The sequence below is a fragment of the Enterobacter sp. RIT418 genome, from assembly GCF_003057745.1.
Taxonomy (GTDB): Bacteria; Pseudomonadota; Gammaproteobacteria; order Enterobacterales; family Enterobacteriaceae; genus Enterobacter.
Window position 1 is genome coordinate 1 of the sequence record NZ_QBJD02000014.1, and the last position, 115,091, is coordinate 115,091.

Annotated in this window: 105 protein-coding genes and 1 pseudogene (1 of these 106 running past the window's edge); 67 read left to right on the plus strand and 39 right to left on the minus strand. The window is 57.5% G+C overall.

Annotation, left to right across the window (positions count from 1 at the left end):
• Positions 1–144 precede the first annotated feature (144 nt).
• Together murB and birA are read left to right on the plus strand one after the other, a co-directional pair.
• On the plus strand, positions 145–1,173 hold the full coding sequence (gene murB / locus DBY73_RS16075; protein ID WP_112012071.1) for a UDP-N-acetylmuramate dehydrogenase: 1,029 nt from the start codon (positions 145–147) through the stop codon (positions 1,171–1,173).
• Positions 1,170–2,132, plus strand: coding sequence for a bifunctional biotin--[acetyl-CoA-carboxylase] ligase/biotin operon repressor BirA (birA, locus tag DBY73_RS16080; RefSeq protein WP_112012072.1), 963 nt, complete (start codon positions 1,170–1,172; stop codon positions 2,130–2,132). The genes murB and birA overlap by 4 nt, the downstream gene beginning before the upstream one ends.
• 38 nt (positions 2,133–2,170) lie before the next feature.
• Here birA and bcsG read toward each other — a convergent pair whose 3' ends face one another.
• The 3 genes from bcsG to bcsE are packed head-to-tail and all read right to left on the minus strand — an operon-like array spanning position 2,171 to position 5,596.
• The gene (bcsG, locus tag DBY73_RS16085; protein WP_112012073.1) at positions 2,171–3,850 is read right to left on the minus strand and encodes a cellulose biosynthesis protein BcsG; all 1,680 of its coding nucleotides are present in this window, start codon (positions 3,848–3,850) and stop codon (positions 2,171–2,173) included.
• Positions 3,843–4,037: a cellulose biosynthesis protein BcsF gene (gene bcsF / locus DBY73_RS16090; RefSeq protein ID WP_112012074.1), complete on the minus strand. Its 195-nt coding sequence runs from the start codon at positions 4,035–4,037 to the stop codon at positions 3,843–3,845. Before bcsF ends, bcsG begins: the two co-directional genes overlap by 8 nt.
• The gene (bcsE, locus tag DBY73_RS16095) at positions 4,034–5,596 is read right to left on the minus strand and encodes a cellulose biosynthesis c-di-GMP-binding protein BcsE (protein ID WP_112012075.1); all 1,563 of its coding nucleotides are present in this window, start codon (positions 5,594–5,596) and stop codon (positions 4,034–4,036) included. Before bcsE ends, bcsF begins: the two co-directional genes overlap by 4 nt.
• Positions 5,597–5,769: 173 nt before the next feature.
• Here bcsE and bcsR point away from each other — a divergent pair, with 173 nt between their 5' ends.
• The 9 genes from bcsR (at position 5,770) to DBY73_RS16140 (ending at position 21,646) form a co-directional block, all read left to right on the plus strand.
• Entirely contained in the window at positions 5,770–5,958 is a 189-nt protein-coding gene (bcsR, locus tag DBY73_RS16100; protein WP_112012076.1) for a cellulose biosynthesis protein BcsR, read from the plus strand.
• Between the two features lie 11 nt (positions 5,959–5,969).
• The gene (gene bcsQ / locus DBY73_RS16105) at positions 5,970–6,722 is read left to right on the plus strand and encodes a cellulose biosynthesis protein BcsQ (RefSeq protein WP_112012077.1); all 753 of its coding nucleotides are present in this window, start codon (positions 5,970–5,972) and stop codon (positions 6,720–6,722) included.
• On the plus strand, positions 6,719–9,334 hold the full coding sequence (bcsA, locus tag DBY73_RS16110; protein ID WP_112012078.1) for a UDP-forming cellulose synthase catalytic subunit: 2,616 nt from the start codon (positions 6,719–6,721) through the stop codon (positions 9,332–9,334). Before bcsQ ends, bcsA begins: the two co-directional genes overlap by 4 nt.
• Positions 9,335–9,344: 10 nt before the next feature.
• Complete coding sequence (gene bcsB / locus DBY73_RS16115; protein WP_112012079.1) at positions 9,345–11,777, plus strand: cellulose biosynthesis cyclic di-GMP-binding regulatory protein BcsB; 2,433 nt, start codon at positions 9,345–9,347, stop codon at positions 11,775–11,777.
• A gap of 6 nt (positions 11,778–11,783) precedes the next feature.
• On the plus strand, positions 11,784–12,890 hold the full coding sequence (gene bcsZ / locus DBY73_RS16120; RefSeq protein ID WP_112012080.1) for a cellulose synthase complex periplasmic endoglucanase BcsZ: 1,107 nt from the start codon (positions 11,784–11,786) through the stop codon (positions 12,888–12,890).
• Positions 12,872–16,354: a cellulose synthase complex outer membrane protein BcsC gene (bcsC, locus tag DBY73_RS16125; protein ID WP_112012081.1), complete on the plus strand. Its 3,483-nt coding sequence runs from the start codon at positions 12,872–12,874 to the stop codon at positions 16,352–16,354. Before bcsZ ends, bcsC begins: the two co-directional genes overlap by 19 nt.
• A gap of 119 nt (positions 16,355–16,473) precedes the next feature.
• Positions 16,474–18,480 (plus strand): biofilm formation regulator HmsP, encoded by a 2,007-nt coding sequence (gene hmsP / locus DBY73_RS16130; protein WP_220092930.1) that lies wholly within the window; start codon positions 16,474–16,476, stop codon positions 18,478–18,480.
• 159 nt (positions 18,481–18,639) lie between these two features.
• Positions 18,640–19,926, plus strand: coding sequence for a dicarboxylate/amino acid:cation symporter (locus DBY73_RS16135; protein ID WP_112012083.1), 1,287 nt, complete (start codon positions 18,640–18,642; stop codon positions 19,924–19,926).
• 226 nt (positions 19,927–20,152) lie between these two features.
• Positions 20,153–21,646, plus strand: a complete 1,494-nt coding sequence (locus tag DBY73_RS16140) for a pitrilysin family protein (RefSeq protein ID WP_112012084.1) — start codon at positions 20,153–20,155, stop codon at positions 21,644–21,646.
• 112 nt (positions 21,647–21,758) lie between these two features.
• Here the strand turns inward: DBY73_RS16140 and DBY73_RS16145 are convergent, their stop codons facing one another.
• Positions 21,759–22,688 (minus strand): sugar kinase, encoded by a 930-nt coding sequence (locus DBY73_RS16145; RefSeq protein ID WP_112012085.1) that lies wholly within the window; start codon positions 22,686–22,688, stop codon positions 21,759–21,761.
• Positions 22,689–22,921: 233 nt separating this feature from the next.
• On the opposite strand from DBY73_RS16145, the gene pdeH reads away from it, so the two are divergent.
• Both pdeH and DBY73_RS16155 read left to right on the plus strand, forming a co-directional pair.
• Positions 22,922–23,695, plus strand: coding sequence for a cyclic-guanylate-specific phosphodiesterase (pdeH, locus tag DBY73_RS16150; RefSeq protein ID WP_112012086.1), 774 nt, complete (start codon positions 22,922–22,924; stop codon positions 23,693–23,695).
• Between the two features lie 120 nt (positions 23,696–23,815).
• Complete coding sequence (locus DBY73_RS16155) at positions 23,816–25,858, plus strand: AsmA family protein (protein ID WP_112012087.1); 2,043 nt, start codon at positions 23,816–23,818, stop codon at positions 25,856–25,858.
• 12 nt (positions 25,859–25,870) lie between these two features.
• Here the strand turns inward: DBY73_RS16155 and DBY73_RS16160 are convergent, their stop codons facing one another.
• Positions 25,871–26,230, minus strand: a complete 360-nt coding sequence (locus DBY73_RS16160; protein WP_112012088.1) for a DUF2500 domain-containing protein — start codon at positions 26,228–26,230, stop codon at positions 25,871–25,873.
• A gap of 129 nt (positions 26,231–26,359) precedes the next feature.
• Here DBY73_RS16160 and DBY73_RS16165 point away from each other — a divergent pair, with 129 nt between their 5' ends.
• The 4 genes from DBY73_RS16165 (at position 26,360) to tssD (ending at position 31,027) form a co-directional block, all read left to right on the plus strand.
• The gene (locus DBY73_RS16165) at positions 26,360–26,986 is read left to right on the plus strand and encodes a lysoplasmalogenase (protein ID WP_112012089.1); all 627 of its coding nucleotides are present in this window, start codon (positions 26,360–26,362) and stop codon (positions 26,984–26,986) included.
• A gap of 77 nt (positions 26,987–27,063) precedes the next feature.
• Positions 27,064–29,250 (plus strand): Zn(II)/Cd(II)/Pb(II) translocating P-type ATPase ZntA, encoded by a 2,187-nt coding sequence (zntA, locus tag DBY73_RS16170; RefSeq protein WP_112012090.1) that lies wholly within the window; start codon positions 27,064–27,066, stop codon positions 29,248–29,250.
• 325 nt (positions 29,251–29,575) lie between these two features.
• Positions 29,576–30,283, plus strand: a complete 708-nt coding sequence (locus DBY73_RS16175; protein ID WP_112012091.1) for a hypothetical protein — start codon at positions 29,576–29,578, stop codon at positions 30,281–30,283.
• A gap of 264 nt (positions 30,284–30,547) precedes the next feature.
• Positions 30,548–31,027 carry a type VI secretion system tube protein TssD gene (gene tssD, locus DBY73_RS16185; RefSeq protein ID WP_112012093.1) on the plus strand — a complete coding sequence of 160 codons (480 nt, stop codon included), beginning with the start codon at positions 30,548–30,550 and terminating at the stop codon, positions 31,025–31,027.
• A 63-nt stretch (positions 31,028–31,090) separates the two neighbouring features.
• Here tssD and iclR read toward each other — a convergent pair whose 3' ends face one another.
• The gene (iclR, locus tag DBY73_RS16190; protein WP_112012195.1) at positions 31,091–31,918 is read right to left on the minus strand and encodes a glyoxylate bypass operon transcriptional repressor IclR; all 828 of its coding nucleotides are present in this window, start codon (positions 31,916–31,918) and stop codon (positions 31,091–31,093) included.
• A gap of 192 nt (positions 31,919–32,110) precedes the next feature.
• On the opposite strand from iclR, the gene metH reads away from it, so the two are divergent.
• The 5 genes from metH (at position 32,111) to rluF (ending at position 39,176) form a co-directional block, all read left to right on the plus strand.
• The gene (gene metH, locus DBY73_RS16195; RefSeq protein WP_112012094.1) at positions 32,111–35,794 is read left to right on the plus strand and encodes a methionine synthase; all 3,684 of its coding nucleotides are present in this window, start codon (positions 32,111–32,113) and stop codon (positions 35,792–35,794) included.
• 114 nt (positions 35,795–35,908) lie between these two features.
• Entirely contained in the window at positions 35,909–37,540 is a 1,632-nt protein-coding gene (locus tag DBY73_RS16200) for a Na/Pi cotransporter family protein (protein WP_112012095.1), read from the plus strand.
• A 95-nt stretch (positions 37,541–37,635) separates the two neighbouring features.
• On the plus strand, positions 37,636–37,929 hold the full coding sequence (locus DBY73_RS16205) for a type II toxin-antitoxin system CcdA family antitoxin (protein WP_112012096.1): 294 nt from the start codon (positions 37,636–37,638) through the stop codon (positions 37,927–37,929).
• Positions 37,929–38,246, plus strand: a complete 318-nt coding sequence (locus DBY73_RS16210; RefSeq protein WP_112012097.1) for a CcdB family protein — start codon at positions 37,929–37,931, stop codon at positions 38,244–38,246. Before DBY73_RS16205 ends, DBY73_RS16210 begins: the two co-directional genes overlap by 1 nt.
• 54 nt (positions 38,247–38,300) lie before the next feature.
• Positions 38,301–39,176: a 23S rRNA pseudouridine(2604) synthase RluF gene (rluF, locus tag DBY73_RS16215; protein ID WP_112012098.1), complete on the plus strand. Its 876-nt coding sequence runs from the start codon at positions 38,301–38,303 to the stop codon at positions 39,174–39,176.
• Here the strand turns inward: rluF and DBY73_RS16220 are convergent, their stop codons facing one another.
• The 3 genes from DBY73_RS16220 to lysC all read right to left on the minus strand — a co-directional run bounded on the left by DBY73_RS16220 (position 39,177) and on the right by lysC (position 41,887).
• Complete coding sequence (locus DBY73_RS16220; RefSeq protein ID WP_112012099.1) at positions 39,177–39,449, minus strand: DUF3811 domain-containing protein; 273 nt, start codon at positions 39,447–39,449, stop codon at positions 39,177–39,179.
• Between the two features lie 50 nt (positions 39,450–39,499).
• Positions 39,500–40,444: a ketopantoate/pantoate/pantothenate transporter PanS gene (gene panS / locus DBY73_RS16225; RefSeq protein WP_112012100.1), complete on the minus strand. Its 945-nt coding sequence runs from the start codon at positions 40,442–40,444 to the stop codon at positions 39,500–39,502.
• A gap of 93 nt (positions 40,445–40,537) precedes the next feature.
• Entirely contained in the window at positions 40,538–41,887 is a 1,350-nt protein-coding gene (lysC, locus tag DBY73_RS16230) for a lysine-sensitive aspartokinase 3 (RefSeq protein WP_112012101.1), read from the minus strand.
• A gap of 374 nt (positions 41,888–42,261) precedes the next feature.
• On the opposite strand from lysC, the gene pgi reads away from it, so the two are divergent.
• The 6 genes from pgi (at position 42,262) to psiE (ending at position 48,656) form a co-directional block, all read left to right on the plus strand.
• Positions 42,262–43,911 (plus strand): glucose-6-phosphate isomerase, encoded by a 1,650-nt coding sequence (gene pgi, locus DBY73_RS16235; RefSeq protein ID WP_112012102.1) that lies wholly within the window; start codon positions 42,262–42,264, stop codon positions 43,909–43,911.
• A 366-nt stretch (positions 43,912–44,277) separates the two neighbouring features.
• A complete protein-coding gene (yjbE, locus tag DBY73_RS16240; RefSeq protein WP_112012103.1) occupies positions 44,278–44,520 on the plus strand; it encodes an exopolysaccharide production protein YjbE in 243 nt (80 codons plus the stop codon).
• A 63-nt stretch (positions 44,521–44,583) separates the two neighbouring features.
• Positions 44,584–45,222 carry a YjbF family lipoprotein gene (locus DBY73_RS16245; protein WP_112012104.1) on the plus strand — a complete coding sequence of 213 codons (639 nt, stop codon included), beginning with the start codon at positions 44,584–44,586 and terminating at the stop codon, positions 45,220–45,222.
• Positions 45,219–45,956, plus strand: coding sequence for a capsule biosynthesis GfcC family protein (locus tag DBY73_RS16250; protein ID WP_112012105.1), 738 nt, complete (start codon positions 45,219–45,221; stop codon positions 45,954–45,956). Before DBY73_RS16245 ends, DBY73_RS16250 begins: the two co-directional genes overlap by 4 nt.
• Positions 45,956–48,052, plus strand: coding sequence for a YjbH domain-containing protein (locus tag DBY73_RS16255; protein WP_112012106.1), 2,097 nt, complete (start codon positions 45,956–45,958; stop codon positions 48,050–48,052). Before DBY73_RS16250 ends, DBY73_RS16255 begins: the two co-directional genes overlap by 1 nt.
• A gap of 193 nt (positions 48,053–48,245) precedes the next feature.
• Positions 48,246–48,656, plus strand: coding sequence for a phosphate-starvation-inducible protein PsiE (gene psiE, locus DBY73_RS16260; protein WP_112012107.1), 411 nt, complete (start codon positions 48,246–48,248; stop codon positions 48,654–48,656).
• A gap of 93 nt (positions 48,657–48,749) precedes the next feature.
• On the opposite strand, the gene malG is transcribed toward psiE, so the two are convergent.
• The 3 genes from malG to malE all read right to left on the minus strand — a co-directional run bounded on the left by malG (position 48,750) and on the right by malE (position 52,454).
• Entirely contained in the window at positions 48,750–49,640 is an 891-nt protein-coding gene (malG, locus tag DBY73_RS16265) for a maltose ABC transporter permease MalG (protein WP_112012108.1), read from the minus strand.
• Positions 49,641–49,654: 14 nt separating this feature from the next.
• Positions 49,655–51,199, minus strand: coding sequence for a maltose ABC transporter permease MalF (malF, locus tag DBY73_RS16270; protein WP_112012109.1), 1,545 nt, complete (start codon positions 51,197–51,199; stop codon positions 49,655–49,657).
• 64 nt (positions 51,200–51,263) lie between these two features.
• Complete coding sequence (gene malE / locus DBY73_RS16275; protein ID WP_112012110.1) at positions 51,264–52,454, minus strand: maltose/maltodextrin ABC transporter substrate-binding protein MalE; 1,191 nt, start codon at positions 52,452–52,454, stop codon at positions 51,264–51,266.
• Positions 52,455–52,824: 370 nt separating this feature from the next.
• Here malE and malK point away from each other — a divergent pair, with 370 nt between their 5' ends.
• The 5 genes from malK to ubiA all read left to right on the plus strand — a co-directional run bounded on the left by malK (position 52,825) and on the right by ubiA (position 57,966).
• On the plus strand, positions 52,825–53,934 hold the full coding sequence (malK, locus tag DBY73_RS16280) for a maltose/maltodextrin ABC transporter ATP-binding protein MalK (protein ID WP_112012111.1): 1,110 nt from the start codon (positions 52,825–52,827) through the stop codon (positions 53,932–53,934).
• A 71-nt stretch (positions 53,935–54,005) separates the two neighbouring features.
• Positions 54,006–55,349 carry a maltoporin gene (locus tag DBY73_RS16285; RefSeq protein ID WP_112012112.1) on the plus strand — a complete coding sequence of 448 codons (1,344 nt, stop codon included), beginning with the start codon at positions 54,006–54,008 and terminating at the stop codon, positions 55,347–55,349.
• Positions 55,350–55,462: 113 nt separating this feature from the next.
• Positions 55,463–56,407: a maltose operon protein MalM gene (malM, locus tag DBY73_RS16290; protein ID WP_112012113.1), complete on the plus strand. Its 945-nt coding sequence runs from the start codon at positions 55,463–55,465 to the stop codon at positions 56,405–56,407.
• A gap of 179 nt (positions 56,408–56,586) precedes the next feature.
• A complete protein-coding gene (gene ubiC / locus DBY73_RS16295; protein ID WP_112012114.1) occupies positions 56,587–57,084 on the plus strand; it encodes a chorismate lyase in 498 nt (165 codons plus the stop codon).
• A 12-nt stretch (positions 57,085–57,096) separates the two neighbouring features.
• Positions 57,097–57,966: a 4-hydroxybenzoate octaprenyltransferase gene (gene ubiA, locus DBY73_RS16300; protein ID WP_112012115.1), complete on the plus strand. Its 870-nt coding sequence runs from the start codon at positions 57,097–57,099 to the stop codon at positions 57,964–57,966.
• An 88-nt stretch (positions 57,967–58,054) separates the two neighbouring features.
• Here the strand turns inward: ubiA and plsB are convergent, their stop codons facing one another.
• A complete protein-coding gene (gene plsB / locus DBY73_RS16305; protein ID WP_112012116.1) occupies positions 58,055–60,475 on the minus strand; it encodes a glycerol-3-phosphate 1-O-acyltransferase PlsB in 2,421 nt (806 codons plus the stop codon).
• A gap of 153 nt (positions 60,476–60,628) precedes the next feature.
• On the opposite strand from plsB, the gene DBY73_RS16310 reads away from it, so the two are divergent.
• The 5 genes and pseudogenes from DBY73_RS16310 (at position 60,629) to DBY73_RS16325 (ending at position 63,443) form a co-directional block, all read left to right on the plus strand.
• Entirely contained in the window at positions 60,629–60,997 is a 369-nt protein-coding gene (locus DBY73_RS16310) for a diacylglycerol kinase (RefSeq protein ID WP_112012117.1), read from the plus strand.
• Positions 60,998–61,105: 108 nt separating this feature from the next.
• Positions 61,106–61,714, plus strand: a complete 609-nt coding sequence (gene lexA / locus DBY73_RS16315) for a transcriptional repressor LexA (RefSeq protein ID WP_112012118.1) — start codon at positions 61,106–61,108, stop codon at positions 61,712–61,714.
• Between the two features lie 65 nt (positions 61,715–61,779).
• Positions 61,780–63,105 (plus strand): MATE family efflux transporter DinF, encoded by a 1,326-nt coding sequence (dinF, locus tag DBY73_RS16320; RefSeq protein ID WP_112012119.1) that lies wholly within the window; start codon positions 61,780–61,782, stop codon positions 63,103–63,105.
• Positions 63,106–63,113: 8 nt separating this feature from the next.
• Positions 63,114–63,185 (plus strand): annotated as a pseudogene (locus tag DBY73_RS22405) (hypothetical protein); the annotation flags it as partial.
• 48 nt (positions 63,186–63,233) lie between these two features.
• Positions 63,234–63,443 (plus strand): CsbD family protein, encoded by a 210-nt coding sequence (locus DBY73_RS16325; protein ID WP_112012120.1) that lies wholly within the window; start codon positions 63,234–63,236, stop codon positions 63,441–63,443.
• Positions 63,444–63,510: 67 nt separating this feature from the next.
• Here the strand turns inward: DBY73_RS16325 and zur are convergent, their stop codons facing one another.
• Entirely contained in the window at positions 63,511–64,026 is a 516-nt protein-coding gene (gene zur, locus DBY73_RS16330; RefSeq protein WP_112012121.1) for a zinc uptake transcriptional repressor Zur, read from the minus strand.
• A 114-nt stretch (positions 64,027–64,140) separates the two neighbouring features.
• On the opposite strand from zur, the gene DBY73_RS16335 reads away from it, so the two are divergent.
• From DBY73_RS16335 to pspG, 4 genes are all read left to right on the plus strand, one after another.
• On the plus strand, positions 64,141–64,629 hold the full coding sequence (locus DBY73_RS16335) for a cupin domain-containing protein (protein WP_112012122.1): 489 nt from the start codon (positions 64,141–64,143) through the stop codon (positions 64,627–64,629).
• 171 nt (positions 64,630–64,800) lie between these two features.
• Entirely contained in the window at positions 64,801–66,111 is a 1,311-nt protein-coding gene (locus tag DBY73_RS16340; protein WP_112012123.1) for a conjugal transfer protein TraF, read from the plus strand.
• 82 nt (positions 66,112–66,193) lie between these two features.
• Positions 66,194–67,189: a tRNA dihydrouridine(20/20a) synthase DusA gene (gene dusA, locus DBY73_RS16345; RefSeq protein WP_112012124.1), complete on the plus strand. Its 996-nt coding sequence runs from the start codon at positions 66,194–66,196 to the stop codon at positions 67,187–67,189.
• A 137-nt stretch (positions 67,190–67,326) separates the two neighbouring features.
• A complete protein-coding gene (gene pspG / locus DBY73_RS16350) occupies positions 67,327–67,569 on the plus strand; it encodes an envelope stress response protein PspG (protein ID WP_112012125.1) in 243 nt (80 codons plus the stop codon).
• Positions 67,570–67,753: 184 nt separating this feature from the next.
• On the opposite strand, the gene DBY73_RS16355 is transcribed toward pspG, so the two are convergent.
• Positions 67,754–68,737, minus strand: coding sequence for a quinone oxidoreductase (locus DBY73_RS16355; RefSeq protein ID WP_112012126.1), 984 nt, complete (start codon positions 68,735–68,737; stop codon positions 67,754–67,756).
• Positions 68,738–68,803: 66 nt separating this feature from the next.
• Between DBY73_RS16355 and dnaB the strand changes: the two genes are divergently transcribed.
• Entirely contained in the window at positions 68,804–70,216 is a 1,413-nt protein-coding gene (gene dnaB, locus DBY73_RS16360; protein ID WP_112012127.1) for a replicative DNA helicase, read from the plus strand.
• A gap of 8 nt (positions 70,217–70,224) precedes the next feature.
• A complete protein-coding gene (gene alr / locus DBY73_RS16365; RefSeq protein ID WP_112012128.1) occupies positions 70,225–71,304 on the plus strand; it encodes an alanine racemase in 1,080 nt (359 codons plus the stop codon).
• 46 nt (positions 71,305–71,350) lie between these two features.
• On the opposite strand, the gene DBY73_RS16370 is transcribed toward alr, so the two are convergent.
• Positions 71,351–71,845 (minus strand): hypothetical protein, encoded by a 495-nt coding sequence (locus tag DBY73_RS16370; RefSeq protein WP_146745781.1) that lies wholly within the window; start codon positions 71,843–71,845, stop codon positions 71,351–71,353.
• Between the two features lie 312 nt (positions 71,846–72,157).
• On the opposite strand from DBY73_RS16370, the gene DBY73_RS16375 reads away from it, so the two are divergent.
• Positions 72,158–72,778, plus strand: a complete 621-nt coding sequence (locus tag DBY73_RS16375) for a response regulator transcription factor (RefSeq protein WP_112012130.1) — start codon at positions 72,158–72,160, stop codon at positions 72,776–72,778.
• Positions 72,779–72,857: 79 nt separating this feature from the next.
• Here the strand turns inward: DBY73_RS16375 and DBY73_RS16380 are convergent, their stop codons facing one another.
• The 6 genes from DBY73_RS16380 to DBY73_RS16405 all read right to left on the minus strand — a co-directional run bounded on the left by DBY73_RS16380 (position 72,858) and on the right by DBY73_RS16405 (position 75,802).
• Positions 72,858–73,148, minus strand: a complete 291-nt coding sequence (locus DBY73_RS16380) for a hypothetical protein (RefSeq protein WP_112012131.1) — start codon at positions 73,146–73,148, stop codon at positions 72,858–72,860.
• A gap of 1 nt (position 73,149) precedes the next feature.
• Positions 73,150–73,557 carry a hypothetical protein gene (locus DBY73_RS16385; RefSeq protein WP_112012132.1) on the minus strand — a complete coding sequence of 136 codons (408 nt, stop codon included), beginning with the start codon at positions 73,555–73,557 and terminating at the stop codon, positions 73,150–73,152.
• Between the two features lie 52 nt (positions 73,558–73,609).
• Positions 73,610–74,092, minus strand: a complete 483-nt coding sequence (locus DBY73_RS16390; protein WP_112012133.1) for a ribonuclease domain-containing protein — start codon at positions 74,090–74,092, stop codon at positions 73,610–73,612.
• 25 nt (positions 74,093–74,117) lie between these two features.
• Complete coding sequence (locus DBY73_RS16395; RefSeq protein ID WP_112012134.1) at positions 74,118–74,567, minus strand: lysozyme; 450 nt, start codon at positions 74,565–74,567, stop codon at positions 74,118–74,120.
• Entirely contained in the window at positions 74,567–75,169 is a 603-nt protein-coding gene (locus tag DBY73_RS16400) for a DUF2589 domain-containing protein (protein WP_112012135.1), read from the minus strand. The genes DBY73_RS16395 and DBY73_RS16400 overlap by 1 nt, the downstream gene beginning before the upstream one ends.
• A gap of 75 nt (positions 75,170–75,244) precedes the next feature.
• Positions 75,245–75,802 (minus strand): DUF2589 domain-containing protein, encoded by a 558-nt coding sequence (locus tag DBY73_RS16405; RefSeq protein ID WP_045335167.1) that lies wholly within the window; start codon positions 75,800–75,802, stop codon positions 75,245–75,247.
• A gap of 205 nt (positions 75,803–76,007) precedes the next feature.
• Between DBY73_RS16405 and tyrB the strand changes: the two genes are divergently transcribed.
• The 4 genes from tyrB to DBY73_RS16425 all read left to right on the plus strand — a co-directional run bounded on the left by tyrB (position 76,008) and on the right by DBY73_RS16425 (position 79,850).
• Complete coding sequence (tyrB, locus tag DBY73_RS16410) at positions 76,008–77,201, plus strand: aromatic amino acid transaminase (protein WP_112012136.1); 1,194 nt, start codon at positions 76,008–76,010, stop codon at positions 77,199–77,201.
• Between the two features lie 1,049 nt (positions 77,202–78,250).
• Positions 78,251–78,964 carry an acid phosphatase AphA gene (gene aphA, locus DBY73_RS16415; RefSeq protein ID WP_112012137.1) on the plus strand — a complete coding sequence of 238 codons (714 nt, stop codon included), beginning with the start codon at positions 78,251–78,253 and terminating at the stop codon, positions 78,962–78,964.
• A gap of 113 nt (positions 78,965–79,077) precedes the next feature.
• Complete coding sequence (locus DBY73_RS16420; RefSeq protein ID WP_112012138.1) at positions 79,078–79,494, plus strand: secondary thiamine-phosphate synthase enzyme YjbQ; 417 nt, start codon at positions 79,078–79,080, stop codon at positions 79,492–79,494.
• A 2-nt stretch (positions 79,495–79,496) separates the two neighbouring features.
• Positions 79,497–79,850 carry an MmcQ/YjbR family DNA-binding protein gene (locus DBY73_RS16425; protein WP_112012139.1) on the plus strand — a complete coding sequence of 118 codons (354 nt, stop codon included), beginning with the start codon at positions 79,497–79,499 and terminating at the stop codon, positions 79,848–79,850.
• Here DBY73_RS16425 and uvrA read toward each other — a convergent pair whose 3' ends face one another.
• The gene (uvrA, locus tag DBY73_RS16430; RefSeq protein ID WP_112012140.1) at positions 79,851–82,676 is read right to left on the minus strand and encodes an excinuclease ABC subunit UvrA; all 2,826 of its coding nucleotides are present in this window, start codon (positions 82,674–82,676) and stop codon (positions 79,851–79,853) included.
• 246 nt (positions 82,677–82,922) lie between these two features.
• Here uvrA and ssb1 point away from each other — a divergent pair, with 246 nt between their 5' ends.
• On the plus strand, positions 82,923–83,453 hold the full coding sequence (gene ssb1 / locus DBY73_RS16440; RefSeq protein WP_006810470.1) for a single-stranded DNA-binding protein SSB1: 531 nt from the start codon (positions 82,923–82,925) through the stop codon (positions 83,451–83,453).
• Between the two features lie 45 nt (positions 83,454–83,498).
• Here the strand turns inward: ssb1 and DBY73_RS16445 are convergent, their stop codons facing one another.
• From DBY73_RS16445 to DBY73_RS16455, 3 genes are all read right to left on the minus strand, one after another.
• On the minus strand, positions 83,499–85,025 hold the full coding sequence (locus DBY73_RS16445) for an EAL domain-containing protein (protein ID WP_112012142.1): 1,527 nt from the start codon (positions 85,023–85,025) through the stop codon (positions 83,499–83,501).
• 9 nt (positions 85,026–85,034) lie between these two features.
• A complete protein-coding gene (locus DBY73_RS16450) occupies positions 85,035–85,799 on the minus strand; it encodes an EAL domain-containing protein (protein WP_112012143.1) in 765 nt (254 codons plus the stop codon).
• A gap of 73 nt (positions 85,800–85,872) precedes the next feature.
• Positions 85,873–87,378, minus strand: a complete 1,506-nt coding sequence (locus DBY73_RS16455; protein ID WP_146745782.1) for a sensor domain-containing diguanylate cyclase — start codon at positions 87,376–87,378, stop codon at positions 85,873–85,875.
• Between the two features lie 772 nt (positions 87,379–88,150).
• Between DBY73_RS16455 and DBY73_RS16460 the strand changes: the two genes are divergently transcribed.
• On the plus strand, positions 88,151–89,143 hold the full coding sequence (locus DBY73_RS16460; protein ID WP_112012145.1) for a hypothetical protein: 993 nt from the start codon (positions 88,151–88,153) through the stop codon (positions 89,141–89,143).
• 38 nt (positions 89,144–89,181) lie between these two features.
• Here DBY73_RS16460 and DBY73_RS16465 read toward each other — a convergent pair whose 3' ends face one another.
• From DBY73_RS16465 to DBY73_RS16495, 7 genes are read right to left on the minus strand one after another with little or no spacing between them, the layout of a single operon-like run.
• The gene (locus tag DBY73_RS16465; RefSeq protein ID WP_112012146.1) at positions 89,182–91,278 is read right to left on the minus strand and encodes a flagellar biosynthesis protein FlhA; all 2,097 of its coding nucleotides are present in this window, start codon (positions 91,276–91,278) and stop codon (positions 89,182–89,184) included.
• The gene (gene flhB, locus DBY73_RS16470; protein ID WP_181573254.1) at positions 91,265–92,401 is read right to left on the minus strand and encodes a flagellar biosynthesis protein FlhB; all 1,137 of its coding nucleotides are present in this window, start codon (positions 92,399–92,401) and stop codon (positions 91,265–91,267) included. Before flhB ends, DBY73_RS16465 begins: the two co-directional genes overlap by 14 nt.
• Entirely contained in the window at positions 92,398–93,171 is a 774-nt protein-coding gene (fliR, locus tag DBY73_RS16475) for a flagellar biosynthetic protein FliR (RefSeq protein WP_112012148.1), read from the minus strand. The genes flhB and fliR overlap by 4 nt, the downstream gene beginning before the upstream one ends.
• Positions 93,172–93,177: 6 nt before the next feature.
• The gene (gene fliQ / locus DBY73_RS16480) at positions 93,178–93,450 is read right to left on the minus strand and encodes a flagellar biosynthesis protein FliQ (RefSeq protein ID WP_045328838.1); all 273 of its coding nucleotides are present in this window, start codon (positions 93,448–93,450) and stop codon (positions 93,178–93,180) included.
• A gap of 2 nt (positions 93,451–93,452) precedes the next feature.
• Positions 93,453–94,205: a flagellar type III secretion system pore protein FliP gene (fliP, locus tag DBY73_RS16485; RefSeq protein ID WP_112012149.1), complete on the minus strand. Its 753-nt coding sequence runs from the start codon at positions 94,203–94,205 to the stop codon at positions 93,453–93,455.
• Positions 94,202–94,603: a FliM/FliN family flagellar motor switch protein gene (locus DBY73_RS16490; protein ID WP_112012150.1), complete on the minus strand. Its 402-nt coding sequence runs from the start codon at positions 94,601–94,603 to the stop codon at positions 94,202–94,204. Before DBY73_RS16490 ends, fliP begins: the two co-directional genes overlap by 4 nt.
• The gene (locus DBY73_RS16495; RefSeq protein WP_258458744.1) at positions 94,596–95,423 is read right to left on the minus strand and encodes a FliM/FliN family flagellar motor switch protein; all 828 of its coding nucleotides are present in this window, start codon (positions 95,421–95,423) and stop codon (positions 94,596–94,598) included. The genes DBY73_RS16490 and DBY73_RS16495 overlap by 8 nt, the downstream gene beginning before the upstream one ends.
• A gap of 517 nt (positions 95,424–95,940) precedes the next feature.
• Between DBY73_RS16495 and DBY73_RS16500 the strand changes: the two genes are divergently transcribed.
• From DBY73_RS16500 to DBY73_RS16540, 9 genes are read left to right on the plus strand one after another with little or no spacing between them, the layout of a single operon-like run.
• Positions 95,941–96,972 (plus strand): sigma-54 dependent transcriptional regulator, encoded by a 1,032-nt coding sequence (locus tag DBY73_RS16500; RefSeq protein ID WP_112012152.1) that lies wholly within the window; start codon positions 95,941–95,943, stop codon positions 96,970–96,972.
• Between the two features lie 21 nt (positions 96,973–96,993).
• Positions 96,994–97,368, plus strand: a complete 375-nt coding sequence (gene fliE, locus DBY73_RS16505; RefSeq protein ID WP_112012153.1) for a flagellar hook-basal body complex protein FliE — start codon at positions 96,994–96,996, stop codon at positions 97,366–97,368.
• Positions 97,369–97,377: 9 nt separating this feature from the next.
• Positions 97,378–99,060 carry a flagellar basal-body MS-ring/collar protein FliF gene (fliF, locus tag DBY73_RS16510; protein ID WP_112012154.1) on the plus strand — a complete coding sequence of 561 codons (1,683 nt, stop codon included), beginning with the start codon at positions 97,378–97,380 and terminating at the stop codon, positions 99,058–99,060.
• A complete protein-coding gene (locus DBY73_RS16515) occupies positions 99,029–100,063 on the plus strand; it encodes a flagellar motor switch protein FliG (RefSeq protein WP_112012155.1) in 1,035 nt (344 codons plus the stop codon). The genes fliF and DBY73_RS16515 overlap by 32 nt, the downstream gene beginning before the upstream one ends.
• Before the next feature lie 3 nt (positions 100,064–100,066).
• Positions 100,067–100,813, plus strand: a complete 747-nt coding sequence (fliH, locus tag DBY73_RS16520; protein ID WP_112012156.1) for a flagellar assembly protein FliH — start codon at positions 100,067–100,069, stop codon at positions 100,811–100,813.
• On the plus strand, positions 100,806–102,125 hold the full coding sequence (gene fliI, locus DBY73_RS16525) for a flagellar protein export ATPase FliI (RefSeq protein ID WP_112012157.1): 1,320 nt from the start codon (positions 100,806–100,808) through the stop codon (positions 102,123–102,125). The genes fliH and fliI overlap by 8 nt, the downstream gene beginning before the upstream one ends.
• 6 nt (positions 102,126–102,131) lie before the next feature.
• The gene (gene fliJ / locus DBY73_RS16530; protein WP_045328822.1) at positions 102,132–102,575 is read left to right on the plus strand and encodes a flagellar export protein FliJ; all 444 of its coding nucleotides are present in this window, start codon (positions 102,132–102,134) and stop codon (positions 102,573–102,575) included.
• A 1-nt stretch (position 102,576) separates the two neighbouring features.
• Complete coding sequence (locus DBY73_RS16535) at positions 102,577–103,962, plus strand: glycosyltransferase family 2 protein (RefSeq protein ID WP_112012158.1); 1,386 nt, start codon at positions 102,577–102,579, stop codon at positions 103,960–103,962.
• Between the two features lie 35 nt (positions 103,963–103,997).
• Positions 103,998–104,933 carry a hypothetical protein gene (locus DBY73_RS16540; protein WP_181573251.1) on the plus strand — a complete coding sequence of 312 codons (936 nt, stop codon included), beginning with the start codon at positions 103,998–104,000 and terminating at the stop codon, positions 104,931–104,933.
• Between the two features lie 44 nt (positions 104,934–104,977).
• On the opposite strand, the gene DBY73_RS16545 is transcribed toward DBY73_RS16540, so the two are convergent.
• The 6 genes from DBY73_RS16545 to flgA all read right to left on the minus strand — a co-directional run bounded on the left by DBY73_RS16545 (position 104,978) and on the right by flgA (position 110,275).
• Positions 104,978–107,059, minus strand: coding sequence for a glycosyltransferase family 9 protein (locus tag DBY73_RS16545; RefSeq protein ID WP_112012160.1), 2,082 nt, complete (start codon positions 107,057–107,059; stop codon positions 104,978–104,980).
• Positions 107,060–107,118: 59 nt separating this feature from the next.
• On the minus strand, positions 107,119–107,511 hold the full coding sequence (locus DBY73_RS16550) for an adenylyltransferase/cytidyltransferase family protein (protein ID WP_112012161.1): 393 nt from the start codon (positions 107,509–107,511) through the stop codon (positions 107,119–107,121).
• A gap of 12 nt (positions 107,512–107,523) precedes the next feature.
• Entirely contained in the window at positions 107,524–108,606 is a 1,083-nt protein-coding gene (locus DBY73_RS16555) for a CDP-glycerol glycerophosphotransferase family protein (protein WP_112012162.1), read from the minus strand.
• A 123-nt stretch (positions 108,607–108,729) separates the two neighbouring features.
• Positions 108,730–109,167: a flagellar protein FlgN gene (locus DBY73_RS16560; RefSeq protein ID WP_112012163.1), complete on the minus strand. Its 438-nt coding sequence runs from the start codon at positions 109,165–109,167 to the stop codon at positions 108,730–108,732.
• Between the two features lie 2 nt (positions 109,168–109,169).
• The gene (gene flgM, locus DBY73_RS16565) at positions 109,170–109,442 is read right to left on the minus strand and encodes a flagellar biosynthesis anti-sigma factor FlgM (protein WP_112012164.1); all 273 of its coding nucleotides are present in this window, start codon (positions 109,440–109,442) and stop codon (positions 109,170–109,172) included.
• Between the two features lie 122 nt (positions 109,443–109,564).
• Entirely contained in the window at positions 109,565–110,275 is a 711-nt protein-coding gene (gene flgA / locus DBY73_RS16570) for a flagellar basal body P-ring formation chaperone FlgA (protein ID WP_258458745.1), read from the minus strand.
• A gap of 161 nt (positions 110,276–110,436) precedes the next feature.
• Between flgA and flgB the strand changes: the two genes are divergently transcribed.
• The 7 genes in view from flgB to flgH are tightly spaced (at most 24 nt apart) and all read left to right on the plus strand, a layout consistent with a single transcriptional unit that may run on beyond the window.
• Positions 110,437–110,787 (plus strand): hypothetical protein, encoded by a 351-nt coding sequence (gene flgB / locus DBY73_RS16575; RefSeq protein WP_006177433.1) that lies wholly within the window; start codon positions 110,437–110,439, stop codon positions 110,785–110,787.
• Positions 110,788–110,806: 19 nt separating this feature from the next.
• Entirely contained in the window at positions 110,807–111,232 is a 426-nt protein-coding gene (flgC, locus tag DBY73_RS16580) for a flagellar basal body rod protein FlgC (protein ID WP_112012166.1), read from the plus strand.
• 3 nt (positions 111,233–111,235) lie between these two features.
• A complete protein-coding gene (gene flgD / locus DBY73_RS16585) occupies positions 111,236–111,940 on the plus strand; it encodes a flagellar hook assembly protein FlgD (RefSeq protein ID WP_112012167.1) in 705 nt (234 codons plus the stop codon).
• Positions 111,941–111,952: 12 nt separating this feature from the next.
• Positions 111,953–113,143 (plus strand): flagellar hook protein FlgE, encoded by a 1,191-nt coding sequence (gene flgE, locus DBY73_RS16590; RefSeq protein ID WP_112012168.1) that lies wholly within the window; start codon positions 111,953–111,955, stop codon positions 113,141–113,143.
• Positions 113,143–113,874, plus strand: a complete 732-nt coding sequence (locus DBY73_RS16595; RefSeq protein WP_112012169.1) for a flagellar basal body rod protein FlgF — start codon at positions 113,143–113,145, stop codon at positions 113,872–113,874. Before flgE ends, DBY73_RS16595 begins: the two co-directional genes overlap by 1 nt.
• A gap of 17 nt (positions 113,875–113,891) precedes the next feature.
• Positions 113,892–114,677, plus strand: coding sequence for a flagellar basal-body rod protein FlgG (flgG, locus tag DBY73_RS16600; RefSeq protein WP_045328804.1), 786 nt, complete (start codon positions 113,892–113,894; stop codon positions 114,675–114,677).
• A gap of 24 nt (positions 114,678–114,701) precedes the next feature.
• A protein-coding gene (flgH, locus tag DBY73_RS16605) for a flagellar basal body L-ring protein FlgH (protein WP_112012170.1) crosses the window boundary here: on the plus strand, positions 114,702–115,091 show its 5' portion. It continues 276 nt past the right edge of the window; 390 of the gene's 666 nt are visible here — the first part of the coding sequence; it begins with the start codon at positions 114,702–114,704; the stop codon falls past the right edge of the window.

Consider the following 115,091-nt stretch of genomic DNA (forward strand, 5'->3'; position numbering starts at 1 on the left):
ACTGCCAGGCATCAAACAAGTGAAGAGGCCATCCGGAAGGATGGCCTTTTTGCGTTTTTGCCCCTTCCTGCTTTCCAGAAACTGATCACCTATTCATCCGTATATACGGTAAACTATCCCGGTTTTTGCATCAGGATAGCGTCTATGAATCATTCCCTTAAGCCCTGGAATACCTTTGGCATTCAACAGAATGCTAATCAGATTGTACGTGCCGATAGCGCTCAGCAATTGCTGGATGCCTGGCAAAGCGCAGCAGAAAAAGATGAACCTGTCCTGATCCTCGGCGAGGGAAGTAATGTCTTGTTTCTCGATGATTTTGCGGGCACGGTAATCGTCAATCGCATCATGGGAATTGCTGTTGAAGAGCGGGCAGACAGCTGGCACTTGCACGTTGGGGCCGGGGAGAACTGGCACCGTCTAGTGCAGTTCACCCTGGAAAAAGGCATGCCAGGGCTGGAAAACCTCGCCCTCATTCCTGGCTGCGCGGGATCGTCTCCGATTCAAAATATCGGTGCCTATGGCATCGAACTGAAGCACGTCTGCGAATACGTTGACTGCATTGAGTTAGCAACGGGAAGCGCCCAGCGCTTAACCGCTGAGCAGTGCCGTTTTGGCTATCGTGACAGTATTTTCAAACACGAATATCAGGATCGCTACGTCATTGTGGCCGTTGGCCTGCGCCTGGCGAAACAATGGAACCCGGTCCTGACCTACGGCGATTTAGCCCGTCTCGATCCGGCAACGGTCACCCCTAGTGAAGTGTTTGACTCGGTTTGCCATATGCGAATGACGAAGCTCCCCGATCCGAAAGTGAACGGAAATGCCGGGAGTTTCTTCAAAAACCCGGTTATCAGCGGCGAAGATGCAAAAGCATTTCTTGCTGGCTGGCCGTCGGCTCCGCATTATCCTCAGGCAGATGGCAGCGTGAAGCTGGCTGCGGGATGGCTTATCGATCGGTGCGACTTAAAAGGCACTGCGGTCGGAGGGGCTGCCGTTCACCGTCAGCAGGCGTTGGTACTGATAAATCAACACGATGCGACCAGCCAGGATGTCGTCCAGCTGGCCCATTATGTCCGTCAGCGCGTTGGCGAAAAATTTAACGTCTGGCTAGAGCCAGAAGTACGCTTCATTGGCTGTAAGGGTGAAGTAAACGCCGTGGAGACCATTACGTGAAGGACAATACAATACCCCTGACGCTGATCGGCATTCTTGCAGACGGCGAGTTTCATTCAGGTGAGCAGCTGGGCGAGCGGTTAGGTATGAGCCGCGCTGCGATCAATAAGCATATTCAAACGCTTAGAGACTGGGGCGTCGATGTTTTTACGGTCCCTGGAAAAGGATACAGCCTGCCGGAGCCCATTCAACTGCTGAATGAAGCGCTGATCCGCAGTCAGGTTGTTCAGGGAAAGGTTGCGGTATTGCCCGTCATCGATTCAACCAACCAGTATCTTCTCGATCGTCTCGCCGAGCTAGAATCAGGTGACGCTTGCGTTGCTGAATATCAGCAGGCCGGACGCGGCCGCCGCGGGCGCAGGTGGTTCTCACCGTTCGGTGCTAACCTCTATCTTTCCATGTTCTGGCGTCTTGAGCAGGGCCCGGCCGCGGCTGTTGGGCTGAGCCTGGTGATTGGTATCATCATGGCGGAAGTGCTGCAGGATCTGGGAGCCAAAGACGTACGGGTTAAATGGCCCAACGATCTCTATCTGAAGGATCGCAAGCTGGCGGGCATCCTGGTAGAACTGACGGGAAAAACCGGTGATGCTGCGCAGATCGTAATTGGTGCCGGCCTGAATATGGTGATGCGCAACGTGCAGAGCGAGGTGGTCAATCAGGCCTGGACGAACCTGCAGGAGGCCGGGGTGAAAATAGATCGTAACACCCTCGCGGTGCGGCTGATCAAAGATCTCCGTACGGCGCTCACCCTCTTTGAGCAAGAGGGGCTGGCACCTTTCCTTTCACGCTGGGAAAAGCTGGATAACTTTATTAACCGGCCGGTGAAGCTGCTGATTGGCGAAAAAGAGGTCTACGGCACGTCTCGCGGCATTGATGCGCAGGGGGCCCTGCTGCTTGAGCAGGATGGGGTGATAAAGCCCTGGGTTGGCGGTGAGATTTCACTACGAAGCGCGGAATAAAAAAGGGAGCCACTGGCTCCCTTTTTACTGATTTAAATTCACTGCGGATACGGCACCCAGTCCCCGCCGTTCAGGCGAACGTAAGGTTTATTCTGGTACTGAATCACCACCGCATTAGCGTTTTCGGACACCTCTGCAGTCTGCGGCAGGTTACTGGTGAGCTGATCCCAGTTCACGCTGTCTTCTACGAAAAGCTTCCCATCTACCGCACGTGCTACCAGCTCTGAAATCGCCAGATAGCTGCTTGGCTGCGTAATCTCAATCGGCGCGCCCTGATGCGGGGCTTTCATACCGAAGAACTTAATGCCGGCAGGAACGTTGGTGATCGAAGGGCTTGGGATATCGCGCAGGCCAGACACCTGCATTCTGTCGCCTTTCAGCGCAGCACCATGTTCCGGCACAACCACCACCATGACCTTACGGCCTGATTTTTCCAGCTCGGTAAAGAATGCATCAAGCTCATCGAAGAACTTCTGGGCGCGGACCTTGTAATCGGCGGTTTTGCTCACGCCAGGGAAGTGGTTACCGTCATGCAGCGGCAGTGTGTTATAGAACGTTGCGCTACGCGGGTTATCGTCCTTTCCGGTGGTATCTAACCAGCGCTGCAGCACGGCGGTATCATCGTAAACCGGCGAACCGTCGAAGCCCAGCAGAGGCACAGGTAAACCGGTCTGGTCCATCAGCGCAGCCTGCATACCGCCTTCTTCGCGCACTTCCTTCAGGAAGTTACCGAACTGACCGTTGTGGCCCAGCATCAGGTGCTGCGTGAAGCCCAGTTTCGCCAGGTTATCGAACAGGTAGCACTGATTACCCGCCGGCTGATAGAGGTTTTTATGCGATTGCTGTCCACAGCTCGCTCGCAGCAGGCGGATGGCCGCCGGGCCGCTGTAGGAGGTCGCAGAGTTAAAATCTTTAAACTGAATATCAAAATGCGACCAGAGTGGATGCGACATCAGCCCGGCAGCCTCCACGTCCGCCCAGGACAGGGAGCAAATGTTAATCACCAGCAGTTCAAACGGCTGTGCGTCCGCAGGAAGTGCATCCGGGAATTTGGTCTGACGCTTGTCTTCAGCGGCATAGAAGCTTGAGAGCCAGTTGTTCAGGTTTGCCGACGTCGGCGGTGCCGTTTGTGCCGGGATATCGCCCACCACAGGCGTATCGCCTGCAGTAGCAACCGTCGCCGCAGCAGAGCCGCCCGTCGTCGTAACGGTCGTTGTTGGCTGACCGGCTGGCCACAGAGAGAAGCTTGGGCCTGCCAGCGTAAGCACGTTCAGCCAGACCAGAATAGCCACCACAAACACGGTGACGCGCACCCACTGGGCGAGGAAAAGCCAGGCAACCAGCAGCACGAAGACCGCGCCGATCATCTGCCAGTTAATGAAGCGCTGGGTTAAATCAAGGATGTAGTCAGCGCTAAAGCCGGCAACCTGCGATCCCTGGCTCATGATGCTATCCGGGCCGGGCAGCCAGGTATCATGCCAGAACAGCGCAAACCCGATTGGAATGGCAACCCAGTGGCGGATGCGGTGGAGCCTGAGGCTGGGAATGGGCATCAGCAGGAATGCCATAAACACCAGGTTAGCCAGCGGATGGAAGTTAAGATAGCCCGCCCACAGCAGCCCAAACTTCACCAGGAAGTAAAAATTCCAGCCGGAAAGGCCGCGCCAGTATTGCCACAGCGGTGAGGGAGCCGACGTGGTATAGGAAGAGTTAGTCATGTTTTCGGGTTGCCTTGACTTGCGGAGCTCGTGTCAGTGTTCCGGCTGGTTTAACGTAGCGAGGTTTTACAAATAACATTCTGGCTGTATCGCGAAGACGGCGAAGCGAATGGCGCGCATAGTAGCCAAGCGGGAAAAAAATTAGTGCACAAAGGATGACCAGCTGAATGATATCGCTGATGTTCATGATGAGGCACCCTCTTGATTTTCAGATAATAAACGAAGCGGTTCCGGAACCCGACGCCAGATGTGTCCATCATGCCTGGCGTTGAGAACAGGCTTGGCATCGCTCGTTATTGGAAGGGGTTTCGCCCACTGCTCGGGGGTAAGAGAACGCATTTGCGTGACTTCCGCACCGATCAGGTTATCTTCAAACCAAATCATGCGGTTAGAAAAAATATCTCCGGTCGGCAGCGGGAAAATATGGTTGAGTGCCGTATCGAGATCGTTAACCCGGCAGAAGGACAGGAACAGCACCAGACGGTTGTCGCCAATCGTCATAATATCGCCGGTACGGTTTGGGCGGCACAGCGTTAGCGCCTGCTCAACGCGAATCCCGGGAACGGGACGCAGGGCGACCATCACGCCTTTACCGTCGGCCGGCAGCAGCGTGTTGTTCATCATATTGCTGACCGCATCGCAGAAGGTGTCCCATTTCTGGTATCCACGGAGCTTCATCGGCTGGGTCATGGAGAGCAGCGTGGAAATATCTTCCGGTACGTGGCGGCTAAACTGCTGGCCCTGAATGCTTTCGATAAGCGTCAGGCAGCGCGATAGCGGGGCGTTCCAGGGCACAACCATATTGGCGCCGCATCCCAGCAGCAGCCGTTCGTCAGTAGCCCGCAGGCTGGTGCTGCTTTCTCGCACCACGATTTTTAATGCGCTGCCACGCTGGCGGCGCAGCGTATGAATTTGTCTCGCCAGCGTTTCGATTTGGTTGTTCTGGGCTAAGGCGAAAACGATGGTCGCGGCTTGCGTCGTACGGGCTTCATTAAATAAGGCTTCGTTGTTGTCGAACAATGACCAATTCTCAGAAAGCGCGGGCGCACCTTCCAACACGGCAATGTGGCTAAGAATACGTTTTTCATCGCTGCGCGGCTGAACAACGGTTTCCTCCTGCTGAGCAAGATGCCATTCGCCGGACTCAGAGGTCAGCGTCAGCTGTTGCCGCGCGCTCACGCCCTTTTCGTTGCACCAAAACGCAATATCGTAAAGATAGCTGTCGCTCTGATAGTGAAGGCTTGCCAGGCCATAAAGAGAACGGTATTCAGCCATCAGAAGCGAGAATAACTTGTCATTATTGCTGCCCGGATTGACGACCAAAACCGTGCACTTTCGATTCCTGGCCCACTTATGGAAACTTTCAAGGTAATTGAGTAGTTTCTCAGAAGATATATTCTGCAATGCGTTATTAGCGCATTTAAGAATCAATAAATAGTGATCCGGATCAATGGAGCAATCTATATCGCGCGGCAAAAAGGAAAGATTATCTGCATCCGACGGCATGGTAAATAACCGTACAGTTTGTGGACCTTGTTCACTTTCAAGCGAAACTATCTTATTGGGATCATCACCCATTGTAATGACGGCAACGCGGGAGAGTTTATCCTGCGCGGCGATGGTCTGGTTTACCAGGCGGACAGCTTCCTCGTCCCGGTCTGTATTAATCCACCAGACTCCTCCAACCGGCATGTGGCGCAATTCATCCCATAATGGCTGAATGCCAATAGAAAATATGGAGCCCACGGTGTCCCTCATTTCATCTAATTTATCTGTATCTCAGTTTACTAGCGAAAGCCCAGAAATAAACCTAACATTGAAATTAAAGAACATCAGATTTAGCATGTAAATCGAAATTCGAGGGCAGGATGCCCGGATAGACCTAAACATGCAAAGTTACTCGAAGGGATAGAATAAGAATGCATAATAATGAGCCCGTAACGCCAGTCGATTCCAGCCTGGGGTACACATTCCAAAATGACTTCCTGGCGCTGACGAAGGCCTTTTCGTTACCCGAAATAGACTACACCGATATTTCCCAGCGGGAACAGTTGGCGGCAGCGCTTAAACGCTGGCCGCTATTAGCTGAATTTGCCCAACAACAATAAGGGAGCCATTGATGGCCATACTTGGATTACAGGGCGTGCGTGGCGGAGTGGGAACCACATCCGTTACTGCGGCGCTGGCGTGGTCATTACAGCTATTAGGTGAATCGGTGCTGGTTATTGATGCCAGCTCCGATAATTTGTTGCGTATGTCTTTTAACGTCGATTTTACCCGCACAGAGGGCTGGGCGCGCGCGCTGCTTGATGACAAAGACTGGCGTGATGCGGGTATGCGCTACACCTCTCAGCTCGATTTACTGCCTTTCGGTCAGCTGACTGAAACGGAACGTGGAAATGAAGCGGCGTATCAGCGCCTGTTTTCCCAGTTTGTGACCGCGCTGCAAAGCCTGAAGGCGCAGGGCCACTACAAATGGATTTTGCTGGATTTGCCGCACGGCGCGGCATCGCTGACGCGTCAGCTCATGGCGCAATGCGATCGTGTGCTCTCTATTGTGAACGTGGATGCGAACTGCCATATCCGCCTTCACCAGCAGGCGTTGCCCGACAACGCCCAAATTCTGATTAATGATTTACGTATCGGCAGCCAAATTCAGGACGATCTCTACCAGGTCTGGCTGCAAAGCCAGCGTCGCCTGCTGCCAATCGTTATCCATCGTGATGAGGCGATGGCGGAATGTCTCGCTTCTAAACAGCCTGTTGGCGAATACCGTAGCGATTCCCTCGCGGCAGAGGAGATCCTGACGCTGGCGAACTGGTGTCTTCTGCATTACGCAGGGTACCGGGAGTCTGCCGGGAGCGCGGTATGAGCCGCTTGTCTACCTGGCTGCTTATTCCTCCAGTCAGCGCGCGCTTAAGCGAGCGCTATCGGCACTATCGTCGACACGGCGCATCGGCAGTCGGGGCCGCGCTCGGCTGTTTCTGGATGATTTTGGCCTGGACGTTCATTCCGCTCGAACACCCTCGCTGGCAGCGCATTCGGGCACGGCACAGCGAGCTTTACCCGCACATCAATCCGGACAGGCCGAGGCCGTTAGATCCCGCGCGCTACTTTATTCAGGCCGTCTGGCTGGCGGCAACCTCGCCGCGAACCGAAGAGAAGAAACCGCGCTGGCGCAGCGTTGACCGCCTGCAAAACCTACGTGAACGCTACCATCAGTGGCTGGACAGCCTGCCCGAACGCGTGGGCGACAGGACCAGCCATCTGGACGATCACAAAGAGCTCGGGCACCTGCACCCGGGCTTGCGGCGTTTTATTCTCGGCGTGATTGTGGTGTTCTCGCTTATCCTGGCGCTGGTCTGCGTTACGCAGCCCTTCAACCCGCTGGCGCAGTTCACCTTCCTGATCCTGCTGTGGGGCGTCGCGCTGCTGGTGCGGCGTATTCCGGGGCGCTTCTCCGCGCTGATGCTGATTGTGCTGTCGCTCACCGTCTCCTGTCGCTACATCTGGTGGCGCTACACCTCGACGCTGAACTGGAACGATCCGGTCAGCCTGGTGTGCGGTCTGGTCCTGCTGTTTGCGGAAACTTACGCGTGGATTGTGCTGGTACTGGGCTATTTCCAGGTTATCTGGCCGCTGAATCGTCAGCCCGTGCCGTTGCCAAAAGATACCGCCCAGTGGCCTTCAGTCGATCTCTTCGTGCCAACCTATAACGAAGATCTGAGCGTCGTGAAAAATACGATTTACGCGGCGCTCGGCATCGACTGGCCAAAAGATAAGCTCAAAATCTGGATCCTTGACGACGGTGGCCGCGCGGAGTTCCGCCAGTTTGCGCAGGATGTGGGGGTTGAGTACATTGCCCGCACCACGCATGAGCACGCGAAGGCCGGTAACATCAACAACGCGCTGAAATATGCCACCGGCGAGTTTGTCTCCATTTTCGACTGTGACCACGTGCCAACGCGCTCATTCCTGCAGATGACGATGGGCTGGTTCCTGAAAGAGAAAGAGCTGGCGATGATGCAGACGCCGCACCACTTCTTCTCGCCGGACCCGTTCGAGCGTAACCTGGGGCGTTTTCGCAAAACGCCAAACGAAGGCACGCTGTTCTATGGCCTGGTGCAGGACGGAAACGACATGTGGGACGCCACGTTCTTCTGCGGCTCCTGCGCGGTGATTCGCCGCAAACCGCTGGATGAAATTGGCGGTATCGCCGTTGAAACCGTGACCGAAGATGCCCACACCTCGCTGCGCTTGCACCGTCTTGGCTATACCTCCGCCTATATGCGTATTCCGCAGGCGGCGGGCCTGGCAACGGAATCACTCTCCGCGCACATTGGCCAGCGCATTCGCTGGGCGCGCGGCATGGTGCAAATCTTCCGCCTGGATAACCCGCTGATGGGCAAAGGGCTGAAGCTGGCGCAGCGCCTGTGCTACGTCAACGCCATGTTCCACTTCTTGTCCGGCATTCCACGGTTAATCTTCCTGACCGCGCCGCTGGCGTTCCTGCTTCTTCACGCTTACATCATCTACGCGCCCGCGCTGATGATCGCCCTGTTCGTGCTGCCGCACATGATCCACGCCAGCCTGACGAACTCGAAGATTCAGGGCAAATATCGCCATTCGTTCTGGAGTGAAATTTACGAAACCGTGCTGGCCTGGTATATCGCCCCGCCAACGATGGTCGCGCTGATCAACCCGCACAAAGGCAAGTTTAACGTCACCGCGAAAGGCGGGCTGGTGGAGGAAGAATACGTCGACTGGGTGATTTCCCGCCCGTATATCTTCCTCGTGCTGCTCAATATCGTGGGGGTGATCGTCGGCATCTGGCGCTACTTCTATGGCCCGGAAAACGAGGTCCTGACCGTGTTCGTCAGTATGGCGTGGGTCTTCTACAACCTGATTATCCTCGGCGGCGCGGTGGCTGTGTCGGTAGAAAGCAAGCAGGTTCGCCGCGCGCATCGCGTTGAAATCTGCATGCCAGCGGCGATTGCCCGAGAAGATGGTCATCTCTTCTCCTGCACCGTTCACGACTTCTCCGACGGCGGCCTGGGGATCAAAATCAACGGTCAGGGGAAGGTGCTTGAAGGGCAGAAAGTGAATCTACTGCTCAAGCGCGGTCAGCAGGAATATGTTTTCCCGACGCAGGTCGTGCGCGTGCTGGGCAATGAAGTGGGTCTGCAGCTGATGCCGCTGACCAAAAAGCAACACATCGATTTCGTGCAGTGTACGTTCGCCCGTGCGGATACGTGGGCGCTTTGGCAGGACAGCTTCCCGGAAGATAAACCTCTGGAAAGCCTGCTGGATATTCTGAAGCTGGGGTTCCGTGGCTATCGTCACCTTGCAGAATTTGCCCCGTCGTCGGTGAAATTAATTTTCCGGTCTCTTACTTCGCTGGTTTCCTGGGTCGTGTCGTTTATTCCTCGTCGGCCCGAGCGGGAAGCGGTGAAGCAGGCGGACCCGGTTATGGCTCAACAATGATGATAACGCGATGAAAACAAAACTTTCCTGGTTATGTGCAGTGGCAATGGGGATGAGTGCGCTTCCCGCAACAATGGCGAACGCCGCGCCTGATAATGCAGCCGCGACGCCTGCGCCAACGGTACCTGTGGTCGCACAAGCGACCGATCCGGTCATCACGGCAGCGTCCGGTCAAACGGAGAACGTTGTGCCCAACCAGCCGGTAGAGGGCAACACGCTGCCCGCCGAGCAGAACGGAACGCAGATTGTCGGGCAGGTGATGCCCGGCGTGCAGGGCGCCAATGCGCCGGTTGCCGTCGAAAATGCGCCATCGCGTGACGTGAAGCTCACCTTCGCGCAGATTGCGCCGCCTCCGGGAAGCATGGTGCTTCGCGGCGTCAACCCTAACGGCGGCGTCGAGTTTGGCATGCGCAGTGACGAAGTCGTCTCGCAGGCCGTTCTGAACCTGGAATACACGCCTTCTCCATCGTTGCTGCCCGTGCAGTCCCAGCTCAAGGTCTACCTGAACGACGAGCTGATGGACGTGCTGCCGGTCACTAAGGAGCAGCTGGGTAAAAAAACGCTGGCGCAGGTGCCGATCAATCCGTTGTTCATCACCGACTTCAACCGCGTTCGCCTTGAATTTGTTGGCCACTACCGCGACGTTTGCGAAAACCCGGCCAGCACCACGCTGTGGATGGACGTGGGGCGCAACTCGTCGTTACAGATGACGTACCAGTCGCTGGCGTTGAAAAACGATCTCTCCGCATTCCCGGTGCCGTTTTTTGACCCGCGCGACAACCGTCAGCTGAACCTGCCGGTGGTATTTGCCGGTTCACCGGATATCACCCAGCAGCTGGCGGCGACAATCGTGACCTCGTGGTTTGGTTCTCGCGCCGCCTGGCGCGGGCAAACCTTCCCGGTGCTGTTTGATAAGCTGCCCGATCGTAACGCCATCGTGTTCGCCACCAACGACAAACGCCCGGCCTTCCTGCGCGACCATCCGAACGTGACCGCGCCGACCGTGGAAATGATGAGCCACCCGGATAACCCGTACGTGAAGCTGCTGGTGGTCTTCGGGCGTGATGATAAAGATCTCGTTCAGGCGGCCAAAGGCATTGCCCAGGGCAACGTACTTTTCCGCGGCAACAGCGTCGTGGTTGATGACGTTAAGCCGCTGCTGGCGCGCAAGCCTTACGACGCGCCAAACTGGGTGCGTACCGACCGCGCGATCACCTTTGGCGAGCTGAAAACCTATGAAGAACAGCTCCAGTCGACGGGGCTTGAGCCTGCGCCGGTCAGCCTGTCGCTTAATCTGCCGCCGGATCTCTATCTGCTGCGCACCAACGGGATCGACATCAATCTGAACTATCGCTACACCGCGCCGGTCACCAAAGACAGCTCGCGCATGGATATCAGCCTGAACAACCAGTTCCTGCAATCGTTCAGCCTGGCCAGCAATCAGGAAACCAACAGGCTCATGCTGCGCCTGCCTGTGCTGCAAGGGCTGCTGGACGGTAAAACCGATGTCTCTATTCCGGCGCTAAAGCTGGGGGCGATTAACCAGCTGCGCTTTGACTTCCAGTACATGAACCCGATGCCTGGCGGCTCAATTGATAACTGCATCACCTTCCAGCCTGTGCAGAACCGCGTGGTCATTGGCGATGATTCAACCATTGACTTCTCGAAGTATTATCACTTCATCGCCATGCCGGATCTGCGGGCGTTTGCCAACGCAAGCTTCCCGTTCAGCCGCATGGCCGATCTGTCCCAGTCCATCGTCGTCATGCCAAAAACGCCTAACGAATCTCAGCTGACAACACTGCTGGATACGATGGGCATCGTGGGTGCGCAGACAGGTTTACCGGCGATCAACGTGACGTTGACCGATGACGGCAGCCAGATCCAGAACAAAGACGCGGATCTGATGGTGATCGGCACGATCCCGGACGCGCTGAAGGATGACAAGCGAATCGATCTGCTGGTGCAGGCCGCCCAGTCCTGGGTTAACACGCCGCTGCGCCAGACCGAGTTCCCGAGCATTATGCCGGACAAAAACGACCGCCAGGCCAGCGCGCAAACGACCGTAACGTCGAAAGCGCCGATGGCCGCGATTGTGGGCTTCCAGTCGCCGTATAACGACCAGCGCAGCGTAGTTGCGCTGCTGGCAGACAGCCCGCGTGGCTATGAGCTGCTCAACAATGCGATGAATGACAGCGGTAAGCGCGCGGCGATGTTCGGCTCCGTCTCCGTGATCCGCGAGTCCGGCGTTAACAGCCTGCGCGTGGGCGATATCTACTACGTGGGCCATCTGCCGTGGTTTGAGCGTCTGTGGTACGCGCTGTCTAACCATCCGGTGCTGCTGGCCGTGCTGGCCGCGATAAGCGTGGTTCTGCTGGCATGGGTGCTGTGGCGCCTGCTGCGCATTATCAGCCGTCGTCGCCTCAATCCGAATCGTGAGTAAGCCGTGATGAACGTTTTTCGCTGGTGCGTATTGGCGGCGTTGATGCTGGCGGCGGGGAATCTCCGCGCCGCCTGCACCTGGCCTGCATGGGATCAATTTAAACAGGACTACATCAGCCAGGACGGGCGGGTTATTGACCCAAGCGACTCGCGCAAAATCACCACGTCTGAAGGGCAAAGCTACGCGCTGTTCTTTGCCCTTGTCGCCAACGATCGCAAAGCGTTTGATGAGGTTTTGGCGTGGACGCGCGATAACCTTGCCGAGGGCGATTTAGCGCAACATCTCCCCGCCTGGCTTTGGGGACAGAAGGATAAACAGAGCTGGGCGGTGATCGACACTAACTCCGCATCTGATGCCGACATCTGGATCGCCTGGTCGCTGCTGGAAGCCGGGCGCCTGTGGAAAAACCCGGACTATACCCGCGTGGGTAAAGCCCTGCTGAGCCGCATCGCGAGTGAAGAGGTGGTGAAAGTGCCCGGGCTGGGATCGATGCTGCTGCCGGGCAGGGTGGGGTTCGCCGAAGAGAATGCGTGGCGCTTCAACCCCAGCTATCTCCCGCCGCAGCTAGCCAACTATTTCACCCGCTACGGCGCGCCATGGAGCACGCTGCGTGAAACCAACCTGCGCCTGCTGCTGGAAACCGCACCGAAGGGGTTCTCTCCGAACTGGGTGCGCTACGTGAAAGGTAAAGGCTGGCAGCTGAAGCAGGATGCGTCGCTGGTGGGCAGCTATGACGCAATTCGTGTCTATCTCTGGGTCGGCATGATGAATGAAAAAGATCCGCAAAAAGCGCGGCTTCTGGCGCGCTTCAAGCCGATGGCGGCGCTGACCGATCGTAACGGCTTGCCGCCGGAAGTCGTTGACGTGGCGACTGGAAAAACGACGGGCAACGGCCCGGTCGGTTTTTCCGCCTCGCTGCTTCCTTTTTTACAAGACAGAGACGCGCAGGCGGTACAGCGTCAGCGCGTCACCGATCATTTTCCCGATAAAAATGCCTACTTCAGCTATGTACTGACGCTCTTTGGGCAAGGCTGGGATCAGCATCGTTTTCGCTTCACCACTAAGGGTGAATTAATACCGGATTGGGGCCAGGAATGCGCAAGTTCACAGTAAGTCTACTCAGTTTATCGCTCGGCCTGGCCCTAATGCCGATGGCCCACGCGGCCAATTCTCCGCAGCAGAAACAGCTGCTGGAGCAGGTTCGTCTGGGCGAGTCGACGCAGCGCGAAGATCTGGTGCGCCAGTCTCTCTATCGGCTTGAACTGATCGACCCAAACAATCCGGACGTCATTGCCGCACGTTTACGCTATCTGCTACGACAGGGCGATAGCTCGGGCGCGCAGAAAGAACTCGATCGCCTGAAGGGCATTGCGCCGAACTCCAGCGCGTATCAGTCGTCGCGCACTACGATGCTGCTCTCCACGCCCGACGGTCGTCAGGCGCTACAGCAGGCCCGACTGCTCGCCACCACCGGGCATACCCAGGAAGCGATTGCCGCTTACGACAAACTGTTCTCCGGAAACCCGCCGAGCGGCGATCTGGCAACGGAATACTGGAGCGCGGTGGCCAAAGCGCCCGCGCGCCGTAATTCGGCCATTGACCAGATGAAAAAAATCAACGCCAGCAGCCCAGGAAACGCGCAGCTGCAGGCGACGCTGGCCCAGCTGCTGTTCCAGGCCGGTCGACGCGACGAAGGGTTTGCGGTGCTCCAGGAGATGGCCAGGTCTAACAACGGCCGCAGCCAGGCGTCCGACATGTGGTATCAGCAGGTTAAAGACTTGCCGGCCAGCAGCGCCAGCGTGAACGCGCTGCAAAAATATCTCAGCGTTTTTAGCGACGGCGATAACGTCACCGCCGCGCGCGCGCAGCTTGCGGAACAGCAAAAGCAGCTTGCCGATCCGACGTTCCGCGCGAAAGCGGAGGGCTTGGCCGCGGTTGATGCCGGGCAGGCGGGTAAAGCGGTGGCGGAACTGCAAAAAGCGGTAAGTGCAAATCATGCCGACAGCGAGGCCGTGGGCGCGCTGGGGCAAGCCTATTCCCAGAAAGGCGATCGCGCCCGCGCGGTAGCCCAGTTTGAGAAGGCCATTGCCCTCGATCCTCAGAGTGACAACCGGGGCAAATGGGACAGCCTGCTCAAGGTCAACCGCTACTGGCTGCTGATCCAGCAGGGTGACGCCGCGCTAAAAGCCAACAACACCGCGCAGGCGGAGCGCTACTACCAGCAGGCGCGCAGCGTTGATAACACCGACAGCTACGCCGTATTAGGCCTGGGAGATGCGGCGGCGGCGCGCAAGGATAACGAGGCGGCGGAGCGTTACTACCGTCAGGCGCTGCGCATGGACAGCGGCAACAGCAACGCCGTGCGCGGGCTGGCTAACGTTTATCGCGCCCAGTCGCCGGAAAAAGCTTCGCAGTTCATTCAGTCGCTTTCGGCCAGCCAGCGTCGCAGCATTGATGATATTGAACGCAGCCTGACCAACGAGCAGCTGGCGGCGCAGGCGGAGCAGCTGGAAAACCAGGGGAAATACGCCCAGGCGGCAGAAATCCAGCGTCGACGTCTGGCGCTTTCGCCCGGCGACGTGTGGATAACCTATCGTCTGTCGCGCGATCTCTACAGCGCGGGCCAGCCTGGGCAGGCCGATAATCTTATGCGCCAGCTCGCCAGCCAAAAACCGGCCGATCCGGAGCAGGTTTATGCCTACGGGCTCTACCTTTCCGGCAGCGATCGGGACCGTGCCGCGCTGGCGCATCTGGATACGCTCCCGCGCGGCCAGTGGAATGGCAATATTCAGGAGCTGGCGGACCGCCTGCAAAGCAACCAGGTGCTGGAGACGGCGAACCGCCTGCGCGACAGCGGTAAAGAGCAGGAGGCCGAAAGCCTGCTTCGCCAGCAGCCGACGTCCACCCGCATTGATTTAACCCTGGCCGACTGGGCGGAACAGCGTGGCGATCACAACGCGGCGAAAACCGCCTATAGCACCGTGCTGCAGCGCGAGCCGCAAAACGAAGACGCGCTGTTGGGGCTGACTGAAGTCTACATTGCTCAGGGCAACAAAGACGCGGCGCGCGCCGAGCTGGCGAAGCTGCCTGCCGCAGAAGGCGGAGAGCCCGTATCGCTTAACATGCAGCGCCGCATCGCGATGGCGCAGGCGGGTCTCGGCGATTCCGCTGCCGCAGAAACCCTCTTCAGCAAGCTGATCCCTCAGGCAAAATCGCAGCCGCCGTCCATGGAGAACGCGCTGGTGCTGCGCGACGCGGCCCGCTTCCTGACGCAAAACGGCCAGCCGCAGCAGGCGCTTGAGACGTATAAAGACGCGATGGTGTCGTCCGGCATTACGACGACGCGCCCGGCGGATAACGACAGCTTTACCCGCCTGACGCGCAACGACGAAAAAGACGACTGGCTGAAGCGCGGCGTGCGCAGCGATGCCGGGGATTTATACCGTCAGCAGGACCTTAACGTGACGCTGCAGCACGACTTCTGGGGCTCCAGCGGTACGGGCGGTTATTCAGACCTGAAGGCGCACACCACGATGCTGCAGGTGGACGCGCCGATGTCCGATGGCCGCATGTTTTTCCGCAGCGACCTGGTGAACATGGACGCCGGTTCTTTTGCGACCACTAACGGGACCTACGATCCGAAATGGGGTACCTGTGCGGAAACGCCGTGTAGCGGCAACACCAGCCAGACGGCCAACGGCGCCAGCGTGGCGGTGGGCTGGCAGAATAAAACCTGGTCGTGGGACATCGGCACCACGCCGATGGGCTTTGACGTGGTGGACGTCGTGGGCGGCGTTAGCTATAGCGGCGATCTCGGCCCCGTTGGATACACCGTGAACGCGCATCGTCGTCCCATTTCCAGCTCCCTGCTGGCGTTTGCCGGACAGAAAGACACTAACACGGGTACGACCTGGGGCGGCGTCCGCGCGACGGGCGGCGGCGTGAGCGTAAGCTACGACAAGGGCGAAGCGAACGGTATTTGGTCAAGCCTTAACGCGGACAGTCTGACCGGGAAAAATGTGGAAGATAACTGGCGCGTGCGCTGGATGACCGGTTACTACTATAAAGTGATCAACAAAAACAACGAACGCCTGACGGTCGGCGTCTCGAATATGCTGTGGCATTACGACAAAGATCTGAGCGCCTATACGCTCGGCCAGGGCGGATATTACAGCCCGCAGGAGTACGTCTCCTTTGCGCTGCCGGTGACCTGGCGTAAGCGTACCGAAAACTGGTCCTGGGAGCTGGGCGGCTCGGCCTCCTGGTCGCATTCCAAAACGAAAGATGTAATGCGCTACCCTGTTCAGGGGCTGATCCCCACCGATGAGCCGGGCCGCTATACCGACAGAGGCGCGATGGAAACCGGCAGCAGCTCGTCCGGGACCGGCTATACCGCTCGGGCGATTATCGAACGCCGCGTGACGTCGAACTGGTTTGTCGGGGCGGGCGTTGATATCCAGCAAGCCAAAGACTACACCCCAAGCCACGCGCTGCTGTATGTCCGTTATTCTGCCGCGGGCTGGCAGGGCGATATGGATTTACCGCCAGAGCCGCTCATACCGTACGCGGACTGGTAATCAGATTTACCTTAATCGATTTGTAAGTCTCTCTTTAACGTACGGCAATCGGGTATACTCAGTCGCACCAGGTTTACCCCCTGGTGCGCCTTGCGCTTCGAGCTTTGTGGAGAGTCATTTTGCGTGTCAGCCGTTCTTTAACTATCAAACAGATGGCGATGGTCTCTGCCGTCACCATGCTGTTTGTATCCCTCTTCTGCGTAATTTTGCTGTTTCATTCCGTCCAGCAGAATCGCTATAACACGGCTTCGCAACTGGAAAGTATTGCCCGCTCGGTGCGGGAGCCTCTCTCGGCCTCGATTCTGAAGGGGGATATCCCCGAAGCAGAAACCATCCTAAAGCGCATCCAGCCCGCCGGCATCGTGAGCCGTGCCGATGTGGTGCTGCCTAACCAGTTTCAGGCGTTGAGAATGAGCTTTATCCCCGAGCGGCCGGTTCCGATGATGATAATGCGGATGTTTGAGCTGCCGGTGCAGATCTCCCTGCCGATTTATTCTCTTGAGCGTCCCTCAAACCCCCAGCCGTTGGCCTATCTGGTGATGCAGGCCGATTCATACCGCATGTATAAGTTCGTGATGAGCTGGGTTACAACGTTAGTGACTACTTGCTTACTTTTAACCCTGATCCTCAGCGTAGGGCTGACGTGGTGTATTAATCGTCTGGTTGTTCACCCGCTGCGCCGCATTGCCCGGGAGCTAAACACGCTCTCCGCGCAGGATCAGGTTGGACATCAGCTTGCCCTGCCGCGCCTGCATCATGACGATGAAATCGGCATGCTGATACGCAGCTATAACCTCAACCAGCAGCGTATCCAGCGCCAGCAGGACGAGCTGAACAGCAGCGCGACCCGTTTCCCGGTGTCCGAGCTGCCCAACAAAACGTTTTTAATGGCGCTGCTGGAGCAGACCGTCGCCCGCCAGCAGACGACCGCGCTGCTGGCCGTGGCCTGCGAAACGCTGCAGGACACCGCGGGCGTGCTGCAGGAAAACCAGCGCGAGATCCTGCTTCTTACGCTGGTGGAAAAGCTGAAATCGGTTCTGGCACCGCGCATGGTGCTGACCCAGGTTAGCGGATATGACTTCGTGATTATCGCCCACGGCGTGAAAGAGCCCTGGCACGCGGTGACGCTAGGTCAGCAAGTGCTCACTGTCATCAATGAGCGCTTGCCCGTGCAGGGCATTCAGCTGCGCCCGAGCGCCAGCATCGGAATTGCGATGTTTTATGGTGACCTGACGGCAGAGCAGCTCTATCGGCGCGCCTTCTCGGCGGCCCTCACCGCGCGGCGTAAAGGTAAAAATCAGATCCAGTTCTTCGACCCCGAACAGATGGAAAAGGCGCAGCAGCGTCTTACCGAAGAGAGCGACATTTTGACCGCGCTGGACAACCGCCGGTTTGCGCTTTGGCTGCAGCCGCAGGTGAATTTGCAAACCGGCGAGGTGAAAAGTGCCGAAGCGCTGCTGCGCGTTCAGCAGCCGGACGGCACGTGGGAGCTCCCGGAGGGGCTGATCGAACGCATAGAGTCCTGCGGCCTGATGGTGACCGTGGGGTACTGGGTGCTTGAAGAAGCCTGCCGCCAGCTTGCCGCGTGGCAGGAGCGGGGCGTTGCGCTTCCGCTGTCGGTAAACCTCTCCGCGCTGCAGCTGCTGCACCCGAACATGGTGCCGGAGGTGCTTGAGCTGATCCATCGCTACCGCATCCAGCCCGATACGCTGATTCTGGAAGTGACGGAAAGCCGTCGGATTGACGACCCGAACGAGGCCGTCGCCATCCTCAAACCGCTGCGCAACGCGGGTATTCGCATCGCGCTGGATGATTTTGGGATGGGCTACGCCGGATTACGTCAGCTTCAGCACATGAAAACGCTGCCGGTTGACGTTCTGAAAATCGATAAAACCTTCGTTGACGGACTGCCGGACGACAGCAGCATGGTGCAGGCCATTATCCAGATGGCGCACAGCCTCAAGCTGCACCTGATTGCTGAGGGCATCGAAACGGACGCCCAGCGCCAGTGGCTGGCCGAAGCGGGCGTGGAGAGCGGCCAGGGCTTCCTGTTTGCCCGCGCCGTTCCGCCGGAGATCTTCGAACAGCGCTACCTTTCTGCCGACAGCCATCGCGCAACAGTGTAATTTTGTTGCTGGCTTGTGCGAGCCAGCTCAAACTTCTTAACATTTGTGTTTCAAATTTGAACCAAGTTTATTTCTGTCCTGTTATGTGGGTGTTATTTTAGAGCCGCAGGTTAACCATAACCTTATAAAGCCTGTGGTTTTTCTTCCCAAGGACACCCTATGAAAACCTCACTCTTCAAAAGCCTTTACTTTCAGGTCCTGACGGCCATCGCAATCGGTATTTTGCTTGGCCACTACTACCCTGAACTGGGCGCACAAATGAAACCGCTTGGCGACGCGTTCGTTAAGCTCATCAAAATGATCATCGCGCCGGTAATTTTCTGTACGGTGGTGACCGGCATCGCGGGCATGGAAAGCATGAAGGCGGTGGGGCGTACCGGCGCGGTGGCGCTTCTCTATTTCGAGGTGGTCAGCACCATCGCCCTGATTATCGGCCTGATTATTGTTAACGTGGTGCAGCCTGGCGCGGGAATGAACGTTGACCCGGCGACGCTGGATGCAAAAGCGGTGGCGATCTACGCCGAGCAGGCAAAAGATCAGGGCGTTGTGGCCTTCCTGCTGGACGTTATCCCAAGCAGCGTTATCGGCGCGTTCGCCAGCGGCAACATCCTGCAGGTGCTGCTGTTTGCGGTGCTGTTTGGCTTTGCCCTGCACCGTCTGGGCAGCAAAGGCCAAATCATCTTTAACGTTATCGAAAGCTTCTCGCAGGTCATCTTCGGCATCATCAACATGATCATGCGTCTGGCCCCGATTGGCGCATTCGGCGCAATGGCGTTTACCATCGGTAAATACGGCGTGGGTACGCTGGTGCAGCTGGGGCAGCTGATTATCTGCTTCTACATCACCTGTATTCTCTTCGTCGTGGTCGTGCTGGGGTCCATCGCGCGCGCCGCGGGCTTCAACATCTTCAAGTTCATCCGCTACATCCGCGAAGAGCTGCTGATTGTTCTGGGGACGTCGTCATCTGAATCTGCGCTGCCGCGCATGCTCGATAAGATGGAGAAGCTGGGCTGCCGCAAGTCGGTGGTGGGGCTGGTGATCCCGACGGGCTACTCGTTCAACCTCGACGGCACCTCGATATACCTGACGATGGCGGCGGTGTTTATCGCTCAGGCGACCAACAGCCATATGGATATCTTCCACCAGATCACCCTGCTGGTGGTGCTCCTGCTTTCGTCTAAAGGGGCAGCAGGCGTTACCGGAAGCGGGTTTATCGTGCTGGCGGCAACCATCTCTGCGGTCGGCCACCTGCCGGTAGCGGGACTGGCGTTGATTCTCGGTATTGACCGCTTTATGTCCGAAGCGCGTGCGCTTACCAACCTGGTAGGTAACGGCGTGGCGACGGTCGTCGTGGCGAAGTGGGTCAAAGAGTTGGACCACAAAAAACTCGACGATACGCTGAATAATCGCACGCCTGAGAGCCAAAAAACCGAATTATCCTCCTGATATCTCGTCAATTGCCCGCATTCCCTTGTCGGAATGTGGGCTCCTGCGCATAATAACCGCTCATACCTGTCATAATTCGACAAGATTTTTTTTGGGTATATTTCACTTCGAGCCGTGACGTTTTGCAGAACACGCGGTCTAATCGACGTGTTTTCATCGTCATCTTTTAGAGTGCTCACGTCGCGAGACACTCTTTTTTAACCAGGAATGTTGATCAGGGGTTCACATGCAGGGCACAAAAATTCGACTCTTAACCGGCGGTTTGCTGATGATGGCAGCAGCCAGTTATGTGCAGGCAGATGCGCTCCAGCCGGACCCGGCGTGGCAACAAGGGACTCTGGCAAACGGCTTTCAGTGGCAAGTTCTCACCACACCGCAACGCCCCAGCGACCGTATCGAAATTCGTCTGTCTGTGAATACCGGCTCCCTGACGGAGAGCACCCAGCAGACGGGCTTAAGCCATTTTATTCCCCGGCTGGCGCTCACGCAGAGCGGCAGTTTGCAAGCGGTTCAGGTGCGTTCGCTATGGCAACAGGCCATCGACCCAAAACGCCCGCTCCCGCCTGCCGTGGTCTCCTATGACTACACCATGTTTAACCTTAGCCTGCCGAACAACCGCAACGACCTGCTGAAAGAAGCGCTCACCTACCTTTCAGACGCCACGGGCAAGCTCTCCATTACCCCAGAGTCCGTAAACTATGCGCTGAGCAACGGCGACATGGTGGCGACCTGGCCTACGGACACCAAAGAAGGCTGGTGGCGCTATCGCCTGAAGGGCTCTGCGCTGCTGGGCCACGACCCGGCCGAGCCGCTGAAGCAGCCTGTGGACGTCGAGCAGGTGAAGTCCTTCTATCAAAAATGGTATACGCCGGACGCGATGACCCTGATTATCGTGGGTAACGTCGATAGCCGCGCGGTGGTAGAGCAGATCAACAAAGCCTTTGGCGATCTCAAAGGCAAACGGGAAACCCCGGCGCCGGTTCCTACGCTGTCTCCGCTGCGCGTTGATCCGGTCAGCATTATGACGGATACCGTGCGTCAGGATCGCCTGTCCATGATGTGGGATACCGCATGGCAGCCGATTCGTGAGTCGGCCGCATTGCTCCGCTACTGGCGCGCAGACCTGGCGCGTGAAGCGCTGTTCTGGCACGTTCAGCAGACGCTCAGTAAGAATAACGTGAAGGATATTGCTCTTGGCTTCGACTGCCGGGTGCTCTTCCAGCGCGCGCAGTGTGCGATCAACGTTGAATCGCCCGGCGATAAGCTGAACGCGAACCTGGGCGTGGTGGCGAAAGAGCTGGCGAAAGTGCGTAAAGAGGGGCTTCCGGAAGAGGAGTTCAACGCGCTGGTGGCGCAAAAGCAGCTTGAGCTGCAAAAACTGTTTGCGACCTACGCGCGTGCAGATACCGACATCCTGATCAGCCAGCGCATTCGCTCGCTGCAAAATCAGGTGGTGGATATCGCGCCGGAACAGTATCAGAAGCTGCGTCAGGACTTCCTGAGCGGCCTGACCGTGGACATGCTTAATCAGGATCTGCGCCAGCAGCTGTCTCAGGACATGACGCTGGTGCTGCTGCAGCCGAAAGGCGAGCCGGAGTATGACATGAAGGAACTTCAGGCGACCTGGAAAACGATCATGGAGCCAGACTCACAGCCTGCTCAGGCCGCGGCGGCCGATGATTTGCACCCGGACGCAACGGATATCCCGCAGGGGCAGTAAGAGACACAACGCCCCTCACCCCGGCCCTCTTCCCAAAGGGGCGAGGGTGTTATCGTTCCCTCTCCCCTTTGGGGAGAGTGTTAGGGTGAGGGGGCATCAGCCCGCGCCGTTGTTAACCAGGCATCGCCTCACGCGGAATAATCGCTCCGCGATACTGGATCACCGTGCTGGCCGTGAGATGGCCACGCTTCGCCGCCGCTTCCGGCGAGCCTCCCGTCAGGCGTACTGCCAGATAGCCCGCGCTGAACGAATCGCCCGCCGCCGTGGTATCGATCACCTTCTCTTTCGCTAATGCCACCGCCGGAACCTCAACGGTCGCTTCGCCTGGTATCGCGATAAGGCACGCGTCCGCCCCGCGCTTAATCACAATCTCACCCACGCCAGCGGCCTGCGTGCGGGCGATAACCTCATCAACCGGCTTTTCATCCCACAGCGCGTCTTCGTCGTCCAGCGTGAGGAATGCAATATCGGTGCATTCCAGCATCTGCTGGTACACCCGCTGCGTCTCTTCGCGGCTGGCCCACAGGCGCGGGCGGTAGTTATTATCGAAGATGACTTTGCCGCCGTTGGCGCGGCACTCGCGCAGCAGCGAAAACAGCTTTTCGCGGCTTTCCGGGCTCAAAATCGCCAGGCTGATGCCGCTCAGGTAGAGATAATCAAACGTCGCCAGCTTTTCGCAGATTGCCGGTGCCGCATCGCTTTCCAGCCAGAACCTGGCCGCGGCCTCGTTGCGCCAGTAGTAAAAGGTGCGCTCCCCGGTGCTGTCGGTTTCGATGTAGTAAAGCCCCGGCAGGCGGTTTTCCATGCGCTGGATCAGCCCGGTTTGTACGTTTTCACTCTGCCAGGCCTCCAGCATCTGCTGGCTAAAGCTGTCCGTTCCCAGCGCCGTCACATAGCTTACGCTCAGGGCCTCGGGCGCCACCTGACGGGCAATATAAACGGATGTATTTAACGTATCGCCCCCAAAACCGCGGCTGACATCCGCGCCTTTTTGGGACAGCTCAATCATGCATTCGCCAATCACGGCAATTTTTTTGGACATAGTTGGAAACCTGAACAGAGACATTAACGGTAGTGTGCGTTGAGTGAATAACGCGGTCAACTATATTAAAACGTCGTTCCAATATTTTATTTGAGCCAGCACGCGTTCCTGCTAATTTCTGTCATCTTAATTTCATTTTCCCGGCGAACTGAACATAAAGTTCTCAATTGCCGCGCCGATAATCCTGTGACGAGTCCAGAAAGGCTATTCCCCCATACAACAGGACATCTGAAATGAAGTCAGAGCAGGTTATCCACCGGCTGAACATTACGCCTGAGGCAAGTATTGAGAACTTGCAGGAGCATCGCTACTGGCTGCAATGTGAACGCGCGTACACCTATCAACCGATCTACCGCACCACCGGCCAGCTGATGGCGATTGAGATCTTAACGATCGTGACGCACCCGTCCAATCCCTCGCTGCGTATCGCGCCGGACCGCTATTTTGCGGAAGTGGCTGTGCGCCAGCGTATCGACGTGCTGGAGGAGCAGCTGAACATGCTGTACTCCCGCCGCGCCTTCTTTGAACAGCACGGCATTCTGGCATCGGTGAACGTGGATGGCCCAACGCTGATGGCGCTGCGCCAGAATGCGAAGCTGCAGGCGCTGATCGCGACCCTGCCGTGGATGCGCTTTGAGCTGGTTGAGCACATTCGCCTGCCGCAGGACTCCTCGTTTGCGTCGATGTGCGAGTTTGGCCCGCTCTGGCTGGATGACTTCGGGACCGGGATGGCGAACTTCTCTGCGCTCAGCGAGGTTCGCTACGACTACATTAAAGTGGCGCGCGACCTGTTCATTATGCTGCGCCAGACCTCCGAAGGCCGAAATCTGTTCACCCTGCTGCTGCAGCTGATGAACCGTTATTGTCAGGGCGTCATTGTCGAAGGCGTTGAAACGCTGGAAGAGTGGCGAGACGTGCAAAATTCACCGGCCGCTGCCGCGCAGGGCTATTTTCTCTCCCGCCCGGTGCCGATGGACACGCTGGATAATGTGATTATCTCATTGTAAGTAAAGCTGTTTCCCATAATGGTGCGTTGCCGTTACGCGCTATTCCCGGACGCAGCATCCCCGTATCCCCGCGCCATGAACTATATTCATGGAAGCACGTCATCAGGAAAGGGGGAAACAATGACAAAAACGGCCAGGATTGCCACCTGGGTTATAGGGATTTTCTTGTTGTTGATCGTGGTCGCTATCATCATCATTGCCACGTTTGACTGGAACCGCCTCAAGCCGACCATCAACCATAAAGTCTCGACCGAGCTTAACCGGCCCTTCGCCATCCGAGGCGATCTGGGCGTAGTATGGGAGCGCCAGAAAGAGGAGACCGGCTGGCGAAGCTGGGTTCCGTGGCCGCACGTCCACGCCGACGATATTATTCTCGGCAACCCGCCCGATATTCCTGAAGTGACTATGGTCCACCTGCCGCGCGTGGAAGCCACGCTGGCGCCGCTCGCGCTGCTGACCAAAACGGTGTACCTCCCGTGGATCAAGCTTAAGCAGCCCGACGCGCGCCTGATCCGGCTGTCAGAGAAAAACAACAACTGGACGTTCAATCTCGCCAGCAGCGACGAAAAAGATCCTAACGCGCAGCCGTCATCCTGGTCGTTCCGTCTCGACAATATCCTGTTCGATCGCGGGCGGATCGCCATTGACGACAAGGTCAGCAAGGCCGACGTGCAGATCCTGGTCGATCCGCTGGGCAAGCCGCTGCCGTTCAGCGAGGTAACGGGCAATAAAGCCAAGGGGGACAACGCGAAAGCAGGCGATTACGTCTTTGGCCTGACGGCGAAAGGGCACTACAACGGCCAGCCGCTCACCGGTACCGGTAAAATTGGCGGCATGCTGGCCTTACGCAGCGAGGGCACGCCGTTCCCGGTGCAGGCGGATTTCCGCTCCGGAAACACCCGCGTGGCGTTTGTGGGAACGGTTAACGACCCGATGAACATGGGCGGCGTCGATCTCCAGCTGAAGTTTGCCGGCGATTCGCTGGGCGAGCTGTACGACCTGACGGGCGTGCTGCTGCCGGATACGCCGCCGTTTGAAACGGACGGGCATCTGGTGGCGAAAATCAACGCCGAAAAATCCTCCGTCTTCGACTACCGCGGATTTAACGGGCGCATCGGCGACAGCGATATTCACGGCACGCTCACCTACACCACCGGGAAACCGCGTCCGAAGCTCGAAGGCGACGTTGAGTCGCGCCAGCTGCGCCTGGCCGACCTGGGCCCGCTGATTGGCGTGGATTCCGGCAAAGGCACCAAGTCGAAAGAGGTCAAAAAGGACGTTCAGCCCGCGGGCAAAGTGCTGCCCTACGATCGCTTTGAAACCGACAAGTGGGACGTGATGGACGCCGATGTGCGGTTTAAAGGCGGAAAAATCGAGCACGGCAGCACGCTGCCCATCAGCAATCTTTCTACCCATATTCTTCTCAAAAACGCCGACCTGCGCCTGCAGCCGCTGAAGTTTGGCCTGGCGGGCGGGACCATCTCGTCAAACATCCATCTTGAAGGCGACAAAAAGCCGATGCAGGGGCGGGCGGAAATTCAGGCGCGCAGGCTGAAGCTTAAGGAGCTGATGCCGAACGTCGAGCTGATGCAAAAAACCCTGGGCGAGATGAACGGCGATGCCGACATTCGCGGGGTCGGCAACTCCGTGGCGGCGCTGCTGGGAAGCGGCAACGGCAACCTAAAGCTCCTGATGAACGATGGCCTCATTAGCCGCAACCTGATGGAAATTCTGGGGCTTAACGTCGGTAACTTCATTATCGGGCAGATCTTCGGGGACGACGAGGTGCGGGTAAACTGCGCGGCGGCAAACCTGAACCTGGTCAACGGCGTCGCGCGTCCGCAGATTTTCGCCTTTGACACTGAAAATGCCGTTATCAACGTCACCGGGACGGCCAGCATGGCGTCGGAACAGCTGGATTTGACGATCGATCCTGAAAGCAAGGGCATTCGCATCATCACGCTGCGCTCGCCGCTCTACGTGCGCGGCACCTTTAAAAATCCGCAGGCCGGGGTGAAGCCCGGACCGCTGATCGCGCGCGGCGCGGTGGCCGCCGCGCTGGCAACGCTGGTCACGCCAGCCGCAGCGCTGCTGGCGCTGATTTCACCGTCGGAAGGGGATGCGAACCAGTGTCGGACGATACTGTCGCAGATGAAGCACTAAGCGGAAGGGGGTTTAGGGTTCGGCCCTGAACCCTTCAAACCGCGTTCCCTTATAGCTCAGCAGGCCCGCGTCACCGACGGTCAGCTGGTGATACTGCTGCGCGTCCAGGCGAAACGTCATCTCAAGGCCGCCGTTTTGCGGCCTGAAGCTGGCTTCATAGCGCATCGCCGTGCCCGCAGGCGTCACCTGCTGCTGGCGCGAGCGGCGCTCGTTGATCGGCTTTTCGCGCTTATTGCTTACCACCACCCGCTTTTGCAGCAGCGGCGCGGCGTCGTTTTCGGCCTTCTCGCGGCGCTGCTGGACGAAGCGAAACGATGCGGCAATGACGATAATCGCCACCACCACCACGAAAAAAAGCGGCATCTTGCTCATTGAGGTATCCCATCAGATTTTGCGGATTTAAGGATACCCCGGCTTCCCCGGCATTGCCAAACGCCGTGCTGCGTCACTACACTGGGTGTGAAACTGATTATTCAGCCGTAACAGATACAGGGAGTTAATATGCTTTGGTCATTTATCGCTGTCTGTTTTTCCGCATGGCTTTACGTCGATGCGTCTTATCGTGGCCCTGCCTGGCAGCGCTGGCTGTTTAAGCCCGTCACGCTGTTGCTCCTGCTGCTGCTTGCCTGGCAAGCGCCGATGTTTAACGCCGTCAGCTATCTGGTGCTCGCCGGGCTCTGCGCCTCGCTGATTGGTGATGCCCTGACGCTGCTGCCGCGACAGCGCCTGCTGTACGCCATCGGGGCGTTCTTCCTGTCGCACCTGCTGTATACCCTCTACTTCGCCAGCCAGATGACGCTCTCAATCTTCTGGCCGCTCCCGCTGGTGCTGCTGGTCATCGGTGCGCTGCTGCTCGCCGTCATCTGGACGCGCCTGGAGGAGATGCGCTGGCCGGTGTCTACCTTTATCGCCATGACGCTGGTGATGGTGTGGCTGGCGGGCGAGCTGTGGTTCTTCCGCCCGACCTCGCAGGCGATGTCCGCCTTCTTTGGCGCCGCGCTTCTGTTAATCGGCAATATCGTCTGGCTGGGCAGCCACTATCGCCGCCGCTTCCGCGCGGATAACGCGATAGCCGCCGCGTGTTACTTCGCTGGGCACTTCCTGATTGTGCGTTCGCTCTATATCTAAATAACCCTTGACTCTGGAGTCGACTCCAGAGTGCATACTCCGGTTAATGAGAAAATTATCATTAGCCGGAGGCTGCTATGTCTGCTCCTGAATCTTCTAAAAAAGTCCCACAATTCTCTGCGCTTAAGCTCAGCCCGGCGCCTTTGAAAGCGCCATGCTGCGCCGGTGACGCTTGCGAAACCCAGGCTGAGCCTATGCCCGAAAGCGGAAACCGCTACAGCTGGGTGGTGAACGGCATGGACTGCGCCGCCTGCGCCCGCAAGGTTGAAAATGCGGTCAGGCAGGTGCCGGGCGTGAGCCATGTGCAGGTGCTGTTCGCGACCGAAAAGCTGCTGGTCAGCGCTGAAAACGACGTAAGCAGGCAGGTTGAAGCCGCCGTCGGCAAGGCCGGATATTCCCTGCGCAGCGAATCCGCGCCCGCTGAGAAAACCTCCCCGCTGCGGGAAAACCTGCCGCTGATAACGCTCATCGTCATGATGGCCATAAGCTGGGGCCTGGAACAGGTTAATCACCCGCTCGGCAACTTGGCCTTCGTTGCCACCACGCTTGTCGGGCTGTTCCCGATAGCCCGCCAGGCGCTGCGGCTGATAAAAAGCGGCAGCTGGTTCGCCATCGAAACGCTGATGAGCGTGGCCGCGATCGGCGCGCTGTTCATTGGCGCGACCGCCGAAGCGGCGATGGTGCTGCTGCTGTTCCTGATTGGCGAACGCCTTGAGGGCTGGGCGGCAAGCCGGGCGCGTAAAGGGGTAAGCGCCCTGATGGCGCTAAAGCCTGAGACCGCCACGCGGGTCGTTAACGACGCGCGTGAAACCGTCGCCATCACCACGCTGCGCCCCGGCGACGTGATTGAGGTCGCCGCGGGCGGGCGCCTGCCTGCTGACGGCACGCTGCTCACCGCCACCGCCAGCTTTGATGAAAGCGCCCTTACCGGGGAATCTATTCCGGTAGAGCGCGCGGCGGGCGAAAAGGTTCCGGCGGGGGCGACAAGCGTCGATCGCCTGGTGCAGCTGACCGTGCTTTCCGAACCGGGCGACAGCGCCATCGACCGCATCCTGAAGCTGATTGAAGAGGCCGAGGAGCGCCGCGCGCCGGTTGAGCGGTTTATCGATCGCTTTAGCCGGATCTACACTCCCGTCATTATGCTGATTGCGCTGCTGGTGGCCGTCGTCCCGCCGCTGTTCTTCGCCGCGCCTTGGGAAGGCTGGGTTTATAAAGGCCTGACGCTGCTGCTGATTGGCTGTCCGTGCGCGCTGGTGATTTCCACCCCGGCGGCGATCACCTCGGGCCTGGCGGCCGCGGCGCGTCGCGGGGCGCTGATCAAGGGCGGTGCCGCGCTGGAGCAGCTCAGCCGGATTCAGCATATCGCATTCGACAAAACCGGCACGCTGACCGTCGGCAGGCCGCAGGTTACCGGTATTTATCCGCAGGATAGCCATGAAGATGAACTGCTCGCCGTTGCCGCCGCCGTGGAGCAAGGCTCAACGCATCCGCTGGCGCAGGCCATCGTGCGCGAAGCCCAGTCTCGCGGGCTGACGATACCGGCCGCCACGGCGCAGCGCGCGCTGGTGGGCTCAGGAATTGAAGCGGAGGTTGCGGGTAAAAAGGTGCTGATCGTCGCGGCGGATAAGTTCCCGGCGCCGGAGCTGCGGGATCGCGTTGCGTCTCTGGAGCAGGGAGGGCAAACGGTGGTGGTTGTCGTTGAGGACGGCGCGCTAAAAGGCGTGCTCGCGCTGCGCGATACCCTGCGCGATGACGCCAAGGAGGCGATTGCCGCGCTGCGCCAGCTCAACGTGCAGGGCGTGATCCTGACCGGCGATAATCCGCGCGCGGCCGCCGCGATTGCCGGCGAGCTTGGGCTGGATTATAAGGCGGGCCTGCTGCCGGCGGATAAAGTCACCGCCGTCACCGAGCTCAACGGCCAGGCGCCGCTGGCGATGGTGGGAGACGGCATCAACGATGCGCCGGCAATGAAGGCTTCGACCATCGGCATTGCGATGGGCAGCGGCACCGACGTGGCGCTCGAAACCGCGGACGCGGCGTTGACCCACAACCGGCTGACCGGCCTGGCGCAAACGATCGGCCTGGCCCGCGCGACGCGCGCCAACATCCGGCAAAACATCTCGATTGCGCTGGGGCTGAAGGGGATATTTCTCGTCACCACCCTGCTCGGCATGACGGGCCTATGGCTGGCGGTGCTGGCGGACACCGGGGCGACGGTGCTGGTCACGGCAAACGCGCTGCGGCTGCTGCGGCGCAAGGCGTAAAATCGTTAACGTGTGCCGGGTCAGCAATGGATGCCGCCCGGCATATTAGGCTTCTGCGCTAACGGCTTAATTTTGATTAAAAAACGCCTGGTCATCCTCTGAAAATGAATGATGCAAGGCGGAATCGTGATCGGCTCTGGACATTCTTTGGGTGTTGGGGAATAGGCTTGGCCTCATTGCCGCAATTTCTCAAAGGATAAAGAATGGGGTTTATGACGGTTTTAGTGCTGCGGTTGAGTGCAGCATGCAAACGCTCTTCAACGACAGAAAATCTTCAGCATGCGCCTGGCCTCCAGCCATCCCGCGAAAGCGCCGGGAGTTAAGGATGTATCACTCAGAAGAGGTCATTCGCCAGCTACAAAGCCAAAAAGTATTGGCCATGAAGCTAGACCGTGCGGTGCGGGCTGTTGGCGAAGAGGTAAAGCAGCATGTGAGCAATATCGGTGCCGGAGCACAACGCCTGCTTAACTACACATCTTGCCTGACGGATGAGTATTACGACGTCTGCACCAAACAGCATCTCGAAGACTCACGTTTTCGAAAGGGAATCGTCCATCTCGTTACCCGCAGGAATATTGTCAGCGAGATGATCAGCGCGTACGTCGAGGAGATGGTTAAGGATTTCTCTCCCGACCAGCTTGCAGAGATTCAAAGAATTTTAATGCACGTAAACGTGTATATCTCTACTAGTTCGCTTACGTCCTATGCTTTTGCAACCGGCGTCGCGGCTGCTATCAGCCTTCATATCACTCTTCCCCTCTCAGGCCTGAAAGCCGCAGCAGGTTTAACAAGTGCGGTTGCGGGAAGTCTTGGCGTCTATGGGATCGTGCAGCATGCGGCGGAAAGCGCGAGACGCCTGCAGATTCAGCATCCCGCCTATTACCAGATGCTCTATTTTCGCGAGATAGAGATGATGTACTTTCTTGTGGAGCCCATCTTTATGCGAGCTGGCGTGCTCTCTCAGCAATGGACGGATAGCCATAACGTTCCTGGCGTTGCCGACAAGATTATAAGATTAATGGGGAAACAGTAATGGGCTTTTTTAAACGCTGGCTCAAACATCAGTCCCAGATTTTCTTCTGGACCTACCTACCCATCATTCTCACATTCATCTTCGGCTACATACTCGACGTTTATTTTCCAGCAGTTAGTCAGGGCTTCATTCTGTTGTTTTATTTAGCAACGCTAGGACTGGCTTACAGGATCTGGCATTGAGACACGGCAATGAGGGGCTATCTGAAAGGGTGAACCACAAAGCACTTCATTATTTTGGTGCTTATTAATAAGGATATTCATTATGTCTACACCCGCGCATTTATGGCTTGAAGATGAGAACGGCTCACCGATTGTCGGCGCATGCCTGATGCCGCTGCGGCTGGGCTCTATCGAACTGAAGTCATTCTCACATGGAGTTACCATCCCGGTAGATCCAAACTGGGGTAAGCTCACCGGTACGCGCGTTCACCGCCCCATTACGATTGTAAAAGAGTTCGACCAGACAACACCTCTTTTGTATCGCGCCGTCTGTGAAGGCCGAACCATGAAGAAAGCAACTATTAAGATGTACCGAATTCTGGATTCAGGCATTGAGGCCGAGTATTTCAACATCATTCTGGAGAACGTAAAGTTCACCACGGTTGCGCCATTCCTGACCCCTAACGTTATGAGCAGCACCCACCTCGAAACGCTCGAATTGTGCTACGAGGCCATCACATGGAAGTACACGGAAGGCAATGTTATGTATCGCGACTCATGGAACGAACATTGTCGTGCCTGAACGCGAAGGTGATTGTGGAAGGTCAAGAAACCGCCCCCGCAGGCGGTTTCTTACGCCGGGCCTTTAGCGAATCCCGCCGTATGCCAGCGTGACCTCTTTCGCGGCCTTAATCACCAGCGCGCCCAGCTCGGTCACGCGGTCGTCGGTCATGCGGGAGATCGGGCCGGAAATGGAGATGGCGGCAAAGGGTTCGCGATGCTCGTCAAAAATGCAGGCGGCAAGGCAGCGCAGCCCCAAAGCATGCTCTTCATCATCAAACGAATAGCCGCGCTTGCGGGTCAGGGCGAGATCTTCTTTCAAATGCACGGGCGACACCAGCGTGGCGTGGGTGTAGGCGTGCAGCCCTTTGCGGTGCAGCAAGCCGGTTACCTGCTCTTCGCTCAGCTGTGACAGAAACGCCTTGCCCGCCCCGGAGGCGTGCATCGGCAGCTTGCCGCCAATCGGCGCGGACATGCGCATCAGCTGCGTACACTGCACCTGATCGATGATGATCGCCTGGTGATCGCTCTGGTCAAGCACCGCCAGGTTCACCGTCTCGCCGGATTCTTCCATCAGCTTGCGCAGAATGGGGTGAACGATGGCCAGCAGGTTGCGGGTCTGGAGGAAGCTGCTGCCGACGACAAACGCATGCGCCCCTATCGCCCAGTGGCCCAGTTCGCCTACCTGGCGCACAAAGCCCAGCTGCTGCATGGTGGTCAGCAGGCGGTGCGTGGTGGAGTTCGGCAGGCCCGCCTGCTGCGCCAGCTCGGTCAGCGCCACGCTGCTGTGGGATTCGGCAATCCATTCCAGCAGCTTCAGGCCGCGCGTCAGCGATTGAACCTGTCCGCCCTGCGGCGCAGCGGGGGTAGCAGCAGGCTTTCTGCCGCGTTTTGCGGGAACGGTAGCAACCATGACGAACTCCTTTTTCTGTATCGTGGAAATTATTTTCGTTTTATTTGGCGAATTTGCAACCGCATCCTGACTGATCGGAGGAGTGATGGTGAACATGTCTCATGTTACCGCCGCGTGACTTTTCCCCCCTGCCAGATTATGCCAGTATGGAACGCAGCCTTTTGGCCTTGTCGAGCGTTGTCGGGAGCAAGTGTGAGCAACAAAGTAGAGCAGCTGCGTGCGCAGTTAAATGAACGAATTCTGGTGCTGGACGGCGGCATGGGCACCATGATCCAGGGCTATCGCCTGAGTGAAGAGGATTTCCGCGGCGAGCGTTTCGCCGACTGGCCGTGCGACCTGAAGGGCAACAACGACCTGCTGGTGCTCAGCAAGCCGTCCGTTATTAAAGATATCCACAACGCCTACTTCGAAGCCGGTGCGGACATTGTTGAAACCAATACCTTCAACTCGACAACTATCGCCATGGCGGATTACCAGATGGAATCCCTGTCGGCGGAAATTAACTATGAAGCCGCGAGGCTCGCGCGCGCCTGCGCAGATGAATGGACGGCCCGCACGCCGAATAAGCCGCGCTACGTTGCCGGGGTGCTTGGCCCCACCAACCGCACCGCGTCAATTTCACCGGACGTTAACGATCCGGCGTTCCGTAATATCACCTTCGATCAGCTGGTTACCGCCTACCGCGAATCGACCAGGGCGCTGGTGGAAGGCGGTTCTGACCTGATCCTGATTGAAACGGTCTTCGATACCCTGAACGCCAAAGCCGCCATCTACGCGGTAAAAGAAGAATTTGAATCGCTGGGCGTCGATCTGCCGATCATGATTTCCGGCACCATCACCGATGCCTCCGGGCGCACGCTCTCCGGCCAGACGACGGAAGCATTCTACAACTCCCTGCGCCACGCCGAGGCGCTCTCCTTCGGGCTGAACTGCGCGCTGGGGCCGGACGAGCTGCGTCAGTACGTGCAGGAGCTGTCCCGCATTGCGGAATGTTACGTTACCGCCCACCCAAACGCCGGTCTGCCGAACGCTTTCGGTGAATACGATCTTGACGCCGACACCATGGCGGCGCAGATCCGCGAGTGGGCCGAGTCTGGCTTCCTCAATATTGTCGGCGGCTGCTGCGGCACCACGCCGGAGCACATTGCGGCGATGAGCAATGCGGTTGCGGGCCTGCCGCCGCGCAGGCTGCCCGAGATCCCCGTTGCCTGCCGTCTCTCCGGCCTTGAGCCGTTAACCATCGGCGATGACAGCCTGTTTGTGAACGTGGGCGAACGGACCAACGTGACCGGTTCGGCGAAGTTTAAGCGCCTGATCAAAGAAGAGAAATACAGCGAAGCGCTGGACGTTGCCCGCCAGCAGGTGGAAAGCGGCGCGCAGATTATCGATATCAACATGGACGAGGGGATGCTCGACGCCGAGGCGGCGATGGTGCGTTTCCTCAACCTGATCGCCGGCGAGCCGGACATTGCCCGCGTGCCGATCATGATCGACTCTTCAAAATGGGACGTCATTGAAAAAGGGCTGAAGTGCATTCAGGGCAAAGGCATCGTTAACTCCATTTCGATGAAGGAGGGCGTTGACGCCTTTATCCATCATGCGAAACAGGTGCGCCGTTTTGGCGCCGCCGTCGTCGTGATGGCCTTTGACGAAGTGGGACAGGCCGACACCCGCGAGCGCAAAATTGAGATCTGCCGCCGCGCGTACAAGATCCTGACCGAAGAGGTGGGCTTCCCGCCGGAAGATATTATCTTCGACCCGAACATCTTCGCCGTGGCGACCGGCATTGAAGAACACAACAACTACGCGCAGGACTTTATCGGCGCGTGTGAAGACATCAAGCGCGAGCTGCCGCACGCGCTGATCTCCGGCGGCGTATCCAACGTCTCGTTCTCATTCCGCGGTAACGATCCGGTGCGCGAGGCGATCCACGCGGTGTTCCTCTACTATGCCATCCGCAACGGCATGGACATGGGGATCGTCAACGCGGGGCAGCTGGCGATCTATGACGATCTGCCCGCCGAGCTACGCGACGCGGTAGAGGACGTGATCCTTAACCGTCGCGACGACGCCACCGAGCGCATGCTGGATCTGGCCGAGAAATACCGCGGCAGTAAATCCGACGAGGCGGCCAGCGTGCAGCAGGCCGAGTGGCGCGCCTGGGACGTGAAAAAACGCCTGGAATATTCGCTGGTCAAAGGCATCACCGAGTTTATCGAGATTGATACGGAAGAGGCCCGGCAGCAGGCCGCGCGCCCGATTGAGGTCATCGAAGGCCCGCTAATGGACGGCATGAACGTGGTGGGCGATCTGTTTGGCGAGGGCAAAATGTTCCTGCCGCAGGTGGTCAAATCCGCCCGCGTGATGAAGCAGGCCGTGGCGTACCTGGAACCTTACATCGAAGCCAGCAAAGAGAAGGGCTCCAGCAACGGCAAGATGGTGATCGCCACCGTGAAGGGCGACGTACACGACATCGGCAAGAACATCGTCGGCGTGGTGCTGCAGTGCAATAACTACGAGATTATCGACCTCGGCGTAATGGTTCCGGCGGACAAAATCCTCAAGACCGCGCGCGAAGTGAACGCGGACCTGATTGGCCTCTCCGGACTGATTACGCCGTCGCTGGACGAGATGGTTAACGTGGCGAAAGAGATGGAGCGCCAGGGCTTTACCATTCCGCTGCTGATCGGCGGGGCGACCACCTCGAAAGCGCATACGGCGGTGAAAATCGAGCAGAATTACAGCGGCCCGACGGTGTACGTGCAGAACGCCTCGCGCACCGTGGGCGTGGTGTCCGCGCTGCTGTCCGACACCCAGCGCGACGAGTTCGTGGCCCGCACCCGCAAAGAGTACGAAACCGTGCGCATCCAGCACGGGCGTAAGAAACCGCGCACGCCGCCTGTCTCACTTCAGGCCGCGCGCGACAACGATCTGGCGTTCGACTGGGCGGCCTATACGCCGCCGGTGGCGCACCGGTTGGGCGTGCAGGAGGTGAGCGCCAGCATCGAAACGCTGCGTAACTACATCGACTGGACGCCGTTCTTTATGACCTGGTCGCTGGCGGGCAAATATCCGCGCATCCTCGAAGATGAGGTGGTGGGGGAAGAGGCGAAGCGCCTGTTCAAAGACGCGAACGATATGCTCGACAGACTGAGCGCGGAGAAAACGCTCAACCCGCGCGGCGTGGTGGGCCTGTTCCCGGCGAACCGCGTGGGTGACGACGTGGAAATCTACCGCGATGAAACCCGCACGCACGTGCTGGCCGTCAGCCGCCATCTGCGCCAGCAAACCGAGAAGGTGGGCTTCGCCAACTACTGCCTGGCCGATTTTGTTGCGCCGAAGCTCTCCGGTAAGGCCGACTACATCGGCGCGTTTGCCGTCACCGGCGGTCTGGAAGAAGATGCGCTGGCCGATGCGTTCGACGCGCAGCACGACGATTACAACAAAATCATGGTGAAAGCGATTGCCGACCGCCTGGCGGAAGCGTTCGCGGAATATCTCCACGAACGCGTGCGCAAGGTGCACTGGGGCTACGCGGCGAATGAGAACCTCAGCAATGAAGATCTGATCCGCGAAAACTACCAGGGCATTCGCCCGGCGCCGGGCTATCCGGCCTGCCCGGAGCACACCGAAAAAGGCACCATCTGGCAGCTGCTGGACGTGGAAGCGCATACGGGTATGAAGCTCACCGAGTCGTTCGCCATGTGGCCGGGCGCATCGGTTTCCGGCTGGTACTTCAGCCATCCCGACAGCAAATACTTCGCGGTGGCGCAGCTTCAGCGCGATCAGATCGAGGATTACGCGCTGCGCAAGGGAATGAGCGTCTCAGAAGTGGAGCGTTGGTTAGCCCCTAATCTGGGCTACGACGCGGACTGACGTCACCTTTCCTTACAACAAACAGGGCGCTCATCGGGCGCCCTGTCTCTTTCTTACGTTCAAAGCCTTATACTGGAGTATGGAAAAACATAACGATAAGGAGAAAACCCTTCCGTGCTGACTCTGCTACATCTGCTTTCTGCCGTGGCGCTGCTGGTTTGGGGCACGCATATTGTCCGTACCGGCGTGATGCGCGTGTTTGGCGCGCGGTTACGCACCGTTCTGAGCCGCAGCGTTGAGAAAAAACCGCTCGCCTTCTGCGCGGGGATTGGCGTGACGGCGCTGGTCCAAAGCAGCAACGCCACCACCATGCTGGTGACCTCATTCGTCGCGCAGGATCTTGTGGCGCTGGCCCCGGCGCTGGTGATCGTGCTGGGGGCGGACGTGGGGACCGCGCTGATGGCGCGCGTCCTGACGTTCGATCTCTCCTGGCTATCGCCGCTACTGATTTTTATCGGCGTCATCTTCTTCCTCGGACGTAAGCAAAGCCGCGCCGGACAGCTGGGGCGCGTGGGGATCGGCCTCGGGCTGATCCTGCTGGCGCTGGAGCTGATCGTGCAGGCGGTGACGCCCATCACCCAGGCCAACGGCGTGCAGGTTATTTTCTCCTCGCTGACCGGCGATATCATGCTGGACGCGCTGATCGGCGCGGTGTTTGCCATCGTCAGCTACTCCAGCCTGGCGGCCGTTCTGCTGACGGCGACGCTGACCGCGGCAGGAGCCATCTCGTTCCCGGTTGCCCTGTGTCTGGTCATCGGCGCCAACCTCGGCTCTGGCCTGCTGGCGATGCTCAACAACAGCGCGGCCAACGCTGCTGCCCGCCGCGTGGCGCTGGGCAGTCTGCTGTTTAAGCTGGTGGGCAGCCTGATTATTCTGCCGTTCGTCCACCCGCTGGCGAACCTGATGGACAACCTGCCGCTGCCAAAGGCGGAGCTGGTGATCTACTTCCACGTCTTCTACAACCTCGTGCGCTGCCTGGCGATGGTGCCTTTTGCCGCGCCGATGGCCCGCTTCTGCGAGCGCCTCATCCGCGACGAGCCGGAGCTGGACGCGCGCCTGAAGCCGAAGCATCTGGATACCTCCGTGCTGGACACCCCCGCGCTGGCGATTGCCAACGCCGCCCGCGAAACCCTGCGCATGGGCGACGCGATGGAGACCATGCTTGAGGGGCTGCAAAAGGTGATGCACGGCGAGCCGCGCGAAGAGAAAGAGCTGCGCAGGCTGGCGGACGACATCAACGTGCTCTATACCGCCATCAAGCTCTATCTGGCCCGCATCCCGCAGGACGAGCTGGCGGAGGAAGAGTCTCGCCGCTGGGCGGAAATCATCGAGATGTCGCTTAACCTGGAGCAGGCCTCGGATATCGTCGAGCGCATGGGCAGCGAGATCGCGGACAAATCCCTGGCCGCCCGCCGCGCGTTTTCTGGAGAAGGCCTGAAGGAGCTGGAAGCGCTGCATGAACAGCTGGTAAGTAACCTGAAGCTGGCGATGTCGGTCTTCTTCTCCAGCGACGTGCCGAGCGCCCGCCGCCTGCGCCGCAATAAGCACCGCTTCCGCATTCTCAACCGCCGCTACTCGCACGCCCACGTTGAGCGCTTACACCAGCAGAACGTGCAAAGCATCGAGACCAGCTCCCTGCACCTGGGGCTGCTGGGGGACATGAAGCGCCTGAACTCCCTGTTCTGCGCGGTGGCCTACAGCGTGATGGAGCAACCGGACGAAGATGACGACCGGGATGATTATTAATCTCTGAAAGCGCCTCGCAAAACCGTATTGCGGGGCGTGACAGCGCATACCGAGCCATTTACGCTTGAGACCTTACATTTTTAAGGGAATAGAAAATGCTCGTTTATTACGCTACACTTCGCCAATTCATGCGCATTCCAATGGGGGTTATCATGCGCACTGCTCATGGCATTAAAAAATCGGTCAATGTGTCGTTAGCGCCGGAGATTCTTGAGGAGGCGCGACGGCTTAAGCTTAATCTCTCCGCTGTACTGACGGCTGCGCTGCAGGAGCAGTTTCGCGCCCATCAGCGCGCAGAGTGGTTAGAAGAGAATAAAGCGTCTATCGAGGCCATTAACCAGTGGGTTGATGAAAACGGCTCTTTTAGTGATTTTCAGAGGTCGTTCTGATGGAGCAATTTTTTGCTTATGCCAATGAAGGTAATGGAAAAAAAGCCTATCCATGGTTAATCAACATGCAGCATTCCGTGGCCAATGTGATGAAGCATGTTCTCGTCGCTCCCGCTGTTGAACTTAGCCTCCTGGGAGGCATCCAGCCGCCTGCAAAAGTGTGCCCCGTGGTTGAGATAGCCGGTCAGCCCTGCGTGGTCATGATGCACATGCTGACAGGCATCCCTTCAAAAGAGCTAGGCGAACGTGTGGCCGATCTCACTGATAACAGCGCGTCGTTGCGGGATGCACTCGATTTTCTGATCAACGGTTACTAAGACTTTTTTGTCAGTCGCAAGGTGAGGTATATTTCGCCCTTCACAGGAGAAACTATGCTGCCAACTCAATCAACCCGATTAAACAAATACATTAGCGAGAGCGGGATCTGCTCACGTCGCGAGGCTGACCGTTACATTGAACAGGGTAACGTGTTTCTTAACGGCAAACGCGCCACGATTGGCGACCAGGTTGTGCCTGGCGACGTGGTCAAAGTCAACGGTCAGCTCATTGAGCCGCGTGACGCGGAAGACCTTGTATTTATCGCGTTGAACAAGCCGGTTGGCATCGTCAGCACCACCGAAGACGGCGAGCGCGACAACATCGTGGATTTCGTCAACCACAGCAGCCGCATCTTCCCGATTGGTCGTCTGGATAAAGACTCGCAGGGGCTGATTTTTCTCACCAACCACGGCGATCTGGTGAACAAGATCCTGCGCGCCGGTAACGACCACGAAAAAGAGTATATCGTGACGGTGAACAAGCCGGTGACGGACGAATTTATTCGCGGAATGGGCGCGGGCGTGCCGATTCTGGGCACCGTGACGAAAAAGTGCAAGGTAAAGAAAGAGGCGCCGTTTGCGTTTCGCATTACCCTGGTGCAGGGCTTAAACCGTCAGATCCGCCGCATGTGCGAACACTTTGGCTATGAGGTCACAAAGCTTGAGCGCACGCGCATCATGAACGTCAGCCTGTCCGGCATTCCGCTGGGCGAGTGGCGTGACTTAACGGACGATGAGCTGATTGAGCTGTTTAAGCTTATCGAGAATTCATCCTCCGAAGCGAAGCCTAAAGCCAAGGCCAGGCCGAAAGCCCAGGGAATTAAGCGCCCGGTGGTGAAGGGGCCGCAGGCTGAAGATAAAAATCGCGGTAAGCCCGCGAATAACGGCAAGCGCTTTGCCCAGCCGGGTCGCAAAAAGAAAGGGCGCTGATTAGCGCCTTCCACGGGTAGAGGTATTTGCCGACCAGGAAAAGGTCGCCTCTGCATCCGGTTTATAAGCCTGATCTTTCTTCAGCTTGCGGGCTTTCTTTGCTTCCGCTTCGCGCTGCGCCATCAGCTTGTCGATATACTCTTTTTTGACCTGATTGGTTTCGGCGTTCGTCAGCGTGCGGCCGTGTGCGATACGCGCGCGGTCGAGGAGCGTTTTAAGTTCACGCTGCTCGGCTTCCGTCATGTCTTTCTGGGTCAATCGTGGTGTCGCCATTGCTGAAGCCTCCTGTGGGGGAGGCTTCAGTGTAAAGCAACTGCCGCGAATTAACCCTGTTTAACCGCATCTTTTTTAGGTTGTTCATCAATCGGCTTGCCGGACCAGTAGCCCGCCAGCAGCGAGCCGGACAGGTTATGCCAGACGGAGAACAGCGCCCCCGGCAGCGCGGCCAGCGGTGAGAAGTAGATTTTACCGAGCGCTGCCGCCAGGCCGGAGTTCTGCATGCCCACCTCGATCGCCAGCGTGCGGCAGGTGGACTCATCAAAGCCAAACAGCTTCCCGCCCCAGTAGCCGCCGAGCAGGCCGATGGTGTTATGCAGCACCACCGCGATAATCACCACAACGCCTACGGACGCGATGTGCGACGCCGAGCCCGCGACCACGGCGCTGATAATGGCCAGAATGCAGACCATCGAAAATGCCGGCAGGTAAGGCTCAACCGCTTTCACCACGCGCGGGAAAAGGTGGTGGATCACCAGCCCCAGCGCAATCGGGATCACCACGATTTGCAGGATGCTCAGCAGCATTCCCATGACGTCCACCTGAATATGCGCATCGACGTAAAGGCGCGTCAGCAGCGGGGTGGCAACCACGCCCACCAGCGTGGAAACGGAAGAGATGGTGACCGACAGGGCAACGTCTCCTTTCGCCAGGTAAATCATCACGTTAGACGCCGTACCGCTGGCGACGCTCCCCACCAGCACCATCCCGGCGGACAGATCTGGCGGCATCTTAAAGGCCATTGCCAGCAGCCACGCGGCGAGCGGCATCACCAGGTAGTGCAGGAAAATGCCTGCGGCAACCGGCGCTGGGCGGGAAAGCACGCGTTTGAAATCATCGATTTTCAGGTGCACGCCCATGCCGAGCATAATCAGCATCAGCAGCGTGGTGACCCACGGGCCAATCCCCGTGAAGGTGGTTGGCGTGTAATAGGCGAGTACCGAGAGCAGCAGCGCCCACAGCGGGAACAGCCGGGTAATGGCGGATAACATAATGTATTCCTTGCAGTATTGTCGTGTTGTTTAGTTATGAAAAAGCCGGGTCTGCGCCCGGCTTATCGATATTGTTTAACGCGCTAACGAATTTTATTCAAACAAATTCTGATGAAGTTTCTGCACGACCTGCTCCGCCTGATCGGCAGGGACCAGGAAGCATAGGTTGTAGCTGGATGCGCCGTAGCAAATCATGCGGATGCTGAACGGGTCGAGCACGCCGAACACCTCTTTGCCCACGCCGCAGGCGCGGGACAGCTTGTTACCGATAATGGCAACCAGCGCCAGATCCTCTTCCACCTCCACGCGGCACAGTTCGGACAGCTCAATCAGCAGCGACTGCGTCAGCAGGGTGTCACCGGTAGAGGTGGAGCCGGTGGTATCCAGCGTCAGGGCAATGCTCACTTCCGACGTGGTAATCAGGTCCACGGAGATATTGTGGCGTGCCAGAATGCCGAACACTTCTGCCAGAAAGCCGCGGGAGTGCAGCATATTGTGGCTGTGCAGCGTGACCAGCGTCTGCTTGCGGCGCAGCGCCAGGGCGCGGAACAGCGGCGGGCTGTCGGTTTTCTTACAGACCAGCGTACCGCCCGCTTTGGGATCTTTGCTCGAGCCAACGAAGACGGGAATGTCGCTGCGCACGGCGGGCAGCAGCGTGGCCGGATGAAGCACCTTCGCGCCGAAGGTCGCCATTTCGGCGGCCTCTTCAAAGGCGATCACGTCAATACGCTTTGCGGCAGAGACTATGCGCGGGTCGGTAGTGTAAATGCCGGGCACGTCGGTCCAGATATCCACGCGCGTCGCGTGCAGGGCTTCGCCCAGCAGCGCGGCGGTGTAATCACTGCCGCCGCGGCCCAGCGTGGTGGTGCGGCCTTTGGCTTCGCTGCCGATAAAGCCCTGGGTAATCACAATGCCTTCTTCCAGGCGCGGCGCCAGCTGCTGGCCGGTCAGTTCGGCCAGTGCTTCAACGTCCGGCTCGGCGCGGCCAAAGCGGTCGCTGGTGCGCATGATTTTACGCACGTCAAACCACTGGGACTGAACGTTGCGCTCGCGCAGGATCTCAACGAACAGCAGGGTCGACATCAGCTCGCCGTGGCTGACCAGCTCGTCCGTCAGGGCGGTTGAGGTCGCCAGCGACGCCGCTTCCGCCAGGGTGGTGATATTTTCCAGCAGGCGTTCAATTTCTTCGCGAATAACGTTTGGGTTTTGCAGGCGCTCGAGAATATCGAACTGAATTTTGCGCAGCGCGTCCAGCTTGACGAAACGTTCGGTCGCTTCCAGTCCTTCAGACAGTGAAACCAGCAGGTTCGTCACGCCAGCGGAGGCAGAAAGCACCACCAGGCGAGTATTCGGATCGGCCAGCACCACATCGGCGCTGCGGTTCATGGCGTCGTAATCCGCCACGCTGGTGCCGCCAAATTTAGCGACCACAAAACTCGTCATAACAACCTCGTGTCAGGAAAAGAATAAAGCGACCGTGGCACAAGATTGAAACGATAACAGGTGCAGCCGCAAATACGGCCCTATAAATAAGATGTAGGGGGTGTCCTGTCAACGCTGGGATTATGCGGATTTTTCATGGGGGGGTACCCCTGAGAAACAGGACTTATAACAGGGCCATATTTTATGCTTCGTTTTACCGCGAAAGGGGGCACATTTCCCCGCCGCAGAGCGCCGGTCCAGCAGCTATACTTTTCGGGTCTTTTCACCTGCGTTTGATGCAGACCAGGCCAATGGCATAAAAACCATCACAATTTTTATTTGCAGGCGCTACAATCGACCGCAGTCACAATTCTCAAATCAGAAGAGTATTGCTAATGAAAAACATCAACCCAACGCAGACCGCTGCCTGGCAGGCACTACAGAAACATTTTGATGAAATGAAAGACGTCACCATCGCGGAGCTGTTCGCGAAAGATGGCGATCGTTTCAGCAAATTCTCCGCGACCTTCGACGACCTGATGCTGGTGGATTTCTCTAAAAACCGCATCACCGAAGAGACGCTGGCAAAACTGCAGGATCTGGCGAAAGAAACCGACCTGGCAGGCGCCATTAAATCCATGTTCTCCGGTGAGAAGATCAACCGCACTGAAGACCGCGCCGTGCTGCACGTTGCGTTGCGTAACCGTAGCAATACGCCAATCATCGTTGACGGCAAGGACGTGATGCCGGAAGTGAACGCGGTGCTGGAAAAGATGAAAACCTTCTCTGAAGCGATCATCTCCGGAAGCTGGAAAGGCTATACCGGCAAGGCGATCACTGACGTGGTGAACATCGGCATCGGCGGCTCTGACCTGGGCCCGTTCATGGTGACCGAGGCGCTGCGCCCGTACAAAAACCACCTCAACATGCACTTCGTGTCTAACGTTGACGGTACCCACATTGCCGAAGTGCTGAAAAAGGTCAACCCGGAAACCACCCTGTTCCTGGTGGCGTCTAAAACCTTCACCACGCAGGAAACCATGACCAACGCCCACAGCGCGCGCGACTGGTTCCTGAAAACCGCCGGCGACAACAAGCACGTGGCGAAACACTTCGCGGCGCTGTCCACCAACGGTAAAGCGGTGGGCGAGTTCGGTATCGACACCGCAAACATGTTCGAGTTCTGGGACTGGGTTGGCGGTCGCTACTCTCTGTGGTCGGCGATTGGCCTGTCCATCATTCTGTCCGTGGGCTTCGACAACTTCGTTGAGCTGCTCTCCGGCGCGCACGCGATGGACAAACACTTCTCCACCACCGCGCCTGAGAAAAACCTGCCGGTGCTGCTGGCGCTGATTGGCATCTGGTACAACAACTTCTTCGGCGCTGAAACCGAAGCAATTCTGCCGTACGACCAGTACATGCACCGCTTTGCGGCCTACTTCCAGCAGGGCAACATGGAATCCAACGGTAAATACGTTGACCGTAACGGCAACGCGGTGGATTACCAGACCGGCCCAATCATCTGGGGTGAGCCAGGCACCAACGGCCAGCACGCGTTCTATCAGCTGATCCACCAGGGCACCAAAATGGTACCGTGTGATTTCATCGCTCCGGCCATTACGCATAACGCGCTCTCCGACCACCACCAGAAGCTGCTGTCTAACTTCTTCGCGCAGACCGAAGCGCTGGCGTTCGGTAAGTCTCGCGAGGTTGTTGAGCAGGAATACCGTGACCAGGGTAAAGATCCGGCCACGCTGGACCACGTTGTGCCGTTCAAAGTGTTCGAAGGCAACCGCCCGACCAACTCTATCCTGCTGCGCGAAATCACGCCGTTCAGCCTCGGCGCGCTGATTGCCCTGTACGAACACAAAATCTTCACCCAGGGCGCGATCCTGAACATCTTCACCTTTGACCAGTGGGGCGTAGAGCTGGGCAAACAGCTGGCGAACCGCATTCTGCCGGAGCTGGGTGACGATAAAGCAATTGATAGCCACGACAGCTCAACAAATGGTTTGATTAACCGTTATAAAGCCTGGCGCGCATAATTAATATGCCATGAATAATGCCGGCAATATGCCGGCATTTTTTTATCGGATAATTCCGCATGTCTGTTATTCATCTCAAATTTCAGCTCTGAGTTTTATCTGAAAAAGGATGTTAACCCGATAGTCGCTACGGTTTACTTTAGGAATATACGGAGGCTTCGTTAATACAGTATAAATTTTAACTTATTGATTTTAATGTTTTTAATATTATATCTTTTCATGTTATCTCTCTTGATTTTCTAATAGTCTGAAAACCCTTTCTCTATTTCCCCATACGGCAATCCCACCGCTTTAGTTGTGTATACTCGATTCCGCCTGAATTTCTTTTCAGGTAAATCTCCATTCATTCATTGAAGGGAAATTGTTATGAAGAAAGTACTGTATGGCATTTTTGCCATATCTGCGCTTGCGGCGACATCTGCCTATGCGGCTCCGGTTCAGGTCGGGGAAGCGGCAGGTTCGGCAGCGACGTCTGCATCTGCGGGGAGTTCTACCGCAGCCAGCACCAGCACCGTAAGTTCAGCCGTGGGTGTCGCGCTGGCGGCAACCGGTGGCGGTGATGGCTCCAATACCGGAACCACGACCACCACGACGACCAGCACCCAGTAATACCGGGTGTTTTAATCATAACCACACTTCGGTGTGGTTATTTCGCCCCTTCGGAGAAGAGTCGTGAAGCGACCTGCAATCATTCTGATTTGCCTGCTGCTGCAGGCGTGCTCGGCCACCACTAAAGGGCTGGGACATTCCCTGTGGGAAAGCCTGTTTGGCACGCCCGGCGTGCATCTGACCGATGACGAACTGCAAAACATGCCTTATGCCAGCCAGTACATGCAGCTTAACAACGGGCCGCAGCTGTTTGTGGTGCTCGCTTTCGATGAAAACGGGCAGCAGAAATGGGTGACGCAGGATCAGGCTACCCTCGTGACGCAGCATGGGCGCATCGTGAAAACGCTGCTGGGCGGTGACAACCTGCTGGAGGTGAACAACCTCGCGGCCGATCCGCTTATCAAGCCAAATCAGATTACCGACGGCGCGGGCTGGACGCGCACGATGGGCTGGACCGAGCACAAGCAGGTGCGTTACGCCACGGCCCGCTCGGTCTTCCGCTGGGACGGCACGGACAGCGTAAAGGTCGGCAGCGACGAAACCCGGGTCCGCGTGCTGGATGAAGAGGTCACGACCGACCAGGCGACGTGGCACAACCGCTTCTGGGTGGATGATGAAGGGCAAATCCGCCAGTCCTTGCAGTATCTCGGCGCCGATTTCTTCCCGGTGAAAACCACCCTGATCAAGGCGGCGAAATCATGAAAAAGCTCATCTCTGCGGCGCTCATCGCGAGCCTTGCCGCGCCGCTGGCGTGGTCGGCGGGAACGGTAAAGGTCTACACGCCGGACGGTGAAAAACCGAAAACCTTAACCAATGCCGGGCACTTGCTCGATCTCGTCGGCCAGCCGCGGCTTGCCAACAGCTGGTGGCCGGGCGCGGTGATCGCCGAGCGGCAGGCGAGCGTAGCGGCAGAACAGCAGCATAACGCCCTGCTGGCCAGGCTGACGGGGCTCGCCGGGCAGGAAGACGGCGACGACGCGGCGGCCATTAACGCCCTGCGCCAGCAGCTTGCGGCGGTGAAGGTCACCGGGCGGCAAAAGGTGAACCTTGACCCGGACGAGGTGCGCGTGGCGGAGATCGGCAATCCGGCGCTTGAGGGCGAATACACGCTCTGGCTTCCGGCGAAGCCCTCCACCGTGACCGTGATGGGGCTGATAAGCAGCCCCGGCAACAAGCCCTTCACGCCGGGGCGCGACGTGGCGAACTACCTTGACGAGCAAAGCCTGCTCAGCGGCGCGGATAACAGCTACGCGTGGGTGATCTACCCCGACGGGCGCACACAAAAAGTACCGGTAGCCTACTGGAATAAGCGCCACGTTGAGCCCATGCCCGGCAGCATCATTTTTGTCGGTTTTGCCGACCACTTCTGGACGAAGGCCTATGACGGCATTAACGCCGATATCCTTCGCTCCCTGACGCAGCGGATACCGGATTAATGAAAAAAACCTACTTCTACAGCATGCTGGCGCTGTGCGTAAGCGCGGCCTGCCATGCCGAAACCTTTCCGGCGCCCATTGGGCCCTCGCAGTCTGACTTCGGCGGCGTGGGCCTGCTGCAAACGCCCACCGCACGCATGGCCCGCGAGGGCGAGCTGAGCCTTAACTACCGCGACAACGATCAGTACCGCTACTATTCCGCCTCCGTACAGCTGTTCCCGTGGCTCGAAACCACCCTGCGCTACACCGACGTGCGCACAAAGCAGTACAGCAGCGTGGAGTCATTTTCCGGCGATCAGACCTACAAGGATAAAGCCTTTGACCTGAAGCTGCGCCTGTGGGAAGAGAGCTACTGGATGCCGCAGGTCTCCGTCGGCGCGAAGGATATCGGCGGGACCGGCCTGTTTGATGCGGAATACGTTGTCGCCAGCAAGGCATGGGGGCCGTTTGATTTCTCGCTCGGGCTGGGCTGGGGCTATCTCGGCACCAGCGGCAACGTAAAAAACCCGTTCTGTTCCTACAGCGACAAATATTGCTACCGCGATAACAGCTATAAGAAAGCCGGTTCGATTAACGGCGACCAGATGTTCCACGGTCCGACTTCGCTGTTCGGCGGCGTCGAGTATCAAACGCCTTGGCAGCCGCTGCGCCTGAAGCTGGAGTATGAAGGGAACGATTACAGCCAGGAGTTCGCCGGGAAGATTGAGCAGAAGAGCAAGTTTAACGTCGGCGCCATTTACCGCGTCGCCGACTGGGCCGACGTTAACCTCAGCTACGAGCGCGGCAATACCCTGATGTTTGGCTTTACGCTGCGCACCAACTTCAACGACATGCGCCCGCACTACAACGACAACGCGCGGCCGAAATACCAGCCGGAGCCGCAGGATGCGATCATTCAGCACTCCGTGGTGGCGAACCAGCTGACGCTGCTGAAATACAACGCGGGCCTGGCGGATCCGAAGATCCAGACCAAAGGCGATACGCTGTACGTCACCGGCGAGCAGGTGAAATACCGCGACTCGCGCGAAGGGATCGAACGCGCCAACCGGATCGTGATGAACGATCTGCCTGAGGGGATCCGCACGATCCGCGTGACGGAAAACCGCCTCAACCTGCCGCAGGTGACGACCGAAACGGACGTTGCCAGCCTGAAGCGCCACCTTGAGGGCGAGCCGCTGGGGCACGAAACCGAGCTGGTTCAGAAGCGCGTTGAGCCGATGGTGCCTGAAACTACCGAGCAGGGCTGGTACATCGATAAATCCCGCTTCGATTTCCATCTCGATCCGGTGCTGAACCAGTCCGTTGGCGGCCCGGAAAACTTCTACATGTATCAGCTGGGCGCGATGGCGACGGCGGATCTGTGGGTCACCGACCACCTGCTGACCACCGGCAGCCTGTTCGGCAACATCGCCAACAACTACGACAAGTTCAACTACACCAACCCGCCGAACGATTCAAAACTGCCGCGCGTGCGGACCCGCGTGCGTGAATACGTGCAGAACGATGTCTATGTTAACAACCTGCAGGCCAACTACTTCCAGTACTTCGGCAACGGCTTCTACGGTCAGGTCTACGGCGGCTATCTGGAAACCATGTTCGGCGGCGCGGGGGCGGAAGTGCTTTATCGCCCCGTCGACAGCAACTGGGCGTTCGGCATTGACGCCAACTACGTGAAGCAGCGCGACTGGCGCAGCGCGCAGGACATGATGAAGTTCACCGACTACAGCGTGAAAACCGGGCATTTGACCGCCTACTGGACGCCGTCGTTTGCGCAGGACGTGCTGGTCAAAGCCAGCGTAGGGCAGTATCTGGCGGGCGATAAGGGCGGCACGCTGGACATCTCGAAACACTTCGACAGCGGCGTGGTCGTGGGCGGTTATGCCACCATCACCAACGTGTCGCCGGACGAATACGGGGAAGGGGATTTCACCAAAGGAGTGTATGTCTCGATTCCGCTGGATCTCTTCTCGTCAGGCCCAACCCGCAGCCGCGCGGCCGTGGGCTGGACGCCGCTGACCCGCGACGGCGGCCAGCAGCTTGGGCGTAAGTTCCAGCTGTATGACATGACCAGCGATAAAAACGTTAATTTCCGCTGATGCCCTCACCCTAACCCTCTCCCCAAAGGGGAGAGGGGATCGCCCGGAGCCGTCTTTTCTCCCTCGCCCCTTTGGGGAGAGGGCCGGGGTGAGAGGGAATCCTCTCCATTGCTTCAAACATAAACAAAAAATATAGATTCCCGTCACACTTTTGCGTTATACAGGAACCTCGCCCTGAAGAATGAGGTGCCGTATGTCATCCCTGACGCGTCCGCGCGTTGAGTTTATCTCAACGATCCTCCAGACCGTGCTGAACCTCGGTCTGCTGAGCCTTGGCCTGATACTGGTCGTTTTTCTCGGCAAAGAGACGGTGCATCTGGCGGATGTGCTGTTCGCCCCCGAGCAAACCAGCAAATACGCGCTGGTGGAAGGCCTGGTGGTTTACTTCCTTTACTTTGAGTTTATCGCCCTGATTGTGAAGTATTTTCAGTCCGGCTTTCACTTTCCGCTGCGCTATTTTGTCTACATTGGGATCACCGCGATTGTGCGGCTGATCATCGTCGATCATAAATCCCCGCTCGACGTGCTGATCTACTCGGCGGCGATCCTGCTGCTGGTCATTACCCTTTGGCTGTGTAACTCGAAGCGCCTGAAGCGCGAATAAAAAAAGGGCGCTCCGAAGAGCGCCTAACAGTCACAAGGTGGTTCAATACAATACGTCTAAAGTTGAGGGTTGCAGTGGCATTACAGATGAAACTTAACCTTTCACACCGCCCGCCGTCAGGCCGTTGACCAGCCAGCGCTGGGCCAGCAGGAACACCACGGTAATCGGGATGGCGGAGAGCACGGCCGCTGCGGCAAAGTCGCCCCACAGGTAGTTTTGCGGGTTGAGGTATTGCTGCATACCCACGGCCAGGGTGTAGCTGTTCACGTCGCGCAGCAGCAGCGACGCGACCGGAACTTCGGTAATTGCGGCGATAAACGACAGGATAAATACCACCGCCAGAATCGGCACCGACAGCGGCAGCAGCACCAGGCGGAACGCCTGCCACGGGGTTGCGCCATCCAGCGCCGCCGCTTCTTCCAGCGAACCGTCGATAGTTTCGAAGTAGCCTTTAATGGTCCACACGTGCAGGGCGATGCCGCCAAGATAGGCGAAGATCACGCCGCCGTGGGTATTCAGGCCGATAAACGGCACGTACTGGCCCAGGCGGTCAAACAGGGCGTACAGCGCAACCAGCGAGAGGACCGCCGGGAACATCTGGAAAATCAACATCCCTTTCAGCAGCGCCGCTTTCCCCGGGAAGCGCATGCGGGCGAAAGCGTATGCGCAGGTGGTAGAGAGCGTGACGATGCCAATTGCGGTGATGCCCGCGATTTTCACCGAGTTCCACAGCCACAGCAGCACCGGGAACGGCGGCGGCGTCACGCGGCCATCAGCGTGTTCCACGCTAAAGCCCAGCGCCAGCTTCCAGTGCTCCCAGGAGATTTCATCCGGGATCAGGCTCCCGGTGGCGAAGTTACCGGAGCGCAGGGAGATGGCGATAACCATCAGCAGCGGGAACATGATCGCCGCGATGAAAATCAGCAGCCCTAAGTGCGTGAGAAAAAGACGCAACTTCTGTGATTTAGGTTGAACCATAGACATAGTCAGCGCCCTCCTTAGTCAAATTTCATTCGTGTGGCTTTCAGATTCACAATCGCCAGCGCGCCTACCAGCAGGAAGATCAGCGTGGCAATCGCGGCCGCCAGGCCGAAGTCCTGACCGCCGCCGCCTTCAAAGGCGATGCGGTAGGTGTAGCTCACCAGAAGGTCGGTATAGCCCGCCGGCGTGGTGGTGCCCAGACGGTCCGGGCCGCCGTTGGTCAACAGCTGAATCAGCACGAAGTTGTTAAAGTTAAAGGCAAAGCTGGCGATCATCAGCGGCGTCAGCGGCTTGATGAGCAGCGGCAGCGTAATCTTGAAGAAGTTCTGGAACGGACCCGCGCCGTCCATCGCCGAGGCTTCGTACAGATCGTCCGGAATCGCCTTCAGCAGGCCCATGCACAGGATCATCATGTACGGATAGCCCAGCCAGGTGTTGACGATGATAATCATCGAGCGGGCGGTGGTCGGGTCGCTGAACCAGGCCGGTTTGATGCCGAACAGCGCGCTCAGCATCATGTTGATTTCACCGAAGCTCTGGTTAAAAAGCCCTTTGAAAATCAGAATCGAGATAAACGACGGTACGGCGTACGGCAGGATCAGCAGCACGCGGTAAATCGCTTTGCCCTTCAGGGACTCCCACTGCACCAGGCACGCCAGCACCATGCCTACCGCAACGGTCAGGATCACTGTCAGCACCGAGAAGACCACGGTCCAGACAAAGATGGCGAAGAACGGCTTCTGGATGCCTTCGTCGGTAAATACGCGGGTAAAGTTGTCCCAGCCGATGGTGACGGTGTAGCCCGGGCTGAGCTTGTCATCACCCCATTTGCCGTCGGCAGTAATGGACTGATAAAAACCAATGTCGTTGTTCGGACGGTACTTCACGCCGCTCTGGTTGTTGGTGAGCGTGCCGTCATCCGCCAGCGTGTAGAGCGGCTGCGTGCCGGAGAACTGGCGCAGCGAGCTCATGGTCACTTTGCTCTCGTCCGGCAGCACGGCGGTAAGCTGGGTCAGCGCCTGACGGTTCTGGGTAATGACGCGCAGGTTGGCGCGTTCGCCTTCCGGCAGGGCGGTCGCCTCTTTTAAGGCCAGCTTCTGCTCGCCGCCGAATTTGAACGCGTCAGAAATAAACACCTTCTGCGTCTCTTCGTCCGTGAGCGCCAGCTTCCATTCATCACCCGCAGGATAAAGGCCGAAGTTAAACGTTTTGCCCGCCTGATAAGACCGGTCCAGAAGCACCTGCGTGGCGCGCTCCTGTGCAAGCTGGTTGGTGCTGCTGTAGTTGGTGAACGCAATGGCGATGGTGCAGATCAGCGGGAACAGGACAAACAGCCCCATTCCGGCCACGCCCGGATAGACATAGCGCCAGGCATAGGCTTTGCGGTTAGCGAAAATATACAGGCCAGCAGAGCTTAAAATCAGCGTCATGATGGCGAACAGATACTCCCCTTGTACGTACATTAAAACAACAAGGTAACCCACCAGCAGGCACAGCAGACCTATCACTGACCACTTCAGCGCGTCGCTTTGCCACCAGCGTTTCTTTTTAATGACATCCATGGGGTGCTTCCTCTACAGCGTGTGATCTTTTCTCCCTCTCCCAAAGGGAGAGGGAACTACGGCATTACTTAGTAATACGACCCTGCGCATCCTTCAGCGCGGCGTCGACGGTCTGACGACCGCTGGCGGCGTTGATTACAGCGGTACGGGTGGCGTACCAGAACGCGGCCATCTGAGGGATGTTCGGCATGATTTCGCCTTTCTGGGCGTTATCCATGGTGGCCGCAATACGCGGGTCTTTCGCCAGCTGATCCTGGAAGGATTTCAGCGCGACGGCGCCCAGCGGTTTGTCCTTGTTCACTTCATCCAGACCCTGATCGGTCAGCAGGTAGTTTTCCAGGAACTCTTTCGCCAGCTCTTTGTTCGGGCTGGCGGCGTTGATGCCCGCGCTCAGCACGCCCACGAACGGTTTAGACGGCTTGCCTTTGAAGGTTGGCAGCAGCGCTACGCCGTAGTTAACTTTGCTCTTGTCGATGTTGCTCCAGGCCCACGGACCGTTGATGGTCATCGCGGTTTCGCCTTTGTTGAACGCCGCTTCCGCGATGGAGTAATCGGTATCCGCGTTCATGTGTTTGTTCTTGATCAGGTCAACCAGGAAGGTCAGGCCCGCTTTCGCGCCAGCGCTGTCTACGCCGACGTCCTTCACGTCGTATTTGCCGTTTTCAAACTTAAACGCGTAACCGCCGTCGGCAGCAATCAGCGGCCAGGTGAAGTACGGTTCCTGCAGGTTGAACATCAGCGCGGATTTGCCCTTCGCCTTCAGCTCTTTGTCCAGCGCCGGGATCTCTTCCCAGGTTTTCGGCGGGTTAGGCACCAGGTCTTTGTTGTAAATCAGCGACAGCGCTTCCACCGCGATGGGGTAAGCAATCAGCTTGCCGTTGTAGCGAACGGCGTCCCAGGTGAACGGGTACAGCTTGTCCTGGAAGGCTTTGTCCGGCGTCACTTCAGCCAGCAGGCCAGACTGCGCGTAGCCGCCGAAACGGTCATGCGCCCAGAAGATGATGTCCGGGCCGTCGCCGGTGGCTGCGACCTGCGGGAATTTCTCTTCCAGCTTGTCAGGGTGCTCAACGGTGACTTTGATACCGGTGTCTTTCTCGAATTTTTTGCCCACTTCGGCCAGGCCGTTATAGCCTTTGTCGCCGTTAATCCAGATAACCAGCTTACCTTCTTCAATTTTGGCGAGAGCCGGTGCGGAAATCATCATTGCTGCCAGGGCGGACAATGCGAAAACGCGTGCGCCAGTCTTGATCTTCATATCTGCCATCCTTTTTGGTGATGTGCTCGTGGATACATGAGGTGGTTCAACGTGGCTCAGTCTCCTTATTTGACATCCTCTTTCCATCCTCCCGGCCCCTACGCCCCACCCCCGCGTTGTGTGATCTCCGTTGCATAAATTTAAGTTATGAGTGCTGGCGCACATAAAACCCCTCTGAATTTTGCAGGCGGGGTCACGATTTTCGCCTCAGCCTGCCAGATGCGGTCGCAGAGCGTCATCTCTCATCCTCCCGCCTCCTCCCCCATAAAAAAGGCGGGGGGTGGAGGATTCACGAAAGTAATGGATACCCCATAGTGAACTTATGTTGAATGTTTCTGTCGGTGACAGGTTGTAACGAAGGGAGAAGGGCATGGCGAGCGTACAGCTGCGTAATGTAACGAAGGCCTGGGGCGACGTAGTGGTGTCTAAAGACATCAATCTGGACATCCACGAAGGTGAGTTCGTGGTGTTCGTGGGTCCTTCAGGCTGTGGTAAATCTACTCTGCTGCGTATGATTGCCGGTCTTGAAACGATCACCAGCGGCGATTTGTTTATTGGTGATGCCCGGATGAACGACACCCCGCCAGCCGAGCGCGGCGTGGGCATGGTGTTCCAGTCTTATGCGCTTTATCCCCACCTGTCCGTTTCCGAGAACATGTCTTTCGGCCTGAAGCTGGCCGGTGCGAAGAAAGAGGTTATCAACCAGCGCGTGACCCAGGTCGCCGAGGTGTTACAGCTGGCGCACCTGCTGGAACGCAAGCCGAAAGCGCTCTCCGGCGGCCAGCGCCAGCGCGTGGCGATTGGTCGTACGCTGGTGGCAGAGCCGCGCGTGTTCCTGCTCGATGAACCCCTTTCCAACCTGGATGCCGCCCTGCGCGTCCAGATGCGTATCGAAATTTCCCGTCTGCACAAGCGTCTTGGCCGCACGATGATTTACGTCACTCACGATCAGGTCGAGGCGATGACCCTGGCCGATAAAATTGTGGTGCTGGACGCCGGCCGCGTGGCGCAGGTGGGTAAACCGCTGGAGCTGTATCACTACCCGGCAGACCGCTTTGTTGCGGGCTTTATTGGCTCGCCAAAGATGAACTTCCTGCCCGTCAAAGTGACCGCAACGGCGATTGAACAGGTACAGGTCGAGCTGCCAAACCGCCAGCAGGTCTGGCTCCCGGTGGACAGCGCGAACGTACAGGTCGGGGCAAATATGTCCCTCGGCATTCGTCCGGAACATTTACTGCCGAGCCACATCGCGGATGTGACCCTCGAAGGTGAAGTTCAGGTCGTCGAACAGCTTGGTCACGAAACACAGATTCATATCCAGATCCCCGCCATCCGTCAAAACCTGGTCTACCGCCAGAATGACGTGGTGTTGGTAGAAGAGGGTGCCAAATTCGCTATCGGCTTGCCGCCAGAGCGCTGCCATCTGTTCCGTGAAGATGGCTCCGCATGTCGTCGGCTGCATCAAGAGCCAGGCGTTTAAGCAATCCCAAAAGAAAACACGAAGCCGACAGGTGAAGTGTTCAAAGAAAAGCAATGATCTCAGGAGATAGAATGATGATTACTCTGCGCAAACTTCCTCTGGCAGTTGCCGTCGCAGCGGGCGTAATGTCTGCTCAGGCGCTGGCAGTGGATTTCCATGGTTATGCTCGTTCCGGTATCGGCTGGACGGGAAGTGGCGGCGAACAACAATGTTTCCAGGCAACGGGTGCACAAAGTAAATACCGTCTCGGTAACGAATGTGAAACCTATGCCGAACTGAAGCTGGGCCAGGAAGTATGGAAAGAAGGCGATAAGAGCTTCTATTTCGATACTAACGTCGCGTACTCCGTGGCGCAGCAGAATGACTGGGAAGCGACCGATCCCGCGTTCCGTGAAGCTAACGTGCAGGGTAAAAACCTGATTGAATGGCTGCCGGGTTCCACCATCTGGGCCGGTAAGCGCTTCTATCAGCGTCACGACGTTCACATGATCGACTTCTACTACTGGGATATCTCTGGTCCTGGTGCGGGTCTGGAAAATATCGACGTCGGCTTCGGTAAACTCTCTCTGGCTGCAACCCGTTCTTCTGAAGCGGGCGGCTCTTCCTCCTTCGCCAGCAACAGCATTTATGATTACACCACGCGCACCGCGAACGACGTCTTTGACGTGCGTTTAGCGCAGATGGAAGTCAACCCGGGCGGCACCCTGGAGCTGGGCGTTGACTACGGCCGTGCCAACCCGCGTGATGACTATCGCCTGGTTGACGGCGCGTCTAAAGACGGCTGGATGTTCACCGCTGAACACACCCAGAGCATGCTGAAAGGCTACAACAAGTTTGTGGTTCAGTACGCCACCGACTCCATGACCTCTCAGGGTAAAGGCCTGTCTCAAGGTTCTGGCGTAGGCATTGACGGCAACTCCGGCTTTGCGTATGACATCAACAACAACGGCAGCCTGCTGCGTATCCTCGACCACGGTGCAATCTCCCTGGGCGATAGCTGGGACCTGATGTACGTCGGTATGTATCAGGACATCGACTGGGATAACAACAACGGCACCAAGTGGTGGACCGTGGGCGTACGTCCAATGTACAAATGGACGCCAATCATGAGCACCCTGCTGGAAGTGGGCTACGACAACGTCAAATCCCAGGAAACTGGCGACACCAACAACCAGTACAAAATCACCCTGGCACAACAGTGGCAGGCTGGCGACAGCATCTGGTCTCGTCCGGCTATCCGCGTCTTCGCAACCTACGCGAAGTGGGATGAGAAGTGGGGCTACGACTACAACGGTAACCCAGGAAATAACCCTAACTACGGTAAAGCGTTTAAAGATGGCTTCAACGGCGGTTCCTTCGGCCGCGGCGACAGCGACGAGTGGTCCTTCGGCGCCCAGATGGAAATCTGGTGGTAATCCCGTCTTAACCTGACGTAATGACCAAACTGAGGGGCGAAAGCCCCTCAATCCTTGGGGCAGCGCGCTATTGCCTGGCTACCGCTGAACCCGTGCTTTCTGAGGTGATAACAATGAAAATGAACAAAACTCTCCTTGCCGTTTGCCTGTCTGCAGGCCTGCTGGCGAGCGTACCTGCCGTTACGCTGGCTGACGTGAATTTCGTCCCCCAGAACACGACCTCCGCACCGTCTATTCCTGCCGCGTCGCTCCAGCAGCTCACCTGGACGCCGGTCGATCAATCTAAAACGCAGACCACCCAGCTTTCAACGGGCGGCCAGCAGCTGAACGTGCCGGGCATCACCGGCCCGGTTGCCGCCTATAGCGTTCCGGCCAACATTGGCGAGCTGGCCATTACCCTGACCAGCGAAGTGAACAAACAAACCAGCGTGTTTGCGCCGAACGTGCTGATTCTCGATCAGAACATGACGCCATCGGCGTTTTTCCCAAGCGAATACTTTACCTACCAGGAGCCGGGCGTGATGAGCGCTGACCGCCTGGAAGGGGTGATGCGCCTGACGCCTGCGCTGGGACAGCAAAAACTCTACGTGCTGGTCTTTACCACCGAGCAAGATCTGCAGAAAACCACCACATTGCTCGATCCGGCAAAAGCCTATGCGAAGGGTACCGGCAACGCCGTGCCGGATATTCCGGACCCGATTGCCCGCCACGTGACCGACGGAACGCTGAAGCTGAAGGTGAAAACCAACAGCGGCTCCAGCGTGCTGGTTGGCCCGCTGTTTGGCTCCTCCGGCAATGGTCCTGTGACCGTGGGCAACACTGCCGCACCGGTTTACGCCGCACCGGCTGCCCCTGTCGCCGCCGCGCCAGCCGCTGCGCCGGCGAAGAAAGCGGAGCCGGTACTGAACGACACCGAAGCATACTTCAACAACGCGATTAAGCAGGCCGTGAAGCGCGGCGATGTCGATAAGGCGCTGAAGCTGCTTGATGAGGCCGAACGTTTAGGTTCAACCACTGCCCGTTCCACCTTTATCAGCAGTGTAAAAGGCAAGGGGTGATCGTCTCCCCGCAGTGCTGATTTGTTAGTTTTAGTGCGCCTGAGTGGGCGCACTTTTTTTCATGCCGTCCGTGTCTGTTGCACCGTTGTTGCGATAGTGATCGTTAAATAACGTTTGACCGCCCCCAAGCCGCGTTTCTGCGATACAATGCCATTACGTTATGTATCGGAGAGTCTGGCATGTCACACCCCGCGCTAACGCAATTGCGTGCGCTGCGCTATTTAGACCACATACCCGCGCTTGAACCGGCGCAGCTTGACTGGCTGCTGCTGGAAGATTCCATGACAAAACGTTTTGAGCAACAGGGTAAAACGATCACGGTGACGATGATCCGCGAAGGATTTGTCGCTGCCGATGAGGTTGCCAGCGAGCTGCCGCTGCTGCCGTCTGAAGAACGCTACTGGCTGCGCGAGATCCTGCTCTGCGCCGACGGCGAGCCGTGGCTTGCCGGGCGGACGGTGGTGCCAGAATCCACCCTTTCCGGGCCCGAGCTCGCGCTGCAGCGGCTGGGAAAAACGCCGCTGGGGCGCTATCTTTTCACCTCGTCCGAGCTTACCCGAGATTTTATTGAGATTGGTCGCGATGCCGATCTGTGGGGGCGTCGTTCCCGCCTTCGCCTGAGCGGTAAGCCGCTTATTCTGACGGAACTGTTTTTACCGGCATCGCCGCTGTACTAAGAGGAAGATAAAATGGAGTGGAGTCTGACGCAGAACAAGCTGCTGGCCTTTCACCGCCTGATGCGCACGGATAAACCGATCGGCGCGCTGCTGCTGCTGTGGCCGACCCTGTGGGCGCTGTGGGTTGCCACGCCGGGCGTACCGCCGCTGTGGATCCTGGCGGTGTTCGTTGCGGGCGTCTGGCTGATGCGCGCGGCGGGCTGCGTGGTGAATGACTATGCGGACCGCAAGTTTGACGGGCACGTGAAGCGCACGGCCCACCGACCGCTGCCGAGCGGCCAGGTTTCCGAGAAAGAGGCCCGCACGCTGTTTGTGGTGCTGGTGCTGCTCTCCTTCCTGCTGGTGTTAACGCTTAACACCATGACCATTCTGCTTTCGGTTGCCGCACTGGCGCTGGCCTGGGTGTATCCGTTTATGAAGCGCTACACCCATTTGCCGCAGGTGGTGCTTGGCGCCGCGTTTGGCTGGTCGATCCCGATGGCGTTCGCCGCGGTGAGCGAATCCGTGCCGCTGAGCTGCTGGCTGATGTTCCTGGCCAACATTCTCTGGGCCGTAGCGTACGATACGCAATATGCGATGGTTGACCGCGACGACGACCTGAAGATTGGTATCAAATCGACGGCGATTTTGTTCGGGCGTCAGGACAAGCTGATCATCGGTATTTTGCAGGTTGCGGTGCTGGCGCTGATGGTGGCCATCGGTCGCCTTAACGGCCTGAACTGGGAGTTTTACTGGTCCGTGCTGGTGGCGGGGCTGCTGTTTGCGTACCAGCAAAAGCTGATTGCGAAGCGGGATCGCGAAGCGTGCTTCAAGGCGTTTATGAACAATAACTACGTGGGCCTGGTGCTGTTTTTGGGGCTGGCGATGAGCTACTTCTCATAAAAGTACGGCAGCCGAATGGCTGCCGTTTTGTTTTCTCCCTCTCCCCGTGGGAGAGGGCCGGGGTGAGGGCATCAGTCCGCTGATAACATCACTCGCCCTGCGTCGAGCTCTCAATCGTTAAACGCACGTCGGCGGTAATCAGCTCTGCCAGCATCTGATAAATCTTCATCGTCTCTTCCGGCTCGGCATCGCCCGTGTCGCTAATGAACCCTTCGTCACGCAGCGTCAGCACCAGCGAGCTGAACACCGCCTTGTCAAAGAACTCAGGCGCATTGATACCGTGCAGAACGGAGAGGCGCTGTGCCAGCGTGCGGCTCTCTTTTTCCAGCGTGCCGCGGTTAATGGACGGATTCGCGCTCAGCAGCCAGAAGGTGATGGCGTAGCGTTGCAGCGTTTCGCGCGCGCCAGCGGCCAGCAGCTGCAGAGTTCGGGAGCGTGACGGGTTGATGAGCAGCTCGTTCTCATTAACCGTAATCAGCCCCTGACGACGCATCTCTTCCGTCATCTTCGCCAGCTCGGCGGCCAGCTCGTCTTTGCTCCAGCGCAGGAACAGCTCCGCTTTCAGCATCGGATAGATGGCTTCAATGTGGCGTAACAGCTCCTGATGCGAAATGCGGCGGTGCTGGGTCAGAATGGCGGCCATCAGGGACGGCAGCATCAGCATATGCGTGATGTTGTTGCGATAGTAGGTCATCAGCACCGCCTGCTCGCGCGGCAGAATGATGATGTCACCAATCGTATCCTTCTCGACTTCAAACTTGTTCATCTGCAGCGCGTGGTCGATAAGCTCGCTGGCGGTAGCAGAAGGAACGGTCGAATCGACGGAGTACGGCACGTTGCGCATGATGCTCAGGTAGCAATCGAGCTGCTCGGTCAGCTGCTCGCGGGTGAGCGAGCGCTGGCGCGAGGCCAGAAGCGCCGTGCAGCACAGGTTCATGGCGTTTGCCGCACCGGCGCTGTTGATACGCACCATCAGCTCTGACGCAATGCCGTTGACGGTCGGCGTCAGCCACGCTGGACGCACCGCTTCGATGGGATCGATGGATTCACGCCACTCGGGAACGTGGGTATTCAGGTACGTCATCAGCGGCATTGGCTCGCCGAAGTTCACGTAGCCCTCGCCCAGGTTGCGCAGCTTGCTGAGGCCGCGCAGCATCTGCGGCAGGCTCTCTTTCTCTTTGGTTGCCCCGCGCAGCTCTTTGGCGTAGGTGCCCACTTCCATCACGTGCTCATAGCCAATATAGATTGGCACCAGCGTGATGGGGCGCGTACCGCCGCGCAGCATCGCCTGAATAGTCATCGACAGCGTGCCGGTCTTTGGATCGAGCAAACGTCCGGTGCGGGAACGTCCGCCCTCGACGAAGTATTCTACGGAATAGCCGCGGCTGAAAAGCTCGCCGAGGTATTCACGGAAGACGGTCGAGTAGAGCTTATTGCCCTTAAAGGTTCGACGAATAAAGAACGCGCCCAGGCGGCGGAAGATCGGGCCCGCTGGCCAGAAGTTCAGGTTAATACCGGCCGCAATATGCGGCGGCACCAGCCCCTGGTGGTAAAGCACGTAGGAGAGCAGCAGGTAGTCCATATGGCTACGGTGGCAAGGCACGTAGACAATTTCATGGCCGTCATGTGCCAGCTGGCGCACGCGCTCGGCGTTATGGACGTTAATCCCCTGATAGAGCCGGTTCCAGGTGAAGCCCAGAATGCGGTCAGACAGGCGAATCATCTCGTAGGAGAAGTTCGCGGCGATCTCTTCCATCAGCGCGATGGCGTTCTGCTGGGCCTTCTCGTGGGAAATTTTCTTGCTGCGCGCCTCGTCTTCGACGGCGCGGGCAATCGCTTTAGAGGCCAGCAGCTTGTTGAACAGATCCTGGCGCGCAGGCAGGCGAGGGCCAACCGCGGCGAGACGCTGACGCGCAAAGTGCATACGCGCCACGCGCGCGAGCTTTTGTGCGATGATCTTGTCCGTTCCGTGCTCGTCCGCCATGCGGCGCAGCGAAACAGAAGGGGAGAAACGCACGAAGCTGTCGCGTCCCAGCCAGGAGACGGCGAAGAATTTTTGAATGCCGTTAAGCATGCGCAGCGGGGGATTCTCTTCGCCCTTTTCGCGGCCCGGTCGGCGGCCAAACATCACGGAGACCGGCACCATCTGCACGTCCAAATCGGGATTGCTGCGGTGCAGATCGAGGTAGTCGTGGAAAAGCTTGATCGACTCTTCTTTCGGCGTGTAATAGGTAAACACGCGCGGCCCGCCGTGAATGAACACATAGCGCGGCAGCAGCGTACCGTCGACTTCCAGCGGTTCAAGCGGGTCAGGCAGATCGTGCGCCAGGCACTGCGCGCGAAGCGTTAACAGGTCAGCCTTCGAGTTATAAGGCAAAACGTACATAATGGGGCGCGAGGTATCGAGCCCTAATTCCAGCGCGGGTTCTGCTGGGATAGACTTACTTTTTACCAGTACGCTTAATGGTAAATTAAGTAATTTGTAGTAAATTCGTGGCCAGCCGGACATAAACGATGTAAAGCCTCTGGTTAATAATGCAATTGCGGCGCAAGGATAACAGAAAGCGCGCAAAATTTCTGTTGTTACCCGTCATACTTCAGGTGGCAGCAAACGCGCTGCGGCTGTAGTTATTGACGCTCTTTCCAATAAAAGGTTCTTTTAATGGCCAATAATACCACTGGGTTAACCCGAATCATCAAAGCCGCCGGCTATTCATGGAAAGGTTTCCGTGCCGCATGGCTCAATGAAGCCGCTTTTCGCCAGGAAGGGGTCGCCGCTATCGTCGCGGTTATCATCGCCTGTTTCCTGGATGTTGATGCAATAACTCGCGTACTTCTCATCGGTTCGGTGCTTTTGGTGATGATAGTGGAAATTCTCAATAGCGCTATTGAGGCGGTTGTTGACCGTATCGGTTCCGATTTCCACGAGCTTTCCGGACGCGCAAAAGACATGGGGTCTGCTGCTGTACTGCTGGCGATTATCGTCGCGGCGATAACCTGGGTCACCCTGCTTTGGTCGCATTTCCGATGAGCCTCGAGAAATAATTAAGTCCCTGGTTTTTTGTGCAGTTTTTGGTTCCAAATTCGCCTTTGACTGTATATACTCACAGCATAACTGTATATACACCCAGGGGGCGGAATGAAAGCGTTAACGACCAGGCAGCAAGAGGTGTTTGATCTCATTCGGGATCATATCGGCCAGACGGGTATGCCACCCACGCGTGCGGAAATCGCGCAGCGTCTGGGCTTCCGTTCTCCAAACGCTGCCGAGGAACACCTGAAAGCGCTGGCACGTAAAGGCGTGATTGAGATCGTCTCCGGCGCGTCTCGCGGTATTCGTCTGCTTGTCGAAGAAGAGACGGGTATTCCGCTGGTTGGCCGCGTTGCAGCCGGTGAGCCGCTGCTGGCGCAGCAGCATATTGAAGGCCACTATCAGGTCGATCCTGGGATGTTCAAGCCAAGCGCTGACTTCCTGCTGCGCGTTAGCGGGATGTCCATGAAAGACATCGGGATTCTTGACGGTGACCTGCTGGCCGTCCACAAGACGCAGGACGTGCGCAACGGGCAGGTTGTTGTCGCGCGTATCGATGACGAAGTGACCGTTAAGCGCCTGAAAAAACAGGGCAACACCGTGCAGCTTCTGCCGGAAAACAACGAGTTCACGCCGATTGTGGTAGACCTGCGCGAACAGAGCTTCTCCATCGAGGGCCTGGCGGTTGGCGTTATCCGCAACGGCGAATGGCTGTAATCTCTTCCTGACGGGCTGCGGTTTCTCCGCGGCCCGTTTCGTATTATCGTCCCCGGTATTTTCCCATGTCTCTGCTGACGGCTTCCGATAAAGCATTGTGGCGTCTTGCGCTGCCGATGATCTTCTCCAATATCACCGTTCCTCTCCTGGGGCTTGTTGATACGGCGGTGATTGGCCACCTTGACTCGCCCGTGTATCTGGGCGGCGTCGCGATTGGCGCAACGGCGACCAGCTTCCTCTTTATGCTGCTGCTCTTTCTGCGCATGAGCACCACCGGGCTGACGGCGCAGGCGTATGGCGCGAAAGATCCGCTGCGCCTGGCGCGCGCGCTGGTGCAGCCGTTAATCCTGGCGGTGGGCGCAGGAATACTGATTGTCCTGCTGCGCTCTCCGCTTATTGATTTAGCGCTGCATATCGTCGGCGGCAGCGAGGCGGTGCTTGAGCAGGCGAGGCGTTTTCTGGCGATCCGCTGGCTTAGCGCGCCCGCGTCGCTGGCAAACCTCGTTTTGCTCGGGTGGCTGCTGGGCGTTCAGTATGCCCGCGCCCCGGTGATCCTGCTGGTGGTGGGCAACCTGCTTAATATCGTCCTCGATCTGTGGCTGGTCATCGGCCTGCACATGAACGTGCAGGGAGCGGCTCTTGCGACGGTAGTGGCGGAGTACGGCACGCTTCTCATCGGATTAGGGATGGTCTGGCGCGTGCTGGCGATGCGCGGGATCCCGGTTGCGCTGCTGAAAAAGGCCTGGCGCGGCAATATTCGCAAGCTGCTGGCGCTCAACCGCGACATCATGCTGCGTTCGCTTCTGCTACAGCTGTGCTTTGGCGCGCTGACCGTCTACGGCGCGCGGCTTGGGCCTGAGATTGTCGCGGTTAATGCGGTTCTGATGACGCTGCTGACCTTTACGGCCTATGCGCTGGACGGCTTTGCCTATGCCGTTGAGGCGCACTCCGGTCAGGCCTATGGCGCAGGGAAAAGCGGCCAGCTGCGCGACGTCTGGCGTGCCGCCTGTCGTCAGGCAGGGCTGGTAGCCCTCGCATTCGCAGTGGTTTACGCCGGTTTTGGCCAGTCAATCGTTGCCTTGCTTACCTCACTGCCCGCGCTGCGTGAACTGGCCGGTCATTACATCGTCTGGCAGGTGGTGTTGCCGGTGGTCGGCGTCTGGTGTTATCTGCTGGATGGCATGTTTATCGGGGCAACGCGCGGGGCTGAAATGCGTAACAGCATGGCGGTAGCGGCGGTCGGGTTTGGCCTTACGTTGCTCACCGTTCCGTACCTGGGCAACCATGGCCTATGGCTCGCGCTGGCCGTTTTTCTCTCCCTGCGCGGGCTGTCGCTGGCCTTTATCTGGCATCGCCACTGGCGCAACAACACCTGGTTTGTGTCTTCGTAATCGTTGCGATGGTTAAAGATTCTGAATATGAAAACGGCCGCCGAATCCTTAACTACAATTATTATCACGTCCAGCAGAAAAGCACGTTACGGACGCTACTCAATGACGCTTAACACGAGGACACGATTATGAATAAAGACGAAATCGGCGGCAACTGGAAGCAGTTTAAAGGTAAAGCGAAAGAACAGTGGGGTAAGCTGACGGACGATGATATGACCGTCATCGAAGGTAAGCGCGATCAGCTTGTCGGGAAAATTCAGGAACGTTACGGCTACGAGAAAGACAAAGCTGAAACCGAAGTGAAAGACTGGGAAACCCGCAACGACTATCGTTGGTAACCCGGTAAACCCGCAGGTACAAGGATGTACTGTCAGAGGGCGGCGCTAAGCCGCCTTTTCTGTATGCCTAGCGCGGTTTCTTCTTTACCAGAATGGAGTGATCGTGCTGGCAAGCATCCTGATGCTTACAGGATTCAACCTCCACGCAGGCTGAACACAGGCCGTGCGCTTCAATCACATTATGCCGCAGGGCAAAGCCCATTCTGGCCGCCAGAGTTTGCATAATGTCCTCCACGCCTTCCGCGCCTTCTTCCTTTACGGCGCCGCAGCGGTCGCAGATAAACATCGCTGACGTATGGGTTGGCTGGTCGAACAGGTGGCACAGCACGTAGCTGTTCGTGGATTCGACCTTATGCACAAATCCTTGTTCCAGCAGAAAATCCAGCGCCCGATAAACGGTCGGCGGTTTCGCCTGCGGCTCGCTTTCGCGCAGCAGGTCGAGCAAATCGTACGCGCTGATGGCGCCCTGTTGCAGACTCATCAGGCGCAATACCTCAAGGCGCTGCGGGGTCAGGCGCACATTGCGTTGCGCGCACAGCTTTTCAGCTTGCGCTAACAGCTCCTGCGTTGTGGTCTTATCCATTGGGCACCTCGGATGACGTCAGTGAGAAAGACTCACTTTATCATGTTCTGCTTAAAACGCCGAGATCCGCCGGGCTGTGCTATACCTGACGCATCACATTCCGGGAAATGACCTATGAAAAGACCTGACTGTATTCGGCACTGGCGCGACGTAGAAGGCGCAGATGACTCCACCTATCCAGACAGCGAGGAGCGTTTTTCCATCGGCGCGCCGCTGGCGCGTCAGCTGGGGCTGAGGCGAATGGGTATCCATCACGAGCGCCTCCCGCCCGGCCGACGCACCTCTTATCCGCATGCCGAAAGCGATGAAGAGGAATTTATCTACGTGCTGGAAGGCTATCCTGAAGCCTGGATCAACGGATATCTGTGGAAGCTGGAGCCGGGCGACAGCGTGGGGTTCCCAGCCGGAACGGGCGTTTGCCACACCTTTATCAATAATACCGACGAAGAGGTTCGCCTGCTGGTGGTTGGCGAAGCGAACAAAAAGCACAACCGCATCTACTATCCGCTTAACCCGGTGTATGCGGCAACGCGTGAGGACCGCTGGGTTGATCATCCTCCTCAGTTTTTTGGCCCGCACGACGGAAAACCTGGGCGAAAATAATTTCCTCTTCTATAAATATTGAGGGCCGTCACATATTACAACAGGCCGCACGGGAAATTTAACTTAGGGAAATAGCGGGTCTTTTGCGTCTTATTCACAGCAATAGTTCGTCCCTGTCTGGGTGATAACAGACAGGGGTTAATTCATAACAAAATTTATGACGAGCATACTGTGAAAAAACATTTTAAATTTTCGATGGTTAGCATTGCTGTCTCCTTTTTTATGGCAAATCAGGCGGGAGCAGCCAATACCTGGGCGGAAGCGCGCAGCGACGCGATGGGCGGTACGGGCGTTGCGGCGGGCAGCTACGGCAGCGGGGCGTTAATCAACCCGGCGCTGCTGGCGAAAGCGAAGCCTGATGATGATGTATCGGTGATCTTGCCTTCAGTCGGCGCGCAAATTACCGACAAGGACAATCTTCAGGACGAGATTGATAACATCAACGACAAAATCAATCACTATAAGGACGTGGTGGACAGCCTTACCCCTGGCGAAATCATTACCAACCCGTTAGGTTCAATCAACCAGTTCCAGGGCGCAGCGAAAGATCTCGCTGATGAACTCGACTACCTCAACGGGAAAACCGCCCGCGCCACGGCGGGCGCGGGAATTGCGGTGAGCATTCCTAACGATGTGTTGTCAGTGGCCTTTATGGCGAAAGGCTATGCCCACGGGCGGGTCAGTTCTTCAATCGATCCGCAGGATATTGATTACCTGCGCGGTATTCAAAACAGCGATCTCGTGGCGGCAGGCGTAGCGCTGGATGCTGCGCTCAACGGCACGGACCAAATTACCAAAAATCTCAACTCAACGGCGTCTGGCCGGGCGGCGATTGTCTCCGACTACGGCATTGCCGTTGCCCGTCAGTTTGACCTGGGTGGCGTGCCGGTATCCGTGGGCGTGACGCCGAAGCTGCAGAAAACCTGGGTTTATAACTACACCACGTCCATTTACGATTACGACAGCAATAAATGGAACGATAGCCGCTACCGCACTGACGATACGGGCTTTAACGTTGACGCCGGTATTGCAGCTGATTTCGGTGAACACTGGACGGTAGGCCTGAGCGGGCAAAACCTGATGTCGCGCGACATCGATACAAAAGATGTCCGTATCCGCAACGGGCGCACGGGCGAAGTGGTGAGCTATAAAGATACGTATCAGATCCGTCCGCTGGTGACCGCCGGTGCGGCCTGGCACAACGATCTCGTGACCTTAACCGCCGACGGCGATCTCACCGAAACCAAAGGCTTCAAGAGCGAAGATACCTCGCAGTACGCGGGCGTCGGTGCCGAGATTACGCCGCTAAGCTGGCTGGCCGTGCGTGCCGGTTTCCGGGCGGATATGAAAGGAAACGACAGCAACGTCTTTACCGGCGGCCTCGGCTTCGCGCCGTTCAACACGGTCCACGTAGACCTGATGGGCCTGTACGGTGAAGACGAAACCTGGGGCGCAGGCGCGCAGCTCAGCATGACGTTTTAAAGTGCACCGGAGGCGCTGCGCCTCCGGCTTTTCTTTGTGCTATAGTAGCGCCCCTTTTCCACCAGATGCTTAAAACTTCGCCATGTCGTCAGAATTACAGACCGCTTTCCCTGCACACCGTTTCTCCATTGCGCCGATGCTCGACTGGACGGACAGACACTGCCGCTTTTTCCTGCGCCAGCTCTCCCGCCACACGCTGCTGTACACCGAAATGGTGACCACCGGGGCGATTATTCACGGTAAGGGCGACTACCTGGCGTATAGCGAAGAAGAGCATCCGGTTGCGCTGCAGCTTGGCGGCAGCGATCCGGCGGCCCTGGCGCAGTGCGCGAAGCTCGCTGAAGCGCGCGGCTATGACGAGATCAACCTTAACGTCGGCTGTCCGTCCGACCGCGTGCAAAACGGCATGTTCGGCGCGTGCCTGATGGGCAACGCGCCGCTGGTTGCTGACTGCATCAAAGCCATGCGCGACGTGGTGTCCATTCCGGTGACGGTGAAAACCCGCATCGGCATCGACGACCAGGACAGCTACGCGTTTCTGTGCGATTTCATCGACACGGTTTCAGGGAAGGGCGAGTGCGAGATGTTCATCATCCACGCGCGCAAAGCCTGGCTTTCCGGCCTGAGCCCGAAAGAGAACCGCGAGATCCCGCCGCTGGACTACCCGCGCGTGTACCAGCTGAAGCGTGACTTCCCGCATCTGACGATGTCGATTAACGGCGGCATTAAATCGCTTGAAGAGGCCAAGGCGCACCTGGCGCACATGGACGGCGTGATGGTAGGCCGCGAGGCGTATCAAAATCCGGGCATTCTGGCGACGGTGGATCGTGAAATCTATGGCGTCGAGGGCGCTGATACTGACCCCGTATCCGTGGTGCGCGCCATGTACCCGTACATTGAGCGCGAGCTGAGCAACGGCACTTATCTCGGCCACATTACCCGCCATATGTTGGGCCTGTTCCAGGGCATACCGGGGGCGCGCCAGTGGCGTCGCTACCTGAGCGAGAACGCGCACAAGGCGGGGGCGGACATCGAAGTGCTTGAACACGCGCTGCGTCTGGTTGCCGACAAGCGCTAAATTTCGCTAAAAGATCGTCAAATTCACCACGCCCTGCACAACGTTGCGGGGCGTTTTGCTTTTAGAACAACGAGTTATTTTTGGCGCGATTCTTGTAATGACAACGGTATCATTCGGGATACGCGTGGGAGAGAACCATGTTAGAACTGCTTTTTGTGATTGGCTTTTTCATGATGCTGCTGGTGACGGGCGTTTCGCTGTTCGGCATTCTGGCCGCCATCGTCGTGGCGACGGTAGTGATGTTTATCGGTGGCCTGTTTGCCCTGACGATTAAGCTGCTGCCGTGGCTCCTGCTGGCGGTTGCCGTGGTGTGGGTAATACGGGCGATTAAATCGCCAAAACTTCCTACTTATCAGCGTAATAACCGATTCCGTTACTAAGGTATTGAGGGGTTCGTCACATACCTGCAACTTTTCCGGCAGCGCGGCTAAGAACAGAATAGGATTTACTTATCGAATCTGTCACTATGTCTGCCGCTACAGAATTCATCGAGCTGTACCCTACATACGGCCGAACTAAAAAAAGAAAGGGCTTCCCACGGGAAGCCCAATTTCTTTTTAGGGCCTAGGGGAGCAGCAGGCTCGATCCCTGCGTCGCCCGGCTTTCCAGCACCTCATGCGCGCGCTGCGCCTCGGTCAGCGGGTACTTCTGCGCATCCGCCACGTCCACTTTAATCACGCCGCTGGCGATCAGCGAAAACAGTTCGTTGCTGGCCTCTTCCAGCTCTTCCCGACAGGTGATGTAGCCCTGCAGGGAAGGACGCGTGACGTACAGCGACCCTTTCTGATTAAGAATGCCCAAATTCACGCCGGTCACCGCGCCTGACGCGTTGCCGAAGCTCACCATCAGGCCGCGGCGCTGCAGGCAGTCCAGCGACGATTCCCAGGTGTCTTTACCCACCGAGTCATACACTACGCGCACCTTCTTCCCGCTGGTGATCTCCTTAAGGCGTTCGACGATGCTCTCTTCACGGTAGTTAATGACCTGCCAGGCGCCTGCGTCGAGCGCCCGCTGCGCCTTCTGCGCGCTGCCCACGGTGCCGATCAGCTTCGCGCCCAGCGCTTTCGCCCACTGGCAGGCGATCAGCCCGACGCCGCCCGCGGCCGCGTGGAACAGGAACTGCTCGTCGGGTTTAATTTCGTAGGTTTTGCGCAGCAGGTAATAGACCGTCAGCCCTTTCAGGAACGAGGCGGCGGCCTGTTCAAAGGAGATAGCATTCGGCAGCAGGGCGGCTTTATCCGCCGGGACGTTATGAACGGAGCTGTAGGCGCCCAGGGCAGATTGCGCATACACCACGCGATCGCCTTCTTTAATGTGCTTAACGGCGCTGCCCACTTTCATCACCACGCCTGCCGCCTCGGTTCCCAGCCCGCTCGGCATCGACGGCGGCGGATAGAGGCCGCTGCGAATGTAGGTATCAATGTAGTTGATACCGATAGCTTTGTTTTCGACCTGAACCTCGTTTTCGCCAGGCGCGGCGGGGGTAAACTCCACCGCTTTCAGTACGTCTGGCCCACCATGCTTCTGAAATTCAATGCGCGTTGCCATGCTCCCTCCGTAAGAAAAATATGGTAATCTTTCGACCCACTCTTTATCTCGGTAACTCCATTCACTATGGCAGGAAACAAACCCTTCAACAAACAGACTGAGCCACGCGACCGTGATTTCCAGGTTGCCGGGCTAAAAGTCCCGCCGCACTCGATTGAAGCGGAACAGTCGGTGTTGGGCGGTTTAATGCTGGATAACGAACGCTGGGACGACGTCGCCGAGCGCGTCGTGGCGGAAGATTTTTACACCCGCCCGCATCGCCACATTTTCACCGAAATGGCGCGTCTGCAGGAGTCCGGCAGCCCGATTGACCTGATCACGCTGGCGGAATCGCTGGAGCGTCTGGGGCAACTCGACAGCTGCGGTGGCTTCGCCTATCTGGCAGAACTGTCGAAAAATACGCCAAGTGCGGCAAACATCAGCGCCTACGCCGACATCGTGCGCGAACGCGCGGTGGTGCGTGAGATGATCTCGGTGGCGAATGAGATCGCCGAAGCGGGCTTCGATCCGCAGGGGCGCACCAGCGAAGATCTGCTCGATCTCGCCGAGTCCCGCGTCTTTAAAATCGCCGAAAGCCGCGCGAATAAGGACGAAGGCCCGAAAAACATCGCCGACGTGCTCGACGCCACCGTTGCGCGTATCGAACAGCTGTTCCAGCAGCCGCACGACGGCGTCACCGGCGTCAACACCGGCTATGACGATCTCAATAAGAAAACCGCGGGCCTACAGCCCTCGGATCTGATTATCGTTGCGGCGCGTCCGTCGATGGGTAAAACCACCTTTGCGATGAACCTCGTTGAAAACGCGGCGATGCTTCAGGATAAGCCTGTGCTGATTTTCAGCCTTGAGATGCCCTCAGAGCAGATCATGATGCGTTCCCTGGCGTCGCTGTCGCGCGTCGACCAGACCCGTATTCGTACCGGCCAGCTCGACGACGAGGACTGGGCGCGCATCTCCGGCACCATGGGCATTCTGCTGGAAAAACGCAACATCTACATTGATGACTCCTCCGGCCTGACGCCAACGGAAGTGCGCTCCCGCGCGCGCCGCATCGCGCGCGAGCACGGCGGCATCGGCCTGATCATGATCGACTACCTTCAGCTGATGCGCGTCCCGTCACTCTCCGACAACCGTACGCTGGAAATCGCCGAGATCTCCCGCTCGCTTAAGGCGCTGGCAAAGGAGCTGCACGTGCCGGTGGTGGCGCTGTCGCAGCTTAACCGCTCCCTGGAACAACGTGCCGACAAGCGTCCGGTCAACTCCGACCTGCGTGAGTCTGGCTCCATCGAGCAGGATGCCGACTTAATCATGTTCATCTACCGTGATGAGGTTTATCACGAGAACAGCGACCTGAAAGGGATCGCCGAAATTATCATTGGTAAGCAGCGTAACGGCCCGATCGGGACGGTGCGTCTGACCTTTAACGGACAATGGTCGCGCTTTGATAACTATGCGGGACCGCAGTACGACGACGAATAAGGATTCACATGCAAGCGGCAACTGTTGTTATTAACCGCCGCGCTCTGCGACACAACCTGCAACGTCTGCGAGAACTGGCGCCCGCCAGCAGGCTCGTTGCAGTCGTGAAAGCGAACGCTTACGGACACGGTCTTCTTGAGACCGCGCGAACGCTCCCCGATGCCGACGCCTTTGGCGTCGCCCGTCTTGAAGAAGCCCTCCGCCTGCGCGCGGGCGGGATTACCCAGCCGATCCTGCTGCTCGAAGGCTTTTTTGAAGCATCGGACCTGCCGACCATCGCGGATCAACATCTGCACACCGCGGTGCACAACGAAGAGCAGCTGGCCGCGCTGGAAACCGCCGAGCTGAGCGAGCCGGTGACCGTCTGGATGAAGCTCGACACCGGCATGCACCGCCTGGGCGTGCGCCCGGAAAAGGCGGAGGCGTTTTATCAGCGCCTGTGCCAGTGCAAAAACGTGCGCCAGCCGGTGAATATCGTCAGCCATTTTGCCCGCGCGGACGAGCCAGAGTGCGGGGCGACCGAGCAGCAGCTTGATATCTTCAACACCTTCTGCGAAGGCAAGCCCGGCGCGCGCTCGATTGCCGCGTCCGGCGGCATTCTGCTGTGGCCGCAGTCGCACTTCGACTGGGCGCGCCCGGGGATTATTCTTTACGGCGTATCGCCGCTGGAGAACAAGCCGTGGGGGCCAGACTTTGGCTTCCAGCCGGTGATGTCGCTGGTGTCTAACCTGATCGCCGTGCGCGATCACAAGGCGGGCGAGCCGGTGGGCTACGGCGGCACGTGGACCAGCGAGCGCGATACGCGTCTCGGCGTCGTCGCGATGGGCTACGGTGATGGCTATCCGCGCGCGGCACCGTCCGGCACGCCGGTGCTGGTCAACGGCCGTGAAGCGAAGATTGTCGGCCGCGTGGCGATGGACATGATCTGCGTTGACCTGGGGCCAGAGGCGCAGGACAAGGCGGGCGATCCGGTGGTGATGTGGGGTGAAGGGCTGCCCGTTGAACGCATTGCTGAAATGACGGGAGTGAGTGCTTACGAACTTATTACCCGACTGACGTCGCGCGTGGCGATGAAGTACGTCGACTAAGCCAGGGGCGGCGTCGCAGAGCGCGGGCCGCCCGAAAGTTTACCCGCTAGCGGCGCGCCCGAATCGCATCCAGAATGGCGTCGCGCAGCGTTTCCGCAGAAGCATCGCGTGCGGTCAGCTGGACGCGAGCCGCAGGGCGTTCAAGCATCACCAGCCGCGCCAGTTCCACCATATCCTCCTGAGTAATTCCCGCCGGTAGGCGCGGCGTGACGGTGATCGCGTTGCCGCGATGGACAAATCTTGCCGGCGTCGTGCTGTCGAACACGGTATAGCCTTCACGGGGATCCTGAGGCAAAACCGTACCGTCGTAGCGCAGGCGGTGCTCGTCGTTTATGCTCCAGCGCGCGTTCTGGCTGGTGCGGTAATTTTGCCCATCCGCCACAAACCCCACCGCACGCGACGGATAAAAGGAGACAAACGTGCCGTCCTCATCGTTACGATTAAGCTCAATGCGCACCCGGCAAAATGCGTGCGTTTCCGTATTGTATAAATAGCAGGAAGCATACGAGTTTTGAGGTTGTGTAAACCAATGAATATTCATATTAATATCCTCTTCAAATAATTTAATTTATTAACATTCTCATACAGAATGCGTTATGACAGTATTAAAATCCTGCTGCGCTGAAAATATGCCTTACGGCATAAAGTGCCGTTTATTCCATAAATTAATTCCAATGTGATAAAGCAATCCTTAATGCTGAATTAGCGTGGCTTAAATATGCAGGTAAATATAATGCGTATGTCATATGACAAATGCTGTTTTCTCACTTTGTTTTTAAGATTCATACTCAGTGCGAATAGGTATAGTGACAAAGAGCTAATGGGAAAATAGACATTAAGAGGTTTATTTGTTATGAATATTCTTATGATTGACGAGCTGCCGTTGTATATTTCGGGTATGAGAGTAGAGCTTGAGAAGCTCATACCAGAATGCCATGTTGCAGCCGCGCACAGCTGTGATGATGCGATGAATCTATTACGCGACGCATCATACAATCTGATACTGCTGGATGGCGATATGGACTGCATGCAGTTTTTACCGGCACTCCATCAGGCGCATCCTAAAATCCCGGTTGTCGTTATGTTCCGGAAGACGACGGGAAAAATGTTTAGCGATTATCTTAAGCAAAATATTAAGGGCGTGGTGACGAAAGATCAGCCCGTTGAGAAGATTGGCCTGGTCCTGAAGATGGCCCTGGCGGGCGTTATCTGCTTCCCGGAGCAGGTGGTGTTGGTGGATGATAAGATGGCAAACGATGCCTCGGTCACGCTCCTCAGCCACCGTCAGCAGCAAGTGCTTGAGCTTCTGGCAAGGGGAGGCACGAATAAGCAAATTGGCCGTCAGCTGAATATTAGCGCCGGTACGGTGAAGGTCCATCTGGAATCTATTTTTAATCGCCTACAGGTAAATAACCGAACGCAGGCGGCAAGGCTTTATTTTAACTACGTCACAAATCACGAAATTTTTAAATAATATATTGTATATTTTCTTCACACAGACAGACCGCTTTATTGTTATGGCGCGAGCGCGTTCGCAATCTCGCGCCGTTTCATTATTTTATTTTAAAGATGAAATACCCGAAGATGATAAGTAACGTGCCAAAATCCTGTAGCAGCCAGAACGGTACGCTATCGGTGACGTCATCTACGCCAGTAAAAAGAAAATTAATATTAATCCCGCTTTGTGCAAACAGACCAAACGCCACGGCCGCTAACCCCACTTTATAAGCGATGTGGAGATGCGCTATGCGGCGGCTGTAGGCACAAAAGAGAATAATTAACGAGGTGGAAAGATCGACCATAATGGTAAAAAACAATAGCCACCATTGAGAAACGCTATTCATGTTATTCTCCGCTTTGTTTACGGCCTGATGTCCCTGCCACGGGTAATTTATCCCGGCTCACGCGTTTTTTAAGCTCACTGGCAACGTCAAAGATATCCTGCTGCTCGTGGCGCCGAAAAAAGTTGGCCAGCCAGACAATCAGCCCATTGCTTATGGCCCCGACGATGTAGCCCAGCCCCAGCGTGATATCCGAATCGTTAAGATCGATTTTTAGCCATCGCGCGGTGAAGCCTCCGAGGGCGAACGCCGCGCACATGCTGATGCTGCCGATGATGACGCCAGCAATAAACCGGCTGTGCTGCTGGAGCTTTCGCGGCTGCCAAAAAAAAGACACACTTACGCCGCCAAAAAGGCCAGCCACGGCCAACAGGCCTTCATTAATCAGGGTTGGGGTCACAATGCTGCTCATGGAGAACTCCTCGTGAATCGTCTCCACGCCGGTTCAGGCGTGGAGACGATGCTTACCGGCAGGGACTGATTTCAACAAAATGCTGATTCTTATCTGGGGAGTAAAAGCGCTGCGGGCCGGAGAGGGTATAGGCCAGGCGCTTTTCACCGCGAAAACCCTTCAGCACGTCAACGTCGGCGCTGTACCACGCCGCGTTGGCAGGCAGCGTGTTGTTCTGAAGGCTATCCCCACCTATCCATTTACCATTGGTGGGCGTTAATCCCCACAGGCCGTCCGTGTCCTTGCCCGACCAGCCCAGACGCCGTGCTTCATCGCTGGTGATGTATTTAGGCGGTAGTCGACCGGTGGTGTTCAGCGTGCGAAGCGTGGTGGCGAAATCGGCCACGTTAACGATCGCGGGCGAGCCGCTGTGGCTCAGAAAAGCGTTTACCGCATTGATTTCCTGCTCGCAGGTCTGCATCTCTGCCGCTGCGACGCTATGGCTGAACAGCGCCATAGCCAGAACGAACGAGCCGGTTTTGATCGTATTTTTCATGCCGTATCCTTTAAAATTCGATGGGTTAATTGAGGAAAAGCTTCATCTCGGCTTCGCGCCGACGCGTCAGGCCCGCCAACACTTTTCCTCCCGCTTTATTCCAGCTTTTGAACTGCAGGGCGGCCCCCTGGATATCGCCCGCGTTGAATTTTTTCAGCAGCGTAGATTTCTTTAAATTGCCGACGCCGAGGTTAAAGGCGAAGGAGACCAGCGCATCGAACTGGCTTTGCGTTGCCGACTGGCTCAGCAGCTTTTTCACGCCGTCTTCCGTGCGCTTGAGATCGTTTCGCAGCAGCTGTTTGGCTTCTCCGGTCGTCACTTTGGTCAGCTTTTGCATCTCCTCCTTCAGGATCAAATGGCCGTAGCCGATGGTCCACAGGCCTACCGCGTCGCGGTAGCGTTCCAGCTTCAGCCCCTCAAACTGGCAAATAAGCTGCACGCCCTTATCACCTGTACGTTCTGGTTGTTTTTGCATTACGGAGTCTCCTGTACTTTCGGACGGGGAATCACCTTGTTGGTATATTCGTCAATCAAACGCATGACGCTTTCCGGCGGTTCGAGTGCGGTAAACTGCATCTCGACGTCAACGTGGCGGCTGTCGCGCCCGCCTTTGCTCTCGCTGGAAGGAGAAAGGCTGACGTGAAAACGGCCAAACTCGTTTTCGCCCGACTGCCGGGAAGGGGCCTGCATCCCTTCCGTGCGGATAGTCAGGTTGACCTTCATTTTTTCCAGCATCAGCCCCCGCGGCGTTGAAAGCGCCACCAGGGGCAGATCGAAATAGTGGTTTTCATCCAGCGCCAGCTGTACGGTGCGCGGAATTAATGACCCGTCTTCTGCGGGTTCGAAAAAGGGGTCCAGCGCCTTCATATACTGCTGAGCGATAAGCTCATTGGCGGCCGTGGCGGCGTATTGCATCCCGCGCGTAATATCCTCGAGCGACACGGGCGTGCCCGGGATACCGCCGGGCGGCGGCGGGGCAGCGTCCGGTATCGGAGGTGGCGTTCCGTCAGGCTCTTTGCCGGCTTTGTTTTGTGGATCTTCATCCCTGTCGCCGCGTAACCATGTTTTAAAAGACATCATTCGCTCCTGAAAAAGGGCCGCCTCAGGCGGCCCCTGCGTTATGGAATCGCGCGATTATCGCTGCGTGAAGGATTACTGCGCGGCGACAGGCTTGGTTTTAGCGTTGGTGAGATAGTCAATCACGCGCTGCAGCGCTTCAGGCGGTTCCTGACGCTTAATCTGCGTGTGGATGGAGTATTTAGCGCGCGTATCGGTTGAGCGGGTTTGCTCTGATTTATGCGAAACTTTGCCGGTCATTTTCGCTTTGAACACGCCCCAGCCCACGGACGCTTCGACGGAGGCTTCCGCTTCCGTGCTGCTGGAGCTGGCTTCGCTCTGGCTGACTTCCAGCTCGAAATCAATCGTACCGTCTTCGATACAAATGATGGGGTGGGTGATCGCCGCCAGCAGCGGAATGCTCATTTTTCGCGTAACGCTGCCCTTGTTGACGCCCTGCTCGTCGACCACGGTTTCGTCGTAATCAAACTCGATCGCGACGGCCTTGCCGTCCTTAATACAGACGGAGAGCAGAAAATCGGTGTAGGACTTGCTGGCCTGCACCTGCGCTTTGATCATCGCCTGCAGCGGACCGCCGATCATATGCTCCAGCGGCAGGGCGTTAATAACTGAACCGATAAATTGTGAATCCATAATGTGAACTCCTGAATCGATGAATGCGCGGTTGCGCAGGAGCTACATTACGGGAGTGAATCAGGGGGCAGAATTAGGTAAACGGCAGGGGAAAGGGGCGCATAAAACCTATGCCGATCGCAGGATAGGGCGAAAGGGTGGTGTTACGTCATGTTCCGGTTTATTGTTGAATTTCCTGCCTCATAATAACCCGGAGAATCATCGCGTGTTTCAGAAAGTAGACGCCTACGCCGGCGACCCCATTCTCTCCTTGATGGAGCGTTTTAAAGAAGATCCCCGCAGCGATAAAGTGAACCTGAGCATCGGCCTTTATTACAACGAGGACGGCATTATTCCCCAGCTGAACGCGGTGGCTCAGGCCGAAGCGCGCCTCAATGCGCAGCCGCACGGCGCTTCGCTTTATCTGCCGATGGAAGGGTTAAACACCTACCGCAACACGATTGCGCCGCTGCTGTTTGGCGCCGATCACGCGGTGCTCGCGCAAAAACGCGTGGCAACGATCCAGACGCTGGGCGGCTCGGGCGCGCTGAAGGTCGGCGCTGACTTCCTGAAAAAATACTTCCCGGATTCCGGCGTGTGGGTCAGCGACCCGACGTGGGAAAACCATGTGGCTATCTTCGAGGGCGCGGGCTTTACGGTCGCGACCTACCCGTGGTTTGATCGCGAAACCAACGGCGTGCGCGTTGACGCGCTGCTGGAAAAGCTGAATACCCTGCCGGCGCGCAGCATCGTGCTGCTGCATCCGTGCTGCCATAACCCAACCGGCGCAGACCTCACCAACGCACAGTGGGATGCGGTCATCGAGGTGCTGAAGGCGCGTAACCTGATCCCGTTCCTCGATATTGCCTATCAGGGCTTTGGTGCGGGCATGGAAGAAGATGCCTACGCGATCCGCGCGATTGCCAGCGCGGGCCTGCCGGCGCTGGTCAGCAATTCGTTCTCGAAAATTTTCTCTCTGTACGGCGAGCGCGTGGGCGGTCTGTCCGTGGTGTGTGAAGACGCCGAAGCGGCAGGTCGCGTGCTCGGCCAGCTTAAGGCGACGGTGCGCCGCATTTACTCCAGCCCGCCAGCATTTGGCGCGCAGGTGGTGGCGACGGTTCTCGGTGACGAGCAGCTTAAGGCGTCCTGGCTTGCGGAAGTGGAAGCGATGCGCAAGCGCATCCTCTCGATGCGCCAGGAGCTGGTTAACGTGCTGAAAGAGGCTGTGCCGGGGCATAACTTCGACTACCTGCTCAAGCAGCGCGGCATGTTTAGCTACACCGGCCTGAGCGCCGCTCAGGTCGACAGGCTGCGCGAAGAGTTCGGCGTCTACCTGATCGCCAGCGGCCGTATGTGCGTGGCGGGTCTGAATGCCAGCAACGTTCATCGCGTGGCGCAGGCGTTTGCCGCAGTAATGTAAGTACTCACTATCGATTTTCTGTCCCAGGAGCCAGGATGGTTAAGGAGGCGGCGGTGAGCCTCCTTAACACGTTCACGAGCCGTGTGATTTCAGAGTAGCAAGGCTCGTAAAGCGAACGAAATTACCGCCACAGCCGTATGTTCCCCCTCACCCCAGCCCTCTCCCTCAAGGGAGAGGGAGTATTCTGTGCCGGAGTGAGGGCAACAGGCCGCAGAAATCTTGCCCGGCGGCGCGGCGCTAACCGGGCCTGCGGGCTGTATTTTCTCCCTCTCCCCGTGGGAGAGGGCCGGGGTGAGGGCAACAGGCCGCAGAAATCTTGTCCGGCGGCGCGGCGCTAACCGGGCCTGCGGGCTGGGTGTTCTCCCTCTCCCCGTGGGAGAGGGCCGGAGTGAGGGTAACAGGCCGCAGAAATCTTGCCCGGCGGCGCGGCGCTTACCGGGCCTGCGGGCTGGGTGTTCTCCCTCTCCCCGTGGGAGAGGGCCGGAGTGAGGGCAACAGGCCGCAGAAATCTTGTCCGGCGGCGCGGCGCTAACCGGGCCTGCGGGCTGTATTTTCTCCCTCTCCCCGTGGGAGAGGGCCGGGGTGAGGGCAACAGGCCGCAGAAATCTTGCCCGGCGGCGCGGCGCTAACCGGGCCTGCGGGCTGGGTGTTCTCCCGCTCCCCGTGGGAGAGGGCCGGAGTGAGGGCAACAGGCCGCAGAAATCTTGCCCGGCGGCGCGGCGCTAACCGGGCCTGCGGGCTGGGTGTTCTCCCTCTTCCCGTGGGAGAGGGCCGGAGTGAGGGCAGCAGGCCGCAGAAATCTTGTCCGGCGGCGCGGCGCTAACCGGGCCTGCGGGCTGTATTTTCTCCCTCTCCCCGTGGGAGAGGGCCGGGGTGAGGGCAACAGGCCGCACGTAAACGTTTCCCATCACTCTGTGATCTTCTTCTTTTTATTCAACTTCATAAGCAAAAACTCCTTCCCTTCACCTCACGGTGGGGTTATGGTCGGAATGCTTTTTGACCATCCGCTCAAAATAAAAAGATAACGATCTGAATATTCAGGGGAAAAAATGCGCAAGATCACACTGGCGCTCAGCGCCGCCTGCTTATTGTTCTCGCTTAACAGCGCTGTTGTTGCGCGCGCCTCCGCGCCGACGCCGCTCTACGCCGGCACCACCGCCGCCATCCTCGCCGAACAGGCGCCTATTCACTGGGTCTCCGTCGCGCAAATCGAAAACAGCCTGATGGGGCGTCCGCCGATGGCCGTCGGTTTCGACATTGACGATACCGTGCTGTTCTCAAGCCCGGGCTTCTGGCGCGGCAAGAAAACCTACTCGCCGGAGAGCGAAGACTATCTGAAGAACCCGGAATTCTGGGAAAAGATGAACAACGGCTGGGACGAATTCAGCATTCCGAAAGAGGTGGGCCGCGCGCTCATAGCCATGCACGTGAAGCGCGGAGACAGCATCTACTTCGTTACGGGGCGCAGTCAGACCAAAACCGAAACGGTCTCTAAAACTTTGCAGGACGATTTCCTGATCCCCGCAGCCAGCATGAACCCGGTGATTTTCGCCGGCGATAAAGAGGGGCAAAACACCAAAACCCAGTGGCTGGAGCAGAAAAACATCAAGGTGTTCTACGGTGATTCGGATAATGACATCACCGCCGCGCACGACGTCGGTGCCCGAGGGATCAGGGTGCTGCGCGCCTCTAACTCGACTTACCGACCGCTGCCGATGGCCGGGAAGTTTGGCGAAGAGGTGATTGTTAACTCGGAGTATTAACGCACGCGCGGCGAGACTGATTCTTTTTTACTCAAATCTCGCCGCTGCGGGTTTTACCTTTCGTTTTCTTGCTGCACACTTAGAAAGATTCATCTTTCAAAACGGAGCAGCCCATGTGGTATCAACAGACCCTGACCTTAAGCGCAAAGCCGCGCGGATTTCACCTGGTGACGGATGACGTCGTCGGCCAGCTCCGCGATCTGTCGCGCATCAAAACGGGTTTGCTCCATCTGCTGCTTCAGCATACTTCCGCCTCTCTCACGCTCAATGAAAATTGCGATCCCACGGTTCGCGCCGATATGGAGCGTCATTTTCTGAACGCCGTTCCGGACGATGCGCCCTATGAGCATGACTATGAGGGGGCGGACGACATGCCCTCGCACATCAAATCCTCCCTGCTGGGCGTATCCCTCACGCTTCCGGTGCGCAACGGACGGCTAATGCTGGGAACGTGGCAGGGGATTTGGCTCGGAGAGCATCGCATTCACGGCGGGTCGCGTCACATTATCGCAACGCTACAAGGGGAATAAAGATGACAATTTCGGAGATACTTCAGTACTGCATGAGCAAGACGGGCGCGGAGCAGAGCGTCCACAGCGACTGGAAAGCTACGCAGATTAAAGTGGCCGACGTGCTGTTTGCGATGGTGAAGGAGGTGGAAGGGCGCCCGGCCGCATCGCTCAAAACCAGCCCGGAGCTGGCAGAGCTGTTGCGCCAGCAGCACAGCGACGTTCGCCCGAGCAAGCATCTCAACAAGGCGCACTGGAGCACCGTCTATCTTGACGGCTCAATCCCGGATTCGCAGATTTACTACCTGGTGGACGCCTCTTATCAGCAGGCGGTTGAGCTGCTGCCTGAACAGGTCAGACAGCAGCTATCGGTATAACTACTTCAGAAGTGGCTTAAGGAAGCGCGCGGTGTGCGAGGCTTCGCACTCAGCAACGGTTTCTGGCGTGCCGGCGACGAGAATTTCGCCGCCGCCGCTGCCGCCTTCCGGGCCGAGATCGACAATCCAGTCCGCGGTTTTAATCACGTCCAGGTTGTGCTCAATCACCACGATGGTGTTGCCCTGATCGCGCAGCTGGTGCAGCACGTCCAGCAGCTGCTGGATATCCGCAAAGTGCAGGCCGGTGGTCGGCTCGTCGAGGATGTAGAGCGTCTGGCCGGTACCGCGCTTGGACAGCTCGCGCGCCAGCTTCACGCGCTGCGCCTCGCCGCCGGAGAGCGTGGTGGCTGACTGTCCCAGACGAATGTAGGTCAGACCGACGTCCATCAGGGTTTGCAGCTTGCGCGCCAGCGCAGGAACGGCGTCGAAGAACTCGCGCGCCTCTTCGATGGTCATGTCCAGCACTTCGTGGATGGTTTTGCCCTTGTACTTAATCTCCAGCGTTTCACGGTTATAGCGCTTGCCTTTGCACTGGTCGCACGGCACGTAGATATCCGGCAGGAAGTGCATCTCTACCTTGATTACGCCGTCGCCCTGACAGGCCTCACAGCGCCCGCCGCGCACGTTAAAGCTGAAACGCCCCGGCGTATAGCCGCGCGAGCGGGATTCCGGCACGCCGGCAAACAGCTCGCGCACGGGCGTAAACACGCCGGTGTAGGTCGCCGGGTTGGAGCGCGGGGTGCGTCCAATCGGGCTTTGGTCGATATCGATAACCTTGTCGAAATGCTCCAGACCCTGAATGTCGCGATACGGTGCGGGTTCAGCCAGCGTCGCGCCGTTCAGCTGCGTCTGGGCAATCGGGAACAGCGTATCGTTAATCAGCGTCGATTTACCGGAACCGGACACGCCGGTGATGCAGGTAAACAGCCCGACCGGCAGCGTCAGCGTGACGTCCTTCAGGTTGTTGCCGCGCGCGCCGGTGAGCTTGAGCACTTTTTCCGGGTTGGCCGGAACGCGCTGCTTCGGCACATAAATTTTGCGCTTGCCGCTCATGTACTGCCCGGTCAGGGACTCTGGTACTGCCATGATCGCATCCAGCGGGCCTTCCGCAACCACCTGGCCGCCGTGGACGCCCGCGCCCGGACCAATATCGATAACGTGGTCAGCGGCGCGAATCGCGTCTTCGTCGTGCTCTACCACAATCACCGTGTTGCCGAGGTTGCGCAGGTGGACCAGCGTGCCGAGCAGACGTTCGTTGTCGCGCTGGTGCAGGCCGATGGACGGCTCATCCAGCACGTACATCACGCCGACCAGGCCTGCGCCAATCTGGCTTGCCAGGCGGATACGCTGGGCTTCGCCGCCGGAGAGGGTTTCCGCCGAGCGGGAAAGCGTCAGGTAGTTCAGGCCCACGTTGACGAGGAACTTCAGGCGATCGCCAATCTCTTTCAGCACTTTTTCGGCGATTTTCGCGCGCTGGCCGGAGAGTTTGAGGTTGTTGAAGAAGTCCATTGCGTGGCCGATGCTCATGTCTGAGATGGTCGGCAGCGCGGTGTTTTCTACGAACACGTGGCGCGCTTCGCGACGCAGGCGCGTCCCTTCGCAGGTGGCACAGGAGCGGTTGCTGATGAACTTCGCCAGCTCCTCGCGCACCGCGCTGGATTCGGTCTCTTTATAGCGGCGCTCCATGTTGTGCAGCACGCCTTCGAACGGGTGGCGGCGCACGGAGGTATCGCCGCGATCGTTCATGTACTTGAACTCGATGTTCTCTTTGCCGGAGCCGAACAGGATCACTTTGTGCACGTTCGCGCTCAGGCTCGCCCAGGGGGCTTCCACGTCGAACTTATAGTGCTCCGCCAGCGATTTCAGCATCTGGAAGTAGTAGAAGTTACGCTTGTCCCAGCCGCGGATCGCGCCGCCCGCCAGCGACAGCTCCGGGTTCTGGATCACGCGGTCCGGGTCGAAGTATTGCTGCACGCCCAGGCCGTCACAGGTCGGGCACGCGCCCGCCGGGTTGTTGAAGGAGAACAGGCGCGGTTCCAGCTCGCGCATGCTGTAGCCGCAAATCTGGCAGGCAAAGTTGGCGGAGAAGAGCAGTTCTTCCGCTTTGGCGTCGTCCATATCGGCAACCACCGCCGTACCGCCGGAAAGCTCCAGCGCGGTTTCAAACGATTCTGCCAGGCGCGTCGCCATATCTTCGCGGACCTTGAAGCGGTCAATCACCACTTCGATAGTATGTTTCTTTTGCAGCTCAAGCTTCGGCGGGTCGGAGAGATCGCACACTTCGCCGTCAATACGGGCGCGGATATAGCCCTGGCTTGCCAGGTTTTCCAGCGTTTTGGTGTGCTCGCCTTTACGCTCTTTAATGATGGGCGCCAGCAGCATCAGGCGTTTGCCTTCCGGCTGCGACAGCACGTTATCCACCATCTGGCTGACGGTTTGCGCCGCCAGCGGGACGTCGTGGTCCGGGCAGCGCGGCTCGCCTACGCGCGCGTACAGCAGGCGCAGGTAGTCATGAATTTCGGTAATCGTACCCACCGTGGAGCGCGGGTTATGCGACGTGGATTTCTGCTCGATGGAAATCGCAGGAGATAACCCTTCAATGTGGTCAACATCCGGTTTTTCCATCAGCGACAGGAACTGACGCGCGTACGCCGAGAGCGACTCAACGTAGCGGCGCTGCCCTTCGGCATACAGCGTGTCGAAAGCCAGTGAGGATTTGCCAGACCCCGAAAGCCCGGTCACGACGATGAGTTTGTCGCGAGGGATGACGAGGTTGATATTTTTGAGATTGTGGGTGCGTGCGCCCCGTACTTCGATCTTATCCATTCACCTTTCCCGGTAGAAACTCGGATGCCTGGTATGTTTGAAGGACAACCGGCAGAAACGGCTAATTATGACACAATTTAACCTGTCTGGATATACAGTATTGGAATGCAATTTCTGATTCACTGTGTAACAATGTCGAGTCCGCGCGAGAACTCTGGAATCCATCTCGCAGCTATCAAAATGCCTCATGGAAATGGTACACTCGCGCGTTTACACTATTAAGAAACGTATTCAGGAGACACGAACATGGCCAGCAGAGGCGTAAACAAGGTGATTCTCGTCGGTAATCTGGGCCAGGACCCGGAAGTACGCTACATGCCGAGTGGTGGCGCAGTTGCCAACATTACGCTGGCTACTTCCGAATCCTGGCGTGATAAAGCGACCGGCGAAATGAAAGAGCAGACCGAATGGCACCGCGTTGTGCTGTTTGGCAAGCTGGCGGAAGTTGCCGGTGAGTACCTGCGTAAAGGTTCTCAGGTCTATATCGAAGGCCAGCTGCGTACCCGCAAGTGGACCGATCAGTCCGGTCAGGAAAAATACACCACGGAAGTGGTGGTGAACGTTGGCGGCACCATGCAGATGCTGGGTGGCCGTCAGGGCGGTGGCGCACCGGCAGGCGGCGGCCAGAACCAGCAGCAGGGCGGTTGGGGTCAGCCTCAGCAGCCGCAGGGCGGCAACCAGTTCAGCGGCGGCGCGCAGTCTCGTCCGCAGCAGCAGTCCGCTCCGGCACCGTCTAACGAGCCACCAATGGACTTCGACGACGACATCCCGTTCTAAGCCAGCCTCTCCTTAGAAAACAAAAAAGCCCCTTACGGGGCTTTTTTATTGCTCAATCGCGGCGGCGTTTAAGTATCCGGCGAAATCGCTAAAGCTGAGCGGTTTTGAGAAAAAGTATCCCTGCAGACAATCTATCTGGTTCGCTTTCAGGTAATCCGCCTGGTAGCCATATTCAACCCCTTCCGCCGTCGTCAGGATGTCCATCCGCTTTGCCATATCAATCACGCAGTCGATCAGCGGCGTGGCCGCCTCTTGCGAGATTTGGCGGGTAAACATCCGGTCAATCTTAATGCTGTCGGGGCTGAGGTTGCTGATGAAGGCGAGGTTTGAAAAGCCTGTACCAAAATCATCCAGCGCAATCCGGATGCCGCTGCGCTTGATGTGGTCAATCCTTTGCGTCAGGGCGTCGCAGATATCAATATTTTCACGTTCCGTAATTTCGAACACCAGCGTAATGCCCAGCGCGCGAAAAATGGGGGACCAATGGTCGATGAACAGATCGAAGGAGCTGTCGCTAACGTGCGCATGGCTAATGTTCAGGTTGAGCTTAAAACCCGGCGGGAAGGTGGCGATACCCTGTTGAAGGTCATCAACCACCTGCTTAAGCAGGCTTTCCGTCAGGTCGATAATCAGGCCGGTGCTTTCCGCAACCGGAATAAAGACGTCGGGAGGCACAAAGCCCAGCTCGTCGTGATGCCACCTCGCCAGGATCTCCGCGCCGGAAACGGCGTTGGTTTTGGCGCAGATAATCGGCTGGTAGTGGGGGTGGATCTGATGGTGCCTGATGGCATACGCCAGCTGGGTATGAAGAGAGTGGCGGCGTATCGCCAGCTGCCAGGCCAGCGCGGCCATGATGGTCGACGTGGACAGAATAAAGCCCATCGAGAGCCACGAGTCGAGGGTATAGCCGACAATTTCGCCTATTTCCGGCTTTCGCCACGCCAGGGTATACAGCGGCGAATGTGCGGGGAGAGCCTCGTAGCGGCGGAACTGCGCAGAGGCCAGCGAGTCTTTAACCAACCCTGCTGCGGTTAATGTTTTCCCCGAAACTTCAATAATTAGGTCGTTTCCCAACATTTCATACAGGAAGCGCAGGTCGGACGCCACGTAAAGGGTGCCCTGCGGAAGATGGGTGATCAGCGAGATAACGTAAATATCCGGTGAGCTGACGGTACGCGACATCCACAGCGCTTTATCAAGCGGCAGAATGAAGCCGATATCGGCGTTCTTATTGGCCAGCAGCGAGGAACAGCTGATGTGCTGATTACGGATAAAGTTGATTGAGTAAATATGCTTGTACTGGCCGGGCAGCATATTCAGCGCTTTCTCAACGTTGAAATCACACGGCCTGCCGAGCAGCGGAGACGCTTTGTGTGCTGCTTCATGCGCGTCCCTCAGCATGCTGTTCATGCTCGACTGCACGAGCTCCGCCTGTTCCGCAACCCGCTTTTCATGATTATTCAGACCGTTTATCGTCGCCAGCGTGGTGGTCACGATTAACGTCAGTACAAACGCAATGGCGGCGGCAAGGAGGCGATTTTTCTTATTACGCAAAAAGTTTTGCTGATCCATAGTGGCCGCCTAGGCGCGTTCCGGCTGCATATAGTGTAAATGAAAGGCTTCTTTACTGACCGGGCGTGAGAAAAGATACCCCTGACCATACTTCACGCCGCGGCGCAGCATGCTGGAGACATGGGTATAGTTTTCGATGCCCTCAACGATCGCGTCCATGTCGAATGACTCGAGGTACGCCAGCATCTCGTACGTACTGTCTATATGGCCTGGCGCCAGGCAGCTTCTGTCGAGCTTGACGTAATCAGGCGGGTAGAGCGCGAGCCGGGACTGAAGCGTTTCCATGCTGTCAATGCCATCCCAGGCCAGATTCAGCCCCGCGCCGCGCAGTGCGTCAAGGTTCTGCTTAACCGCCTCGTCGAGCTGAACGTCGCAGTCGGTGATTTCAAAGACCAGGCTACGCGGCGTTAGCGCGTGCGCGGCAATCAGCGCCAGAGCGCGCTTGGCGAAATGGGCGTCCTGAAGCTGAACCCAGGAGATATTGAACGTAAAGAGCTGATTTTCCAGCCGCTCGCGCGGCTGGCTGGCTAAAAACGTAAAGGCCTGCGCCAGGATGTAGTCGCCCATTGGCAAAATCCCGCCGCTTTTCTCCAGCTCGCTGATAAACAGATGCGGCGGCACGACATTGCGCCGGTGCGTACCGCGAACCAGAACTTCGCCGCCGATGCAGGCAAACCGTGAGAGATCGAAAATCGGCTGGATAACAAAATCGATACCCGAATCGAGCCTGTTCTTTTCGACACACTGAACGACAAAATGCGTACTCTTTTCCATGCCACCCTCGTAGCCACACCAATAAAGCGTTAAACGACACAACTTTCACAAAACTTAAGCGGGCTACGGGCGGCTATTCGGCAACGATCCTGTTTTTACCGTTTTTCTTGGCCTGATAGAGCCGCCTGTCGGCACAGGCCAGGGTTTCCGACAGCGGTGCGCCGCCCATCCTGCATAGCCCCGCGCTGAAGGAGACCTTAAGATCTTTTTCCCTGAACGAGCGCGTATTCACCGTGATTCGCCATTTTTCGAGAAAGCTTTGCGCTTTTTCAGCGGAGATCCCCTGAAAGAGGACCGCGATCTCCTCTCCGCCGTAGCGATAGAGAAAGATATTCTCCAGGCCGCGCAGCCGTGAGCCCAGGTCAGCCACGGTTTTCAGCACCATATCGCCGACCGTATGGCCCCAGGTGTCGTTAATATTTTTGAAGTTATCGATATCAATCATCGCAATCCAGGCGTGCGGATCGGCGCTCAGGCGCGCGGCATCGGCATCAAACGCGCGGCGATTCTTCAGCCCGGTGAGGCCGTCGGTTAAGGCCTCATGCGCGATGAGCGTCTGGCGCTGCTGCGAGCTGTGGATCTCTTCGTAGATGATCTCCTCCACGCTGGCGGGAGTGATGTCGCCGCTGCGGATGCTGGCTGCGATGCGCATAAAGATGGCGTTTAGCGCGGCGCGGGTCGACCACCAGCAGAAAAGCACCACGATAAGCGCGGCCAGCGTGCACAGCACGATGCTCATGCACTGGCGAAAGGCGATGTCGCCCAACACGCTCTCGTCCACCTCGTGGACAACCAGCCAGGACTGGGAGCCGATTGTACGGTAGGTGTAATACCGGTTGTTCATCACAAAATCGCCCCGGTACTCTCGGGCGTTCAGCGCGATGGCCTTCAGTACTCCGGGCGCGAACTCATACCCGGGATTGATGATCGGCTCGCCCTGACGGTTCATCACGAACGTCCGGCTTTTTACCGGAGGCAGCGCGGTGTTGAGGATCTCGGTGCTTTTCTCCAAATCCAGGTTCAGGGCCAGAACACCGGTATTCGTCCCGTCCGTCCCGTCAATAATGGGCAGCGAAATGGTGATGACACGCTCGCGATTGGCGAACGGGTCACGGCTGATGCTGTAATGCGCTTCGTCTGAATCCTCAACGGAGAGCGTAAACCACGGCTCTTTGCGCGGATCCCACGCGTTTTTCTCCCCGCCGTTTAGCGGTATGTAGGGCAGGCGGATGTAGTGGCCGTTATTGCTCACGTGAATGATTGAAAGCGCGTCCGGCATGATTCGCAGCCGCTCAATCATCCAGTTACGTAGCGCCAGGTCATTTTCATTTTGTTTGTCGAAGGTATGCCTTTCGGCCGCAATGCGCGTCATCTCTCTCATAATATTTTCGTAGCCGTCCAGATACTTATCCATAAACGCGGCGACATTATCGAGATAGATGCGGTTCTGCGTTTTTTTGGCTTCCTGAGTGGCAGACCATTGCGACAGACTTTCCACGATGCCAATAAACAAAAGCGTCACGGCAATCACCGAGAAACTTATATTTAGCGGCCTTCTGAAATTCAAACGTTCAATCACTGAAAACTCCGGATTGCTTTGTATTTACCCAACGTAAGGTATTAATAACGCGTAACTCATAGAGGAGGTGGTTAAGACATCTAGACTACAGGCGCCTTTTGTAAACAATAAATTAACAACATAAGATTTATCGCAGGAAATAAAGGGTAACCGCTCAATTTCCGATTGTCAAAGTCGATCGAATGATAAAAATCGATCGATGAAATCAATCGTGATGCGGGCGTGGGGAAATTATTAATAATATCGATCGATAAATTACCATTGATTGGTTAAAACGATCTGTAAAGTAAATTAAATATTATTAATTGTTTTTAATCAGTGAGTTGTAATTATAGATGCGACAGGCAGTGGACTAAAAGAAGTGCGATATTTTCAGGGCGGAACTATAATATAAGCGTTGTGCGAACGGTGGGGAAATGAAGCTTCCGTTTAACGGGAAATGAAATTTCCTGCGCAGGGCGGCGTGTTAATTATTCGTAATCTTAAATCATATTCTGGTTGCGTAAAGTTAACGGCAGAACCTTATTTAAGAGGATTGCTTCTCCTTTTTAACATCCACAACATTATTCACAACAGAAAGATCGAATTTGCGGTTACCGCTTTATGGGTAAATAGGTTACAGGCACGTAAAATACCGAAAGGACGATGAGGTAAAACCGGCTGTGAATGCCGCTCGATCCCTGCGTGATATAAGTCTGGTGAATGGTTTATATTGCAAACCGGCGTCGCCTTCGCCACAATAGCCGCCCTTTTGAATAAAACTTGAGCAGAGATGAGCCGTCGTATTTTTAGCAGCCTGTTTTTCCTGACATTATTTTTCTGCGGCAGCGCCATGGCAGTCAATTGCCAGCGGGCCGTTACGCCCCTGGAAAACACGATTTGTAATAACGACAACCTCCACTGGCTGGACAGCACGCTGTCGGTCATTTACAACCAGGCGATCCTGCGCGAGAACGTCGAGCACATCGACAAAAAGTATTACGAGTGGGAAAAGCTGCTGGAGAAATGCACTTCGGATGCCTGCATCGAACGTGCGTACTACGCCGGGATCAGCGCCATCTCTGATACCAACCGCGACTTCAAGTGGGAAGGAAAGTGGTGGAACATGCTGGCGCCCAACATGAGCGGCGGCGTGATCCAGTTCAGCCGAAACGCCCAGTGGAGCGTAACGCTCGACATTCGCGCCTGGGCGGGGCTTAACCACGACGAATTTACCGCGGAAGCGCGCCGCCTGTACGGCATGCTGGTGGTGGAAAAGGTGGTCGATACCAGCAACTGCAAGGCGCTGCTGATCCCGCGAAAAGACGACTATTTGCAGGTTTACAGCAACACCGACTGGGGCTGCCGTTTATCCATGCCGACGGGCGTTTTCCTCGACGGTGCCTACAAGCTCTCCGACACCGACCCCCGGCCAAAGGCCACGCTGCTGTCGCTGGGAATTTTTCCGGACGCCGCGCTGGATGACAAATTCCGCAGCCTGGTCGGCGCGGATTATCAAAATTTCGTCGACAGCGCCAACGTCTACATCTACCAGAATGATATCGATAATATCGGCGCCCGCGTGCTCTCCATGTGGGTTCAGGGGGCCGCGAACAGCCGCACGGCGATAATCATGTATACGCCAAAAGGGGAAATTTGGGCGGGACGCATCTCCCCCGTTAAGGGCGGCGGGCTGGAGCTGCACTACTACAGCACCGACGGGAACGACCAGCGCAAAATGCCGCGCACGCTGGCCGCCTGGAAGCTGCGCTTTCTCGATGAATAATCGCGCTAGCCTGCGCGCAGGCTAGCGCCGCGCCGACATTACGCCAGCGTCCCCACGATGGTTAAATCGCTTTCGTCCGGCACTTCGTTATAGGAAAGCACGTGCAGGTTGCTGGCAAACAGCCTGGCGTAGCGTGAAATCAGCGGCCGCAGCTGCGGCGTCACCAGCAGCAGCGGCGGCATTCCCTTCGCCTTCATCTGCTCCTGAATCACCGGCATGGTGTTCTGCAATTGCGTCAGTATGTTCGGATCGACGGCAAAGCTGTCCAGCGCCACTTTACCCGCCTGCTGCGCCTGGTTTAGCGCCCCAAGCAGGATATTTTCCAGCGCGTTATCGATGGTGTAGGCCGACAGCTTCTGGCGGTCGCCGTTAATGGCGTGAATGATCGCCCGGCGCAACGCATAGCGAACGTCTGAAGTCAGCAGGAGCGGGTCTTTGGTCACCGCCGAGCTCTCAAGCAGCGTCGAGGCGATGGTCACAATATCCTTCAGCGAAACCTGCTCCAGCAGCAGCTGGCGATAGACGCGAAGCAGCACGCTAAAGTTGAGCGCATTAGCGAGATCGTCCGCCAGCTTCGGCGCCTGCTGCGCCAGGCGCGCGTGCAGGTGCGTGATGTCGTCATAGTTAAACAGGTCCGGCAAATGCTCACGCGCGACCTTATTGACGTGCGTCGCCACCACGCTGGCACAATCCACCACCTGATAGCCATAGTTCAGCGCCGTTGCTTTCTGCTCGGGGTCGATCCAGACGATCGCCATTCCGTAGGCCGGATCGGTATCCAGCACGCCGTCAATTTCGCCGTACAATTCCGCCCCCGGGATCGCCATCAGCTTTTCGGCATACACTTCGCCCATCGCGGTACGGATGCCGTTGATGTAAATCGCGTACTGGGCGGGCTTCAGGCGGAAGTTCTCGCGCACGCGGATCTCGGGCAGCAGCACGCCGCACTGTTCGGATACCACCTGGCGAACGCCGCGTATGCGCTGGGAGAGCGGGCTGCCTTTCGCGGTGTCGATCAGCGATACCAGCTTATAGCCGAGGTTCAGGCCAATCGGCTCGACCAGCGGAATACTCTCCCAGCCGATGGTTGGCGTGGCGTCGGTGGCGAGCGCTTCGCTGATGGCGTCGTAATCGGCCTCCTTGCTGGCGGGCGCAACGACTTTGCTCTGCCGCCAGGCGGCAAACAGCAGCAGTCCGGTGAAGCAGAGGAAGGCGATGTGCGGCATGCCGGGCACAATCGCCAGCACGAACATGACGAACGCGGCGGTATACAGCACTTTCGGCTTCGCCAGCAGCTGCGCCTTGATTTCATCGCTTACGTCGTCGCCGTCGCTAACGCGCGTGACGATAATCGCCGCCGCGGTGGCCAGCAGCAGGGAAGGGATTTGCGCCGCCAGGCCGTCACCGATGGTCAGCAGAACGTACTGCTGGAAGGCGTGGCTGGCATCGAGATCGTATTTGAAAATCCCGATGCAAATCCCGCCGATGACGTTGATGACCAGCACCATGATCCCGGCGATGGCGTCCCCGCGCACAAACTTCGACGCCCCGTCCATCGCGCCGTAGAAGTCGGCCTCTTTCGCCACCTCTTTACGGCGATCCCGCGCCTGGTTCTGGTTTATCAGCCCGGCGTTCAGATCCGCGTCGATCGCCATCTGTTTGCCCGGCAGGGCGTCCAGCGTAAAGCGCGCCGACACTTCTGAAATACGCTCCGCCCCTTTGGTCACCACCACGAAGTTGATGATCATCAGGATGATAAAGACCACGAAGCCGACGACGAAATCGCCGCCGATCACCACCTGACCAAAGGCTTCGATAACCTTACCGGCCGCCCCTTCGCCCTCGTGGCCGTGGAGCAGCACCACGCGGGTGGAGGCCACGTTCAGGGTCAATCGCATCAGGGTGGTGATCAGCAGCAGCGTCGGGAAGACGGCAAAGTCCAGCGGGCGCTGCATGTTGACCGCCACCAGCAGCACCACCACCGCCAGCGCGATGTTGAAGGTGAATAAGATATCCAGCATCAGCGGCGACAACGGCAGCATCACCATTGCCAGAACGCTAAGCAGGAGTATCGGAACGCCTACGCGTCCGTTGCGGAGTATGGCAAGCGTCTGCTGTAACTTACTGTTCGCCATCTGCTTTTAAGACCTCTTTTGGAATGTTTATCTGCCTGTTCAGGCGGGGTTTTTGTTCAAGCTGGCCGGTGCGCCAGGATTTAAGCTGCATGACGTAGGTCAGCACGTGCGCAATGGCGCGAAAAAGCTGCGCGGGGATTTGCTGGTTAACCCGCGTGGTGTGATAGACCGCGCGCGCCAGCGGCGGAAACTCTACGATTTCTATCTGGTGGGTGCGCGCCACGTCGCGGATGTGCAGGGCAATATCGTCCATCCCTTTCGCCACGATGTAGGGCGCTTCGGCTTTTTTCGGGTCGTATTTCAGCGCCACCGCGTAGTGCGTCGGGTTGGTAATAATGACGTCCGCATCCGGTACGGTGCGGTTGATTTGCCCCATCGCCATCTGGCGCTGCAGCTGGCGAATACGCCCCTTAATCTGCGGGTTACCGTCGTTGTTCTTATGCTCTTCCTTAACCTCCTGCTTGGTCATGCGCATTTTTTTGGTGAACATAAATTTCGCCAGCGGCACGTCGAGCAGGGCAAAGATCACGATCACGGTGATGAAGTAGACCAGCACGTGGTGCAGGATGCCGAACCCCTGATGAATGGCCTGGTTCAGGTTTAGGCGCTGCAGGTGCAGCAGCGGGTTCAGCGAGCTGTGAACCATGCTGTAAAGCACCGCCAGAATAATGCCGCACTTGAGCATCATCTTGCCGACGTCCACGTAGTGGCTGCTGGAAAACAGGCGCTTTGCGCCGCTAATCGGGCTGAGCTTTTTGAAGTCAGGCTTGAGCTTTGAAACGGTAAACATCCAGCCGCCGGGCACCAGGCTTGCCAGGATGCAGGCAACGGGGATCGGCACCAGCGTGCCGATAAAGCGGACGATCACCCACACGTTGAGCAGCAAGAACTGGCTTAGCGCCCCGTCGTCGTCGATGCGCCCGGCCATCATGCCGACCGCGTTAAACGACTCGCCGACCAGCTGCTTGTAGTAGGGGAAAAAGGTGCTCATGGTGATAAATGAGGCCAGCAGCCCCACCGCCATGGTGAGGTCTTTCGAACGCGGCAGGTCCCCTTTTTCACGCGCCTTACGCAGCTTTTGCGCTGTGGGTTTTTCGCTTTTATCGCCGCCGCCGGACATCAGTGCGTCCTCACGGCTTCAAGCCTGGCCAGAATGTCGTTGGTCAGGTTGAGATAGTGGTCGGGAATATTGGTCATCATCATCGAAATACAGAGCAGGCCAAACAGCATGCTGATCGGAAAGCCCAGCGAGAACAGGTTGAGCGTGGGCGATACGCGGTTCAGCAGCCCAAAGCCGCCCTGGACGATCAGCATCACAAAGGTGGTGGGAAGGGCGATAAGCGTCGCCGACGACATAATCCAGCCCAGGCTCTGAACGATAAGCAGCAGCGTCGGCCTGTTGATCGCCTGGCCGATAGGCCACCAGACGAAGCCCTTGTAGAGAATGGTTACCACCAGCAGGTGCCCGTCCATCACGAAAAACAGCAGGCCGCAGAAGGTGTAAATCATCTGCGAAATCACGGTGGTCGAACTGCCGTTCACCGGGTCGTTCATCATCGCCATGCCGAGGCCCATATTCATGGAAAGAATATGCCCGGCGGTTTGCAGGGCCACGAAAACCAGCTGCATCGCCATGCCAAACAGCATGCCCCACATCAGCTGTTCGCCCGTGAGCAGGATTGTGCGCATCGACATCAGTTCGGTAATCAGCACTTTTTCCGGCAGCATCGGCGTGATGATGACGGCGAGCGCGAGGGCGAGAACGGTTTTAATGCGTCGGCTAAAGGCGCGGTTGTCCAGCACCGGACAGAAGTGCAGAAACGCGAGTACGCGAAAGAAGGGGAAGACCAACGCCAGCAGGGGGTTAATCAGCGTATGAATATCAATACCCATCGCCCGCTAGCCCACCAGCGCCGCCGCCTGCTGAAAAATATTGACGGTGAAATCCACCAGCTGGGTAAGCATCCATTTACCGCCAATAATCAGCACCGCCAGGGTCACCAGAAGGCGTGGCAGGAAGCTTAGCGTTTGTTCGTTAATTTGCGTGGTCGCCTGAAAAATACTGACGCACAGGCCGACGATCAGGCTCGGCACAATCGCCACGGCGGAGATAATCAGCACCAGCTTGATGCCGGTGGCCATGATGTCCCCGGCGATATCCATCGTCACCATCGCTAAAGCCCCTGCACGCTGGAGGTGAGCGTACCGACAATCAGCGTCCAGCCGTCGCACAGCACGAACAGCATCAGCTTGAAGGGCAGCGACACGATCAGCGGCGACAGCATCATCATCCCCATCGCCATCAGGATGCTGGCAACAATCAGGTCAATGACCAGGAAGGGAATGTAGATCATAAAGCCAATCTGGAACGCGGTTTTCAGCTCGCTCAGGAGATAGGCCGGGGTCACGACCGTGAGGTCCTGCTCTTTCGGGTCGCCCGACACGCCGGCAATCGACATCATCTGCGACATCGCCTTATTGCTGGTCTGCGCCAGCATAAAGTGCTTCAACGGCACCTCCGCCTTGCCGAACGCCTGCTTCAGGGTGATTTCGTCATTCTGAAACGGCACGACGGCGTCCTGGTAGATCGTGGTCCACACCGGGCGCATCACCAGCAGCGTCAGGGCCAGCGCGATGCCGGTCAGGATCTTGTTCGGCGGGCTTTGCTGCAGCCCGAGCGCCTGGCGGAGGATCGCCAGCACGATGATGAACCGGGTGAAGCAGGTCATCATCATCAGCATCACCGGGAGCAGGCCCAGCAGCGTCATCAGGATCAGGATTTCAATTTTGACGTTGTAATCCTGGCCACCGTCCGTCGTCGCCGAGCTGAACAGCGTGATATCGCCGTTGGCCGCCAGCAGCTGCGGGGAAACGAGCAGCCCGCCCAGCAGCAGCCACGGCAGCGCGGCGCGAAGTGGTGCTCTCATCGGGTTAACTCGCCCAGCTCTTTGCTGTTGAACTCCAGAATGCGCAGGCCGTATTTGTCGTTAAGCACCACGGCTTCCGCCTTACCGAACAAAATGCCGTTCACTTTAATATCCAGCGGCTCGCCCGCCATTTTGTCCAGCTCCACCACCGAGTCGTGGCCTACGGTCATCAGCTCGGCCAGCGACACCTCAACGGAGGCCACTTCCAGCGTCAGGGTGACGGGAATGCGGCTAAACAGCGCCATTTTGCGCAGGTCGTCGATGGCCGCCGGGGATTCAGGCTCGGCCTGAATATCCATACGAATATTCCCCTCGACGGTCTCTTCCCGCGGCATGTCGCCGAGATTCAGGTCGCCAAAATCCAGGGACTGGCTCAGGTCTTGTTGCAGATCACTCATAATGCTTCTCGATGGTTCTGTCGTTTAATTCACAGAGGAATAACTTGCCGCTATCTTCAGCGATTTTGGCGTCAAAAATCTGTTCTTTACCGATATATACCGGAACATTGCTATTAATATTGACCGGGATGATGTCTCCGGGCTGGATTTTGGCCAGCTGGGCCACGGTCAAATTGAGGCTGGCAACCTGGCCATTCAGCTTCAGCGGCAGGCCGTAAAACATCTTCTCAATCTGCGCCCGGGTAGGCGGCTGCTGGCGAGCCGATGCGTTATCTGCATCGGGCGAACGCAGTCGCGCCAGCATTCGGTCAACATGGGCGTTATCAAACAGCAGCGTGAAGCTGCCCTCGTCGTAGCCTTCCAGCGTAAACGTCACGCACCAGGACCACTGGTTGATCACCGTGGTGTTATCGCTTTTAACGTCAAACTCTTCGCCGAAGATCTCTTTATCGATTAACAGCCGGGTCAGGTCCAGACCGATTTTATTTTTTAAGCGGTCTTCCGTTTTGGTCACGGGCTGATCGATATCCAGCGATTTATTGCGGCTCTCTTTTCCCAGTCCGTAATAATCGTGAAGAATTTGTAATAACAACGTTCGTTCAATATTAAAAGCAATCGAACCTAACGGTGTGGCAAATATTTGGGTGTTTTTATAATGTTTATCGATGGCATAGGTCATCGATTTTAGCGCCACGTTAACGCGCAGCTTTTTAAGAAAATAAATACTTAAGCGCGCGTCGAAAATATCAAAACTGTCGTTCATCATTTTCGGCAGTTTATGCCACGGACGCCCAAGCTTGCTCACGTCGAGTTTTACCATATCGGGGAGCGCCTGACGTTGGTAGATTCTGATTCTCTGAGGAGCTGCTGGCATAGGTCTTCCGGATCACACACGCCCTAAGCGTAAAATAGCTTATCGGCATAATAAATATTTAAGTTTCTGGTGACCGTGTCGCTTTATCAGTGAGTCGGTCTCTTTTCCTGTAAAGGCTGATTACAGAGAGCCTTTATTAGGGATAGGCATTAGACGCTGATAGGCTTTCATAATCAAGATGCCTTTCATTATTAATTCGTTATTTCAGGCCAATTAATATGCATTAATTGTTTCTGTAAGTGCATGATATTTATAGATTAAAGTTTTAATACCCATTAAAAACAAGACAATTCCTAACGGGGCGTTATACTGCGCGTCAGTCATGAGTCTCCGGCGTTGAAAATACCGGATTAATTCATATTATCTCTATTCGAATACACGCCCTTAGCTATGTGCCATAAATGGCGCATAAGGCATGTATGCGCCCTGAGTTAACAATTAGCTTAAATGTTGGTGAGTTGTTATGAGTATTGTTATTGAACATGAAGCCCGTAATGAAAATGGATTTATTGCCAGCGCGCCTGAAAGCATAAATGTATTTTCATTAGCACGTCGTGTTGCGAAATATAATGTGTCGGTACTCATTACGGGCGAAACGGGTACAGGGAAAGAGTGTGTTTCCCGCTACATTCATGAAAACGCCCTCGGAGCCGATGCGCCTTACGTTGGCGTTAACTGCGCCGCTATTCCTGAAAGCATGCTCGAAGCCATTTTATTCGGCTACGAAAAGGGTGCATTTACCGGCGCGGTGACAAGCGTTGCCGGTAAATTTGAACAGGCAAACGGCGGTACGTTACTGCTGGATGAAATTGGCGATATGCCGCTGGCGCTGCAGGCGAAATTACTGCGCGTGTTGCAGGAGCAGGAGGTTGAGCGCCTCGGCAGCCATAAAAAAATCCCGCTGGATATTCGCCTGGTGGCGTCCACCAATAAAGATTTGCAGCAGGAAATTGCCGAAGGTCGTTTTCGCCAGGATCTGTTCTACCGTATTTCGGTCGTGCCGATTCATATCAAACCGCTGCGCGAGCGCCGTCTGGATATTATTCCGATGGCAATGCGGTTTATCGCCAAATATAAAGCGTTCCACAAGGGCAACGTTCGTCTGAGCGAAGAGGCGCGACACGCGCTGCTGACCTATGACTGGCCGGGCAACGTGCGCGAGCTGGAGAACGTGATCCAACGCGGGATGATCCTGAGCAACGGCGAAGAGATCACCGCCAATGACTTTGGCCTGCCGACGCTCGCGCCGCTCGCAACCTTAGACGGCGTTGACGTGATGCCCGCCTACCGCGAGCAGCAGGCTGCGCCAGCGGCCATCAGCAACGTCAAGCTGCATGGCCGAATGGCGGAATATCAATACATCATCGAACTGCTGAAGCGCCATAACGGCAATAAATCTAAAACCGCCGCGTTTTTAGGGATTACGCCCCGCGCGCTGCGCTACCGGCTCGCCTCCATGCGCGAAGAAGGTATCGATATCGAATGCTACTCATAACGGGCGCCCGAGACTAACACCATGGACAAAATTACCGCTATCGGCCTGCACGCCAGCCAGCAGGCGATGCTGGACAGAATGCGCAACGCCGCCGCCGTGGCCGCCTCAGGCTCAACCGGCAGCGCGGGGTTCATCGCGCCGGGCGCTTCCCTTTCCGGCGTCACCAGCGCGCGCGACCTCTCTTTTTCGCAGGTTCTGAACAACGCCATCGACAACGTCGACGCCTTGCAGCATTCCGCGGGGGCGAAGCAAAAGGCGATTGAGCTTGGGCAAAGCGACGATCTGGCCGGGGCGATGATTGAATCGCAAAAAGCCAGCGTCGCCTTCTCCGCCATGATGCAGGTCCGTAACAAGCTCACCACTGCGCTAGACGAAGTGATGAATACTCCGCTGTAAGGTTTTCCCGTGCTGACTAAGTTAAAAGAAAGATTTTCTGCCTTACCCGTCCCGACCGGGCGCATTAAACCGCAGTGGCTGATGGCCGCGGGCGGCGTGGCGCTGGTTGCGGCAATCGTGTTTTCCCTGTGGCGCAGCAATCAGGGCTACGTGGCGCTGTACGGCAGCCAGGAAAAGCTGCCCGTCGCGCAGGTGGTTGAAGTGCTGGGGGCGGAATCTATCGCCTACCGCATTAACCCCGACAACGGCCAGATTCTGATCCCGGAGGACAAGCTCCCGCGCGCGCGCATGGCGCTGGCGGCGAAAGGCATTACCGCCGTGATGCCGGACGGCTACGAGCTGATGGATAAAGAAGAGATGCTCGGCAGCAGCCAGTTTGTTCAGAACGTGCGCTACAAGCGCAGCCTGGAAGGCGAGCTGGCGCGCAGCATCATGGCGCTGGATCCGGTTGAAAACGCGCGCGTGCATCTGGGGCTGAGCGAGTCCAGCTCGTTCGTGATGACCAACAAGCCGCAGAGCAGCGCGTCGGTGATGCTGCAGCTGCGCTACGGCAAGCACCTGGACGAGCAGCAGGTGGCGGCGATCGTCCAGCTCGTGGCGGGCAGCGTGCCGGGCATGCAGCCCGCCAGCGTGCGCGTGGTGGACCAGGCCGGCACGCTGCTGTCGGAAAATGCCCAGCAGGGCGGCACCAGCATGGCGAGCATTCGCCAGAGCCGCGACGTCATCGACCGCATCAAAAATGAAACCACCAACAACATCGCCGGGCTGCTCGCACCGCTGTTCGGCAGCGAGAACTTCCGCATCAGCGTGACGCCAACCGTCGACATGAGCAGCGTGGAAGAGACGCAGGAGCGTCTGGGCAAAGAGCCGCAGATCAGCGACGAAAATATCTCTCGCGAAAACACCACCAACGAGCTGGCGCTGGGGATACCCGGCTCGCTCAGCAACCGCCCGGTCAATCAGCCGACCGCCGTGACGCCGCCGATGGCAGCCAATCAGCAGACGGCGCAAACCCAGACGCAGACCAGCAATCCCAGCTCCCTTTCGAACCGCAGCCAGGAGCAGCGCAAATACGCGTTTGACCGCGATATTCGCCACATCCGCCACCCCGGCTACAAGCTGGAAAAGCTGCGCGTGGCGGTGGCGCTCAACCAGGCGGCCGCGCCGCTTGCCAACATGACGCCGGAACAGCTCACCGCGCTAACGAAGCTGGTTGAGGATGCCGCAGGCATTGAAAAAGCGCGCGGCGACTCCCTGACGCTGGACAGGCTGGCCTTTATCGACAGAACGCCGGACGGCCTCCCGGAGCTGAAATGGTGGCAGGACCCGAACATCCAGTACTGGGGGCAAAACGGCGGCATTGGCATGCTGATCCTGCTCACCCTGCTATTTGGCCTGCGCCCGCTGGCCCAGCGCTACGGGCGTCGTGAACCGGCCGAGCGGGCGGCAATCGAGGGCGGTGCGCAGAGCGAGGCGATTGAGAACAGCATGGTCACCACGGAATCTGGCCTGACGGGGCTGCCGGGCCCGGCATTCAACCAGGATACGGAACTGCCGCCGCAAAGCTCTGGCCTTGAAGCCAAGGTGGAGTACCTGCAGATGCTGGCGGAAAACGAAACTGAACGTATGGCAGAAGTCTTGAAACAATGGATCAACAGCAATGAGCGAACTGATAACAAGCAGCAGCAGTAAGGGCAGCACCGCGACGGGGCGCAGCCGGCTGGAGCAGGCCGCCATTTTGTTGCTCAGCGTGGGCGAAGAGGCTGCGGCTAAGGTGATGCAGAAGATGAACCGCGACGAGGTGATCCTGCTGAGCGACACCATGGCGCGTCTGCACGGCGTGAAGGTCGACCAGGCTCGCCACGCCATGAACAATTTTTTTGACGATTACCGCGAGCAGAGCGGCATCAACGGCGCGTCGCGCAGCTACCTGCGCGGCATTCTTGAGAAGGCGCTGGGCGGTGAAATTGCCGGCAGCGTGATCAACGGTATCTACGGCGATGAAATCCGCCACCGCATGGCGCGGCTGCAGTGGGTTGATATCCCGCAGCTTGCGGCGCTAATTGAGCAAGAGCACCTGCAGCTGCAGGCGGTGTTCCTCGCGTTTCTGCCGCCGGACGTGGCGGCGGGGGTGCTCAGCGCCCTGCCGCAGGAGCGGCAGGATGAAATCGTCTGGCGCATCGCCCGGCTGGACGACGTCAACCGCGACGTCATCAACGAGCTGGACCGCCTGATCGAGCGCGGCGTGTCGGTACTGTCCGAGCACGGTTCAAAAGTGGTCGGCATCAAGCACGCGGCCAACATTGTTAACCGCATTTCGAGTAACCAGCAGCAGCTGCTCAACCAGCTCCGCGAGCGCGATGCCGAGGTGGTGGACGAGCTGGAAGAGGAGATGTACGAGTTCTTCATCCTCAGCCGCCAGACCCCGGCGACCCTGCAGCGCCTGATGGAAGAGATTTCTATCGAAGAGTGGGCGATTGCGCTCAAGGGCACCGAGCCGGTGCTGCGTCAGGCCATTTTCAACGTCATGCCGAAGCGTCAGGTGACGTTGCTGCAATCCACCACCACCCGCCTGGGGCCGGTGCCGGTGAGCCGCATCGAGCATGTACGTAAAGAGATCATGGCGACGGTGCGCCAGCTGGCGGAAGAGGGCGAGATTCAGGTTCAGCTGTTCACCGAGCAAACCATGGAGTAACCCATGTACAAAAAACAGAGCTTACCGCTGAGCGCCCTGACCCCCAGCCGCCAGGCGGTGGTAAAACCGCGCCTGCATAAATTCCCGCCGCTGCGCAAGCGTCGCCCGGTGCAAAACCTCATCGACGACGCGCGCCAGGCGCTGGACGATGCCGCGCTGCAGTCGCAGCTGCAGCAGGGCTTTCAGGAAGGGCTGAACCGCGGCTTTGCCCAGGGCATGGAAGAGGGCAAAGAAGAGGGTTATCAGGAAGGGCTGCGGCTGGGGTTTGAAGAGGGCGTGCGCAAGGGCCGCTCCGAGGGCAAAACCCAGGCGCGCCAGCAGTTTCTTGAGGCCGCGCACCCCCTGGACAGCATCATCGCGTCGATGGAAACGTTCATGGCCAACTATGAACAGCGCCGCCGCGAAGAGCTTTTGCAGCTGGTGGAAAAAGTGACCCGTCAGGTGATCCGCTGCGAGCTGACGCTCCATCCCACGCAAATCCTCACCCTGGTGGAAGAGGCGCTGGCCGCGCTGCCGCAGCAGCCGGAGCAGGTGAAAGTCATGCTGAACAGCGAGGAACACCGCCGCATCAGCGAGGCCGAACCGGAGAAAGTGGCGCACTGGGGGTTGACCGCCGACCCGGACCTGGCGCCGGGCGAGTGCCGGGTGATCACCAATACCACCGAAATGGACGTGGGCTGCCAGCACCGCCTCGACCAGTGCATGGACGCCCTGAAGGCGAACCTGCTGCCGGAATCGCACGATGAGTGATCACGACTTCGAGCAGGTTTTACGCTCGCTGGAGAACATCAACCTCGCCCGCGTGGCCGGAAGGCTGGTGCGCGTGGCGGGTATTTTGCTGGAGTGCGTCGGCTGCCGCCTCGCCGTGGGCCAGCTGTGCCAGGTTGAAGGTGCGGACGGCGAGCTGATTGAGGCGCAGGTCGTCGGCTTTGATCGCGAAGTGACCTTCCTGATGCCCTTCAAACAGCCTGCCGGACTGATGGCGGGCGCGCGCGTTTATCCCATGGACAAACAGCACGGCGTGCTGATTGGCGACCAGTGGCTGGGCCGCGTGGTCAACGGCCTCGGCGAGCCGATTGATGATAAAGGCAAGCTGACCGGCGACACCGTGCTGCCGCAGCAGCTGCCGCAGGTGCATCCGCTAAGGCGCCAGCCGGTTGATGCGCCGCTCGACGTGGGCGTGCGGGCGATTAACGGCCTGCTGACCATCGGCAAAGGCCAGCGCGTCGGGCTGATGGCGGGCAGCGGCGTGGGGAAAAGCGTGCTGCTCGGCATGATCACCCGCTACACCCAGGCGGAGGTGGTGGTCGTGGGGCTGATCGGCGAGCGCGGGCGCGAGGTAAAAGAGTTTATTGAACACTCGCTGGGCGAAGCGGGGCGGCGCAAGTCGGTGATTGTCGCCGCGCCGGCGGACGAGTCGCCGCTGATGCGCATCAAGGCCACCGAGCTGTGCCATACCATCGCCAGCTACTACCGCGATAAAGGCAAAGACGTGCTGCTGCTGGTGGATTCCCTGACGCGCTACGCCATGGCGCAGCGCGAAATCGCCCTCTCGCTGGGCGAACCTCCTGCCACCAAAGGCTATCCGCCGTCGGCGTTTGGCCTGATCCCGAAGCTGGTGGAGAGCGCGGGCAACAGCGAAAGCTACGGCTCGATGACCGCCATTTATACGGTGCTGGCGGAGGGTGACGATCAGCAGGACCCGATCGTCGACTGCACGCGCGCCGTGCTCGATGGCCACATCGTGCTGTCGCGCCACCTGGCGGAGGCCGGGCACTATCCGGCAATCGATATTGGCCAGTCCATCAGCCGCTGCATGAGCCAGGTGACGCAGCAGGCGCATCAGCGCGCCGCGCGCACGCTAAAGCAGCTTTACGCTGAATATCAAAGCATTAAGCCGCTGATTCCGCTCGGCGGCTACGTGGCGGGGGCCGACCCGCTGGCCGACAAAGCGGTCAACCTCGCCCCGGCCATTACCCATTTTCTGCAGCAGGAGGTTCAGGATGCCGCACCGCTGGAGAAAACCATTGCCGACCTGAACGCGCTGGCGCAGGCAGGATAATTTCCGATGAGCAAACTGATTAACACGCTTGAACAGCTGCACCTGCTGCGTAACCGCGCGGTGCAGGATCTCAGCGCCCGGCTGGCCACGCAGCAGCAGCTGTGCCAGCGGCTGGAAAAGAACATTCACGCCCTGTCGAACCTGGCCAACAACACCGTGCAGGAGCTGCAGGGCGGCGCGACCATGCTCTGCAACCAGTCCGTCTACAAGCGCCACATTCAGCGCGTGATCGACTGGCAAAAGCAGGAGCAGGCGCTGGCGAACGTGGAGGCGCAGAAGCTGCAGGGCAACCTGCTGGCGGAGTCCCGCCGGGAGAAAAGCCTGGAGCTGGTGCTGGCCTCGCGCCGGGAAGCCCAGCGCCTTGAGCAGGAGCGACGCGATCAAAAAACCACCGACGCGGTATCGGCACAGTGCTGGCTGCGTCAACAACAGGCACAGCGACAGCGATAGTATGAGCAATCTGATGCAGACGCTGCTAAAACGCCAGCAGCAGAAAAAAACCTACGGCACCCCGTTCGTGAGCGTGGTTTGCCCCACCTGGAACCGCCGGGCGTTTTTGCCCTATCTGCTCTACATCTTCCAGTATCAGGACTACCCGGCCGACAGGCGCGAGCTGATTATTCTGGATGACTCGGCGCAGAGCAACGAAGACCTGATCGCCATGATGGTGGACCCTGCGGTGTGCACCGTGCGCTACGTTCACAGCCCGGAGCGGCTCGATCTGGGTAAAAAGCGCAACATGCTTAACGAGATGGCGAAGGGCGAGTACATCATCTGCTTCGACGATGACGACTACTATCCGCCGAACAAAATCAGCATGCAGGTGGCGGCGATGCAGCGCAACAACGCGCTGTTTTCCGGCAGCGATACCATCTACATCTGGTACAGCCACCTTGACAAAATTTACCGCACCCACGCGTTTGGGGAGCGCCACGCGCTGAACGGCACGTTTGGCTATCACCGCAACTTCCTGAAAAACCACCACTATGATGACACCGCCACGCTGGCGGAAGAGCAGGCGTTTCTCAACAACTTCACCGCGCCGGTGCAGCAGATCGATCCGCGGGAGGCCATTCTGTGCATCTCGCACAGCGCCAATACCTACGACAAAGATTTTGTGCTCGGCTCCTGCACGCCCGTTGATCTGACGCTGGAGGATTTTGTCACCGACCGCAACCTGCTGAGCCACTACCGCCGCCTAAGCTCCGCGCCGCTCAGCGCCGCCGTGGACTGGCAGGCGTTTGGCAAGGTGGCGGTGATCTACGATCCCGAACGGCCAGAGATGCTGGAAGCCCAGCGGCAGAGCCTCGCTTCGCTGGGGTTAGGCGACGCGCAGCTGGTGCCCTTTGCCCGCACTCCTGACCACGGCGAGCTGGAGACGCACTGTGCGGTGCTGGAACAGGCGCAGCGCGAGCAATGGCACAGCGTGGTGCTGATTGATGCGGCGGTGAAATACGTGCGCAAAGAGCACTCCCTCAAAACGGTGAACCGCCTGCTTGAGCGCCTGCCCCACATCGACTGGCAGGCGGTGGTGCTCGGCGGGCGTTACGACAACATCTCCGCGCTGAAGGCCCTGCCCGGCGTGGCGCGCGTGCTGAAGGGCGGCTGCGGATGCGCCTATGCGGTGAAGGGCGACTATATCCCCACGCTGCTTGACGTTTATCGGCAGGCACATCAGCAGGGGGCGGGCCTGGACGCCTGCTGGCCGCTGCTGATGCAGGCCCACTGCTGGCTGGGTCTCCAGCCCAGCTTCGCTTTTTTACCCGAGATAAAAGATCCCGCAAGCGGCGACGTTATCGACTGTACCCACTGGTTTTTTCGCAAAAACTTTCAATGAGTATCGCCGCCACTGCCGCGGCTGGAGCAGCATGTATGGAACTGATAGAACACTACCAACCTGAATACGTGATTCGGTTTAACGCGCGGCAGGAGGCATGTAGCTGTCCGGCCTGCCAGGCCGCGTCAGGCGAGTGGCCGAAGACGCGCATCACGCTGGGCAACCAGCAGCGCGAGAGCCTTAACGCGGCCTGTGAAAGCGCCGCGCGTGAAATCCTCCTCAACCCGGACGCGTTTATGCTGCATGCCGGCGAGATCGAATCCGACGGCCACGAGCAGAACCCCTGGGACGAAGCCTTAAACCAGCAGTGTATCAATATGGCCGTGCATCCGGCGCTCGCGCTGGAGAGCAGCCTGTACGCCATCGGCGTGCTGCTCAGCAAAGCGCAGCGCTACGTGGAGGAGAACCAGCGCGATCCGCAGAACCTGAACGACATGGGCGAGCAGCTGGCGCAGCTGGCGGAGGCGGGCGTGTTGAGCGAGCAGCTCGCCCTGCTGCCGCCGATTGAGGTCAACCGCGTCGAGGCGCTGGGCGAGATGGGCGCGATGCGCCTGAACCTGAATCTTCCACCGATGCAGAAGATGATGTTCATGCTGAAGCTCAGCGAGCTGGCGGTAATGGAACCGGCTCGTCTGCAGGAGCGCCTGCGCGAGCTGGAGCAAAAGCCACTTCCTCTGCTGGAGGAGAAGCCCTGGATCCTGCGTAACGCGCTGATTTATCGTCTGTACGGAGAGGGAGTACCGGGGAACAGCGCCGACAACTACGGTGAAGCCCTGATGTCGCTTACCCGTCAGTTTTTCCAGTTGAAAATGCTGAGCGCGATGTGGCTGGAGGATAATCAGTCGCTAACGGAGGAGGTGTTTATCGTCCTGTTTAGCGCGTGGAGCAGTTGGCAAGCTCAGCAGCCACAGGCGGAAGACGCGAAACATACGGCAGATTACGTGCTGCTGCACGGGCTATCGTTGATTTAAAAAAAGGCGGCGTTTGCCGCCTTTTTTGGCACCGTGCTCGCGCATCAGAATGAAGGCGTATTCATTATAAAATCATCAGAATTGATAAATTCTTCAATATGAGCCCACCAGTCAGCATCGGAGAAATGGCTTAAACAGGCGTATTTTTTGCCGTTTGGGCACCACTCTGCAAACTGTTGCCCGTTTGGGAGGGCCCATTTTTTATGCAGCGTTTGCTTAAAGAACTTTTCATTCATAATCAGATGTCCGCACTGGCCATACTGGCAGCCCACATTTATACCCTGCGCATTCCAGCCTAAAACAGTATGCCTGTAGGGCAGACGGTACTGTGAGGGGATAATCGAATAGAGGGCGGATATTGCAATATCCGTATAGCCAGCGAGTGCGACCGGGCCTGAATCACAGGCAACCAGAAGCTGACAAAGGCTCATCAGGTAAATGGTTTGGGTAATGGAAAAGGCGTTGATCGCATTGAATGTGCCCGGTATTTCAAGGGGCATCGTTTTCCTGCTTTGATACTTGTTTTTATCGCTTCCAATAAATATAACCTGCCATCCAGCAGAGACAAAACGTTCCGCCAGCTTTTGCCAATGCTGCTTTGTCCATGTTCTGTTTGGTGCGCCAAGATTAGGATGTAGCAGAGCAACCTTGCCGCTGGTGATATGGTTATCGCGCATGAATTTTTCGACAGGCGCTTTATCAATGGCGTCAAAATCAAGTAACGCGCCTTTATCGGTATCCAGCGCGTCGCGGGTGACCTCACTGATAAATGCATCAGTCATATGGCACGCTGCGACAATTTGTTGCCATCTTTCGAAGAAATGCAGCAGCGAGAACCGGTTAGCCACTTCGATTTCAAAGTATTGCTCCGGCGTTAAGGCATGGATATCCCAATGCTCCACCCCAGAAGGGCTGTTGTCTATTAAATCGCGATAAAGTTTGTGAGTGACAAAAACAAATTTATCCTCAGGGAAGCGTTTTCTTAGCGCGTTTATAGCCCCCAGGCCATACACAATATCCCCCATCGATGCCGATGAATAAAATATCCTTTTGGCATTCCCTTCACGATGCCATCTTTCGATTTCATGCGTAAAGTGAATGTTTTCGTGCGGCAGATTGAACGTTGTGGTTAACGCCTCTTCTGGAATGGGTAATTCATCTTCTTCCTTCGTGGAGATGAGATGGCGTTCGCCTGGGTTATCCAGCACTGACAGATCGTCATCAAGCGTTGAGATAATATTTTTAGGATGAATGCCTAGCCATTGCAGGGCTGAAGGTGACAGACAGGTGGGAAGTTGATGAAAATAGTCACAGGCTGGCTGTAAAAGCGCGGCGTCATTATCCTGGTGCGATAATAAAAACAGGGAACTTTCGCCGCGTCGATTGCGAATTTTGAGTAGCAGCTCGTGAAGGGCTTTTCTATGAACCTCTGCCGTCATCGGGTGACGCGGCGCTATGCGCGAACAATAGTACACATTCTCCTGCGCGAACATCTCTTTTACCGTAGCGAACATCGTTTCGGGGATGCGGAAAATCGCCAGAAAACGCCGTTTCTGCTCATCTGAAAGCGCAGGGATAGTTTTTATCGGCAAATCCCGGGCAGCTGGGTCGCGTTTCTTGATGTAGTAAGCCGCGTCAAGAAAGTGATGCCATAAATAGCCGCAGCGCATTAATTCTGCGCTATTTCCCGTGAACCCCTTATTGCCGATAACCGCTTCACTCAGTTTCTTTCGCAGCGCGGTGTTGCTATCGGATGCAGCTCTTAATGCGTAGTCTCTGATGCTTGTTTCGTAAATGTGGGGTTTAATGATATGAATGTTGCGTTTGAAGAAGGTTGAAAAAATTACCAGGGCAAGACTGGCCGTGCTCGCCTCGACATGGACTTCAAGGGTTTCAACGTCATGATGGTTAAGCGTATTGGCTAAAGAGATCAGCGTATCGTTAAGATCGCCATCCTTATAGGATATCTCGGAAATGCGGCAGGAGGGAATAGCTTGCGTATTAATATTTTTATGTTTTAAAACAAAAATACTTTCCCACTCTTCTGCGTCAGCTGAGTGAAGGCAGTTTGCAACCTGATGGCAAAAGTTAGACTGCGTGGTTTCGATAAAAATTCTAATTTTCACGACGTATTATCTTCAGCTTATTCTGTCTATAAATACTTTTAGAACGGTAAGGCAGGCCATTACTGTTGCTTAATCGTTTCGATGATCGACGTGGTGGAGATCGTTGGCGTTCGTGAGAGATAGACCACCTCACACAGTGATGAGAGATGATCAAATTTTCCTTTCCAGTCATCGCCCATCACCAGCGTTTGCGCATTGAACTGCCTGATATATTGCGCCTTTAACTCAAGCGATTCCTCCAGAAATACGTCATCAACACACTTCAATTCCTGGATAATGCGCATTCGCTCCTGCTGCTGATAGACCGGGAGTCGAGCCTTTTTATGCAAATTCAGTTGATCCGAGGATATACCGACAATAAGCCTATCCCCCAATGCTTTTGCTCGCTGTAAAATATTGAGATGACCAATATGGAAAACATCAAACGTGCCAAATGTGATAATTGTTTTCATTCATGTTTTCCGTTATGAGGATTCGCCGCGATATCCTGCGGTTGCTTCATCGATAATCTCCGCGGCGCGCAGGCCCGCGTTTCCGTCATTGAATGCATCACAGTATTCCGTTTTGATATATTCTACCGCTGCGGCATTTTTATCCCATGGATAGTCCTCAGAGAGGAAATACCGTAAGTCAGCCATGTCGCGAGCGTCTGGCAGCAATTTTCGAACCTGCTGTTCGGGGCTTTCAGGGTTGCTAAAGGATTTATTGCCCACCAGCAGCTCATCCATTCCCTCCCAGCGAAGCAAAATGACTTTCTTATCCGCATTGATAGCATCAAATATAAAGCCGCTGTTATCGCTGATAACATAGTCTGCGCGTTCCAGCAGGGCAAAAACGGACGTATTGTCCTCAACAATGTTCTTCAGGAAGCGTTTCGCCGTTTTAAGGCTCTGTCGTTCTTCTTTTTTGTACAACGTACCGTGGTGAAGCTTACAAATTAGGGTGTATTCGTTGCTTAACCGCCCGAGTTTCTCCGCCCAGTGGGGTAATGAGCTTAGCTCGCCATACGTAGGGGCATACAGCAACGTTGGCTTTGAAGGATGGGGGGAAATATGGGATGGCAATGCCTGCGGATATCTTTTTTTATGCCAGTCATCAAAGCGAGGGTTACCAATAACTTTAACCCGATCGGCTAAATTCAGCGATTTTTCAGTGTAGTGGCTATAGCACAAAATAAGATCGTATTTGGCGTTCCAGGCTGCATGATTCCACTCATTTTTGGCCAGGCCATACACCGTGCGAACATGCTTACGTGCAATTTTCTCGACATAGGAAAGGTAATAAGGCGATACAAGGCAGTCATACACCTTTGCGCTTTTCAGCACCGCCGATAACAGCATAAAGCGTAGCCCGGGAACATTGATCGTTCCCAGGAAGCTGACCATGTTATTAACAAATTCAGCTTCAATGACGTCATTAATGATGATGTCACAGGGAATACCTTTATCCAAAAGGGCGGAAATAATATTGGCGTAGACATCATAGTGAAAAGCAGTTTCCATCAGGAAACCGATGCAGCGAGTTTCAGGATTGCTGGTTAACGACATATTCTTATATTCCCGGTACAGCGCACGAGGCTGTTACGAATCAATATTTTAACAATGGAGAACGGGGTGTAACGACCTCACAGCGGGGGGAGTGGCGTGAGCTTTCCGCTATGGCGCAGCCGATTAGCCCTGCTCATAGAGCCAGTTTTCCGGCTCGCTGATGTTCAGCAGGTTTTGCAGGATCTCCTGCTGCATTGAGAGCACGGCGATGTTGCTATCGTTGAGCGCTTTACACTCGGCGGCGACCTGCTCAAGCGCGTCCCAGAGGCCGTTGAGCTGGTGCTGATGCGTGGCGGGAAGACGGGAGAACAGCGTGCGCAGGCCCGGCGTGCCGACCGGAATGCCCAGCTGAGTCAGGAGCTGGTAGCGCTGCCTGCTGTTGTGTGAAAGGCGCTCGTAGCAGGCGATAAGCTGCGGGTTGAGCGCCTCCAGCTTTGCCGTATCGCGTGCGATAAGCCACTGACGCTGGTTGGAAAGCAGGGCTTTCAGGCTGCCGTAGGTTTCACGGTCTTCTACCATGCCCTGCACCAGGGTTTTTACGCACTGTGCGGCGTTACTCATTGTTACCTCTGATAATATTTCTCAATCGCGCCTGCCAGCGAATCAACGTCGATGCTGATTTTTCCGCTCGCAATGGCGTCTTTCATGCTGGCCACGCGCGCCATATCCACCTCTGGCAGAGCTGCCAGCTGGGTCTGCGCATCGCCAAGCACGGGATCGATGGCTGCGGTTTTGGCTGTTTTCATCTCGTCAGTGCCGGACGCGCGGGTCGTGGCCGTGCTGCTGGCCTGGTTGATCGCACTCGTCATTGCGTACTGGGTGGATGTCACTTTCATCGCATTACTCCATCTACGGATTGTTATTCGTCGTTTTCGCCAGAGCGGAAAGATCGTTTCCCGGCGCCTTACCTGGGTAAAGCGGCGCAATGGCGGAAAAACTTAAGCGCGGCGGCACTTTTTTATTTTGCTGCCGCAAAGCCGGTTCTGACCACGCCCATGTCGATCACCATCGCGGTGACTTCCCGCTCGCTGCTCTCGTTTTTCACCTTGATCATTTCGCCCTTGCGGCCTTTTTTGGCGGCGATCCCCATGGTGCGCGCCTCCACGCCGTCCTGGTCGGCAATCATCAGCACGCGCTGTCCGCGCTCCACCATCACCGGGGAATCCAGCTGGCTCTGGCTCAGGGGCTGCATCTCGCGCACGCGGCGCTTGAGCGTCAGGCCCACCGCGTCATCCGGCCGGGTGATATAGCCGCTGCGCAGGTTGCTGATGTTGAATTTTTTGCGCGTGAGGTCGGACGCCGCCAGCACGTGGCCGCGCTCCAGCGTGCGCGTCGGCATCAGCACCTGCAGGTAGATATCCGGTTTTACCGTAACCGCCACGTCCCAGCCGCTGCCGGCTTCGCAGCGCACGTCAAAGCGCAGGCGGCGCAGGTCGAGATGCTCGCCGCCGGGCATGCTTACGGCAAGCGGCGTGGGGCAGGGGGCGTATTGCGAAATTTCAGACGGGATAAACAGGTTCAGCTTCGCCTGGTAATCCTCCCAGCGGCTGCGCTGGGCCTCCTGGCGAATGGCGTCTGCGGCCTGCTGCTGCACGCGGGCGTAAACCTGCTTACGCGCGGTGGTGGCCTGAGGCTGCGCCGCCGCCGGAAGTGCGAACAGGCACAGCATTGCCGCCGGAACAGACCAGCGGAAAAAAGGTTTCCTGCATGCGCCTGTTGTAACAGATAAGTCTATTAAATTCATGGTGTTATAAACCTGGCACGATAGTTGCTTAATAGGTTGCAGCAACATGGACTCTTGCAGGTGTCCACCAAAGAAAGGAGTGAGTTGTGAGTATTACTTTTGACAAGGCATTGGGCGTTCATCCGCAGGCTGTAGCACTTCGACTTTCCAGGGCGGAACTGCTTTCAGCAAATCTGGCTAACGTCGATACCCCCAACTTCCAGGCTAAAGATATTGATTTTGCCGCAGAGATGCAACGCTCGCAGCGCGATTTCTTTCCCGGCTCCGCGCCGCAGGAGATGTACCGCGTGCCGTATCAACCCTCCTCGGACGGCAACACCGTTGCGCTGGACGTGGAGCAGGCCGAGTTTTCAAAAAACGTGCAGGACTATCAGATGAGCCTGGCGTTTTTAAATATGAAATTCACCGGTCTGAAAAAGGCAATTGAAGGTAAGTAATTGAAACAGGTAGCAAAGAATGGCTTTTAGCGATATTTACCGCGTGTCGGGTTCGGCGATGACGGCGCAAACCGTCCGGCTGAACACCATCGCCAGTAACCTCGCCAACGCCGAAACGCCGGCGGTGGACGAGGACAATGTGTATAAAGCGCGCCGCCCGGTGTTTGCGGCGGTTTACCAGAACGACGAGTTGACTAACCGCGACGCGATCTCCGGTGCCCGCGTGCAGGTGCTGGACGTGGTGGCGTCGGGAAATGCGGTGCAGCGCTACGAGCCGCACCACCCGATGGCGAACCCGGACGGCTACGTCTGGTATCCCGATATCAACGTGGTGGAGGAGATGGCGGACATGATGTCGGCGTCGCGTAACTTCGAAACCAACGTCGATGTTCTTAACAATGTGAAAAGCATGCAGCAGAGCCTGCTGCGGCTTGGCGAGGCGTAATAGATGAGCGTGAATGGCGTTTCCACCCAGTCCGGCGATACCACCACCACCCGGGACGGTACTGTATCCGCGAACGACAATACCGCTGCAGGGATGAACAACCTGTTTATGCAGCTGCTGGTGGCACAAATCCAGAACCAGGACCCGCTTAACCCTACCGACGGTACCGAATACGTCAGCCAGCTTGCGCAGCTGACGCAGGTGCAGTCGATGGAAAACATGATGGTCGGGATGCAGAACATCGGCGTGCTGATGGACAACCTGCAAACCCTGTCGACGGGCAACCTGGTGGGCCAGAAGGTGATGGTCAAAACCGACACCCTCCAGAGCGACGGCAGTACCAGCGTGGACGGTCGCCTGAACCTGGAACATGCCGCCAACACGGTGACCGTCATCCTGAAGGATGAGAACGGAACCGAAACCAAAATTGAGCTGGGCAAGCAGGAAGCCGGCGACGTGAACTTCACGATTAACCCGGAAGAGCTGGGGCTCAAAGAGGGTAAATACACGATGACCGTGGTCACCGACGTCGACGATGCGACGGTGCCGATCGAGGTGAGCGGCGTGGTGAATAACGTGCGTATTCCCATGGACGGCAGCGCGATCGTGCTCAACATTCCGGGCATCGGCGACGTGCCTTATCACCAGATTACGCAGTTTGGCCAGTCGCCTTCGAACAACAGCAACGCAAAAACATTGATGAGTTAACCAGGAACCACTATGAGCTTTGATATTGCCATCTCGGGCTTAAATGCCATCAACGAACAGCTGGGCGCGATCTCCAACAACATTGCCAACTCCGGCACCGTGGGCTTCAAGTCTGGGCGCGCGGAGTTTGCCTCTCTGTATGCGGAAGGCCAGCCGCTGGGCGTGGGCGTTACCGGCATTGCCCAGAGTATTTCCAAAAGCGGAAGCATTTTTTCCTCTGCCAGCAGCCTCGATCTGGCCATTAACGGCGAAGGCTTTTTCGTGATGCGCGACAGCGCGGGCTCCACTGCCTACACCCGCGCGGGCTATATGCAGACCGACAGCCACGGCAATCTGGTCAATAACCAGGGGATGTACCTGCAGGGCTACCCGGTGGACGCCAACGGCGTGATCCAGACCGGTACCGTCGGCAACCTGACCATCAGCAGCGGCTCGATTCCGGCGAAGGCGACCAGCTCGCTCGACTTCACGGCCAACCTCAACGCCAGTGAGGATAAGCCGAAGACGACCACGTTCGATCCGACCGACGATAGCTCCTACAACCACACCTACGCCACCCAGGTGTATGACTCGCTGGGCCGCGAGCACACCATGAAGCAGTATTTCGTCAAAACCGGCGATAACGCCTGGGAAGTGCACTACTACATGGACGACAAGCCGGTCGGCACCGCGCCGCAGGAATTGACCTTCACCGAGCAGGGCGTTCTGCTGACGCCTAACGGCACGGTCAAGCTTGATGCTAGCATCCCCGGCGCGGACAACATTGAGCTGGAGCTGAACTATAAGGGCACCACCCAGTTCGGATCTGATTTCTCCGTCAGCAAAAACAACGGCAACGGCTATGCCTCCGGCGAGCGCACCGGGCAGACCATCGATAAGGACGGCAGCGTTTACGCCACCTTCTCTAACGGCCAGCGCCTGCTGCAGGGCCAGGTGATTCTGGCGACCTTTGCTAACCCGAACGGCCTTTCGTCACAAAACGGCACCACCTGGACCGAGACCGCCAGCTCCGGCTCGCCGCTGACCGGCACGCCGGGCTCCGGCCTGCTGGGCGCGCTGACGTCCAACACCCTGGAAGGCTCCAACGTTGACCTGACCTCAGAGCTGGTGGGGCTGATGACCGCCCAGCGTAACTATCAGGCCAACACCAAGGTGATCAGCACCAACGACAGCATGATGACGGCGCTGTTCCAGGCGGTGTAATGGACCACTTAATTTATACCGCCGTGAGCGGGGCATCGCGTAGCCTCGCCCAGCAGCAAATCCATGCGAATAACCTGGCAAACGTCAATACGCAGGGCTTTCGTCATGACCTGGAAAACGCCATCTCGCAGCTGATTCAGGGGGAGGGCTACGCCTCCCGCTTCCTGGTTCAGCCGCAGCAGGGCGGCGTTGACCTGACGCCGGGCGCAACCCGCGACACTGGGCGCAACCTCGACGTGGCGATCAAGGGCAGCGGGCTGATTGCGCTGGTGAGCGGCAACCGCGAGGTCTACACCCGCAACGGCCAGATGCAGGTTGGCCCGGAAGGGGATTTGACCATCGACGGCCTGCCGGTCTCCGGCGATAACGGCCCGATCGTGCTGCCGCCGTTTTCGTCCATCAGCATCGCCGACGACGGCGTGATCTCCATCGTGCCGGACGACGGCAACGTGGCCGCGCCGATAGACATCGACCGCATCAAGCTGGTGGACATTCCCGCGTCGCAGCTCAGCAAAAACGCGGCCGGATTTATGGTCACCAGCGCCAACGTGAACCCGCGTACGGAAGAGGTCGAGCTGGTTTCCGGCCATCTCGAAAGCTCCAACGTGTCCGCTATCAGCGAAATGGTCTCCAGCATTGCGCTTAACCGCCAGTTCGAAGCCCAAATCAAGATGATGAAGGCGGCGGAAGACCTGGCGACGGCGGGTAACCGCCTGCTGCGCAACACCTGATTGAGTAAGGAATAACGATGAATCCCGCTTTATGGATCAGTAAAACCGGCCTCGCCGCGCAAGACGCGAAGATGAGCGCGATCTCCAACAACCTGGCGAACGTGAACACCACCGGCTTCAAGCGCGACCGCGTAATGTTCGCCGATCTGTTCTATCAGAACCAGCGCACGCCGGGCGGCCAGCTTGACCAGAACAACACCTCGCCGACCGGCATTCAGTTCGGAACCGGCGTGAAGATCCTCGGTACCCAGAAAGAGTTCTCGACCGGCAACATTCAAAACACCGGGCAGACGCTGGACGTGGCGATAACCGGCCAGGGCTTTTTCCAGGTGGAAACCAGCGACGGCGATATCGCCTACACCCGCGCCGGTAACTTCCAGAAAAACCCGGACGGCCTGCTGACCAACGCGCAGGGCCTGCCGCTGGTGCCGCAGATCGAGCTGCCGGACAACGTGAAGGATATCCAGATTGGCAAAGACGGCACCGTGACCGCCACGGTGGCGGGCGAAGCCGAGCCGGTCGAGCTGGGGCAAATTACGCTGGTGAACTTCGTCAATCCGGCCGGGCTGGAGGCCATCGGCGGCAACCTGTATCGCGAAACCGCGGCCAGCGGCGAAGCGGTTGAGGGCGTGGCCGGTGAGGAAGCCTTTGGCCAGCTGGAGCAGGGATCGCTGGAGGGGTCTAACGTGCAGGTGGTTGAAGAGATGGTCGACATGATCACCGTTCAGCGCGCCTACGAGATGAACGCCAAAATGGTCTCTGCGGCAGATGACATGCTGAAGTTTGTCACGCAGTCGATGTAACGCGTGAAGTGAAGTGAACGAAAAATGAAAAAGCAGCTAGTTATTGGCTTTTTTGCGCTGCTGCTGGCCGGGTGTGAAAGCCCGGCCCTGCTGGTGCATAAAGACGACGCGGCCTACGCGCCGCCAGAAGATTTCTCCTTACCGCCGACGCAGGTTCAGGGCGGCGGGTTGTACAACACCAACTACAACTGGTCATTAACGCAGGACCGCCGCGCCTACCGCGTGGGCGATATTCTGACCATCAAGCTGGATGAGTCCACGCAGGCAAGCAAGCAGGCGCGTACCAACTTCGGCAAGAAAAACGACGTCGCCATCGGCGTGCCGGAGGCCTTCGGCCATTCGGTGGATAAGCTTTCCGGCTCGATAGACGGCAGCCGCAACTTTAACGGTAATGCCACCTCGCAGCAGCAAAAC

What these genes read in the sequence shown, in the direction of transcription:
- DBY73_RS16395 (WP_112012134.1), bottom strand. Translation starts at nt 74,567, where the DNA reads ATGCAAAAACAACCAGAACGTACAGGTGATAAGGGCGTGCAGCTTATT.
- DBY73_RS16380 (WP_112012131.1), bottom strand. Translation starts at nt 73,148, where the DNA reads ATGAATAGCGTTTCTCAATGGTGGCTATTGTTTTTTACCATTATGGTC.
- alr (WP_112012128.1), top strand. Translation starts at nt 70,225, where the DNA reads ATGCAAGCGGCAACTGTTGTTATTAACCGCCGCGCTCTGCGACACAAC.
- malF (WP_112012109.1), bottom strand. Translation starts at nt 51,199, where the DNA reads ATGGATGTCATTAAAAAGAAACGCTGGTGGCAAAGCGACGCGCTGAAG.
- dusA (WP_112012124.1), top strand. Translation starts at nt 66,194, where the DNA reads ATGTCGTCAGAATTACAGACCGCTTTCCCTGCACACCGTTTCTCCATT.
- bcsB (WP_112012079.1), top strand. Translation starts at nt 9,345, where the DNA reads ATGAAAACAAAACTTTCCTGGTTATGTGCAGTGGCAATGGGGATGAGT.
- fliJ (WP_045328822.1), top strand. Translation starts at nt 102,132, where the DNA reads ATGAGCAAACTGATTAACACGCTTGAACAGCTGCACCTGCTGCGTAAC.
- malE (WP_112012110.1), bottom strand. Translation starts at nt 52,454, where the DNA reads ATGAAGATCAAGACTGGCGCACGCGTTTTCGCATTGTCCGCCCTGGCA.
- tssD (WP_112012093.1), top strand. Translation starts at nt 30,548, where the DNA reads ATGTCTACACCCGCGCATTTATGGCTTGAAGATGAGAACGGCTCACCG.
- flgA (WP_258458745.1), bottom strand. Translation starts at nt 110,275, where the DNA reads ATGCTGTGCCTGTTCGCACTTCCGGCGGCGGCGCAGCCTCAGGCCACC.
- fliE (WP_112012153.1), top strand. Translation starts at nt 96,994, where the DNA reads ATGGACAAAATTACCGCTATCGGCCTGCACGCCAGCCAGCAGGCGATG.
- bcsZ (WP_112012080.1), top strand. Translation starts at nt 11,784, where the DNA reads ATGAACGTTTTTCGCTGGTGCGTATTGGCGGCGTTGATGCTGGCGGCG.
- DBY73_RS16160 (WP_112012088.1), bottom strand. Translation starts at nt 26,230, where the DNA reads ATGAGCAAGATGCCGCTTTTTTTCGTGGTGGTGGTGGCGATTATCGTC.
- aphA (WP_112012137.1), top strand. Translation starts at nt 78,251, where the DNA reads ATGCGCAAGATCACACTGGCGCTCAGCGCCGCCTGCTTATTGTTCTCG.
- DBY73_RS16500 (WP_112012152.1), top strand. Translation starts at nt 95,941, where the DNA reads ATGAGTATTGTTATTGAACATGAAGCCCGTAATGAAAATGGATTTATT.
- DBY73_RS16420 (WP_112012138.1), top strand. Translation starts at nt 79,078, where the DNA reads ATGTGGTATCAACAGACCCTGACCTTAAGCGCAAAGCCGCGCGGATTT.
- DBY73_RS16155 (WP_112012087.1), top strand. Translation starts at nt 23,816, where the DNA reads ATGACAAAAACGGCCAGGATTGCCACCTGGGTTATAGGGATTTTCTTG.
- DBY73_RS16165 (WP_112012089.1), top strand. Translation starts at nt 26,360, where the DNA reads ATGCTTTGGTCATTTATCGCTGTCTGTTTTTCCGCATGGCTTTACGTC.
- flgE (WP_112012168.1), top strand. Translation starts at nt 111,953, where the DNA reads ATGAGCTTTGATATTGCCATCTCGGGCTTAAATGCCATCAACGAACAG.
- DBY73_RS16450 (WP_112012143.1), bottom strand. Translation starts at nt 85,799, where the DNA reads ATGGAAAAGAGTACGCATTTTGTCGTTCAGTGTGTCGAAAAGAACAGG.
- dinF (WP_112012119.1), top strand. Translation starts at nt 61,780, where the DNA reads ATGTCTCTGCTGACGGCTTCCGATAAAGCATTGTGGCGTCTTGCGCTG.
- DBY73_RS16250 (WP_112012105.1), top strand. Translation starts at nt 45,219, where the DNA reads ATGAAAAAGCTCATCTCTGCGGCGCTCATCGCGAGCCTTGCCGCGCCG.
- DBY73_RS16595 (WP_112012169.1), top strand. Translation starts at nt 113,143, where the DNA reads ATGGACCACTTAATTTATACCGCCGTGAGCGGGGCATCGCGTAGCCTC.
- DBY73_RS16335 (WP_112012122.1), top strand. Translation starts at nt 64,141, where the DNA reads ATGAAAAGACCTGACTGTATTCGGCACTGGCGCGACGTAGAAGGCGCA.
- DBY73_RS16495 (WP_258458744.1), bottom strand. Translation starts at nt 95,423, where the DNA reads ATGGTAAAACTCGACGTGAGCAAGCTTGGGCGTCCGTGGCATAAACTG.
- zntA (WP_112012090.1), top strand. Translation starts at nt 27,064, where the DNA reads ATGTCTGCTCCTGAATCTTCTAAAAAAGTCCCACAATTCTCTGCGCTT.
- DBY73_RS16355 (WP_112012126.1), bottom strand. Translation starts at nt 68,737, where the DNA reads ATGGCAACGCGCATTGAATTTCAGAAGCATGGTGGGCCAGACGTACTG.
- DBY73_RS16255 (WP_112012106.1), top strand. Translation starts at nt 45,956, where the DNA reads ATGAAAAAAACCTACTTCTACAGCATGCTGGCGCTGTGCGTAAGCGCG.
- DBY73_RS16465 (WP_112012146.1), bottom strand. Translation starts at nt 91,278, where the DNA reads ATGGCGAACAGTAAGTTACAGCAGACGCTTGCCATACTCCGCAACGGA.
- malK (WP_112012111.1), top strand. Translation starts at nt 52,825, where the DNA reads ATGGCGAGCGTACAGCTGCGTAATGTAACGAAGGCCTGGGGCGACGTA.
- uvrA (WP_112012140.1), bottom strand. Translation starts at nt 82,676, where the DNA reads ATGGATAAGATCGAAGTACGGGGCGCACGCACCCACAATCTCAAAAAT.
- DBY73_RS16550 (WP_112012161.1), bottom strand. Translation starts at nt 107,511, where the DNA reads ATGAAAACAATTATCACATTTGGCACGTTTGATGTTTTCCATATTGGT.
- DBY73_RS16555 (WP_112012162.1), bottom strand. Translation starts at nt 108,606, where the DNA reads ATGTCGTTAACCAGCAATCCTGAAACTCGCTGCATCGGTTTCCTGATG.
- bcsR (WP_112012076.1), top strand. Translation starts at nt 5,770, where the DNA reads ATGCATAATAATGAGCCCGTAACGCCAGTCGATTCCAGCCTGGGGTAC.
- DBY73_RS16460 (WP_112012145.1), top strand. Translation starts at nt 88,151, where the DNA reads ATGAGCCGTCGTATTTTTAGCAGCCTGTTTTTCCTGACATTATTTTTC.
- DBY73_RS16135 (WP_112012083.1), top strand. Translation starts at nt 18,640, where the DNA reads ATGAAAACCTCACTCTTCAAAAGCCTTTACTTTCAGGTCCTGACGGCC.
- lysC (WP_112012101.1), bottom strand. Translation starts at nt 41,887, where the DNA reads ATGACGAGTTTTGTGGTCGCTAAATTTGGCGGCACCAGCGTGGCGGAT.
- ubiC (WP_112012114.1), top strand. Translation starts at nt 56,587, where the DNA reads ATGTCACACCCCGCGCTAACGCAATTGCGTGCGCTGCGCTATTTAGAC.
- yjbE (WP_112012103.1), top strand. Translation starts at nt 44,278, where the DNA reads ATGAAGAAAGTACTGTATGGCATTTTTGCCATATCTGCGCTTGCGGCG.
- bcsF (WP_112012074.1), bottom strand. Translation starts at nt 4,037, where the DNA reads ATGAACATCAGCGATATCATTCAGCTGGTCATCCTTTGTGCACTAATT.
- flgD (WP_112012167.1), top strand. Translation starts at nt 111,236, where the DNA reads ATGAGCGTGAATGGCGTTTCCACCCAGTCCGGCGATACCACCACCACC.
- bcsQ (WP_112012077.1), top strand. Translation starts at nt 5,970, where the DNA reads ATGGCCATACTTGGATTACAGGGCGTGCGTGGCGGAGTGGGAACCACA.
- bcsC (WP_112012081.1), top strand. Translation starts at nt 12,872, where the DNA reads ATGCGCAAGTTCACAGTAAGTCTACTCAGTTTATCGCTCGGCCTGGCC.
- murB (WP_112012071.1), top strand. Translation starts at nt 145, where the DNA reads ATGAATCATTCCCTTAAGCCCTGGAATACCTTTGGCATTCAACAGAAT.
- DBY73_RS16400 (WP_112012135.1), bottom strand. Translation starts at nt 75,169, where the DNA reads ATGTCTTTTAAAACATGGTTACGCGGCGACAGGGATGAAGATCCACAA.
- bcsG (WP_112012073.1), bottom strand. Translation starts at nt 3,850, where the DNA reads ATGACTAACTCTTCCTATACCACGTCGGCTCCCTCACCGCTGTGGCAA.
- DBY73_RS16515 (WP_112012155.1), top strand. Translation starts at nt 99,029, where the DNA reads ATGAGCGAACTGATAACAAGCAGCAGCAGTAAGGGCAGCACCGCGACG.
- DBY73_RS16285 (WP_112012112.1), top strand. Translation starts at nt 54,006, where the DNA reads ATGATGATTACTCTGCGCAAACTTCCTCTGGCAGTTGCCGTCGCAGCG.
- ssb1 (WP_006810470.1), top strand. Translation starts at nt 82,923, where the DNA reads ATGGCCAGCAGAGGCGTAAACAAGGTGATTCTCGTCGGTAATCTGGGC.
- flgC (WP_112012166.1), top strand. Translation starts at nt 110,807, where the DNA reads ATGGCTTTTAGCGATATTTACCGCGTGTCGGGTTCGGCGATGACGGCG.
- DBY73_RS16560 (WP_112012163.1), bottom strand. Translation starts at nt 109,167, where the DNA reads ATGAGTAACGCCGCACAGTGCGTAAAAACCCTGGTGCAGGGCATGGTA.
- fliI (WP_112012157.1), top strand. Translation starts at nt 100,806, where the DNA reads ATGAGTGATCACGACTTCGAGCAGGTTTTACGCTCGCTGGAGAACATC.
- pgi (WP_112012102.1), top strand. Translation starts at nt 42,262, where the DNA reads ATGAAAAACATCAACCCAACGCAGACCGCTGCCTGGCAGGCACTACAG.
- DBY73_RS16310 (WP_112012117.1), top strand. Translation starts at nt 60,629, where the DNA reads ATGGCCAATAATACCACTGGGTTAACCCGAATCATCAAAGCCGCCGGC.
- DBY73_RS16540 (WP_181573251.1), top strand. Translation starts at nt 103,998, where the DNA reads ATGGAACTGATAGAACACTACCAACCTGAATACGTGATTCGGTTTAAC.
- DBY73_RS16445 (WP_112012142.1), bottom strand. Translation starts at nt 85,025, where the DNA reads ATGGATCAGCAAAACTTTTTGCGTAATAAGAAAAATCGCCTCCTTGCC.
- psiE (WP_112012107.1), top strand. Translation starts at nt 48,246, where the DNA reads ATGTCATCCCTGACGCGTCCGCGCGTTGAGTTTATCTCAACGATCCTC.
- DBY73_RS16210 (WP_112012097.1), top strand. Translation starts at nt 37,929, where the DNA reads ATGGAGCAATTTTTTGCTTATGCCAATGAAGGTAATGGAAAAAAAGCC.
- DBY73_RS16220 (WP_112012099.1), bottom strand. Translation starts at nt 39,449, where the DNA reads ATGGCGACACCACGATTGACCCAGAAAGACATGACGGAAGCCGAGCAG.
- ubiA (WP_112012115.1), top strand. Translation starts at nt 57,097, where the DNA reads ATGGAGTGGAGTCTGACGCAGAACAAGCTGCTGGCCTTTCACCGCCTG.
- flgG (WP_045328804.1), top strand. Translation starts at nt 113,892, where the DNA reads ATGAATCCCGCTTTATGGATCAGTAAAACCGGCCTCGCCGCGCAAGAC.
- DBY73_RS16370 (WP_146745781.1), bottom strand. Translation starts at nt 71,845, where the DNA reads ATGAATATTCATTGGTTTACACAACCTCAAAACTCGTATGCTTCCTGC.
- DBY73_RS16385 (WP_112012132.1), bottom strand. Translation starts at nt 73,557, where the DNA reads ATGAGCAGCATTGTGACCCCAACCCTGATTAATGAAGGCCTGTTGGCC.
- lexA (WP_112012118.1), top strand. Translation starts at nt 61,106, where the DNA reads ATGAAAGCGTTAACGACCAGGCAGCAAGAGGTGTTTGATCTCATTCGG.
- fliR (WP_112012148.1), bottom strand. Translation starts at nt 93,171, where the DNA reads ATGGGTATTGATATTCATACGCTGATTAACCCCCTGCTGGCGTTGGTC.
- pdeH (WP_112012086.1), top strand. Translation starts at nt 22,922, where the DNA reads ATGAAGTCAGAGCAGGTTATCCACCGGCTGAACATTACGCCTGAGGCA.
- DBY73_RS16145 (WP_112012085.1), bottom strand. Translation starts at nt 22,688, where the DNA reads ATGTCCAAAAAAATTGCCGTGATTGGCGAATGCATGATTGAGCTGTCC.
- zur (WP_112012121.1), bottom strand. Translation starts at nt 64,026, where the DNA reads ATGGATAAGACCACAACGCAGGAGCTGTTAGCGCAAGCTGAAAAGCTG.
- flgM (WP_112012164.1), bottom strand. Translation starts at nt 109,442, where the DNA reads ATGAAAGTGACATCCACCCAGTACGCAATGACGAGTGCGATCAACCAG.
- fliH (WP_112012156.1), top strand. Translation starts at nt 100,067, where the DNA reads ATGTACAAAAAACAGAGCTTACCGCTGAGCGCCCTGACCCCCAGCCGC.
- DBY73_RS16405 (WP_045335167.1), bottom strand. Translation starts at nt 75,802, where the DNA reads ATGGATTCACAATTTATCGGTTCAGTTATTAACGCCCTGCCGCTGGAG.
- malM (WP_112012113.1), top strand. Translation starts at nt 55,463, where the DNA reads ATGAAAATGAACAAAACTCTCCTTGCCGTTTGCCTGTCTGCAGGCCTG.
- DBY73_RS16390 (WP_112012133.1), bottom strand. Translation starts at nt 74,092, where the DNA reads ATGAAAAATACGATCAAAACCGGCTCGTTCGTTCTGGCTATGGCGCTG.
- malG (WP_112012108.1), bottom strand. Translation starts at nt 49,640, where the DNA reads ATGTCTATGGTTCAACCTAAATCACAGAAGTTGCGTCTTTTTCTCACG.
- rluF (WP_112012098.1), top strand. Translation starts at nt 38,301, where the DNA reads ATGCTGCCAACTCAATCAACCCGATTAAACAAATACATTAGCGAGAGC.
- DBY73_RS16425 (WP_112012139.1), top strand. Translation starts at nt 79,497, where the DNA reads ATGACAATTTCGGAGATACTTCAGTACTGCATGAGCAAGACGGGCGCG.
- DBY73_RS16140 (WP_112012084.1), top strand. Translation starts at nt 20,153, where the DNA reads ATGCAGGGCACAAAAATTCGACTCTTAACCGGCGGTTTGCTGATGATG.
- plsB (WP_112012116.1), bottom strand. Translation starts at nt 60,475, where the DNA reads ATGTCCGGCTGGCCACGAATTTACTACAAATTACTTAATTTACCATTA.
- fliQ (WP_045328838.1), bottom strand. Translation starts at nt 93,450, where the DNA reads ATGGTGACGATGGATATCGCCGGGGACATCATGGCCACCGGCATCAAG.
- DBY73_RS16535 (WP_112012158.1), top strand. Translation starts at nt 102,577, where the DNA reads ATGAGCAATCTGATGCAGACGCTGCTAAAACGCCAGCAGCAGAAAAAA.
- DBY73_RS16325 (WP_112012120.1), top strand. Translation starts at nt 63,234, where the DNA reads ATGAATAAAGACGAAATCGGCGGCAACTGGAAGCAGTTTAAAGGTAAA.
- DBY73_RS16375 (WP_112012130.1), top strand. Translation starts at nt 72,158, where the DNA reads ATGAATATTCTTATGATTGACGAGCTGCCGTTGTATATTTCGGGTATG.
- DBY73_RS16490 (WP_112012150.1), bottom strand. Translation starts at nt 94,603, where the DNA reads ATGAGTGATCTGCAACAAGACCTGAGCCAGTCCCTGGATTTTGGCGAC.
- pspG (WP_112012125.1), top strand. Translation starts at nt 67,327, where the DNA reads ATGTTAGAACTGCTTTTTGTGATTGGCTTTTTCATGATGCTGCTGGTG.
- panS (WP_112012100.1), bottom strand. Translation starts at nt 40,444, where the DNA reads ATGTTATCCGCCATTACCCGGCTGTTCCCGCTGTGGGCGCTGCTGCTC.
- DBY73_RS16175 (WP_112012091.1), top strand. Translation starts at nt 29,576, where the DNA reads ATGTATCACTCAGAAGAGGTCATTCGCCAGCTACAAAGCCAAAAAGTA.
- DBY73_RS16205 (WP_112012096.1), top strand. Translation starts at nt 37,636, where the DNA reads ATGCTCGTTTATTACGCTACACTTCGCCAATTCATGCGCATTCCAATG.
- bcsA (WP_112012078.1), top strand. Translation starts at nt 6,719, where the DNA reads ATGAGCCGCTTGTCTACCTGGCTGCTTATTCCTCCAGTCAGCGCGCGC.
- dnaB (WP_112012127.1), top strand. Translation starts at nt 68,804, where the DNA reads ATGGCAGGAAACAAACCCTTCAACAAACAGACTGAGCCACGCGACCGT.
- fliP (WP_112012149.1), bottom strand. Translation starts at nt 94,205, where the DNA reads ATGAGAGCACCACTTCGCGCCGCGCTGCCGTGGCTGCTGCTGGGCGGG.
- iclR (WP_112012195.1), bottom strand. Translation starts at nt 31,918, where the DNA reads ATGGTTGCTACCGTTCCCGCAAAACGCGGCAGAAAGCCTGCTGCTACC.